The 104722-nt window shown below is 29.9% G+C and carries 88 protein-coding genes, 2 pseudogenes and 1 riboswitch; of the genes and pseudogenes, 25 read left to right on the top strand and 65 right to left on the bottom strand.

Going from position 1 to position 104722, the window contains the following annotated elements; all coding sequences use genetic code 11:
- Positions 1-109: 109 nt before the first annotated feature.
- Complete coding sequence (locus FIA58_RS18545) at positions 110-1342, bottom strand: ABC transporter permease (protein WP_140964196.1); 1233 nt, start codon at positions 1340-1342, stop codon at positions 110-112.
- Positions 1343-1349: 7 nt separating this feature from the next.
- Between FIA58_RS18545 and FIA58_RS18540 the strand changes: the two genes are divergently transcribed.
- Positions 1350-2597 carry an exo-beta-N-acetylmuramidase NamZ family protein gene (locus FIA58_RS18540; protein ID WP_140964194.1) on the top strand — a complete coding sequence of 416 codons (1248 nt, stop codon included), beginning with the start codon at positions 1350-1352 and terminating at the stop codon, positions 2595-2597.
- Between the two features lie 161 nt (positions 2598-2758).
- On the opposite strand, the gene FIA58_RS18535 is transcribed toward FIA58_RS18540, so the two are convergent.
- Entirely contained in the window at positions 2759-3253 is a 495-nt protein-coding gene (locus FIA58_RS18535) for a YkgJ family cysteine cluster protein (protein ID WP_140964195.1), read from the bottom strand.
- Between the two features lie 73 nt (positions 3254-3326).
- On the opposite strand from FIA58_RS18535, the gene FIA58_RS18530 reads away from it, so the two are divergent.
- The gene (locus tag FIA58_RS18530; RefSeq protein ID WP_140964193.1) at positions 3327-4031 is read left to right on the top strand and encodes a class I SAM-dependent methyltransferase; all 705 of its coding nucleotides are present in this window, start codon (positions 3327-3329) and stop codon (positions 4029-4031) included.
- 78 nt (positions 4032-4109) lie between these two features.
- On the opposite strand, the gene FIA58_RS21755 is transcribed toward FIA58_RS18530, so the two are convergent.
- Both FIA58_RS21755 and FIA58_RS18520 read right to left on the bottom strand, forming a co-directional pair.
- Entirely contained in the window at positions 4110-4475 is a 366-nt protein-coding gene (locus FIA58_RS21755; RefSeq protein ID WP_165928953.1) for a DUF2059 domain-containing protein, read from the bottom strand.
- A 52-nt stretch (positions 4476-4527) separates the two neighbouring features.
- Positions 4528-5160, bottom strand: coding sequence for a 7-carboxy-7-deazaguanine synthase QueE (locus FIA58_RS18520; RefSeq protein ID WP_140964191.1), 633 nt, complete (start codon positions 5158-5160; stop codon positions 4528-4530).
- A 150-nt stretch (positions 5161-5310) separates the two neighbouring features.
- On the opposite strand from FIA58_RS18520, the gene FIA58_RS18515 reads away from it, so the two are divergent.
- The 4 genes from FIA58_RS18515 (at position 5311) to FIA58_RS18500 (ending at position 8756) form a co-directional block, all read left to right on the top strand.
- Positions 5311-5988 carry a hypothetical protein gene (locus tag FIA58_RS18515; protein WP_140964190.1) on the top strand — a complete coding sequence of 226 codons (678 nt, stop codon included), beginning with the start codon at positions 5311-5313 and terminating at the stop codon, positions 5986-5988.
- A gap of 34 nt (positions 5989-6022) precedes the next feature.
- The gene (locus FIA58_RS18510) at positions 6023-6724 is read left to right on the top strand and encodes a hypothetical protein (protein ID WP_140964189.1); all 702 of its coding nucleotides are present in this window, start codon (positions 6023-6025) and stop codon (positions 6722-6724) included.
- A gap of 60 nt (positions 6725-6784) precedes the next feature.
- Positions 6785-8326, top strand: coding sequence for a helicase HerA-like domain-containing protein (locus FIA58_RS18505; protein ID WP_140964188.1), 1542 nt, complete (start codon positions 6785-6787; stop codon positions 8324-8326).
- A 64-nt stretch (positions 8327-8390) separates the two neighbouring features.
- Positions 8391-8756, top strand: a complete 366-nt coding sequence (locus FIA58_RS18500; protein ID WP_140964187.1) for a cupin domain-containing protein — start codon at positions 8391-8393, stop codon at positions 8754-8756.
- A 79-nt stretch (positions 8757-8835) separates the two neighbouring features.
- Here FIA58_RS18500 and FIA58_RS18495 read toward each other — a convergent pair whose 3' ends face one another.
- The 3 genes from FIA58_RS18495 to FIA58_RS18485 form a co-directional block, all read right to left on the bottom strand.
- On the bottom strand, positions 8836-10047 hold the full coding sequence (locus FIA58_RS18495) for a hypothetical protein (protein ID WP_140964186.1): 1212 nt from the start codon (positions 10045-10047) through the stop codon (positions 8836-8838).
- Entirely contained in the window at positions 10034-12553 is a 2520-nt protein-coding gene (locus FIA58_RS18490) for a DUF2339 domain-containing protein (protein ID WP_140964185.1), read from the bottom strand. The genes FIA58_RS18495 and FIA58_RS18490 overlap by 14 nt, the downstream gene beginning before the upstream one ends.
- A gap of 65 nt (positions 12554-12618) precedes the next feature.
- Positions 12619-13962: an FAD-dependent oxidoreductase gene (locus FIA58_RS18485; RefSeq protein ID WP_140964184.1), complete on the bottom strand. Its 1344-nt coding sequence runs from the start codon at positions 13960-13962 to the stop codon at positions 12619-12621.
- 126 nt (positions 13963-14088) lie between these two features.
- Between FIA58_RS18485 and FIA58_RS18480 the strand changes: the two genes are divergently transcribed.
- The 4 genes and pseudogenes from FIA58_RS18480 (at position 14089) to FIA58_RS18465 (ending at position 17780) form a co-directional block, all read left to right on the top strand.
- Positions 14089-14736, top strand: coding sequence for a flavin reductase family protein (locus FIA58_RS18480; RefSeq protein ID WP_140964183.1), 648 nt, complete (start codon positions 14089-14091; stop codon positions 14734-14736).
- A pseudogene (locus tag FIA58_RS18475) lies at positions 14726-14812 on the top strand (DUF2256 domain-containing protein); the annotation flags it as partial. The gene FIA58_RS18480 and the pseudogene FIA58_RS18475, both read left to right, overlap by 11 nt.
- Before the next feature lie 81 nt (positions 14813-14893).
- Positions 14894-16188: pseudogene (locus FIA58_RS18470) on the top strand (DASH family cryptochrome).
- 59 nt (positions 16189-16247) lie between these two features.
- The gene (locus FIA58_RS18465) at positions 16248-17780 is read left to right on the top strand and encodes a cryptochrome/photolyase family protein (protein ID WP_140964181.1); all 1533 of its coding nucleotides are present in this window, start codon (positions 16248-16250) and stop codon (positions 17778-17780) included.
- A 2-nt stretch (positions 17781-17782) separates the two neighbouring features.
- On the opposite strand, the gene FIA58_RS18460 is transcribed toward FIA58_RS18465, so the two are convergent.
- The 15 genes from FIA58_RS18460 to FIA58_RS18390 all read right to left on the bottom strand — a co-directional run bounded on the left by FIA58_RS18460 (position 17783) and on the right by FIA58_RS18390 (position 35207).
- Positions 17783-19498 (bottom strand): S41 family peptidase, encoded by a 1716-nt coding sequence (locus FIA58_RS18460; protein WP_140964180.1) that lies wholly within the window; start codon positions 19496-19498, stop codon positions 17783-17785.
- Between the two features lie 11 nt (positions 19499-19509).
- Positions 19510-20592: an agmatinase family protein gene (locus tag FIA58_RS18455; RefSeq protein ID WP_140964179.1), complete on the bottom strand. Its 1083-nt coding sequence runs from the start codon at positions 20590-20592 to the stop codon at positions 19510-19512.
- A gap of 269 nt (positions 20593-20861) precedes the next feature.
- Positions 20862-22151 carry a kynureninase gene (gene kynU / locus FIA58_RS18450; protein WP_140964178.1) on the bottom strand — a complete coding sequence of 430 codons (1290 nt, stop codon included), beginning with the start codon at positions 22149-22151 and terminating at the stop codon, positions 20862-20864.
- A 282-nt stretch (positions 22152-22433) separates the two neighbouring features.
- Positions 22434-23483: a tRNA preQ1(34) S-adenosylmethionine ribosyltransferase-isomerase QueA gene (gene queA, locus FIA58_RS18445; RefSeq protein ID WP_140964177.1), complete on the bottom strand. Its 1050-nt coding sequence runs from the start codon at positions 23481-23483 to the stop codon at positions 22434-22436.
- Between the two features lie 125 nt (positions 23484-23608).
- Positions 23609-24844, bottom strand: coding sequence for a 3-phosphoshikimate 1-carboxyvinyltransferase (locus FIA58_RS18440; protein WP_140964176.1), 1236 nt, complete (start codon positions 24842-24844; stop codon positions 23609-23611).
- Positions 24845-24916: 72 nt separating this feature from the next.
- Positions 24917-25243, bottom strand: coding sequence for a nucleotide pyrophosphohydrolase (locus FIA58_RS18435; protein WP_140964175.1), 327 nt, complete (start codon positions 25241-25243; stop codon positions 24917-24919).
- Positions 25244-27190: a DUF3857 domain-containing protein gene (locus tag FIA58_RS18430; protein WP_140964174.1), complete on the bottom strand. Its 1947-nt coding sequence runs from the start codon at positions 27188-27190 to the stop codon at positions 25244-25246.
- On the bottom strand, positions 27190-29094 hold the full coding sequence (locus tag FIA58_RS18425; protein WP_140964173.1) for a DUF3857 domain-containing protein: 1905 nt from the start codon (positions 29092-29094) through the stop codon (positions 27190-27192). Before FIA58_RS18425 ends, FIA58_RS18430 begins: the two co-directional genes overlap by 1 nt.
- Positions 29095-29099: 5 nt before the next feature.
- Positions 29100-29552, bottom strand: a complete 453-nt coding sequence (gene dtd, locus FIA58_RS18420; protein ID WP_140964172.1) for a D-aminoacyl-tRNA deacylase — start codon at positions 29550-29552, stop codon at positions 29100-29102.
- A 3-nt stretch (positions 29553-29555) separates the two neighbouring features.
- The gene (gene rsgA, locus FIA58_RS18415; RefSeq protein ID WP_140964171.1) at positions 29556-30536 is read right to left on the bottom strand and encodes a ribosome small subunit-dependent GTPase A; all 981 of its coding nucleotides are present in this window, start codon (positions 30534-30536) and stop codon (positions 29556-29558) included.
- 151 nt (positions 30537-30687) lie between these two features.
- Positions 30688-31209 carry a hypothetical protein gene (locus tag FIA58_RS18410; RefSeq protein WP_140964170.1) on the bottom strand — a complete coding sequence of 174 codons (522 nt, stop codon included), beginning with the start codon at positions 31207-31209 and terminating at the stop codon, positions 30688-30690.
- A 69-nt stretch (positions 31210-31278) separates the two neighbouring features.
- On the bottom strand, positions 31279-32361 hold the full coding sequence (locus FIA58_RS18405; protein ID WP_140964169.1) for a bifunctional 3-deoxy-7-phosphoheptulonate synthase/chorismate mutase type II: 1083 nt from the start codon (positions 32359-32361) through the stop codon (positions 31279-31281).
- A gap of 19 nt (positions 32362-32380) precedes the next feature.
- Entirely contained in the window at positions 32381-33241 is an 861-nt protein-coding gene (locus FIA58_RS18400; RefSeq protein WP_140964168.1) for a prephenate dehydrogenase, read from the bottom strand.
- On the bottom strand, positions 33241-34383 hold the full coding sequence (locus FIA58_RS18395) for a pyridoxal phosphate-dependent aminotransferase (protein WP_140964167.1): 1143 nt from the start codon (positions 34381-34383) through the stop codon (positions 33241-33243). The genes FIA58_RS18400 and FIA58_RS18395 overlap by 1 nt, the downstream gene beginning before the upstream one ends.
- Entirely contained in the window at positions 34380-35207 is an 828-nt protein-coding gene (locus FIA58_RS18390; RefSeq protein WP_140964166.1) for a prephenate dehydratase, read from the bottom strand. Before FIA58_RS18390 ends, FIA58_RS18395 begins: the two co-directional genes overlap by 4 nt.
- Before the next feature lie 267 nt (positions 35208-35474).
- On the opposite strand from FIA58_RS18390, the gene gldA reads away from it, so the two are divergent.
- Positions 35475-36377 carry a gliding motility-associated ABC transporter ATP-binding subunit GldA gene (gene gldA / locus FIA58_RS18385; RefSeq protein WP_140964165.1) on the top strand — a complete coding sequence of 301 codons (903 nt, stop codon included), beginning with the start codon at positions 35475-35477 and terminating at the stop codon, positions 36375-36377.
- An 8-nt stretch (positions 36378-36385) separates the two neighbouring features.
- On the opposite strand, the gene FIA58_RS18380 is transcribed toward gldA, so the two are convergent.
- The 17 genes from FIA58_RS18380 to epsC all read right to left on the bottom strand — a co-directional run bounded on the left by FIA58_RS18380 (position 36386) and on the right by epsC (position 56698).
- Positions 36386-36835: a hypothetical protein gene (locus FIA58_RS18380; protein WP_140964164.1), complete on the bottom strand. Its 450-nt coding sequence runs from the start codon at positions 36833-36835 to the stop codon at positions 36386-36388.
- A 210-nt stretch (positions 36836-37045) separates the two neighbouring features.
- Positions 37046-37435 (bottom strand): hypothetical protein, encoded by a 390-nt coding sequence (locus FIA58_RS18375; RefSeq protein WP_140964163.1) that lies wholly within the window; start codon positions 37433-37435, stop codon positions 37046-37048.
- 286 nt (positions 37436-37721) lie between these two features.
- Positions 37722-38678: a methylenetetrahydrofolate reductase [NAD(P)H] gene (gene metF / locus FIA58_RS18370; protein ID WP_140964162.1), complete on the bottom strand. Its 957-nt coding sequence runs from the start codon at positions 38676-38678 to the stop codon at positions 37722-37724.
- 77 nt (positions 38679-38755) lie between these two features.
- Positions 38756-41428 (bottom strand): methionine synthase, encoded by a 2673-nt coding sequence (gene metH, locus FIA58_RS18365; RefSeq protein WP_140964161.1) that lies wholly within the window; start codon positions 41426-41428, stop codon positions 38756-38758.
- A gap of 1 nt (position 41429) precedes the next feature.
- Positions 41430-42416 (bottom strand): homocysteine S-methyltransferase family protein, encoded by a 987-nt coding sequence (locus FIA58_RS18360; RefSeq protein ID WP_140964160.1) that lies wholly within the window; start codon positions 42414-42416, stop codon positions 41430-41432.
- 64 nt (positions 42417-42480) lie between these two features.
- A riboswitch (SAM riboswitch) is annotated at positions 42481-42588 on the bottom strand.
- A 171-nt stretch (positions 42589-42759) separates the two neighbouring features.
- Positions 42760-44280, bottom strand: coding sequence for a PLP-dependent transferase (locus tag FIA58_RS18355; RefSeq protein ID WP_140964159.1), 1521 nt, complete (start codon positions 44278-44280; stop codon positions 42760-42762).
- A gap of 3 nt (positions 44281-44283) precedes the next feature.
- The gene (locus tag FIA58_RS18350) at positions 44284-45465 is read right to left on the bottom strand and encodes a trans-sulfuration enzyme family protein (protein WP_140964158.1); all 1182 of its coding nucleotides are present in this window, start codon (positions 45463-45465) and stop codon (positions 44284-44286) included.
- Positions 45466-45633: 168 nt separating this feature from the next.
- Positions 45634-46731: a homoserine dehydrogenase family protein gene (locus FIA58_RS18345; RefSeq protein ID WP_140964157.1), complete on the bottom strand. Its 1098-nt coding sequence runs from the start codon at positions 46729-46731 to the stop codon at positions 45634-45636.
- 10 nt (positions 46732-46741) lie between these two features.
- On the bottom strand, positions 46742-47689 hold the full coding sequence (locus tag FIA58_RS18340) for an alpha/beta fold hydrolase (RefSeq protein WP_140964156.1): 948 nt from the start codon (positions 47687-47689) through the stop codon (positions 46742-46744).
- Between the two features lie 24 nt (positions 47690-47713).
- The gene (locus FIA58_RS18335) at positions 47714-48172 is read right to left on the bottom strand and encodes an OsmC family protein (protein ID WP_140964155.1); all 459 of its coding nucleotides are present in this window, start codon (positions 48170-48172) and stop codon (positions 47714-47716) included.
- A 2-nt stretch (positions 48173-48174) separates the two neighbouring features.
- Positions 48175-49467 (bottom strand): O-acetylhomoserine aminocarboxypropyltransferase/cysteine synthase family protein, encoded by a 1293-nt coding sequence (locus FIA58_RS18330; protein WP_140964154.1) that lies wholly within the window; start codon positions 49465-49467, stop codon positions 48175-48177.
- A 485-nt stretch (positions 49468-49952) separates the two neighbouring features.
- A complete protein-coding gene (locus tag FIA58_RS18325) occupies positions 49953-50570 on the bottom strand; it encodes a precorrin-2 dehydrogenase/sirohydrochlorin ferrochelatase family protein (protein ID WP_140964153.1) in 618 nt (205 codons plus the stop codon).
- Positions 50571-50578: 8 nt separating this feature from the next.
- Positions 50579-52222 carry an NADPH-dependent assimilatory sulfite reductase hemoprotein subunit gene (locus FIA58_RS18320; RefSeq protein ID WP_140964152.1) on the bottom strand — a complete coding sequence of 548 codons (1644 nt, stop codon included), beginning with the start codon at positions 52220-52222 and terminating at the stop codon, positions 50579-50581.
- Positions 52223-52323: 101 nt separating this feature from the next.
- Positions 52324-54021, bottom strand: a complete 1698-nt coding sequence (locus FIA58_RS18315; RefSeq protein WP_140964151.1) for a diflavin oxidoreductase — start codon at positions 54019-54021, stop codon at positions 52324-52326.
- Positions 54011-54829: a uroporphyrinogen-III C-methyltransferase gene (gene cobA / locus FIA58_RS18310; RefSeq protein WP_140964150.1), complete on the bottom strand. Its 819-nt coding sequence runs from the start codon at positions 54827-54829 to the stop codon at positions 54011-54013. The genes FIA58_RS18315 and cobA overlap by 11 nt, the downstream gene beginning before the upstream one ends.
- 112 nt (positions 54830-54941) lie before the next feature.
- Positions 54942-55853: a cysteine synthase A gene (gene cysK, locus FIA58_RS18305; RefSeq protein ID WP_140964149.1), complete on the bottom strand. Its 912-nt coding sequence runs from the start codon at positions 55851-55853 to the stop codon at positions 54942-54944.
- Between the two features lie 17 nt (positions 55854-55870).
- The gene (epsC, locus tag FIA58_RS18300) at positions 55871-56698 is read right to left on the bottom strand and encodes a serine O-acetyltransferase EpsC (protein WP_140964148.1); all 828 of its coding nucleotides are present in this window, start codon (positions 56696-56698) and stop codon (positions 55871-55873) included.
- A 588-nt stretch (positions 56699-57286) separates the two neighbouring features.
- On the opposite strand from epsC, the gene metK reads away from it, so the two are divergent.
- Entirely contained in the window at positions 57287-58537 is a 1251-nt protein-coding gene (gene metK / locus FIA58_RS18295; RefSeq protein WP_140964147.1) for a methionine adenosyltransferase, read from the top strand.
- A gap of 74 nt (positions 58538-58611) precedes the next feature.
- Here metK and FIA58_RS18290 read toward each other — a convergent pair whose 3' ends face one another.
- Both FIA58_RS18290 and FIA58_RS18285 read right to left on the bottom strand, forming a co-directional pair.
- A complete protein-coding gene (locus tag FIA58_RS18290; protein WP_140964146.1) occupies positions 58612-61326 on the bottom strand; it encodes a carboxypeptidase-like regulatory domain-containing protein in 2715 nt (904 codons plus the stop codon).
- A 101-nt stretch (positions 61327-61427) separates the two neighbouring features.
- Positions 61428-62267, bottom strand: a complete 840-nt coding sequence (locus FIA58_RS18285) for a GLPGLI family protein (protein ID WP_140964145.1) — start codon at positions 62265-62267, stop codon at positions 61428-61430.
- Positions 62268-62385: 118 nt separating this feature from the next.
- Between FIA58_RS18285 and FIA58_RS18280 the strand changes: the two genes are divergently transcribed.
- Positions 62386-63879 (top strand): sensor histidine kinase, encoded by a 1494-nt coding sequence (locus tag FIA58_RS18280; RefSeq protein ID WP_140964144.1) that lies wholly within the window; start codon positions 62386-62388, stop codon positions 63877-63879.
- On the top strand, positions 63872-64552 hold the full coding sequence (locus FIA58_RS18275) for a response regulator transcription factor (protein WP_140964143.1): 681 nt from the start codon (positions 63872-63874) through the stop codon (positions 64550-64552). The genes FIA58_RS18280 and FIA58_RS18275 overlap by 8 nt, the downstream gene beginning before the upstream one ends.
- A 5-nt stretch (positions 64553-64557) precedes the next feature.
- Here FIA58_RS18275 and FIA58_RS18270 read toward each other — a convergent pair whose 3' ends face one another.
- A complete protein-coding gene (locus tag FIA58_RS18270) occupies positions 64558-65457 on the bottom strand; it encodes a GLPGLI family protein (RefSeq protein WP_140964142.1) in 900 nt (299 codons plus the stop codon).
- 127 nt (positions 65458-65584) lie between these two features.
- On the opposite strand from FIA58_RS18270, the gene FIA58_RS18265 reads away from it, so the two are divergent.
- The 3 genes from FIA58_RS18265 to FIA58_RS18255 all read left to right on the top strand — a co-directional run bounded on the left by FIA58_RS18265 (position 65585) and on the right by FIA58_RS18255 (position 67647).
- Positions 65585-66370: a hypothetical protein gene (locus tag FIA58_RS18265; RefSeq protein WP_140964141.1), complete on the top strand. Its 786-nt coding sequence runs from the start codon at positions 65585-65587 to the stop codon at positions 66368-66370.
- Entirely contained in the window at positions 66370-66984 is a 615-nt protein-coding gene (locus FIA58_RS18260) for a deoxynucleoside kinase (RefSeq protein ID WP_140964140.1), read from the top strand. The genes FIA58_RS18265 and FIA58_RS18260 overlap by 1 nt, the downstream gene beginning before the upstream one ends.
- Positions 66985-67056: 72 nt before the next feature.
- Entirely contained in the window at positions 67057-67647 is a 591-nt protein-coding gene (locus FIA58_RS18255) for a carboxymuconolactone decarboxylase family protein (RefSeq protein WP_140964139.1), read from the top strand.
- On the opposite strand, the gene FIA58_RS18250 is transcribed toward FIA58_RS18255, so the two are convergent.
- The 10 genes from FIA58_RS18250 to FIA58_RS18205 form a co-directional block, all read right to left on the bottom strand.
- The gene (locus FIA58_RS18250) at positions 67644-70109 is read right to left on the bottom strand and encodes a glycoside hydrolase family 2 protein (protein ID WP_140964138.1); all 2466 of its coding nucleotides are present in this window, start codon (positions 70107-70109) and stop codon (positions 67644-67646) included. The two genes, FIA58_RS18255 and FIA58_RS18250, sit on opposite strands and share 4 nt — an antisense overlap.
- On the bottom strand, positions 70102-70773 hold the full coding sequence (locus FIA58_RS18245) for a copper homeostasis protein CutC (protein ID WP_140964137.1): 672 nt from the start codon (positions 70771-70773) through the stop codon (positions 70102-70104). Before FIA58_RS18245 ends, FIA58_RS18250 begins: the two co-directional genes overlap by 8 nt.
- On the bottom strand, positions 70773-71765 hold the full coding sequence (locus tag FIA58_RS18240) for an isoaspartyl peptidase/L-asparaginase family protein (protein WP_140964136.1): 993 nt from the start codon (positions 71763-71765) through the stop codon (positions 70773-70775). Before FIA58_RS18240 ends, FIA58_RS18245 begins: the two co-directional genes overlap by 1 nt.
- A gap of 1 nt (position 71766) precedes the next feature.
- Positions 71767-74028 carry a beta-N-acetylhexosaminidase gene (locus FIA58_RS18235; RefSeq protein WP_140964135.1) on the bottom strand — a complete coding sequence of 754 codons (2262 nt, stop codon included), beginning with the start codon at positions 74026-74028 and terminating at the stop codon, positions 71767-71769.
- A gap of 155 nt (positions 74029-74183) precedes the next feature.
- Positions 74184-76697 (bottom strand): sodium-translocating pyrophosphatase, encoded by a 2514-nt coding sequence (locus tag FIA58_RS18230; protein WP_140964134.1) that lies wholly within the window; start codon positions 76695-76697, stop codon positions 74184-74186.
- Positions 76698-76808: 111 nt separating this feature from the next.
- On the bottom strand, positions 76809-77339 hold the full coding sequence (locus tag FIA58_RS18225) for an inorganic diphosphatase (RefSeq protein ID WP_140964133.1): 531 nt from the start codon (positions 77337-77339) through the stop codon (positions 76809-76811).
- 109 nt (positions 77340-77448) lie between these two features.
- On the bottom strand, positions 77449-78054 hold the full coding sequence (locus tag FIA58_RS18220; protein WP_140964132.1) for a DNA-3-methyladenine glycosylase family protein: 606 nt from the start codon (positions 78052-78054) through the stop codon (positions 77449-77451).
- A gap of 103 nt (positions 78055-78157) precedes the next feature.
- On the bottom strand, positions 78158-80644 hold the full coding sequence (locus tag FIA58_RS18215; RefSeq protein ID WP_140964131.1) for a DUF5686 and carboxypeptidase-like regulatory domain-containing protein: 2487 nt from the start codon (positions 80642-80644) through the stop codon (positions 78158-78160).
- Positions 80645-80711: 67 nt separating this feature from the next.
- Positions 80712-81689: a pyruvate dehydrogenase complex E1 component subunit beta gene (locus FIA58_RS18210; RefSeq protein ID WP_140964130.1), complete on the bottom strand. Its 978-nt coding sequence runs from the start codon at positions 81687-81689 to the stop codon at positions 80712-80714.
- A gap of 170 nt (positions 81690-81859) precedes the next feature.
- Positions 81860-82864, bottom strand: coding sequence for a PKD domain-containing protein (locus tag FIA58_RS18205; RefSeq protein WP_140964129.1), 1005 nt, complete (start codon positions 82862-82864; stop codon positions 81860-81862).
- Positions 82865-83110: 246 nt separating this feature from the next.
- On the opposite strand from FIA58_RS18205, the gene FIA58_RS18200 reads away from it, so the two are divergent.
- Genes FIA58_RS18200 through FIA58_RS18165 form a run of 8 tightly spaced genes read left to right on the top strand, consistent with a single transcriptional unit; the run spans position 83111 to position 91947 of the window.
- Positions 83111-83692 (top strand): C40 family peptidase, encoded by a 582-nt coding sequence (locus tag FIA58_RS18200; protein ID WP_140964128.1) that lies wholly within the window; start codon positions 83111-83113, stop codon positions 83690-83692.
- Positions 83685-84611, top strand: coding sequence for a hypothetical protein (locus FIA58_RS18195; RefSeq protein WP_140964127.1), 927 nt, complete (start codon positions 83685-83687; stop codon positions 84609-84611). Before FIA58_RS18200 ends, FIA58_RS18195 begins: the two co-directional genes overlap by 8 nt.
- Entirely contained in the window at positions 84612-85475 is an 864-nt protein-coding gene (locus tag FIA58_RS18190) for a TssN family type VI secretion system protein (RefSeq protein ID WP_140964126.1), read from the top strand.
- An 8-nt stretch (positions 85476-85483) separates the two neighbouring features.
- The gene (locus FIA58_RS18185; RefSeq protein ID WP_140964125.1) at positions 85484-86665 is read left to right on the top strand and encodes a hypothetical protein; all 1182 of its coding nucleotides are present in this window, start codon (positions 85484-85486) and stop codon (positions 86663-86665) included.
- An 11-nt stretch (positions 86666-86676) separates the two neighbouring features.
- A complete protein-coding gene (gene tssO / locus FIA58_RS18180) occupies positions 86677-87189 on the top strand; it encodes a type VI secretion system TssO (RefSeq protein ID WP_140964124.1) in 513 nt (170 codons plus the stop codon).
- Between the two features lie 21 nt (positions 87190-87210).
- Positions 87211-89670 carry an AAA family ATPase gene (locus FIA58_RS18175; RefSeq protein WP_140964123.1) on the top strand — a complete coding sequence of 820 codons (2460 nt, stop codon included), beginning with the start codon at positions 87211-87213 and terminating at the stop codon, positions 89668-89670.
- Entirely contained in the window at positions 89651-90082 is a 432-nt protein-coding gene (locus tag FIA58_RS18170; RefSeq protein WP_140964122.1) for a GPW/gp25 family protein, read from the top strand. The genes FIA58_RS18175 and FIA58_RS18170 overlap by 20 nt, the downstream gene beginning before the upstream one ends.
- A gap of 11 nt (positions 90083-90093) precedes the next feature.
- Positions 90094-91947, top strand: coding sequence for a type VI secretion system baseplate subunit TssF (locus FIA58_RS18165; RefSeq protein ID WP_140964121.1), 1854 nt, complete (start codon positions 90094-90096; stop codon positions 91945-91947).
- A gap of 69 nt (positions 91948-92016) precedes the next feature.
- On the opposite strand, the gene FIA58_RS18160 is transcribed toward FIA58_RS18165, so the two are convergent.
- From FIA58_RS18160 to FIA58_RS18100, 13 genes are all read right to left on the bottom strand, one after another.
- A complete protein-coding gene (locus tag FIA58_RS18160) occupies positions 92017-92913 on the bottom strand; it encodes a right-handed parallel beta-helix repeat-containing protein (RefSeq protein WP_140964120.1) in 897 nt (298 codons plus the stop codon).
- A gap of 315 nt (positions 92914-93228) precedes the next feature.
- Entirely contained in the window at positions 93229-94011 is a 783-nt protein-coding gene (locus FIA58_RS18155) for a hypothetical protein (RefSeq protein WP_140964119.1), read from the bottom strand.
- A 470-nt stretch (positions 94012-94481) separates the two neighbouring features.
- On the bottom strand, positions 94482-94979 hold the full coding sequence (locus FIA58_RS18150; protein ID WP_140964118.1) for a hypothetical protein: 498 nt from the start codon (positions 94977-94979) through the stop codon (positions 94482-94484).
- Between the two features lie 392 nt (positions 94980-95371).
- Positions 95372-96109, bottom strand: a complete 738-nt coding sequence (locus tag FIA58_RS18145; RefSeq protein WP_140964117.1) for a hypothetical protein — start codon at positions 96107-96109, stop codon at positions 95372-95374.
- Between the two features lie 15 nt (positions 96110-96124).
- A complete protein-coding gene (locus FIA58_RS18140) occupies positions 96125-96895 on the bottom strand; it encodes a hypothetical protein (RefSeq protein WP_140964116.1) in 771 nt (256 codons plus the stop codon).
- Positions 96888-97577: a hypothetical protein gene (locus FIA58_RS18135; RefSeq protein WP_140964115.1), complete on the bottom strand. Its 690-nt coding sequence runs from the start codon at positions 97575-97577 to the stop codon at positions 96888-96890. The genes FIA58_RS18140 and FIA58_RS18135 overlap by 8 nt, the downstream gene beginning before the upstream one ends.
- A 26-nt stretch (positions 97578-97603) precedes the next feature.
- Positions 97604-99841, bottom strand: a complete 2238-nt coding sequence (locus tag FIA58_RS18130; RefSeq protein ID WP_140964114.1) for a hypothetical protein — start codon at positions 99839-99841, stop codon at positions 97604-97606.
- 1 nt (position 99842) lies between these two features.
- Positions 99843-100337, bottom strand: coding sequence for a DUF4280 domain-containing protein (locus FIA58_RS18125; protein ID WP_140964113.1), 495 nt, complete (start codon positions 100335-100337; stop codon positions 99843-99845).
- Between the two features lie 78 nt (positions 100338-100415).
- Complete coding sequence (locus tag FIA58_RS18120) at positions 100416-101471, bottom strand: hypothetical protein (RefSeq protein ID WP_140964112.1); 1056 nt, start codon at positions 101469-101471, stop codon at positions 100416-100418.
- Between the two features lie 18 nt (positions 101472-101489).
- On the bottom strand, positions 101490-102839 hold the full coding sequence (locus FIA58_RS18115; RefSeq protein WP_140964111.1) for a T6SS phospholipase effector Tle1-like catalytic domain-containing protein: 1350 nt from the start codon (positions 102837-102839) through the stop codon (positions 101490-101492).
- A 20-nt stretch (positions 102840-102859) separates the two neighbouring features.
- On the bottom strand, positions 102860-103816 hold the full coding sequence (locus tag FIA58_RS18110) for a DUF2931 family protein (protein WP_243754703.1): 957 nt from the start codon (positions 103814-103816) through the stop codon (positions 102860-102862).
- A gap of 67 nt (positions 103817-103883) precedes the next feature.
- Positions 103884-104057, bottom strand: coding sequence for a hypothetical protein (locus FIA58_RS18105; protein WP_165928951.1), 174 nt, complete (start codon positions 104055-104057; stop codon positions 103884-103886).
- 3 nt (positions 104058-104060) lie between these two features.
- Positions 104061-104722 (bottom strand): phage baseplate assembly protein V (locus FIA58_RS18100; protein ID WP_243754702.1); only part of this gene is annotated, 662 nt, incomplete at its 5' end.

Below are 104722 nucleotides of genomic sequence, written 5' to 3'. Positions count from 1 at the left end.
ATTAGCCCTGATTGTAGTGGCATCCTTTTTATTTTAGAATAAAATAAAAAGATAGAACGAAAAGCAGGAATAATTGTCTTTTATAACTATATATATCTGCTAATAATTATTAATCAAATCGAATAGCTTTTACTGGAGAAATCTTTGTTATTATATAGGATGGAATTAACAACACTAATAAACAAACAAATATAGTTCCAATATTTAGCAATACTATATATCCTATATTTATATCTACTGGTGCTTCATTTACATAATAATTTTCAGGATCAAGTTTTATAATCCCAAAAAACTTCTGTAACAAAAGAAATAAAAATGCTATCCCATTTCCCCACAGTAATCCTCGAATTATTAAATGTCCAGCATTATACAAAAATATTTTTCTAATATTCCAGTTACTAGCTCCCACAGCCTTTAATATCCCAATCATTTGTGTTCGTTCTAAAATAAGAACTAAAAGCGCAACGATCATGTTAATAGTTGAGACAATAATCATAACTATTAAAATAACAACAATATTAAAATCGAAAAGCTTTAACCATTCAAAAACACTGTAATACTTATCTAAAATTGTTACACTATTATAAGTAGAAGGTATTTCTTTATATATTTCTTGTCCTTTTTCCTCAATTTGAGAAAAATTATTTAGAAAAACTTCAAAAGCTCCTACTTCATCTTCTTCCCATTTATTAATTTTTTGTATATGTCTTAAATCACCTAAAACAAAATTAGAATCGAACTCTTGAAATCCCGAATTAAAAATACCAACAATTCTGAAGCTCCTTAAATTATAGCCTTCATTATTAGGCTTTATAAAATAAGTTCTACAAATATCATTAAGCTTTAGACTTAACCTATTAGCTAAAAACTTAGAAATAACCACATCATCAGTCAACTTATTGTTTAAACTTGGAATACTTCCTTCTACTATATACTCTTTAATATTATCCCAATTATATTCTTTTCCAACTCCTTTGAAAATAATTCCTTCTACCGTTTCTTCTGTACGAATCATTGCTGCTTTTGTAGCTACAGCTTGAATATAATCTATTCCGGAAACACTTTTGAAAATAGGGTAAAAATCTTGTTTAGTTGAAATAGGAACTGTACTAACTTGAGATTGGTTATCATCATGATTAGAAATGATTACATGACCATTGAATGCAGATACTTTCTCCTGAATTTTTTTTTGTAAACCAATTCCTGTAGCAATAGAAACAATCATCATAATTATTCCAATTGCAATTGCTGTAATTGCTATTTTAATAATTGGTGAAGAAACACTACTTTTATCACTTTTAGCAGTAACAAGTCTTTTGGCTATAAAATATTCTAAATTCAAATTATTTATGCTTAGTAAATTGGTTTTCAAAAATACATTTTTATTCTTGGTTTTATTGATTTTTTCTTGTGGAAATTCTGTTAAGAAAATAGAGAATAAAGAAGAGAGTAGAGAGCAAAGAGTAAAAAACAAAGAAAATTCTGTTTCTTCCATTGATTCTTCTTTTGAAGCCATAAAAACTGGAGCTGATAATTATAAAATGTATTTACCACTATTAAAAGAAAAAAAAGTAGGTGTTGTTACTAATCAGTCTGGTATTTTATCTAACAATATTCATTTGGTAGACTTTTTATTGTCAAAAAAAATAGCAATCCAAAAAATATTTGCTCCAGAGCATGGTTTTAGAGGAACCTCAGATGCGGGTGAAGTAGTTAAAGACGGAAAAGACACTAAAACAGGTTTACCAATTGTATCCCTTTACGGAAATAATAAAAAACCAAAACCAGAACAATTAGTTGGTATTGACATATTAGTCTTTGACTTGCAAGATGTGGGCTCTCGTTTTTACACCTACATATCTTCCTTACACTATGTAATGGAAGCTTGTGCAGAAAACAACATTCCACTCATAGTTTTAGACAGACCTAATCCTAATGGTGGAATAATTGATGGTCCTATTTTAGAAGAAGAACATCATAGCTTTGTAGGTATGCACAAAATCCCCATATTACACGGAATGACTATTGGTGAATATGCACAAATGATTAATGGAGAAAAATGGTTAAATAATAGCATTCAATCTAAATTGACAATTATTCCATGTGAAAATTATCAAAGAACAATGGCATATGATTTACCTGTTAAACCTTCTCCTAATTTACCCAATTCACAAGCCATAACCTTATATGCAAGTTTGTGTCTGTTTGAAGGCACGAATGTGAGTGTAGGCAGAGGAACGGAAAAACAATTTCAAATTTATGGTTCGCCCTATTTACCCAAAAGTGATTTTAATTTCACTCCAAAACCGAATGAAGGAGCAAAAAATCCACTATACGATGGTAAACTTTGTTATGGTGAAGATTTAACCCAAATAAAAAAAGTAAACCAATTGGAATTACAATGGTTAATCAAAGCATATAACAAAACATCTGACCAATCGAAATTTTTTAATGCTTTTTTTACCAAACTAGCTGGAACTAAAAAACTACAAGAACAAATTGAAAGAGGGGTTTCTGAAAAGGAAATTCGAACATCTTGGAAAGTTGGATTGGAAAAGTTTAAAGAAATGAGAAAAAAGTATTTGATTTATGAGTAGAAAGAGATAAGAGATAAGAGAGAGAGAGACAATGATTGGAAAAATTTGAAAAACAATTAACAATCCATAAACTATATATTTTTATCATATCAATGTTTTTTCACTAATTCCTATTAATAAGATTGAATAAATACTGATAAAAATAAATATAACCAAAGACATTATAGCGGTAACTTTTCTTTCATTTTTTCTACAATATTATAAGCTGCTGGACAAATAGCCACATTTTTCAAAGTCAAATCCGAGATTTGTTGGAACTTTTTCCTATCAGTATGCGGGAATTCACGACAAGCCTTTGGGCGAACCTCATAGATAAAACATTTATTCTCGTTGTCTAGAAAAGCACAAGGCACACTTTGTAACACATAATCATTATCTTCATCTATTCGTAAATACTGATTTATAAATTGTTGTGGCTTTTGTTTGAAATGTTTTGAGATCCGTTCGATATCAGCCGAAGTAAATAAGGGTCCTGTTGTCTTGCAACAATTAGCACAATCTAAGCAATCCGTTTTTTTAAATTCAGCTTCATGTAAATCTTGCATTACATAATCTAAATTTTTAGGAGTCTTCTTTTTTAGCTTCTCAAAATACTTTTTATTTTCCTTATGTGTATCTTTGGCTAGTTTTTCAAGTTCGTTTAATTGAGGTTTCAACATTTAGCTTACATTTCTTGTGCAAAATTAAACAACTTTGAACTCATAACCTTTTAAACTTCTAAACTTTTTTATGAAAGATTTATTCGGAAAAGCCATTTTAGATTATCAAACCAATAATTTTCCAGAAGATATTATTACTGAAACTTCAATAAGTGAAGCCGATGAAATGAGCGTTTCCTATTTGTTTCGTAGTTTTAATGACATGCCTAAATTGGAAAAAAAAGCATTACAATTAGTTAAAGGGAAAATTTTAGATGTGGGTTGTGGTGCTGGAAGTCATACTTTATACTTGCAAGAAAAAGGATTTGATGTTACTGGCATTGATATTTCAGCAAATGCAATTGAAGCTTGTCATTTGAGAGGTTTAAAAAACATCAAAGTTGAAAATATTTTAGATTTTGATAGTTCAGAACAATTTGACACTATACTGTTATTAATGAATGGCACTGGCATTTTTGGCACTCTAGCTAATATCTCAACTTATCTTAAAAAACTAAAATCTCTTTTAACTAAAAAAGGACAAATATTAATTGACTCCTCAGATATTATTTATATGTTTGACCAAGATGAAGATGGTGCATATGAAATTCCTGCTACTGGTTATTATGGTGAACTCACTTTTACAATTCAATATAAAGGTGAAACAGAAGCTATTTTCCCTTGGTTATATTTAGATTATAACACTTTACAAAATGCTTGTTTTGCTAATGGATTGCAATGTAAATTACTACAAGAGGGAACCCATTTTGATTATTTAGCGAAACTGACGTTGTAGAATTACAAAAAAATCCCAAATTTTGAATTGAATCTAAATTTGAATTTGGGATTTTAAGATTAAGTTTTTCTTTGAAATCTATTGCATATACTTCATCATCATTCCTTGCAATTCCATTCCCCATTCTTGAGCAGCGGCCATATTTCTCTTAGTTAATTCACTAGCTTTCTCTGTCATTTTTTTGCCAACAGGAGATTCATAAAATTTAAGCATTTGTTTCACTTCATCGTGTGAATAAATTTCCATATATACTTTTGCCATTTTATCATATAATGACGGCAATGATGCATCAAAATCTTTAGCGAAATCTGCTTTTTTATCTTCAGGAATACTTCCCATCACTTGATCTTTAGCCATCTCCATTTGAGCCGCAGAACCTGAAGCCTTTAACACTTTTAGCACATCCTGTTTAAAAGCATCTTGAGCCATTCCTAACTGAGACACTAATACAATAATAAAAGTTACAATAATTTTTTTCATTTTTTTATTTATTTAATTAAGGAATATTTAAATATTTATGAGTTTGCAATGAAATTCTCCATTTTGGATTATTCATCACATAATCAATAATTAAAGGTGTCATTTCTTCTTTTTTACTCCATTCAGGTTGCAAAAATAAAATAGCATTTTTATTGGTTTTAACGGCTTGTTCTTCAGCAAACTGGAAATCGTGTTTGTTATAAATAATCACTTTCAATTCACTCGCAATATCATAAGCACCTTGAACAGGTAATTTCATTTTTTTTGGTGACAAACAAAACCAATCCCATTCTCCAGAAACGGGATAAGCACCAGAAGTTTCTATATGTACTTTTAGCCCTTCGTTTTTTAATAGACGTGTTATCAAAGACATATCCCACGTTAAAGGTTCGCCTCCAGTAATCACAACCGTTTCAGCATACTTTTTGGCATTAGCAACAATTATATTTGTAGCAGTTGGAGGATGCAAATCAGCATTCCAACTTTCCTTAACATCACACCAATGACAACCTACATCACAACCTCCTATTCTTATAAAATAAGCTGCCGTTCCTGTATGATACCCTTCACCTTGAATGGTATAAAACTCCTCCATTAAGGGTAACATTTCCCCTTTATCAACTGCTAATTGAACTTCTTTTTCTAACATCTTTAATTAAATAGTCTGCAAAGGTAAGAAAAATCAATTCAAAAATTTATTTTTTTAAACATCTAAAAATCAGTTAAAAAAACATTAAAAAAGATAAATGAATAAAAAAAAAATTATCTTTGCAGTGCTATTAACACATTATTAACCACAATGAAACCATTTTTTGCTTTATTGCTAATGGGCTATGCATGCTATAGTCAAGTTGGTATTGGAACAAATACGCCTAATTCTTCTTCACTTTTAGAAATTTCGGCAACAGACAAAGCTTTTGTACCTCCAAGAATGACTAATTCACAAATGTTAGCTATTTCACATCCATCAATATCATCCATAGTATATAACACAACTTTTAACACATTGTATATCTACAATTCCTTAGGATGGAAAAGCATGCAAGATACAGACAATTCAAATCTAATTTGTAAGAAAAGTGGAGGCACTCTTACTGTAACAAACAATACTTATTACAATTTTCCATTAAATAGTTCTAATGTATTATCTCAAAATTCCTCAACTTATGATGTGATCTCTAATGGAAAGATTAAAATTAAAGAAAATGGTATCTATATGATAGGTGCTCAATTATCTGTAAACAATATGCCTAGTGGAACAAAAGCTTATTCAATTGCTGTTTACAAAAACGGTAGTTTAATTGGCCTTCTAAATAAAAATGAAAGCATACAATCTTCAAACGATTACTGGGGAGCTAGCGGTATTATGACATTCAATCTAAGAATAAATGATGAAATTGATATTAAATATTTAATCAATAATAATACGAATCTAAATCTTGTTTACGCAGCATTTAGTTTTATTAAAATAAATTAATCACAAAAAAAACTGCAATTTAACCTATTTAAAAATGATTAAGAACACTGCTATTTTATTAATAACTTTTCATTCTTTTTTACTAAATGCTCAAGTTGGGATAGGAACTACCTCTCCTAGTCCTTCTTCAATGCTTGAACTAAACAGTACAACACAAACTTTTGTACCTCCAAGAATGACAAATACACAAATGCAAGCCATAACAACACCATTAATTGGATCAGTAGTCTATAACACTTCAGATGATGCACTATATATGAGAACCAATTTAGGCTGGGAAAACATTTCAAGAACCTCTAACCCTACTATTTCATTAAATAAAAATTTCCCTGGCGTTGATACCGCAATTTCAACTTCAGATAATAACTACACTAATTTCCCTCTGAATACTAGTGAAATAACTTCAATAACAAGTTCAGTTTTCACTGTTATTGGAAATGGTCAGATAAGAATCAACGAAGCTGGAACTTTTATAATGAACGCTGCTTTTTCAGTTGAAAATGTCCCAATTGGCAATAGAAAATTTGTGATAGGCATTTATAAGAATGGTACACTAATAGGTTACCCAACTAGAGGCACAATTGTATTAAGCGCAACCGATACTTGGGGTTCTTCAGGCACATTAGTTGACAACTTTGCAGCAGGTGATATAGTTACATTTAAGTATGTTTTAAACAATAGTGGAACAGCATTAGATGCTTTAAACTTTAACATTGGAATGGCAAAATTGAAATAAAGCGTTAAAGATCTTCTATAAAAGTATTTTTTATTATTTTTGAAATGAAAATTTTAAAAAATGAGCAGAACAGAAGAATTCAGTAAACATATAATTGACGGCTACACTTGTAAAGGGGATTTTATAACGCTTGGTGGTGCTATTTTAGATGGCGAACCTGTTCCAAATACACATGTAACAATTCCTTTAAAAACGTTAAACCGTCATGGATTAATTGCAGGAGCAACTGGAACTGGTAAAACTAAAACGATTCAAGTATTATCCGAACAATTGTCTCAAAACGGAATTCCTGTTTTAATGATGGACATTAAAGGCGATTTTTCTGGCATTGCTGTTCCTGGTGAAGAAAAATCTTTTATTACAGAACGTCATGCAAAAATTACACTTCCATACGAAACAAAAGGGTTTCCAGTAGAACTAATGACCATTTCAGAACAAAATGGAGTGCGTTTACGAGCTACTGTTTCTGAATTTGGACCCGTTTTATTTTCCCGAATTTTAGATTTAAACGATACTCAATCAGGAATTGTTTCTGTCATTTTTAAATATTGCGATGACCATAAAATTCCATTATTGGACTTGAAAGATTTCAAAAAAGCACTTCAATATTCTACAGAAGAAGGAAAAGAAGAGTTTGAAAAAGAATATGGTAGAATTTCTACAGCATCAACAGGTTCCATTTTACGAAAAATTATTGAACTAGAACAACAAGGTGCTGAATTGTTTTTTGGTGAAAAATCTTTCGAAACGGATGATTTAATGCGAATTGACCAAAACGGAAATGGATACATTAATATCATGCGTTTAACCGATATTCAAGACAAACCGAAATTATTCTCAACCTTTATGTTGAGTTTATTAGCTGAAATATATAACACTATGCCTGAACAAGGTGATGCTGGCCGACCAGAATTAGTTATTTTTATTGATGAAGCTCATTTAATTTTCGACCAAGCAAGTAAAGCCTTACAAGACCAAATTGAAACTATTGTCAAATTGATTCGTTCCAAAGGAATTGGAGTTTACTTTATTACTCAAAATCCAATGGATGTTCCAAGTAGCGTTTTGGCACAACTAGGTTTAAAAATCCAACATGCATTACGTGCTTTTACTGCTAATGATAGAAAAGCTATTAAAGAAACTTCCCAAAATTATCCAATTTCTGAATATTACAAAACGGATGAAGTACTTACTTCATTGGGAATCGGAGAAGCCTTTGTAACGGCTTTAAATGAAAAAGGGATCCCAACTCCTTTAGCTGCCACCATGCTAAGAGCTCCAATGAGTAGAATGGATGTTTTAACAGAAACGGAAATTGATAATGCTATTTCAAAATCGAAATTAGCTAAAAAATACAACGAAGTCATTGATAGAGAAAGCGCTTACGAAATTTTAAGCAAGAAAATGGAAGAAGCACAAGAATTAGCTGAAAAAGAAGAAGCTAAAAAACAAGCTGAAAAAGAGGCTAAAAAAGCATCATCTTCTAGAAGCAGAAGTAATTCTACATCAAACACAATAACTAAAGGTGTTGTTAAAGTTTTAACAAGCGCTACTTTTATCAGAGGAGCAATGGGTGTTTTGATGAAAATGTTTAAGAAATAACAACTTCAACGTCAATTACAATTTCAAAAATCAATTACAAGTTTAGAATATCTAATAAAAGACTATGAAAAAATATTTTATACAGAAAACACCCTTTGTTGTTCCAACAACCGATGGAAAGCTAATTGAAGAACATCATGGATTGGTTGCAACCAACAACAAAGACATTTCTATAGCTCATATGATTGCGCCTCCGGGTTGGAGTGAACCTTTTCAAACTCCAGAATTTGAAGAATACACTTATATTATTACAGGTAAAAAGCAATTTATAATTGAAGGAGAAACTATTATTTTAGAAGCTGGTCAGTCCATAAAAATTGAGGCGAATACTAGAGTTCAATATTCCAATCCTTTTGAATCATCTTGTGAATATATTGCGATTTGCAAACCTGCATTTGATTTTGAAAAAGTGCATCGTGAAGAGGAATAGTTTTCAGTTATCTGTTGTAAGTTGTAGGTATACGTTGTAATTTAAAAGTTGATTTTTGGAGTTGAAATTGATTTTTGAATTACTCATTTTTCATATCTTTCAATAAACCAAAAGCAAAATAAGCCACAACTCCACCTCCTAAAACAATACAAATCCACATGAATAATTGGGTTTGCCAAAATGATTTTTCAGTAGATTTTATTTCTGCTTTTTCTACTTTTTGAAAATTGGTTATGGTTCCTTTTGGCATTCCAATACTAAAACTTTGAACGAAATTAGCCAAATCATAAGAAGGTTTTGAAAAAGTGGAATCAATTACTATTTCGTACTTTTCATTAGTTTTTAATTTTGAAATAATAGTAATTGGTCTTTGAAACAATTGAATGTTTTTGATTGCTAAAGGTTGGTTGTCTTTATTTTCAATTTCAATTGTAAATTCTTTTTCGTTCAAATTATCAACTATAATTTTTGAATTCATTTTTGAACTTAGAAGAAAGGAACTTAAAATCCCATCTCTTATTGTAACTCTTTTTTTATTTTTTATTTCTTCTCTTCTAGTAATTCTAGCTTCTCGAGCATATAATTCAGTTGAAATGGAGAAAGAAATTACATCAATTTGATATTTTTTATCCGCAGAAAACACAATTTGAGTCACTTTTCTTACTTTATCTTCTATGATCTTATAGGTAAAAACCTTGACTTCAATAGGTTCTTCTGGTAAAAATTGATTCTCATACAAACCAATAGCTTGCACATTTATAGGCAACGAATTTTTATCATTAAAATCGATTCGTAAAAACTTATAATCATTCACTGGAAAATAAATGGTCTTTTCTAAAGCGGTTCCATTTTTGGCTACCAAATCAGACAAAGTTTCATTGGCAACAAGACCAAACCAGGCTATCGTGTCATTAGTTCCACTGATAGAATACCTCTTTGTCAAAGCTGTATTCCCAATATTCAAATTGAATTGATTGATTTTCTTCCCTGTTTCATTTTCAATTATAATAGAAGTAATCGAATCTTTAATACTATTTTTTGAAATAATCTGAAACGCATTGTATCGTGTTGATTCTCCTTTAAAATTTGAAATCACATAAGGAACTTCCTTCTTATTCACATCAAATAGTCTCAAAAAATCGAGATTTTCATTCGCAGCAGCTCGAACTTCTGGAGAAAGTTGGATTTGATGTAATCCTTCTTCTTTTATATTTCTAATTTCACCTTTGTAATTTTGGGCAAACCCCAAAAAAGAAATGAATACTAAAATTAAACTACTAAACTGCTTCATCTGAATTTGATTTTGGAGTTTCATCAACAACTAATTTTTTAATTTTTTGGTACACAAAAGAAATAATTAAAACCAATACCCCTAATAATATAAAAGCTATGATTTTTCCAGTTTCTGAAACGTTTTTAATATCGTAGATAAAAAGTTTCAAGATGGTTATCCCTAACAAGGAAAGTGCAATAATTCGTAAATTTTTCCATTGCCTTTTGATGCCAATGATTAAGAATACAAAAGAAAACAAGCCCCAAAGTATGGGATACCCAATTTTTATAATTTGTCTTTTTATAGCGTCCATTTTATCTCTTACATACGTTTCTTTTTCATAAGCCAAACTATAATCTGATAATCCTTTTTTAGACAATTCTGCGTTTATTTGCTTCATATTAATGGTATCCGTTGAAAAATTCAAACTATGTACCATTATTTCATTACTCAAAATATAGACTGTAGCAAAAACAAATAACCAAGGCATTATTTTATAATGTAATAGAACCACTTTTGGTTCTGATTTTGCCAATTTAAATAATTGGAATCCAAAATAAATCAAACAACCTAAAATGATATAATGAAAATAAAAAGCATATTTAGTATTCGTATTTAAAGCAAAATTTTGAACGAGTTCATCATTTGGCAAACGATAAAAAGTAATGATATACAAGAAAATAGAAATTACACTAACAAGTGATACAACTTTTTTGAAAACAACTTTTTTAAATCGGTTAGCCAAAACCAATACAATAGCAACAAAAACAAAATGATACGTTACTGGAAACGATAAAGAAGAAGCAGGATTGACTAAAAACTGGCTAGATTGATAATTTACTTCCAAGAAACCAGTAAAATAAGTTACCGTGATAGCTAGTACAAAAAGTGCTTTTTTATAAAAAGAAACTTCAAACAGAGCAACTTTCGTTTCTTCATTTTCTTTTTGAAGTAACCAATACGTTACAAACAAGGACCAACTCACCACAAATCCTGAAATAAACAACGGATTTAAAATTACAGCTAAAGGTGTCACAGGATAATCATATTTAAACCAATCCATCAACAAACTAATGATGGTCAAAACTTGAACAACAAAGGCTCCTGATTTGAAATGTTTGATTTTCGATTTTTGAGATAACCAAAATAACAAAACGGCTTCTGCTGCCCAAAAAATCGTAATTTGATTGCCTTCAAATTGAATTGGGATTGTTAATGTAACAAAAGTTAAAGCCAAACCTATTAATAGGTAAATAGCATTTTTGTCCAATCCGAATTTTTTATATAAGACAATGGCATACACTAAATTATATACAGCTAATAATAAGGTAAACAATCCTTTGAAGTCAATTCCCCAATTGTGAATGATACCCATTCCTATTCCAAAGAAGAAAAAAGTATTGGCTACCAGTATAAAATATTCAATTAGAGAGAAAACACCTTTATTTCTAATATTATTTAAAACCGTTATGATACTGAAAATAAAATAGAATAAAGTAGCAAACACTAATGCTCCAGCATGTGGTAATTTATTATCAAATAACTCTCTAGTATACCAAGAAGCAAATAATAAGGAAGTAAATACAAACGCAAGGATGGTAACAATTTTCCATTTTTTGAAATAAGCAATTGCTAATATTCCTATGTTTAAAATTGCAATATATGTAAACAGTACAATATAATTTCCAGAACCTGTGCTTACCATAAAAGGAACTGCAAATCCACCAATTAAAGACAAAACGGCTAATTCTTGTCGGTTATAAGAAACGGAAACCAAAGTACTAAAAGCGGTAATCACAACCATGATTATAAAAGCCACAGTTTGGCTAAATAAATGATATTCATGAAAAGCAATAGAAATAGTGAAATAGAAAATACTAATCGCTCCAGCCACTAAAACCGAACTAAAAGCAGCATAGTTTTTTTTCAATTTATGAGCAATTCCCATTACCAAAGCACCACAAAGAATTCCGATTCCCACGCGTGCTGGTTCATTAATCCATTCTTTATCGATAGCAAATTTCACGAAGAAACTAATTCCTAAAACAAGGATTAGAATACCTATTTTATTAATTAGGTTTTCACCAATGAATTTTTCTAAATCAGGATTATTTTCTTTAAAGGTTTCAAACCAAGATTTCTTAGGAACATAAACTGGTTTAGGAGTGATTGGTTTTTCTGCAATAGGTTTTGCCTCAATTTTTGCAACTACCTCAATTGGTTTTTGGGCAATAGGTTTGTCTGCAACTGGTTTTATGGTTTCAGGTTCCACTTTTTCTGGAACTACTGGTATCGGCTTTTCTTCAAAAATGGGTTGAATTGGCTTTTGTACTTCTGTAGGCTCTTCAACTTTGGCAACAACTTTTTCTTTTTCAAGTGATTTAGAGGCCAATTCTTTCCTTAAAATATTTAATTTTTCATGTAAACTATTCAAAGAATTTTGAGTTTGTTTATCACGAGATTTTATACTCGAAAAATTAATAAACAAAACAATTAAAACAACAAAAAGTAATACTTCTACCATAACATACAAAATTGATGTAAACCAAATGTATGAATTTTAATGCAATGTCTGTATTGATACAAAAATTATTCTGAAAGCAACTGTAGAATTCTTTGTTCGACTGGTTCGGTTTCCCAAATTTCCTCAATACTTTCTATAGCCAAAATTTCTTTCATAATAGCATCTTGTCTATCTCCAACTGCTAAAGCTTCTGAATAAGGTTGGTGACTAAAAGTTACTCTACTATATAAAGGAATCCATTTATCAGGATGTTTTTCAGAAAACCACTTCTCTATTTTCTTTTGTAACATGAAATTAGCATCAGCAGTTTTTGTACTCATTTCTACAAAATTGCGATACGATAGTTCGGCAATGGCATCAGCATTCGGTTTACGAGAATTTTCATATTCAGTAAAAATGCTTTGCCAATCATCTCCATATTTAGCCATTAATTCATTAAGAATTGTAATATCTTCAAAACCTGCATTCATTCCATGTCCATAAAAAGGTACAATGGCATGACAAGCATCTCCTATTAAAGCTACTTTATCATTATGAGTCCAAGGAAAACACTTCATGGTAACCAAATAACTTTTTGGGTTTTTAAAGAAATCTTCAACTAAGTTTGGGATTACTTCATCAGTTGAAGGAAAATATTTAGCAAAGAAATTGACTAATTTTTCTTTGGTATCTAACTGTTCAAAAGAGTTTTCTCCTTTAAAAGGCATGAATAAGGTACAAGTAAAACTACCATCTAAATTAGGCAAAGCAATCAACATGAAATTCCCTCTTGGCCAAATATGTAAAGAACTATTATCTAATTTATGTGTCCCGTCTTCATTCGCAGGAATATTTAATTCTTTGTAGCCAATTTCTAAAAACTCTTGCGAATAATTAAACATACTTTGACGTTGCATTCTGTGCCTTACCCGAGAAAAAGCACCGTCAGAACCAAAAATCATATCATATTTACGTTCTTCCCATGCTCCATGTTCGTCTTCTCCTATCTTCAAAATAGCTTCACTTAAAGCTACATCCCAAACTTTATGCTCAAAGAAAAATTCGACTCCTTCTTTTTCCGCTAAATCAATCATCTTTCGGTTCAAAACACCTCTTGAAAGAGAATAAATCGATTCTCCATCTTTACCGTATTTTTGAAAATTCAATGATTGATCCATCATATGAATCGCACGCTTATCCATTGGCAAACCTATTTTTCTAATTTCTTCAGCTATACCAATATTTTTTAAAGCTTTCCAACCTCTATTTGACATTGCTAAATTGATACTTCTACCAGAAAATTGGATTTTACGAATGTCTGGACTTCTATCAAATACATGAACACTATGTCCTGCTCTTTTTAAATATATGGCTAAAAGTGAACCGACTAAACCAGCACCTACTACAGCAATTTCTTTGGGATTCTGCATTATTAACTATTTCTTCCTACAAAAATAAGTAATAAATAAATGGTAGGACATTGAAAAGAGTATTTTTTGAAAAAGAAATGATTTTCTGTTTAATTAATTTGTATTTTTGTTAAACAAAATAAAATCATGAAAAAAATCACTACTGAAGATCTAAAGGCATTAGATAAAGTACCTCGTTTAAACCTTGTAAATAGTGTTACAGGATACAAATCAGCTAATCTAATTGGAAGTATTTCTAAAGAAGGTAAACCTAATTTGGCCATTTTTAGTAGTGTTACGCATTTAGGAAGTGATCCTGCGTTATTAGGTTTTATCATGCGACCTGCAACTGTTCCAAGAGATACGTACAAGAATATTAAAGAAACAGGATATTTTACAGTGAATCATGTTACAGAAAATTTGATTCAAAGAGCACATCAAACCGCAGCTAATTATTTAGAAGGTGTTTCAGAATTTGATAAAACTGATATTGAAGCAGAATATATAGCTTCAATAAATCAACCTTTTGTAAAGGAAAGTCCAGTTAAATTATTGTGCAAATATATGAGCGAATATGAAATAAAAGAAAATAATTGCATTCATATTATTGCATCCATTGAAGAAATTCATTTTAAAGAAGAAATGCTAAATCACGATTATTGTTTGCAATTAGAAAAAGGAAATGTGGTTGCAATAAACGGTTTAGATGGGTATTGTTTACCAAAATTACTCGACCGTTTTGAATATGCACGACCAAATTCAACTCCTAAATCAATACTAAAAAATGGCTCATAAAAAAGTGAATTTTCCCGAAAAAACATGTAAAACTTGTGAACTTCCTTTTTCTTGGAGAAAGAAATGGGAGAAAAACTAGGAAGAAGTCTTGTATTGTAGTGAGAAATGTAGGAGGAATAAGAGTGATTAGCTCAAACATAGTGTTTCAAATTTAGATATGAAAAATAGTTTAATTTGGTTTAGAAGTGATTTAAGAGTTGCAGACAATATATCATTGTTTAAAGCAACACAAAATTCAGGAACAACTATAGGTGTGTATTGTTTTGATCCAAGACATTTTGCTATGACTAAATATGGTTTCAAGAAAACGGAGCAATTCAGAGCCAAATTTCTTATTGAAACAGTTCAAGGATTGCGTGAAAATTTAGCACAAAAAAACATTTCACTTTTGGTTTTTCTTGACAAGCCAGAAAAGGTGATTCCAAAATTGGTTGCTGGCTATAAAATTGAAGCTATTTATTCACAAAAAGAATGGACCAGTGAAGAAGAAAATATCAATCAAAATATCAAAAAACAACTTCAATCACAGGAAAAATTCAAAACTATTCAATTTGTAGAAAGTTATGACCAATTTCTATTTCATCCTAACACTATTCCTTATGAGATCAACGAAATTCCTAAAGTATTTACTGAATTTCGAAAGAAATGCGAAAAAGAAGTTAGCATTCAATCGCTTATCACAATAGAAAAACAACCTGAAACCAATATAATTCCTGGCACAACTGAAATTCCTACTTTAACCTCATTAGGATTTAAACCATTTGACATACATCCAAATTCAGCATTCCCTTTTAATGGTGGAGAAAATGAAGCTTTGAAACGTTTAGAAAATTATTTTTGGAAAACCCAAAACCTTTCAAAATACAAACAAACTAGAAACGAATTAATCGGAACAGATTACAGTTCGAAATTTTCTCCTTGGTTGACTAATGGTAGTATTTCAGCGAAGACTATTTATTGGAACATAAAACAATATGAAACTGAAATTGGAGCCAATGAAGACACCTATTGGTTAATTTTTGAATTAATTTGGAGGGATTATTTCAAATACATTTCTTTAAAACATGGGAATAAAATTTTTCAGTTAGATGGGATTATAGAAAACAAATACGAGTGGAAAATCAATCAAAAAGCGTTTAACCAATGGATTTCTGGAAACACAAACGAACCTTTTGTAAATGCCAATATGTTAGAATTAGCAGAAACCGGTTTTATGAGCAATCGTGGTCGACAAAATGTAGCTAATTTTGGGCAAAAGAATGGCAACAAGATTGGAGAATTGCGGCTGCTTATTTCGAAAGTATGCTTATAGATTATGATGTGCATTCTAATTATGGGAATTGGATTTACAATGCTGGTGTAGGAAATGATCCAAGAGATAGAAAATTCAACATCAAACGACAAGCGGAAATGTATGATAAAAAAGGAGCATATCAAAAATTGTGGTTGTAAAAGTTATATGTTTTCTGTTTGTGTCTTAATTCTTAATACTAAAATCTTAATACCTATTTATGAACAAACTACGACTTATATTAGGAGACCAATTGAATACCAAACATTCTTGGTACAAACAAAAAGACGAAAATACCATTTATTTGATGGCAGAAATGCGTCAGGAAACGGATTATGTGAAACATCATATTCAAAAAATAGTGGCTTTTTTCTTGTCGATGCGCAATTTTGCAACAGCTTTAGAAAAAGCAGGTCATCAAGTGGTTTATTTCAACATTTCAAACCAAGAGAATCTTCATGATTTGGAAAAAATTATCACAAAAGTTATTGCTGATAAAAGCATTGAAAAACTAGAATACCAATTACCTGATGAATTTCGGTTAGACCAACAATTGAAAAACATTTGTAAAAACTTACAAATCGAATCGGAAGCTTTTGATACGGAACATTTTTATACTTCTAGAACCGAATTAACCGAATTTTTTGAAGGTAAAAAGCTTCTTTTAATGGAGAATTTTTATCGGATGATGCGAAAAAAACATCATGTTTTGGTGAACAATGAAAAACCTTTAGGTGGAAAATGGAATTACGATCATAGCAATCGGAACAAATACAAAGGAGAAGTTCCAATTCCTGAACCTTTGGTTTTTAGTAAAGAGGTTTCCAAAATAATTAGTGAAATTGAAAAAGCTGATGTGAGAACATTTGGAGAAATTGACACCAACAACTTTCCTTGGCCCACCAGCAGAAAAGAGAGTTTGTCCTTACTAAATTATTTCTGTGAAAAAGGATTGAAATATTTCGGAGATTACCAAGATGCCTTATATAGTAAAGACTCGTTTTTATTTCATTCCCGTTTGTCGTTTGCAATGAATTCCAAAATGATTAGCCCAAAAGAAGTGGTTGATGCAGTAATCGATTATTTCATCAAGAATCAAGATATCATTGATATATCACAAGTAGAAGGTTTTGTGCGACAAATTTTGGGTTGGAGAGAATATGTAAGAGGGATTTATTGGAAAGAAATGCCTGAATATTCGAAAATGAATACATTAGAAAACCACAACAAATTACCTGAATTTTATTGGACTGGAAAAACCAAAATGAAATGCATGCAACATGCTATATCACAAAGTTTAACGGAAGCTTATGCACATCACATTCAACGTTTGATGATTATTGGCAACTTTTCTTTACTAACACAAATGCATCCTGACGAAGTAGACGCTTGGTATTTAGGCGTTTATATTGACGCCATTGAATGGGTAGAAATGCCTAACACCAGAGGTATGAGTCAATATGCAGATGGAGGTATTATTGCAACAAAACCTTATGTGTCTTCAGGAAGTTATATCAATAAGATGAGTAATTATTGTGGAGATTGTCAGTACAACGTAAAAGAGAAATTAGGAGCCAAAGCCTGTCCGTTTAACAGTTTGTACTGGAATTTTTTAGACGATAAAAAAGACCATTTTCAAAACAACCAACGCATGAACATGATGCTTGCTTTGCTAAATAAAATGAAACCCGAAGAATTGGCAAACATAAAAGAAAAAGCGATGCATATTATGGAAAATTTGGATGATTATTAAAACTATTTACCTGTATTAATATACTCAATTGCCCTATCTAAAACTTCATCTTTGCCTTGTCTTATTCCTTCAATTGTTGGTTTTATTTCAATATCTGGAACAATTCCAATTCTTTGCATCTCTGTTCCATCTGGGTAAAAAAAGCCTTTCCCTGTAAAAGTGGTTACAAAATGATTGAATATAATTTTTACTCCAGCATTCCAACCATCAGCTCCAGCTGTTTGACTTCCTATTACAATAGCATCATTTACCCCTTGTAAACACATAACTAAAGTTTCTGATTGACTGATTGTCTCTTCATTTACTAATATAACTATTTGTCCTTTATAACTATTCGGGTTTTCATTTCCACAAAATTGTGGTTCTTCCCAAATAAAACGGCCTGGATAATATAAATCAGCATAAATTTGTTTTGCATATTGAGTAGGTTTTGCTTTGAAGAATTCTGCTAATTTTTCTTGAGTTAGATTTGGGTAATTACGAATATCTATAATTGTCCCTTTTGTATCTTTAATTTCAGGTAAAATTATTTCTAAATCTTTATTATAAATATTCCCAATATTAAGATAACCAATATTTTCTTCTAAAATTTTGTATTTTTCATTATTCTTTACTTTTCTTATATCATTGAAATGATTTCGTCTATTATATAACTCTACCTTTTTTGCTAGTTTATTTTTACTTCTGAAAAATTCAATTTCTATTTCATTATTATAAAATGAAAGATGTTCTTTTGCTATTTTCCCTAATAGATAAGATAAATTAGATGCAGGAATTCTTTTTTTATATTCCTCAGTGAAATCACTAACTGTTTTATTATCTAAAACAACTATTGCATCTCCTAATTGTATATCATTTTTAATAGCAAGTGCTTCATTTAAAATTTTTGTCACCACAAAATAATCATCAATTATTTTAACTTCAAAAGGCAACCAATAATTATAATTTTCGTCTGGAATTAGTATATAAGGATTGTGAGCAGATATATAATAACTTGCGTGAGAATCATTTAAATTTGTTACCAATTCTAATAATGCATAATGATAGGATAATTCATCTTTTGGGCTTATTATTTTTGGCAAAACATCTTGTAAACAACTTGTCCATTCCTTATCTATTAAATATTTATTTGGAGCAAAATATTCAATCAAATTCCAATATCTAAAAAGTGTTAAACATCTATATTTCTTTTCTTTCCAAGTAAAATGTTCAGATGTTCTTTCATTTTGTAAATGAGCAACCCCACCAAGTTCATCCATTTTATCTTCATAAGCAGCATAACCATCGTCATCAATATTACGAGAAACATAAAATTGCTTCCCTTGAAATCTATTTTCTCTAATAAAATCTAACATTTTAGAAAGCTTATTTGAAAAAACCGAGGTGTCATCAGTCCAAGAAAAATCTAAGTTCTTGTAGAAGTACTTTTCTTTAGGTAATTTATCTATTATTTTTATTTTAGGTACTTTTCCTAATGTTTTAATCCAGTTTTCAATTACAGTTGAAAACTTCTCTTTTGTTGTGGTCTTTTCTACTTTTGATAAAATTGTATATAATTGTTCATCCCAATCAAATTGACCAGCAGCTACATTAGGATGATAATACTTCAAAAAGCCCCAAACTTTACAAGTAGCAACTAATTTATCTACTTCTGTAATTTTATTTTGCGAAAATCCAATTTGAAAAAACAGTAAGCATAAAAGAAAAGTCTTTCCCATCTACAAATAGGTTACTTCCTAAATACAATCTTATCTCCTACTTTCATTTTTTGAGATTTAGCAAAGGCACCACACATTTGGAATAACATTCTTGCTCCAACATTTCCATCCCAATCGTTCTCTCCTGGTGCCACTTCTACTAAATCGAAACCAATTATTTCTTTGCCTGATTCTACTAATCTATTTAACAAATAAACGGCTTGCTCATAAGAAAATCCTCCTGGAACAGGTGTTCCTGTGTTCGGACAATATAATGCATTCATCCCATCTATATCAAAAGAGACACAAACTTTTCTTGGTAACGAATTAATAATAGTATCACATAAATGTTGCCAAGTATTACCTTCAAACAATTGTTTTTTTAAATCCAAATCAGTATGTACTAACACTCTTCCATTTTCTTTATGAACCACATCCACTTCTTGTTCGCAAAAGTCACGAATTCCAACTTGAACAATTTTAGAAATTTGTGGCAATTGTAAAGCGTTGTACATGATAGAAGCGTGTGAATAGGTAAAACCTTCATATGCAATACGTAAATCCATATGCGCATCTAAATGTAATATACCAAAACTCTCATATTGTGATGCTAAAGCTTCATAATATCCTAGTGGTGTAGAGTGATCTCCTCCTAAAAGCACTACTTTCTTCCCTTTTGCCATCCAATATTGTACGCGTTCTTTTACTTCCGTATGTAAATCACGGCACACTTTATTTATTTTATCTAAATCTGTTTGTAAAACAGGAAAAGTAGCGATGTCTTCTCCGTTTTCTAATGCTTCAATGATAGGTTGTGCTAGTCCTTTGTATTTTTCAGAGTTGGTAGCCCAATGTTCTGGAGCTTCATCTAAATAAATCCCTAATTTCCATAGTTCTGGAAAATCTTGGTGTAATAAATCTACTTGAAAAGAAGCATCTAAGATGGCTGCTGGTCCTTCTGAAGCTCCTGCACCATAACTCACTGTTACTTCCCAAGGCACAGGAATTACAATAATTTCACTTTGTTCTGCAGAAAATGGTAATCCAAAAATGGTTGCATCTGCTAATCCTGGTTGGCTAGGATCAAAACTTTCTATAATTTGTTGTTTGGTCATTTATTGTTTTTTCGATTATTTGATTATTGGAAACTTATTTGAACTCGAAAGAATGTTATTCTTTTAATGTTGATTTAAATTTTGAAGTCATTTGGATAATTTTATTCAATTCATTTAATAGTACAATTGAAGTTTCGTTATTAATAAAATCTAAATCAGTAGCAATTAAAATTTGCGTTTCGATTTAATTTCCAAATCTCTAAATCTTTGTATCTGTACATATTTCAATTATATAAATGTTTAAAACTTCTAATTATCTAGTAATCAAACTATCTAATTATCCCTCTTTTTAATATTTGCCCGAATTCATACATGTCTTCAAAACTGGTATAAAGAGGCACAGGTGCTAATCGAATCACATTAGGTTCTCTCCAATCGGTTATCACACCACTTTTCATTAAATAATCAAATAAAGCTTTTCCTTGTCCGTGTAAATACACTGATAATTGACAAGCCCGCTCTTCTTGGTTTGCAGGTGTTATAATTTCAAATTCAGTTCCCTCTATTTCAGCATCAATTTCGTGAAGAATGTATTCCAAATAACTCGTAATAACATTTCTTTTTTTAATTAATTTTTGCATGCCAATTGCTGCAAACATATGTACAGAAGCCAAATAAGGAGCTAAGGACAAAATAGGCAAGTTACTAATTTGCCAACCGTCTGCACTTCTTGCTGGATCAAATTGAGGTTCCATTAAGAAACGACGTTCCTTATTGTGTCCCCACCAACCTGCAAAACGAGACAAAGTAGTATCATTGTGGTGTTTTTCATGAACAAAATAGCCAGAAGCATTTCCTGGACCCGAATTCATGTATTTATAACTACACCAAGCTGCAAAATCAACACCCCATTCGTTCAACTTTAGTTCCACATTTCCAGCGGCATGAGCTAAGTCCCAACCTACATATGCACCAACTCTATGTCCTGCTGCAGTAATGGTTTTCATGTCAAAAACTTGTCCGGTATAATAATTTACTCCTCCTATTAGTACCAATGCTAATGCATCACCTACTTCTTCTATTTTTGCAAGTACATCTTCTAAACGAATATTGTGTTCGCCTTCTCTTCGTTTGATTTCAACTATTGCCTCTTTGGGATCAAACCCAATGTTTTTAGCATGAAAATCTACTTGAGTTTGAAACATATATTGATCTGATGGAAAGGCTTTTTCTTCACAGATGATTTTAAATTTCTTAACCGAAGGTTGGTAAAAAGAAACCAGTAACAAATGAAGATTTACCGTTAAAGTATTCATCACCCCAACTTCTATTGGTTTTGCCCCAACAATTTCACTTAAAGGTTGACAAAAACGCTCATGATAATCCCACCAAGGTTTGTCTGCAAAAAAATGACCTTCTACGGCTAAGTTTGCCCAGTCTTGCATGACTTCATCTACGTATTTTTTTGCTGTTTTAGGTTGTAAGCCTAGTGAATTTCCAGTAAAATAAATTACCTTTTTCCCATTTACTTGAGGAAAAATAAATTCGTCTCTATAATGGGCTAATTCGTCTTGACGGTCTAATTCTTGAGCAAATTCTCTCGTATTTTGAAAATTCATTGTTTATTATTTTATCAAATGTAAAAGTATTGAAAAGTTTAAAGGTTTAAAAGTTTAAGTGTTTAAATGTTTTGAAATAAATATGCGATTCAATTCATTACACAGTTCATATAACTTAATACATAATTTACTGAATTTAATACGTTGTTCACCTTACTTAATTAGTATTAAACCAAACTTGATTACTAATAAATAAATTAAACATTAATTTGAAAAGAAAAAATCTCATCAGTTGTACTGATGAGATTTTTGAGTATTTATAATAATAATAACTTGTTTAGATTAGATGATTAACATCGCATCGCCATAAGAATAGAACTTATATTTTTGTTCGATTGCTTCTGCGTAGGCTTTTTTCATTAAATCATGTCCACAAAAAGCAGAAACCATCATTAATAAAGTAGACTTTGGTGTATGGAAATTAGTAATCATTGCATCTGCAATACTAAAATCATAAGGAGGATAGATAAATTTATTTGTCCAACCTACAAATGGATTTAACGTTCTTTGCGAAGAAACGGAACTTTCCATAGCTCGCATAGAAGTAGTTCCTACACAACATACTTTTTTCTTTTTAACCTTTGCACTATTCACAATATCACAAGCTTCTTGACTAATCATCATTTCTTCTGAATCCATTTTGTGTTTTGATAAATCCTCTACCTCAACTGGATTAAAAGTACCTAAACCAACATGTAAAGTTACTTCTGCAAAGTCTACTCCTTTAATCTCCAAACGTTTTAATAAATGCTTAGAAAAATGCAATCCAGCAGTAGGTGCTGCAACTGCTCCTTCTTCTTTTGCATAAATCGTTTGGTAACGCTCTGCATCTTCTGGAGTTACTTCTCTGTTGATATATTTAGGAATTGGAGTTTCTCCTAATTCTACTAATTTCTCTCTGAACTCTTCATAAGAACCGTCATATAAAAAACGTAATGTTCTACCACGAGAAGTCGTATTATCGATAACTTCAGCGACTAATGAATCATCATCTCCAAAATACAGTTTATTTCCAATACGAATTTTACGAGCTGGATCTACTAAAACATCCCACAAACGTTGCTCTGCATTTAATTCTCTCAATAAGAAAACTTCAATACGTGCTCCAGTTTTTTCTTTATTACCATATAAACGCGCTGGAAATACTTTTGTATTATTTAACACCATTACATCACCGTCATCAAAATAATCGATAACATCTTTAAACATTTTATGCTCGATTGTTCCTGTTTTTCTATTCACAACCATTAAACGAGATTCGTCTCTGTTTTCTGCTGGAAATTCGGCTAATAATTCTTCTGGTAGATTAAAACTAAAATGAGATAATTTCATATATGAGTATTAAATATTAAGGTTTTAGAAGTAAGACATAGCTTCTTCTAAAAACGCCTGCAAATATACGATTGTGAGATAGGCGTTGTCAAGTAAAATGAGGTTTATTTTAAAAAAAAGTTTTCTTACTTCATTTCTTCAACTTGAAAACCAATAGTCTGCAAATCTTTCCAAAATGTAGGAAACGATTTTGAGACTACTTCAGCTTCATTAATAATTATCGGAATCCTCAAAGCTAATGGAGCAAATGCCATGGCCATTCTATGATCTTGATAAGTGACTATACTTGATTTGATTATTGGATTATTCGATTGTTCGATTGTTAAAGAATCATTTGTTACAGAAATAATGGCGCTCAGTTTTGACAATTCGGTTTTTAAAGCCTCTAGACGATCCGTTTCTTTAATTTTCAAGGTATGCAAACCTGTTAAATTACAACTCATTCCTAATCCAAAACAAGTGACCGCAATAGTTTGAGCAATGTCAGGACAGTTTTTCAAATTGTGGGTTACAGTTTGTAAAGTAGGCATAGTTATTTTAGAAATAGTAATTGAGTTATCGCTATTAAATTCAGTTTTCACTCCAAAGTCTTTGTAAATGTTTTGTAAAACTGAATCGCCTTGTAAACTATTTTGCTTGTAACTAGACACTGTTATTTGTGTTCCAACACTTGACAAAGCTACAATTGAATAAAAATAAGATACTGATGACCAATCGGATTCGATTGTTATCCTTTTAGCTGGTAAACTTTCTTTTATTGGTTTAACCAAAATTTTATTATTCTCAAATGTTGTTTCCGCTCCAATTTCATTTAGCAACGCCAAAGTCATTTCTATGTAAGGGATAGAGGTTATCTCTCCTTCTAAAGTTAACTCTAAACCATTTTCTAATTTTGGTGCAATTAACAATAAGGCAGAAATATATTGACTACTTACATCCGCTTTTAAAGTAACTTTATTTGCTGTAATTTTTTTACCTTTAATTCTAATAGGAGGAAATCCTTCTTCTTTTTCATATAAAATCTCGGCACCCAATTGTTGCAAAGCTTCTACTAATATTTTAATGGGTCTTTCTTGCATTCTTGAAGAACCAGTTAAAATTACTTCTCTTCCTTCTTGCGTTGAAAAATAAGCTGTTAAAAAACGCATTGCAGTACCCGCATGATGGATGTCAATTGTATTCTCTTTCGAAAGTAATGCCATTTGCATCGCATCTGAATCATCTGATTTAGAAATATTTTCTAATTGAATATTTGGATATAAAGCTTGCAATAACAACAATCTGTTTGTCTCAGACTTTGAACCAGTGACATTAACTAAAGATTGTTTATTAACAGTTGATTTATTTAAAAGTAAATTCATGATATAATAAGTAGCTTCGTAATTTCAAGTAAATAAGATTATTTCAACTTACTTAAAATTACAACCTTAATACTATTTTAATTTTTCGTTATTATGGTGACGATCATGATCACGCTTTGTTTTTAAATCCATCTTTTTATCAAAAACGGTTTGCAGATCAACACCCGTTTGGTTTGCAAGACAAAGTACCACAAAGACCACATCGGCTAATTCTTCTCCTAAGTCTTTATTCTTATCAGACTCTTTCTCAGATTGCTCTCCATAACGACGTGCAATAATACGAGCTACTTCACCTACTTCCTCAGTAAGCTGAGCCATATTGGTTAACTCATTAAAATAACGAACACCATGTTCTTTTATCCAATTATCAACTTCTTTTTGAGCATTTTGTAAGTTCATCTATTCTTTCTTTTTAAGGATTATCCTATCCGTTTGTTTCTCGACGATTAATTTAAAGAAATCTTTTAAAGCGGGATAAGCTTCAGAAGGAATATAAAAACTATTTACATCCAAATTAACAATCAATTGAATATTATTGTTTGCAGCTGAAACAAGATATTTAAAAGCTGAGTGGTTATTTTCCATAGCTGCATTAATAGCCTCTGGCAAATATTCTACTTCATATCCTTCTGGAATCTTAATAGAAATATTATAAGCATCTTTAAAAGGAAATGAGAAATCAACTGGATATTTTCTCTGATCTAATTTAAAAGGGTTTTCATCTAATGTAAAAAACAACAATGGCTTTACATACATCTTATTCCCAATAACCTCTATATCAGAATCATGTGTAAATGAATATGTTTCAACAATAGGTTTACTTAAGTCTTTTACATTATCAACTTTGTATTCTTCTACACTTAGTCCTTTATATCTATTTTCAAGTTTTTCAAGGTAACTATCCTCAGTAACTCCTATATTATTTTCTCTATGCACAAAAGAATTATAATCTGTTAGAACTCTTCTAAGTTTACCTTCAACTTTTCCATCTTCTTTTATTTCTCCTAAAATAATTACATTATCTTTAGAAGGTGGAACATTTAGAAGATCTATTTCATTAGAACTACCTCTTTCTCTGATAATTCTTCCTGTCCAGTTTACCGCTCTTATAGGCATTAAGTTTACTTGGGCATTTTTACTAGTTGCATCTAGTAGTAATACATCATTCTGAACTTCAATACCTGCAACAACATAATTATAAGCTGTTCTATTTGGAAACATTGCTATTCCATTTCTTCTTGTGCTTATCAAAACAGGATTTGCTTGTATTCCTGCATATCTTAACATTGCAGTTAGCATTAAATTAATTTCTGCTACATTACCTGTTTTTTCTTTATACGCTTTTTTTACTCCTACATCGGTTACAACTCCATAAGAATCATTCCATGTCATTTTACTTTTTACAAAATTAAAAATTGTATCTATTTTTTCTTGTTCTGAAACTAGTCCTTCTAAAATAATCTTCAAATCATCCTCAAAATAAGATTTACTGTCTAACTGATCCCCAAAACCATCATGTTCATAAATACTTTTAACAACATCATCCCATGTTACTGCAAAATTTTTAGTAGGTTGATTAGGATAATTAATAGAGGCTAATTCATACTTTAAAATGGCAGTATAATTATCAATATTAGTAACATAACCCTCTTCTTTTAAAGAAGGTACATTTTTAATTTTATAACCATATTTTTGTTGCCCAAAATCACCAGTATTTATAGTTGCATTTTCAACTTCTACATTTTCATAACCAGAGATAACAGTTCTATATCTAAAATACTCAGGTATATAAACATTATATTCAACATAGTTAATAGGAATATTATCTTGAAAGTACCAATCATTTAAACTTGAAATATACGGAGAGTTTAATACATATGAATATTCAACTATAGATCCAACTCTAACTTGAGGTAATGTGATTTTTTTTACTTTAACATCTTTGTTTATCTCATCTTTAAACTCACCGTCTGACTTTAATTTTGTTTTTTCAATTTTTCCATCTACCAAGTTGTAAGTAACAGCATTTTTAAAATTTAAAGTTTCATTTCTAAAACCTCCAACATAATAAGACTTAGATTTATTTGCATAATCTAAACCCTCTTTTTTATAAATTTTTATTTTATATCTCACTTCCGTTGAAACTGTCCAATTACCATCATTCATTAAATTAAACTTAGTCTCCCCTGTTTTAAAAAGAATTGCTGCTGAAGCCGATGAATCGATTGGATGACGAGTTTCTTTAAGTTCTTCAATAGTTACCTCTCCTAACTCATATTTTTGTGCAAATAAACTTTGTCCAGCCAAAATCATTAAAACAATTACACATACTCCTTTTAAATTCATTATATTTTCTTTATTGTTAATACTATTTTTAAATTGTCATTTTTAGCAATCTGTTCTCTAAACTTTCTATACTCTTCATATTCTTCTTTAGAAAAGTCACCACTTTTGATCGTTAACATTCTACTGTATAATAACTTTCCATTATCTAATTTTTGAATAGTCATTTTATAACTCCCAAATTTAGTTTCTAATTCAATTTTTTCTGGTAAAAATTCAATTTCACAATTTCTTGGCAAACTAACTGTTATTTCGTCTATATCCTGATACCCTCTTTTAATTTCAAAATTATTTTTTCGATTTCTATATTTATCTGGAATATGTTCATTTTTATTAAAAACATTGATTGGAAAATAAATTGAGTTCCCAGCTTTATTACTATAATCAGTTGCTGTAAAGGAAAAATCTTCTAACAGTTCTATTTTATCCCTATCCTCTTTAATTACTAAATTTTCAATTTTTAAATTACTTATCCAACTAAATTTGTTTTTATACGATTTAAGCAACTCTTTCTCGTCATTTATTCTTGATAGAAAAGCTCTATTATCATACTGAATTCCTCCTGACTTGATTTGTGCTTTTGCGCTTAAATTACCCTCTTCATCAACTGAATAATCCCCTATTGTTTTTTGATAGCTATCTGTTATTTTAAATCCATTTGTTTTAACAATAAAACCACCTTCTGGTTTTATCATTAATGCATATCTATCGTCTGTAAAATCACCTCCAAAAGCGAAAGGATTAGTTTGACTTGTACATTCTAAGAAATAATTTTTATCGTTATAAGGCAATGTTAATATTGCATGATTACCTTGGTAAGAGACAAAATCTTTATCTAGATCTTTTTTATTAGAATCTCCATAAATAACCGTATAATATGACTTAACACCTACATTATCTAGCAAGACTCTAGTATAATTAGACAATGCTTTACAATCTCCATAACCTAATCGATCAACATCTTTAGCTAACATAGGTTTCCACCCTCCAATTCCTAATTGAATACTTACATATCTTGTTTTATCTTGTACATATTTATATATAATCTTTGCTTTTTCTATTGGATTTTCAGCATTCTTTGTTAATTCACTAATTTTTTTAATAGTTTCTTGACTTAAATCTGTGTCATTATTAATTAATTCATCATAATATACTTTTCCAAACTCTTCCCAAGATTTACCAGTTCCATCAACTCCTTCTAGAGAAAATTTTTCAAGTCCAAACATAACATTTGGCACAATTTTTTTAAATGAAGGTGAATAATCCTCAGGTTTTTCAGCTGGTAAATTTTCAACAACAAAACTTAGTGTATTTTTTTCTTCGCTTTTTTTAACATCAAATCCTTCAAAATTCAATTCTTTATATTTAAAACCTAAATCTGATGGATAACTTATAGTGAATTCTGATTTCTCTATACTTTCATAATAATCATCTACAGCATACCAAGAAGGCAAAAAGGCTGTATTTATGCTTTCTTTTTCACTTTCAAAAACAACTGTAAATGGGTATTGTGTAGGGGTATAATCTAAATACAAAACTCTATTGTCTGAAAGAATTGAAAAACCATCGGCAACGCTTTGATCTTTAAAATCTTTTTTTCGTATTTTTTTTATTTCTTTACCAAAGGAATCATAAATAATTGCTTCAATTGAATTAATTTTTTCTGATTTACTGTAATATTCTCTTGCATCAATATTTTTTAATCCGTTTTCATTTAATACAGTAATTGTTTTTTTAGTAGTTATACTATACAATTTTTGAGATTGGACAACAACTTCTATTTTTTGAAACCGAACTACACTATTTGCTTTTTCTTTTAATTCACCAGAAATCAAAAGAGAACTTAAATCTTTTTGTGAAAACACATTAAAAGTTATCAGCAATAAAAACAATATTTTTATTCTCATATTTTCTACTCTTTGTTCTTTGTATCTATAATTATTGTTACTGGTCCATCATTAACCAAAGACACTTTCATATCCGCTCCAAATTGACCTGTTTGTATTTGTTTACCTAACCCTATTTCCATATGCTTTACAAAATTCTCATACAAAGGGATAGCTATATCTGGCTTTGCTGCCTTAATATAACTAGGCCTATTCCCTTTTTTTGTGGCTGCATGTAAAGTAAACTGACTCACCACTATGATTTCTCCATTACTTTCTTTAACGGAAAAATTCATAATATCATTCTCATCTGGGAAAATTCTAAGATTAACTATTTTTGAAGTCAACCAGTTAACATCTTCAAGAGTATCTTCATCCTCTATTCCTACTAAAACCAGTAAACCTTGCTTAATTTGAGCCACAACCTTATTTTCTATTACAACTGAAGCTTCAGAAACTCTTTGAATTACAACTCTCATTTTTTATGATTTTCTTGTTTCATCACTTGCTTTTCTATCTTCCGCATAATCATCTGCTCTATAATGTTCTTCATCACCTTCTAATATTTGTAAATAACTTTTATATCTACTCCATGAAACCTCATCTTTTTCAAGAGCATTTTTAACAGCGCAATGCGGTTCTTCTTTATGTAAACAATTATTAAATTTACATTGCTCTTTCAAGGCAAAAAACTCTGGAAAATAATCACCTATTTCTTGTTTTTCCATGTCAACTACTCCAAAGCCTCTTATTCCTGGTGTATCAATAATTTGAGCATCAAAAGACAAATCAAACATTTCAGCAAATGTCGTAGTGTGTTGTCCTTGAGAATGTGATTCTGATATTTGCTTTGTTTTCAAATTAAGTGAAGGTTCAATTGCATTAACTAATGTTGATTTCCCAACACCAGAATGACCAGAAAACATAGAAACTTTCTTTAACATTATTTTCTTTAGTTCTTCAATTCCTTTATTTTCTTTGGCCGAAACTCGCAAACATTTATAACCGATATTTTCATATGTATATTGCAAAAACAATTGTTCATCAAGTATGATTTCATTAAAAGTATCAATCTTATTAAAAACTAAGATTGCTTCAATTCCATAAGCTTCAGCTGTAACTAAAAAACGATCAATAAAGCTAGTTGTAGTTGGAGGATTATTTATTGTTACTAATAAAAAAACCACATCTATATTTGAAGCAATAATATGGGTTTGTTTGGAAAGGTTAACTGATTTTCTAACAATGTAATTTTTTCTGTCGTGAATAGCAGTAATTACTCCAGTAGTTTCATCTGTAGTATTTTCAATATCATAATCGACAATATCACCCACTGCAATAGGGTTGGTACTTTTTATTCCTTTTATACGAAATTTACCTTTTATACGACAATCTAAAAAACCACCTTCATTTGTTTTGATGGTGTACCAACTACCAGTAGATTTATATACAATTCCTGTCATTTTAATATTAGAAGTTGGAACTTAAAAGCTAGAAATTTATCTCCGACTTCTATTTCCAATATTGATAAATACAAATATAGTATTTCTTGTTAAACCGTTTTAATAAAAAAAGCTACTTAAAAGTAGCTTTTTAGTATTTTGATAATGTTTTTTAGTATTTATAAGCTACACCTTTTTTGATAGCTTGAGACCCTCCTAAACTATTTGAACTTGCACCAACAGTAGTTTTATCTGCTGTTAACAAAATAAATGCACAACCTTGTTTTGCAGCATCCATTTTTAATTTTTTCTCAGCTTTCTTATCTCCTGTATTTCCAGTTTGAAAGTTAATCAATCCTGTTTTCCCTCTCACTTCACCAGCTTTCTTTAATCCAGCGATGTAACCTTTATCTTCAAGAATAACTACTTTTTCCCAATCTTTTTCACTATTAATAACAATTTTTTCTGTTACTTCTTCTTCACGACCACTTGAACCGTAAACAATTTTTTCAATAGCATACTTTCCAATTGTGTTTTCTGCTTCTTCACCTTCATAAACAAAAACAATAGTATACTCCTCAACTTTTTTCACTTTCCCATCCACAACTTCTCCGCTGTGCTTATAAATCTTGTCAGATTGAGCGTTTGACATAAAACCAACTAACAACACAAGTAATAAAATAATTTTCTTCATTTTTTAAAATTTTAATTTATTTTTTTTTGCAATAATACAACTATTATGCCAAAAACAAATATTAAGAAATTAATTATTGACTACTTTTTCCTGGTGACTAATACTTTCTTGGTGAATGGCTTTAAACATGTGCATTACAAAATCATTGCTTAACCCTTTCTCTTCTCCTTCCAAAATCATTTTACCTAAAATTTCATTCCATCGTTTATTTTGAAGAATCGCAACATTCTTTTCTTTTTTAAGCTCTCCAATCTTATCTGCTACTTTCATTCTATTTCCTAAAATTTCTAGCAACTTTCCGTCAAATTCATCAATTTGTGCTCTTAGTTTTGCCATTTTTTGATTGAATTCACTTTCGTTATCAGATACTTTTCTAACTCTTAAGTCAGTAAAAATTTGTTTTAACGTTGTAGGTGTAACTTGTTGTGCAGCATCACTCCATGCATTATCAGGATCAATATGCGTTTCTATTATTAAACCATCATAATTTAAATCTAAAGCTTGTTGAGAAACCTCTTGAATCATATCTCTTCTACCTGTAATATGAGAAGGATCACAGATTAATGGTAAATCTGGGAATTTATTTTGTAAATCAATTGCAATTTGCCACTCAGGATTATTTCTATATTTCGTTTTATCATAAGTAGAAAACCCTCTATGAATTACTCCTAATTTTTTAATATTAGCATTATACAAACGTTCTAAACCACCAATCCACAAAGCTAAATCTGGATTTACTGGATTTTTTAATAATACAATTTTATCAGTCCCTTCCAAAGCATCAGCCACTTCTTGAACTGCAAAAGGGTTTACAGTTGTTCTGGCTCCAATCCATAAAATATCGATATCATGTTCTAACGCTAATTTAACATGCGCTGCTGTCGCCACTTCTGTTGCCATTAACAATCCTGTTTCAGCTTTTGCCTTTTGTAACCATTTTAATCCAATAGCACCTACTCCTTCAAAACCTCCTGGTCTTGTTCTTGGTTTCCAAATTCCAGCTCTAAAAATAGACACATCTGAATTTTTTAATTCATGAGCAATTTGTAATACTTGATCCTCTGTTTCCGCACTACATGGTCCTGCTATTACCAAAGGATGATCTAATTTAAAATCGTCTAACCATGTTCTTAATTCTTTTTTATTTTCCATCTTATTAATTTATTGTACGTTATTTTTTATTTAATATTTCTTTTATTCTATTTGTTTCATCTAGTGTTTTAAAAACCTCTTCATATTTATCTTGTTCTAATAATTCTTTAAAATTATTTAGGTTATTGATATATTCCGATAATGATTTCACTACTTGTTCTTTATTCTGTTTAAAAATAGGTGTCCACATCGCTGGTGAACTTTTAGCTAATCTAACCGTACTTTCAAATCCACTACCTGCCATATCAAAAATATCTCTTTCACTCTTTTCTTCTTCAATAACTGTCTTGCCTAACATAAAGGAACTAATATGTGACAAATGAGACATATAAGCTATGTGTTTATCATGAGATAATGGGTCCATATACCGAATACGCATCCCTATTTCTCTAAATAATTGCAAAGCTTTTTCTTGAAAACCAAATGCTGTTTTTTCGACTTCGCAGATAATATTCGTTCTCTCTAAAAACAACTCTTTTAATGCTGCTTCTGGACCAGAAAATTCAGTTCCAGCAATTGGATGAGCCGCAATAAAATTCCTTCTATTAACATGATTCTTAACCGCTTCACAAATCTGACTTTTGGTTGAACCCACATCAAAAACAATAGTATTCAAATCGATAGTATCTAACACTTTAACTAAAATATCTACCGTCTTATCTACTGGAACTGCAACGATTACCCAATTAGCATCTTTCAAATCTTCTAAACTTCCTTTTTTATCGATAAGATTGAATTCCAATGCTTTTTCTAGATGCTCTTCTTTATTATCTATACCATAAACAACAGCATTTGGTCGCTTTGTTTTTATATCTAATGCTAATGAACCACCTATTAAGCCTAATCCTATGACTACAAATTTTTCAATATTTTTTTCCATCAGAATCGGGTTAAAGCTTCGTTTATTTTTTCCTCTTTAACACATAATGAAAATCGCACATATCCTTCACCTTGTGAACCAAAAATAGTACCTGGTGTAATGAAAATACTTTTTTCATATAATAAATCGTTGATAAACTCTTCTGATGAAACTCCTTTTGGTAATTTTGCCCAAACGAACATTCCAACTTGGTTTTTACTTACTTGTACTTGTAATTTATCACATAATAAAAACATCAATTCTCTACGTTTTCTATAAATAGCATTTAAACTTTCAAACCAATCTTTCCCAAGTTTTAAAGCTTCAATAGCTCCTTTTTGTATACCAAAAAACATTCCGCTATCCATATTGCTTTTTACTTTTAAAATAGATGCTATGTTTTCACTACTTCCTATTACCATTCCTACTCGCCAACCAGCCATATTATAAGTTTTACTCAACGAGTTCAATTCTATTGCGATGTCTTTCGCTCCTTCAACTTGTAATATTGACAACGGATTATCATTTAAAATAGAGCTATATGGATTATCATTTACAATTAAAATATGATGTCTTTTACCAAAAGCAATTAATTTTTCAAACAATTCTAAATCAGCTTGCGCACCAGTAGGCATGTGAGGATAACAAACCCACATTAATTTCACATTAGTCAAATCTTGTTTCTCCAATGTTTCAAAATCAGGATACCAATTATTTTTTTCATCCAAATCATACAAAACTGTTTTCGCTCCTACTAAATTAGAGACTGATTGATACGTTGGATAACCTGGATTAGGAATTAAAACCGAATCACCTTCGTTTAGAAAAGCCATCGCAATATGCATTATACCTTCTTTAGAGCCCATTAATGGTAAAATCTCTGTAGCAAAATCAATCTCCACATTAAAATTAGATTTATAATAATTACAAAAACCATTTCTTAAGTCAGACAAACCTTGATAGCTTTGATACATGTTAGCAGTTGGCTCCAAAAAAGATTGTTGAATAGCTTCAATAACAGACATGTGCGGTGCCAAATCTGGACTACCGATTCCCATATTAATAACGGGTTTTCCATCAGAAATTAATTGATTCACTTCTTTTAATTTCTTAGAAAAATAGTATTCTTCTACTGTATTTAATCTATTTGCTTTTGTTATCATTGTTTCCCTTGTTTGTATTCACCTAAAACTTTAAAGTGAGTGGTCATTATTTCTATTATTTTTTTTGCCTTTTCATAATGCTTGTATTTTTCGAAAACCACATCTACAAAAAATGCATATTGAAAAGGTGTTTCTATTACTGGTAATGATTGTATTTTGGTTAAGTTCAATTTGCAATTATTCATCACATTAAGAATAGTAGCCAAACTTCCAGGTGTATCATCTAGTTCAAATTTTAAAGAAGCCTTGTTTATCTCTTCTTTTGGCAACTCTTTATTCTGGGATTTTACAATCACAAATCTGGTTTTGTTACTTTTTATAGTATGAATTCCTGATGCTAAAATTTCTAAATCATATAATTCTGCAGCAATGGGTGCAGCAACTGCAGCAATTCCTAATAACATTTGATTTTGAATCCGTTGAGCTGTTTCTGCAGTATCTACACTTTCTACTAATTTTATATGTGGATATTGACTAAAAAAAACTTCACATTGTAATAAAGCTATTGGATGTGAATGCACTTCCTTAATATCTTCAATTTTTTGGCCTTTTAAAGCCATTAAATTCATATGAATATCCAAATAATGTTCGCCAATAATGTGTAAATCATTTTTATCAATTAAAGCATAATTAGGTAAAATTGAACCTGCAATAGAATTTTCAATTGCCATAACTGCTTTATCTGAATGATTCAATTTCAAATTTTTAACCACTTTATTAAAAGAATCACATTCTTGTAAAGAAATATCATCTCCAAAATATTGATTAGCCACTTGATGATGAAATGAACCTTTAATTCCTTGTATTGCTATTTTTAAATTCATAATGCTTTTAAACAAAAAAATCCCGATTTTCATCGGGATTGTATTTTTATATTTTATAATTTATTTTAAATTAACGAATAGCAAAACAATCCCTTATCTCTTTCCAGAAATAATAAAATGAATTGTTAAAATAAAATGTAGTTGTTGCTAACATTAATTTGCTATGTTTTGAAGTTGCTAATATATAAAAAAAAACTTTCCAAAAAACTTTTTGAAAAAAAATAAATTAAATTTAAAAACTCTACTTTTGCTAAAACTTACATAATTATGTCTATTGAAGTTCTAAATATCTCCAAGTATTATGGAGAACAAAAAGCACTTGATCAAATTTCATTTTCTGTAAAAAAAGGTGAAATCGTTGGCTTTTTGGGCCCTAATGGTGCAGGAAAGTCAACTTTAATGAAAATTTTAACTACTTATATTTCTGCTGATGAAGGAGATGCAAAAGTTAATAATTTCGACATTACTACAGCGTCTAAATCAATTCAAAAATCGGTTGGCTATTTACCAGAGCACAATCCGTTATATTTAGATTTATATATAAGAGAATATCTATCCTTTAATGCTGATGTATATAAAGTTGCCAAAAGTAGAATTGAAGAAGTTATTAAGCTAACTGGTTTAACTCCTGAAAGTAATAAAAAGATAGGACAGCTTTCTAAAGGCTACAGACAACGTGTAGGATTAGCCTGTGCGTTATTACACGACCCAGAAGTCTTAATCTTAGACGAACCCACAACTGGACTTGACCCTAACCAATTAGTAGAAATAAGAGAGTTAATTAAAAACATAGGTAAAAATAAAACCGTTTTTCTATCTACTCATATCATGCAAGAAGTAGAAGCTATTTGTGAAAGAGTTATCATAATTGATAAAGGAAAAATAGTGGAAGACAAAAATTTAAAAACTTTAGTAAAAGAGCAAACAAATCAAATTATTACAATTGAATTTGACAAAACTGTTACAAAACAAGATTTAAATCACCTTAGCAACTTAACCCTGATTGATTACATAAACGATTCAGTCATAGAGCTAACTTTTGATTCTAAAATTGACATGAGACCTCTTCTTTTTGATTTTGCACAAGAAAAAGGTTTAAAAATTCTTCAATTAAATTTAAAAAATAAAAATTTAGAGCAAATTTTTAGAGAAAAAACTTCGAAAAAATAACATTCTGATTAAATCAACTTTATGGAATAAAATTCTTTTGAGTCTAATTTAAAATCTTTATTAAATTTAGTCACATACCTATTTCTATAAGATTCATATTTATCTTCTATTATTTTTAAAAGAGAATTTAAAAAAAAATTATCAAGTTTAGTAGTCTCTAAAAAATCTTCTTTTACAGCTCCATATCTATAAATCGAAAACTTCATAACCTTTATTGCCATATTTTTTTTACCCGATTTATAGAAGCAATCGGCAATATCAAAATAAACATACTTTACTTCCTTATCATTCTCTTTAACCGCTTTTATGGCCTTAATATAGTACTTGATAGCCTTGGAATATTTCTGCTCTTTTTTACAGCTTTCAGCTTTAGACATGTTAATCGAAAAAAAATCGTTAGAATAACTAAAATTAGCCACTAAAAAAAGTAATCCTATAAAGAGTAACTTTGTTTTCATTATAAGCAGATTGAGTTAATAGTTCTGTTAATTTGAAAACAAAATTGTATTAAAAATCGCAAATTGATACTTTTTTTCGACCTATCGAAGCAAAAACTCGTTGAAAAGTAAAATTCTGGCTTTCAATAATTTAAAAAGCAAAAAAAAAAAAAAAAAAATGATTGTAACCACTAATTCAAAGTTACAACCATTTTTAAAATTCTTACGATTTTAATTTAAAGACGCAATATACTTATCGTGAAGAGTATCTAAATCATCATAAACAACTGCTAACGCATATTTTGATAATTCTTTATCTAAATTTTTATTATAAATAAAATCTTCCTCTGAAAAACCATGATTAGTAATTGCTTCTTTAATGTAATTAACAGCAGCAATTCTATCATTTAGTTTAAAATAACAATTAGCTACCTCAACATATACATTTTTAAGATTTTTATTTTCAGTTTTACTCAAATATTCATTATAAACCTTAATGGCTTCAGAATAATTCTCATTTGAACTTAGTTCTTTAGCTTTATTTAAAAGAGGATCATTTGAATTTGCAAAGTTCAATTGAAATGCTAATGAGAAAAATAAAATTAGTAAAACTTTTTTCATAATGTCTTGTTGTTTATTATATTACGAAAGTATAACATAGATTCATATCTACCAAATATCCATTATGAAAATTTAACAAGAAACAAACAAAAAAAAGTAATTTGATTTATTTTTTTAACATTAAATATGAGTTATTATTATAAAAATAATACATTTATTAACAATAAATCAGTAACAATAAGCCAAATAATGAATAAATGTGAAAAATTCGTAAAAATGAAAAAAAAGTGTATTTCATCTAATAAAAATTACTTTTAATCGATGAAACACACTTTTTTTAAAGTTTTTAAAAAATTTCAGAAGCTATAGCTTTTATATTTTCTGCCTTTCCCATCGAATAATAATGTAAACATGGAATTCCAGTTGCTAATAGTTCTTTGCTTTGTTGTAAACACCATTCAATTCCAACTTGTTTTACGGCATCATTATCTTTTGCTTTTACAACGTTCATAATTAAATTGTCTGGTAAATCTACCTTAAATCTGTGTGGAATTAAATTTAATTGTTTCTTAGTTGCAATAGGTTTTAATCCTGGAATAATTGGAACTGTAATTCCTGCTTTTCTACATTTATCTACAAAATCGAAAAACCTCTTGTTGTCAAAAAACATCTGTGTTATTATGTAATCCGCACCATTTTTTATTTTTTGTTTTAGAAAATGCAAGTCACTATCTATACTTGGTGCTTCCATATGCTTTTCTGGATAACCTGCAACACCAATGCAAAAATTAGTGCAAGAAGAATTTTGCAAGTCTTCATCTAAATAAATTCCATTATTTAAATTCGAAATTTGTTTTACTAAATCTGAAGCATATTCATTACCTTCTTTTTCTGGTTTAAAATAAGTCTCATTTTTCAAAGCATCTCCACGAAGCGCCACAACATTATCAATTCCAAGAAAATCTAAATCTATCAGTAAATTTTCTGTATCTTCTTGCGTAAATCCGCCACACAAGATATGAGGGATAGCATCTACTTGATATTTATTTTGAATTCCTGCACAAATTCCAACTGTTCCTGGACGTTTTTTTACAATTTTCTTTTGCAATAAACCATTAGGCAATTCCTTAAATTCATATTCTTCTCGATGATAAGTTACATCTATAAAAGGTGGATTGAACTCCATCAAAGGATCAATGCTATCAAAAATTGATTGAATATTTTGTCCTTTTAATGGTGGTAATATTTCGAATGAAAACAAAGGTTTTCCTTTTGCGTTTTCTATATGTTGGGTTACTTTCATTTTTTTTGATTGTATTTTATACGTTGTAAGTTGTAGGTTAAAACATAGAACATACAACTTACAACTTACAACTTTTTTTAATCTGCTATATTTGGTGCCAACCATTTTGTAGCAACTTCTGTTGCAATTCCTCTACGTTTGGCATAATCTATTACTTGATCTTCTTTTATTTTTCCTAATCCAAAATATTTACTTTGTGGATTGGCAAAATAATATCCTGAAACGGATGAAGCAGGCCACATTGCCATACTTTCCGTTAAGGTTACTCCGATTTCTTCTTCAACTTTTAACAATTTCCAGATAGTTGGTTTTTCTAAATGATCTGGACAAGCTGGATAACCTGGAGCAGGGCGAATTCCCTTATATTCTTCTTTAATTAACTCTTTGTTTGACAAACTTTCCTCTGAAGCATAACCCCAAATTTCTTTACGCACTTTTAAATGTAAATATTCTGCAAAAGCCTCAGCTAATCTATCCGCTAATGCTTTTATCATAATGGAATTGTAATCGTCTAATTGTTCTTCATATTCTTTTGCTTTTTCTTCCACACCAAAACCTGTTGTTACACAAAAACAACCTATATAATCTTGAATTCCTGAATCTTTTGGAGCTATAAAATCCGCTAAGGCAATATTAGGTGCTCCTGCTGTTTTTTGAGATTGTTGACGAAGAGTCAAAAACTTCTCTACTATGTCTGAAGTGACTACTTCAATATCATCATCATTGATTTGATTTGCAGGAAAAATTCCAATAATACCTTTAGCTATAAACCATTTTTCTGAAACAATTTGGTTTAACATCTTTTGTGCATCACTAAATAGATTAGTTGCTTGTTCACCAACTACCGCATCAGTTAAAATAGCTGGATATTTACCAAACAACTGCCAAGATTGAAAAAAAGGTGTCCAATCGATAAACGGAATTAATTCAGACAGTTCAACATGAATAGTTTTTGTCCCAATGAAATTTGGCTTTGAAGGTTGAAAGTTACTCCAATCTAATTGCAACTTATTTTTACGTGCTTGTTCAATACTGTGATAATTTTTATCGCGACTTCTATTCAAATAGCCTTCACGAAGCGAATCATATTCTTCCCGAATTGCTTTTACATAATTTTCTTTGGTTTCTTTCTGTAATAAATTACTCGCAACCGTTACTGCTCTTGAAGCATCATTCACATGAACAACAGTTTCTTTGTATTCAGGTGCAATTTTTACCGCTGTGTGTGCACGAGAAGTTGTTGCACCACCAATCATAATTGGGATCTTGATATTTAATTTATCCATTTCTTTGGCTAAATAAACCATTTCATCCAATGATGGTGTGATTAATCCGCTTAAACCAATAATATCCACATTTTCACGAACAGCAGCTTCAATAATTTTTTCAGGTGGAACCATAACTCCTAAATCAATGATTTCAAAATTATTGCATCCTAGCACTACAGCTACAATATTTTTTCCAATGTCATGTACATCTCCTTTTACAGTTGCCATTAAAACTTTTCCTGCACTGGATGAATTTCCTGTTTTTTCTGATTCGATATAAGGTAGTAAATAAGCAACCGCTTTTTTCATTACACGAGCTGACTTTACTACTTGAGGCAAGAACATTTTCCCACTTCCGAATAAATCACCAACCACATTCATTCCAGCCATTAGATTTACTTCAATAACTTCTATAGCTTTTGTTGCACTTATTCTAGCTTCTTCAACATCAATTTCTATAAATTCATCAATGCCTTTTACTAATGAATGTGTTAATCTTTCTTGAACGGAATCATTTCTCCATTCTGCTATAGCTTTTTCGTTTACTTTGAAGTCTCCTTTAAAACTTTCAGCTAAATCTAAAAGTCTTTCGGTAGCATCTTCTCTTCTATTTAATAAAACATCTTCAACATGCTCTAATAAATTCTTATCAATTTCATCGTAAATCTCTAACATTTCAGGGTTTACAATTCCCATAGTCATTCCATTTTTAATGGCATGATACAAAAAAGCTGAGTGCATAGCTTCACGCACTTTATCATTTCCTCTAAACGAAAAAGAAACATTACTTACACCACCTGAAATTCCAGCATAAGGTAAATTTTCACGAATCCATTTGGTTACTCTAAAGAAGTCTAGTGCGTTTAATTTATGTTCGTCCATTCCAGTAGCTACTGGAAAAATATTAGGGTCGAAAATAATATCTTCAGCTGGGAAACCAACTTTATTAACTAAAAAATCATAACTTCTTTTACAAATTTCGATTCTTCTTTCATAAGTATCGGCTTGACCATTTTCGTCAAAAGCCATAACAATTACAGCAGCGCCATATTTTTTTATTAATTTGGCATGATGCATAAAAGTTTCTTCACCTTCTTTTAAAGAAATAGAATTTACAACTCCTTTTCCTTGAATAACTTTCAATCCTGCTTCAATGATTTCCCATTTTGAACTATCAATCATTACAGGAACACGAGCAATATCTGGTTCTGCAGCAATTAGATTAAGAAATTTAGTCATTGCGTAAACTCCATCTAGCATCCCTTCATCCATATTTACATCGATGATTTGTGCCCCACCTTCCACTTGCTCTCTAGCTATGGAAAGTGCTTCATTATAATTTTCTTCTTTAATTAATCTAAGAAATTTTCTTGAACCGGTTACGTTTGTTCGCTCACCAACATTAACGAAAATAGATTCTTCGTTTATGAAAAGTGGTTCCAAACCCGAAAGTTGTAAGTTTATTTTATTTTTTTGGGACATTTTAGACTAATTCTAATGTTCTAGGCTTAAATTGTGATGCAACTTCTGCAATTAGTTTTATATGTTCAGGAGTTGTTCCGCAACAGCCTCCAATAATATTTACCAAATTATCTTCTAAATACTCTTTAATTAAAACTTGCATTTCCTCAGGTGTTTGATCGTATTGACCAAAAGCATTTGGCAAACCCGCATTAGGATGAGCCGAAATATTTAATTGGGTGTTATGTGCTAATCGTTTTAAGTAAGGCTTCAATTGATCCGCTCCTAAAGCACAATTAAATCCAATGCTTAATAATGGAATATGTGAAATAGAAATCAAAAAAGCTTCTACAGTTTGACCTGATAAAGTTCGTCCTGAAGCATCTGTAATTGTTCCTGAAACCATAACTGGAATATCAATATTTCTTTCTTCTTTTACTTCTTCTATAGCAAAAAGTGCCGCTTTTGCATTTAGTGTATCGAAAATAGTTTCTACTAAAAGCACATCAGAGCCACCATCGATTAAAGCTTCCACTTGTTGTTTATAAGCAATGCGTAAATCATCAAAAGTTACAGCACGAAAACCTGGATCATTTACATCTGGTGACATAGAAGCTGTTCTGTTTGTTGGTCCGATTGAACCAGCGACAAAACGAGGTCTGTCCGTAAATTCATCCGCTACTTCTCGAGCAATTTTAGCAGATTCATAATTTAATTCATAAACCAAATCCTCTAAATGGTAATCAGCCATTCCGATAGTTGTTCCAGAAAAAGTATTGGTTTCAACAATATCTGCTCCAGCTTCAAAATACAAGCGGTGTACTTTTTTTACTGCTTCTGGCTGTGTTATAGAAAGCAAATCATTGTTCCCTTTTAATGGATGTGGAAAACCTTTGAAACGTGCACCACGAAAATCTTCTTCCGAAAAATTATTGCGTTGCAACATGGTTCCCATAGCTCCATCGAGAACCAATATCCTTTTTTGAATTTCTTCTTGAATTTTTGACATACGTTTATAAACCTAATTAGGCATATTTTTTTATTTGTGTTATCATGAAAAGAAGGATTTTTTCAAGTTATCTTTTCCGCCTTGACGGATAGAATGTAGCACCTTTCTTGAAAAGAACAAGAGGTTGCCAAGCTTTCACAGAGTCTAATCTCTCCAGCTTTCGTGATAACGAACAGTAATTTTATGAACTCTGCAAAGATAGAATTAATTTTCTTTTAGCGAAATATTTTCTGTAATTTGATTTAAATGAATTATAAAAAGTTTATTATTCTTAAATTATTAATTTTTATAGATTTTTTATCACATATTCAATGTCATGCTTTTAATTTAAATTATGATATGCTTAATTTATTTTAACATTTTCAGCTGAATGTTTAAGCTTTTCAAAAGCGGATATTATTTTTTCAACTGGTTCAATTCCAATAGACAAACGAAGTATATTCGGATTTATTCCAAGTGCTAATAGTTTTTGTTTCCCATCATTGCTTTTAAGATATTCATAATGAGCTAAATATACATATGGCATAGCTAATGTGAATTCTGTTCCGAGACTTGGTCCTTTAGCGAGTTGCAATTTGTCATAATAAAAATCCAACTCTTTATCAAAAACAACCGACAATAATCCTGGAAACACATCACTTGATTTTTGAATTTTTTGAAAATTTTCAATGGAGTCATTGTGAAAAACTGAGTAAATCTCTTTAATAAAAGGCTGTCCTTTTAAATAATTATAAACTATTTTAGTGTTTTCAGAAACCTTCTTAACACGACTTTCATATTTTTTAATTTGAAAGGCTAGTCTTTGTTTTTCACCATCATATGCAGGAACAATAAACTTTTCAAATTGATTTTTATTCGCTTTAATAATCTCATTAGTGTCATTTAAAACAATAGCACCCATTAATAGATCACAACTTCCACAGGCAAACTTGGTTAAACTTTCAACTACAATATCACAATAGGGCAACACATCTACATTAAATGGAGTTGCAATGGTTACATCAACTATTAAAATGATATTGTACTTTTTACAAAGGTTGGATAACCAAGGTAAATCCACACATTGAATCAATGGATTTGTAGTAATTTCTGTTAGCAAAGTAGCTACATGAGAATGATTTGCTTCTAACCAACTTTCCAGTTGTAATTTATCATAAATATGAATTTGAACATAAGAAAAGTTATTCCTCTTTTCAATAATTTCCATTGTATCCACGTACAACCAACCTAGTTGTACAACCGTATTTCTAAATTCACTTTTTCTACAATTCAGAATAGTTTCACAAGCCGAAAAAAGAGCATTCATTCCACAATTGGTTAACAAAATATTATTTTCTACAACATCAGAATAAGCTTTAGACAACACTGTTTTAATTACCTTTTCTGGTAAATCAGAAATTTTATCTTCCTTAAAAATAGTTGGAATTTCACCTAACTTATACAAAGTATTCTCTGCTTTTCTAGAACTAATTAGCAATCCAATATTTCTGATATAATCCGAACACTTTTTAACCAACTCAGGATTGTTCTCTACAATTAGAAACACATTTTCATCTTCTTCAATATATTCCAACTTATATTGAACTAAATATTCCAAAATAGATTTTGCATGAAGCGATGCTATTGGCAAAACAACTTTCTCATTTGAAATTTGATGTTTTTCTTGAATATAACTTACTAGTTTTTCAACAAATTTATTTTGAAAAAATCTTGGATAACCTGATTTCATAGCACCTAATACGACCTCATCACCTTCTTCATAATCAATTACATTTTGCAAAAAAGGCATACTAACCGAAATAGCATGTGGGTTTTCTAAAGGCAACGACTCGCCAAATGGAATATTTTGAAAACAATCATTCATTTTTCAACAATTTAAAGCTTGAATAATATCTAAAATTAGATCGTCCGTATCTTCTAAACCAACAGCAATTCTAACAATTGCATGACTCAATCCTTTAGAAACTAAATCTTCTTCCGAATTTGTTGCGTGACTCATTCTTGCTGGAATTTCCAATCTAGAATCAGCTGAACCAAAGGATACTTTTTCACCAAATAACTTACTTTTTTTAATAAAATTTTCTGCCTTTTCCGCAGATTTCAATTCAATAGTTAAAACAGACGGAATGATTTTCAATTGTTTTTTAGCCAATTCATATTGCGGATGCGATGGCAAACCTGGGAATTTAACGTTTAAAACTTCTGGATGGTTTTCTAAAAATTGTGTAATTTTCAAAGCGCTTGCTTCTTGTGCTTTCATCCTGTAGGTTAATGTTGGCAAACCCAATGAAACTAAAAAAACATCAAATGGACTTTGAGCTCTTCCTTGAGCATTGGCAATATATTTGAATTTTTCATCCCAAAACGCTTCTTTTGAGACAATCGCACCAGCAGTAACACTTCCGTGACCCGAAATGAATTTAGTAGTTGAAAAAACCGAAAAATCAGCTCCTAATTCAAGCGGTTTTGTTGACGCAAAAGTAGCCATGCTGTTATCTACGGCCAGCAATGATTCGTAAGATTTTGTAAGCTTAGCAAGTTCTTCTAAAGCTACAATTTTCAAACTTGGATTTGTTGGTGATTCACAAACAACAAGTTTTATTTCATTAGATTTCAGTATGTTTTCAACTTCTTCTAAATTGGTAAAATCCGCATAATGAGGTGTAATATTGTTTTTCTCAAACAAAATATTAAGCAAACGATACGTACCGCCGTAGCAATCTCTTTCAATTAAAACATGCTCATAATTTTTCAAAACTGTTTCAAAAAGTAAAGCAATCGCTGCAATTCCAGTATTTGTGCAAACACAGCCAAATCCATTTTCTGCTTGAGCAAATATAGATTCCAATGCGTTTCTCGTTGGATTATCCGATCTTGAATAATCATAAACCTGTTCATTTGACACTTGTCTTTTTAAGTCGAAAGTAGCAGTATTATATATCGGCAAATGCGTTGCTCCATAACTATCTTTAAGGTTGGAGTTTTGTGAAACATTAGCTAGCAATGTTTCTAATTGCATTGTTTTTTTGTTTTGCTTTGTTGTAGTCATTTTTAGGTATTAGATATAAAAAAAACTCTGCGATTGCAGAGGTTTTTTGATTGTATTATATATTTTTTTAAAATAAAACAATAAAGTCCTCTGTGAAAAAAATTCCACATCATCCTATTTCTATTGCTCATTATAAAATTCATATTCTTATATTTACTCTTTAAAAGTTTAAACTATTGGTACTAGATTTTGTTTTTTTATCTGTTTAGCCAATTTAATTACATCTGAAAGCACACCTCTAGCGGTAACCTTTTTTCCTGCACCAGCACCTTGAATTACTATTGGAATTTCTCCATAAGATTCAGTAAAAATTTCTATCAAATTATCAGCTCCTTTCAATTGCCCTAATGCCGAATTTTCTGGAACAGAAACCAATTTTACTTCTAAAGTATTAGTAACAACATCTAGTTCGCCTATATATCTCAACACACTATTGATAGGTTGTGTTATTTTAGCAATTTCATATTCTTTATCAAACAATTCTTTACTAATGGAATAATTTCGCTTAGACAAAGCATCAATTTTTTCAGTAGTTAGTGACGTTATTTTAACATCTTTAAACTCATTATTCAATTCTAATTCTCTTGAAAGAATCAATAGCTTTCTTGCTACATCATTCCCTGACAAATCTTCTCTAGAATCTGGTTCCGTTAAACCTAATTTTTCTGCATCCACAAGAATTTTTGAAAAAGGAAGATTTTCAGTACCAAATCGATTAAAAATGTAGCTTATTGTTCCTGAAAAAACGCCTCTTATTTTAGTAATTTTTTCTCCCGCTAAATGCAAATCTTGAATTGTATTAATAACAGGTAAACCAGCACCAACATTAGTTTCATATAAAAATTGTTTATCATTTTGCTGTAAAACTCTTCGCAGTTCATTGTAAAAATCCAAATGCAAGGTATTTGCTTTTTTATTCGCTGCAACTATATTGAAATTATTTTGTACAAAAGGAATATATTGTTGCACAATTTCATCGTTTGCAGTAACATCAATTGCTATTATATTTTCAAGTTGATTTTGATTTACATAGTTAAAAACATCTTCAATAGTATAACTTTGACCTAAAGTTTGAAAATCATTTTCCCAATTTAGAGATAGCGGTGTGTTTGTAAAAAGCGCCTTTTTAGAATTCGTTATGACAGGAATTTTCAAATCCACATGAAATTTTTCTTTAAAAAAAGTATGCTTTTCTATGATTTGATTTATCAATGTACTTCCGACATTTCCGATTCCGAAAACGATGATATTTATTGTTGTACTCATGTATTTCAATTTAAAAAATTTGTTTTAATATGTCATTTAACTGTTGGTATTCCATTAAAAAAGCATCGTGCCCGTGAATGGAATCAATAATATAATGCTTGAAATTTTCATTATCTTCTTGCAAAATCTCATATTCTTCCAAATCGTTTTGGAACAATAAATCAGAATTTATATTGATGGCATAAACTTCTAATTTTGCCTTTTTTAAGAACGCATTGAGGTTAAAATCATTCTTAACCACATTTATAGTTCCTAATAAGTAATTCATTTGCTTGTAAGCATTCAAAGAAAATCGGTCAGTTAACAAAATCCCATGATAGGACAACCAATCATTTACGGTGTAAATATTACCTTCCTTTGCATTTTTAAAACGCTGATTTATAGATTGAGGTGTTCTATATAAAAGCATAGCGTGTTTTCTAGCTACAGCGACAGGGTTTTGACTTTGATTTAAAATATCATCTTGAATTCCTACATTTGCAATTACCCAATCGCTAGCAAAATAATGTGTAGCAATAGGAATCAACTTTTGAACTCTATTAGGATGTAAAACGGCCATTTCCCATGAAATTCCTCCTCCTAAACTTCCTCCTATTAATGCAAAAAGTGATTTGATTTTTATTTTTTCTAATCCCAACCAAAAAAGTTTAGCAATATCTAATGTAGAAACTTCCTTATAATCTAATGCTAACTCATTTTTCCTTTCAAAATCATTTCCTGGTATATTGAAAGCAATAACTGTGTATTTATTCAGGTCAATGATATGATCATAGTCAATTACATTTTTCCACCATCCTTTTTCTCCAGACACATTGGAATTACCAGTTAATGCATGATTCACCAAAACTATCGGATCATCACCAATGGGCTGACCAAAAACTTGATAAAATAATTGAATATGACTTTTACGTTTGTCATTTTCCAAAACAAAATCGGTAATATCTACTTTCTTCAACATGTTATTTTTTTGAGTGTACTCTTTTTAATTTATACCCACAGTATCATAAACATTCACTAACTCTGTTTCAATTGGCGTTGTATTGATTAAATTATCATAAACAGGACAACGACTTTCTACTACTTTTAACCAATTCTCAAGTTGTTTTTTACTAATTGTTGCGTCTAATTTTATAACTACTTTCAATTTATTAAAACCAGCTCTTGCTTCTGTTTCTCTTCCGTAAAATTTATCCACGTTAATATCTCCAGAGACATCAACTTGCAAAGATTTATAATCAATTTTTAATTCTTTTGCTACTAATGACCCAACTGCATTCACACAACCTGCATAACCAGCCAATAAATATTCTATTGGACTTGGTGCATCTAAATCAGGATGATTTTTATTTTTGCTTATTCTTATATCGTGATTTTCCGTTTTAATTAAAAACTGTTCATCTTTTTTTGCTCTTCCGTAGATCGTTACTGTTTTTGTACTCATGTTTATATTTTTTGTTTGTTTTTAACAGTTACAAATGCTTCTTTTAAATCGGCTTTCAAATCTTCAATATCTTCTAAACCAACAGATAATCTAACCAAATCCTGACTAACACCAGTTGTAGCTTGAGCTTCTTCAGAAAGTTGTTGATGTGTTGTGCTTGCTGGATGAATAATTAGAGACTTTGTGTCACCAATGTTTGCCAAAAGCGAAAATAATTTCGTGTTATCTACTACTTTTTTAGCAGCTTCAAAACCACCTTTTAAACCGAAAGTAACTATACCACTTTTGCCATTTGGTAGATATTTATCTGCTAATTGCTTGTATTTTGAAGAATCTAATCCTGGATAATTGACCCAAGCCACTTCTTCTTGAGTTTCTAGCCATTTTGCTAATTCCAAAGCGTTTTCGGAATGTTTTTTAATTCTAATCTCTAATGTTTCTAAACCTTGAATGGTTTGAAAAGCATTAAACGGACTTAAAGCTGCTCCAAAATCACGTAACCCTTCAATTCTCACTTTTGCAATAAATGAAGCTGCTCCTAAAACTTCCCAATATTTTAATCCATGATAACCAGCTGATGGCTCAGTAAATTCTGGAAACTTTCCATTACTCCAATCAAATTTCCCAGCATCAATAATTACACCTCCAAGTGAAGTTCCATTACCAGTAATATATTTTGTTAACGAATGAATGACAATATCCGCTCCATGTTCAATTGGGTTTAATAAGTAAGGAGTTGCCACTGTATTATCTACTATAAAAGGAACTTTATAATCGTGTGCTTCTTTAGCGATTGCTTTTAAATCTAACACATCTAATTTTGGGTTACCCAAACTCTCAGCGAAAAAAGCTCTAGTATTCTCTCGAACTGCTTTTTTAAAGTTTTCTGGATTGGACGGATCTACGAAAGTAGTTGTAATTCCTAATCTTGGCAAAGTAACACTTAATAAATTATACGTTCCACCATATAAACTACTTGAAGCTACAATGTGATCACCTGCTTTCAATAAAACCAATAAAGCTGTAGAAATAGCTGCAGTTCCAGATGCTGTAACTACTGCACCAAGTCCTCCTTCTAAAGTAGCTAATCGTTGCTCTAAAATATCATTTGTAGGGTTATTCAATCTGGTATAAATATAACCTGCTTCTGAAAGGTTAAATAAATTAGCTGCATGATCTGAATTATTAAACACGTATGAAGTAGTTTGATAAATAGGAACCGCTCTAGTTCCTCCATTTTTAGTAACATCATGACCAGCGTGTAAAGCGTTTGTTGCAAATTTTTGAGTACTCATAATCTTTTTTATTTAATTGTTTTATATCTTATTTTTTGAAATCCATGAAAAAACCCTTTTGAAACTATTTCCAAAAGGGTTCAATTTTTAAACATAACTAAGTTTAACCATTTTCTTTCGGACATAGTAAGGCGGTGCACACATGTACATCATCATACAACACATTATTTTATTATAATTTTTCATTTTATATTTTTTAGAATAAAAAAACCTCTGTTTTTTTGCAGAGGTTATAGTGTTTTATTTGAATATATGCTATAGTTTACCTCTGCGGAATTTTCCACATCATACAACACATATTGCAAATAATTGTTTTCATAATTTTATTTTTTCTAACAGGACAAATTTAGAATAAAATTCTATATATAAAAATAAATTAGTATTATTTTCTAAATTTTGTTATTTAAAAACTTTAAAATAGATTTTAATTCTAAAGTAGATTGATTTAACGGTTAAATAATTTATACTCTGAATCAATTCTAGTTTTATTCAAAATAAGATTTTATTTTATTCCAATATCCTAACTTTTTTTTAGTAGTAAAACCAGCTGTAATTCTATTTAAATCATTTAACTTTTGTTTAAAATCACCTTTATGATTGGCTCTAAATTGATTCAATTGATCTAAACTTTCATCAACGTCATCAGGAATTACTGCCGTAAAATATTCCCGCATTCGCTTTGCTAAAACTGGAGATTTCCCATTTGTAGAAATAGCAATTTTCAAACTTCCTTTATTTACAATCGATCCCAAATAAAAATCACATAAATCAGGTTGGTCTGCTGCATTGACTTTGATTCCTTTTGCTTTTGCTAAATTCCTTACTTCCAAATTCACTTCTGAACTATCTGTTCCGATAATTACAAAATCTTTATGTTCTAAATCAGATTCTTGAAAAGGCCTTTCAAACGCATCAATATTAGAATAAGACACTATAATTTCTTTTAATTTTGGAATAATAATCGTTCCTACAATTGTAATTCGAATTGCTGGGTTTTGCCTTAATAAGGTTTCCGTTTTTTCCAAACCAACATTCCCAGCACCAACAATTAAAAAATGAGCGGTTTCTGTTTTAAGAAATACTGGAAATAATGTGTTACTCATACTCACTATTAATTTAAAATGGTTCGAAAAGTATAATCTCCAAAAGTTTCATTTTCTAGTTTTTCTTTCACATATTTACCTAACAACACATCCAGTTCTTCCAAAATTTGACTTTCCGATTGTTTTTCTTTGTATAACTTATTTAATCTTTCTCCAAAACGATCACCGCCTAACATGAAATTATATTGTTCGGGTCCTGTTCCTACAAAACCTAGCTCTGCTACATAAGGACGACCACATCCATTTGGACAACCTGTCATTCTAATTGAGATTTCTTCGTTATTTAAATTGTATTTTTCTAAAAGTGGTTCGATTTTAGTAACCAAAACAGGCAAATAACGTTGAGCTTCTGCCAAAGCTAGAGGACATGTAGGTAGAGCCACACAGGCCATAGAACTTTTACGTAACGCACTTACTGCAACATCAATTTCAAATTGTTTTTGAAGCGTTTCTATTTTAGTTTTATCTAAATCGCTAATTTCTCCAAGAATAAGGTTTTGGTTCCCCGAAAAAATAAAGTTAGAAGCCTTTAATTTGGCTACTTCATATAAAAACGCTTTTTGATTCGATTTTATAACACCGTGTTCCACAAAAAGCGTGTAAAACCATTTTCCTTCTTGATTTTTTTCCCAACCATAGCGATCATTTCTTTCTGTAAATTCATACGGTTTTTCTGGTTCCAATGTAAAGCCAATTCGCTTTTCCAATTCCGATTTAAAACCTTCTACTGTTAGTCGTTCTACCGTATATTTTAACCTTGATAATTTTCTATCGGAACGATTACCAAAATCTCTTTGAATAGTTAAGGTTTCGTAGATAGCTTTTAACGTTTTTTCTTCTGTATCAACAAAACCAATTACATTTCCTAGTCTTGGAAAAGTGTTCACGTTTCCATGAGTTGTTCCTAAACCACCACCAATTACAAGATTAAATCCTTTTAATTGATTATTTTCAACAATAGCAATTAAGCCTAAGTCATTAGTAAATAAATCTACATCGTTACTTGGAGGAATGGCAATGGCAATTTTGAATTTTCTTGGCAAATAACGATCTTCATACAATGGATCTGCTTCTGCGGAACGCTCGTATATTTTTTCACCATCAATAAAAACTTCGTAATACGATTGTGTTTTAGGCAATAATAATTTCGAAATCTTATCCGCATAATCATGAATTCTCTTGTGTAACGGAGATAATTGTGGATGCGCTGATACAATTACATTTCGATTTACATCTCCACAAGCAGCAATGGAATCCAGCTTTGCAACATTGAAAGATTGAATGGTTGGTCGCAATTGATGTTTTAATAAGCCATGTAATTGCAAGGTTTGACGCGTTGTTATCTTCAAAGTTCCTGTTCCATATTGTTCGGAAATATCATGTGTTGCCAACCATTGTTCAGCAGAAATTTGACCTCCAGGAATACGCAAACGAATCATAAACGAATATAATTTGTCTAATTTTTTTAAGGCTCTTTCGGCTCTTTTATCTCTATCATCTTGCACGTACATTCCGTGAAACTTTACTAAAGTCTCATCATCTGGCCTTACATTTCCTGTGTGATTGTCTAATTCTATACTTTCTTTCAACGTACCTCGAAGTCCGTCACTTTTAGTTTTTATATATTCTATTGGTGATAATTTATCGCTCATTTTTTTATTTTAGTAATTAGTGATTAGTCCTTAGTGATTAGCGTCTAGTAAATTACCTATTCAAAAGCTAATTACCATTCACTTGTCACTCTTCACTTTATTTAATACACGTCTTTTTGATATTTTCCTGTTGTTTCTAAATCTTCTAGTATTTGTTTTGCATCTGTTGTAGAAATGTTTCTTTCTTGAGATATGACTTCAATAATAGCATCTTCTACATCATTGCTCATTGGAAATTTTTGCCCGCAGATATATAAACTAGCTCCGTTTTCTAACCATTTATTGAATTCTTTTGCTTTTTCGCGAATGCGATCTTGCACATAAATTTTCTTTTCTTGGTCACGAGAAAAAGCGGTATCTAATTTGGTTAAAACACCAGTTGCAATCCATTCTTGAATTTCGGTTTGGTAATAAAAATCTAACACGAAATGTTGTTCCCCAAAAAATAACCAATTTTTCCCTTCCGATCCTGTTGCATCTCTATGTGCAATAAAACTTCTAAACGGAGCAATTCCTGTTCCTGGACCTATCATGATTACGTCAGTTTCATCACTTGGTAATCTGAAATTTTGGTTTTTGTGAATATAAAATTCAATAGATTCATTTAATTCAAAATCAGCTAAAAATTTTGAAGCCAAACCTGTTTTTACTATATCATTAAATTTAAACTTATTTAAGTTTACTGTTAAATGTACTTCACCATCGTGAGCTTCCGTTGAAGAAGCGATTGAATACAATCTTGGAGCAATTGGTAACAAAATCTCAAATAGCGATTCAATTTGGAATGTTTCAGGTTTTGAGTATAATTGGAACACATCAATCAAATCGGCTTTTTCAAAAGCAATTTCTGTGTTTAGCAATTTTTCTAATTGTTCCAATGAACGTTTGCTCAATCCTTTAATATTTCGTTCTAACAACCAATTTTTAATAGTGTTTTTTTGATCTTTTATCACAATTTCTTGTTTAGAATCGACTTTAAAATAGTCAATAATGAATTGAACATCATCAACTTTATTCTTCGGCACAATACCTAAAGCATCACCTGGTTCATAGTTTATTTTATCCTCTGAAGAGATTTCTATATGATAAGTTTCTTTATTGGACCCCGTGTCATTTAGAATAATTTTATTGCTAATTATTCCTGAATATTTTTTTTTATGATCAACTGAAATTGGTTTTACTATTGAAACAGTATTTGGATTAGCTTGATTTTTAAATACATTTTGTAATGCTTCTTCCCATTTAAGCACTTCTGAAGCAAAATCGACATCTGCTTTTACTAGAGGCAATAATCTTTTAGCTCCTTTTTCCGCTAAAACTTCATCTAATAAAACGCTTGCATGACAGAAAAGAGGATAAGAAGAATCCCCTAAACCAAAAACAGCATAAGAGGCGTTCTTTAAATTCACATCTGTTTTCTTTAAGTACTCATAAAAAGCAACTGCATTTTGAGGAAATTCTCCTTCGCCTTGTGTACTCATTATGAATAATAGCAAAGTTTCTTTTTCTAATTTAGCATTGTCATACTGGAACACGTCTACAGCTTTTGCCTGAATTTTATTCTTCTTAAAGGAAGCTAGTAATTGAGAAGCAATTTTTTTAGAATTACCCGTTTCAGTACCATAAATAATTAAGGGTTTAACGGCAACATTTTCAGAAACTGTAATTTGAGGAAGTTGAGTCCCAATTCTATTTGCATCCAAATAGCCTGCCAAATAGCCTTTTGTCCAAATGATTTCCTCATTAGAAGCATTTTGCACTAATTGTTGCAATAAATTTAATTTAATATCAGATAGCATTTTGTAAAAGTGTTTTATGATTATCGAAATAAGATTCCGTTCTATTATTTTCTTTGAACCAAGCAAATTGTTGGTGCAGATTAACTACGTTACCAATGATTAATAAAGTTGGCACAAATTCAAATTCAGGTAATTGTTGCATTTCTAGCTCTCCGAATTTAAACACAACTGTTTTCTGATCAGGAGTTGTGGCTTGTTGAACAATGGCAATTCCCTTATTTTTATCAATACCTTTTTGCAGTAATTGATTAGACAATACATTTAACCTTTGACCACTCATATAAAAAACCAAAGTATCTTCTGTAGTTGCCCAATCTTTCCATTGCATTTCTGCTACATTTTTTAAATCATATAATGTCAAAAAACGCACTCCTCTAGAATATTCTCTCGCAGTTAAAGGTATCCCAGTATAAGCAGCAGCGCCAAATGCAGCTGAAATACCAGGCACAATTTCGTATGAAATATTATGTTCAATTAAGATGTTTAGTTCGTCTAAAACATTAGAGAACAAAGAAACATCACCTCCTTTTAAACGCAATACTAATTTTCCTAGTAAAGCAAATTCAAGAATTAATTCATTAATATCTTTTTGAGGGGTATGAATTCCTTTTGAACATTGTTTCCCTACATAAATAACTTCTGCGTCTTTTCTTGCATATTCTTCAATTAGAACAGGAGAAACCAATCGATCCGTTAACACTACATCGGCTATTTTAAGATATTTTAGTGCTTTTAAACTAATTAAATCGGGATCACCTGGACCAGCACCTGCCAGAATAACCTTTCCTTTGTTTGAAATTTGTATCATATTTTTTAAATAGTATCTCTATAGATTTTATAGAGTAAATAAACACGTAATATTAAAGTATTTTTAAATTTGAGTTTGATGTAAAACAAGCTTACAACAAACTTTTTATCAATTAGAACAACCCTTCCACAGAAAGATAACGTTCACCTGTGTCATAGTTAAATGTTAACACAACAGCTGTATCAGGTAAGGTTTCAACTTTTTTTGCAACTGCTGCTAAAGAAGCTCCTGTAGAAATACCTACAAAAATACCCTCTTCTAAAGCAACCTTTCCTGCATATTCAAATGCTTCTTCATTTGAAACCGCTATTACTTCATCAATAGCATTTGCATGGTAGTTACTCGGAACAAAACCAGCTCCTATTCCTTGTAAAGGATGTGGCCCAGGAGCACCACCACCAAGTACTGGAGACAACTCTGGTTCGACTGCTATCACTTTCAAATTTGGATATTTTTCCTTTAAAACTTCAGCAACACCTGTAATATGCCCTCCAGTTCCAACACCTGTAATAATATAATCTAAACCATCAGGAAAGTCTTCCAAAATTTCAAGTGCTGTTGTCTTTTTGTGCGCTTCCACATTTGCTGGATTGTCAAATTGTGAAGGAGACCAAGCATTTGGAATTTCTTTTACCAATTCTGCTGCTCTTTCTATAGCTCCTTTCATTCCTTTTTCACGAGCTGTTAATTCAAATTGCGCACCATAAACTTCCATTAATTTTCTTCGTTCTACACTCATTGATTCTGGCATTACCAAAATGACTCTATAGCCTTTCACTGCACCAACCAAAGCAAGACCTATTCCTGTATTTCCAGATGTTGGCTCAATAATAACACTATCTGTATTCAAAATTCCTTTAGCTTCAGCATCTTCAATCATTCCAAGAGCAATTCGATCTTTTATACTTCCTCCTGGATTTGTTTTTTCTAATTTTATCCAAATATTTTTATTTGAACCATACATTCGGTTAATTTTCACTACTGGTGTTTTCCCAATCGTTTGTAATATGTTTTCTGCTTTCATACTAATTCTATTTTTATTTATATACTAAAATTTATAGGTTCTGAGAATTTATTTTTTGCTTTTACTATGATTTCACTTTTATGATATACCAATGTTTGTGACAGAATTGATTCTGTTATCCAAACGTTTCCACCTATTACGGAACCTCTTCCAATAACAGTTTTCCCTCCAAGAATAGTCGCATTAGCATAAATAATTACATTATCTTCTATGGTAGGATGCCTTTTTACTTCTGCTTTATCTTTACTAACACTTAATGCTCCAAGCGTAACACCTTGATAAATTTTAACATCATTACCAATATTTGCTGTTTCTCCAATAACAATTCCTGTTCCATGGTCAATAAAAAAACGTTTTCCAATAGTTGCTCCAGGATGTATATCAATTCCTGTTTTTCCATGTGCATATTCAGAAAGCACTCTTGGCAAAACGGACACCTTTTTATTCCACAAATTATTTGCAATTCGATAAACTACTATACTAAAAAAACCAGGATAAGCTAACAGTACTTCATCCTTTGACTTTGCGGCTGGATCAAACTCAAGTATGGTTTGCAAATCGCCTAATAAATCTTCATGAATAACTACTAAGTCCTTAAAAAAAATAGTCGTAATTTCTGATTTATTATTAGTACCAACTTGAGACAAAAAAAGCTGCAAATTATGATTCAAAGAAATCTCTTTTTGTTGAAACCCCTCAACTGTTTCACAAGATCCCAAATTACAAAACAGCCATTCAAACAAATTTTCAATCCAATTTTCAATTTCCTTTTTTGCAATAGAAATACATTTTTCGGAATTGTTTTTTTGAAATATAATTTTACTTATAGAATTATTATCATTCATTATTTTACAAATTATCTCTTTACCATTATTCGTTAAAAACAAAAAAACCTCTGCGATAGGCAGAGGTTCTTGTAGCTATTATATATAAAATATTATTTTTTTAGCAATACAGTGTCTCTGCGGTTATACCACATCATACAACATATATTGCAAACCATTAATTTCATTTTCTTTTTTCTTGATTTATTTGAAAAGCAAAATTAGATTAATTTTCTATATAAAAAAATTAAATAGTTGTTTTTTCTATTTTTTATTATTTTAAACGCTAAATGTAGTTTTTTAAACCAAATAAACATGTAGTTGATTTAATAAAAACCATCAAATCAACAGTAAACAGTTTATAGAAAAGTGTTAATTTAGTTTAAAAATAAAAAAGATTTCCTTTCTTATTCAATTTGATTTCATAAATTTGTCGAATAATTCAAGAGGAAAAATTTGAACTGATTGCAACCTCTATTTTTAATAGTTTATATAGAATTAATATTCCATTACTATTTAAAATAAAAAAAATGCTAAAGCAGTACATTCTACTCCTTTAGCATTTCCATTTTTGCAATTCGAACTCCTCGCTTAAACTTAAAAAAGAATATGGCTTATTTATTTACGTCAGAATCTGTGAGTGAAGGACACCCAGACAAAGTAGCTGACCAAATTAGTGATGCATTAATTGATAACTTTTTAGCCTTTGATCCAGAATCAAAAGTAGCTTGTGAAACTCTTGTAACAACAGGACAAGTAATTTTAGCAGGAGAAGTAAAATCAAACACTTACTTAGATGTACAACAAATCGCAAGAGAAGTAATCCGTAAAATAGGGTACACCAAAAGCGAATATATGTTTGAAGCGGATTCTTGTGGAGTACTATCTGCTATACATGAGCAATCTGCTGATATTAACCAAGGTGTTGATAGAGCTACCAAAGAAGAACAAGGTGCTGGCGACCAAGGAATGATGTTTGGTTATGCAACAAATGAAACAGAAGAATACATGCCATTGGCTTTGAAATTATCACATGAAATTCTTCAGGTTTTAGCTGATTTAAGAAGAGAAAACAAAGACATTACTTATTTAAGACCTGATGCAAAGTCGCAAGTTACATTAGAATACAACAACGACAACAAACCTGTTCGTATAGACGCTATTGTAGTTTCCACACAACATGATGATTTTGCCAATGAACCAGAAATGTTAGCAAAAATCAAAAAAGATATTATTGAAATTTTAATTCCAAGAGTTATTGCTAAAAATCCTCAGTATGCACATTTGTTCAATGATGCAATTAAATACCATATTAATCCAACTGGAAAATTTGTTATTGGTGGACCACATGGAGATACTGGCTTAACTGGTAGAAAAATTATTGTAGATACTTATGGAGGAAAAGGTGCTCACGGTGGTGGTGCGTTTTCTGGAAAAGATCCAAGTAAAGTAGACCGTTCTGCTGCTTATGCTACAAGACATATTGCTAAAAACTTAGTTGCAGCTGGTGTTGCTGAAGAAATATTAGTGCAAGTTTCTTATGCTATTGGTGTTGCTGAACCAACGAACATATATGTAAATACCTACGGAACAAGTAAATTATCATTAACTGATGGTGAAATTGCCAAAAAAGTGGCTGAAATTTTTGATATGCGTCCTTATTTTATAGAACAACGTTTAAAATTAAGAAATCCAATCTATAGTGAAACTGCTGCATACGGACACATGGGTAGAAAACCAGAAACGGTAACAAAAACTTTTTCTGCTCCTGGAGGACATGAAAAAACAGTTACTGTTGAATTATTTACATGGGAAAAACTAGACTTTGTAGACAAAATCAAAAGTGATTTCGGGATATAATTCTCAATTTATACATTACAAAAAAACCTGATTCAATTAAGAATCAGGTTTTTTTATGCAATAGAAATATTCGTTTACAAATTATATTTCAAACTTAAGATAATATATCTAGGCTGTACAAAATAGCTTGAAAAATTACTAATTCCTGCAATTTGATTAAAACTATTATTATTTAAAGACTTAGTATCCAAAATATTAGTTCCTAATAATTTGTATTCCCATTTACTGTCCTTTTTCTGATAAATCAAACTGGCACTTAAAAAATCATATTCATTATCTACTGATTTTGATTTGTTTCTATTGTGATTAAAAGTATAATCAGACACAAATGAAAACGCATCCAAGAAATAATACTCCAAACCTAAAGCTGGACTATCTGTATAAAAAGTATCCGTAAAATTATCATTAATAGTATAAGTATATCCTAAAGAAAGATTAGGCAATGTTTTATAATTGGTAGAAAACTTAACATTGTAATTTTGAGTAAAAGATTCTGTTGCCTGAATTTCTGTTGGATTATTATTTGGATCAGTATCTGCATCTGGAAAAACCCTAATATTATTAAACTTACCCCAATTCATGCTCAAACCAACAGAAGCTTTATAGTATCTTGCAAAAGAACGACCATAATTGAAGGCTCCCGAAATAGATTCATCTGCAAAATTTGAAGGTAAATTTACAGAAGAAGAAGTTTGAAATACATTATTCAACAACGCTTTACTTTTAATGGCATCTACTTGTTTGGTGTAATTTAAGTACCCAAAAATATTTTCAAAATTAAACATATTGTACTTAAAATACCTAAGACTATGGTTTTGTGACAAAGAGTTTTCTAAGTAGCGATTCCCATTAAACAAACTGTTATAACTTGAAAACACATATCCTTCTGCCAACTTAGTAATATCTGTAAAATTATTTTGTAATGAAAAATTATAGGTTAGTGTTTCTGATTTTTTTATTTGATATAAGGCATAAACACCTGGTAAAAATCGATTAAAACTCATTGCATTTGAAGTTCCAAGTTGCGTGTCTTTCGTACTATAATTATGAACACTAAAACCTGGATTAAAAGTAAATTTACCTGTAATAAATTTATAATGTAATCCTGCAAAAACATCGTTAAAGGCATAATTTACCCTATTATTGTTTTGAGCTTCATTCATGTCATTTATTGATCCATTATCTAATATTTGAAAAATATGAGAGTCAAAATTTTGATAAGAATATGTATTTCCGATAGTTAGATTAATATTACTTTTTGGAGTAACCATGTAATAATAATCTCCTTTTACATCTAGTTTATTTGTTTTGACAAACCTGTCTTGGTTAATATTATATTGAGATTGTGCTTGAAAATCAATTATAGGAAACGGATTATTTGCTAAAATGGCATTATAAAAAGGATCTTCTTCTTGAAACAAATGTTGGGTTTCGAATGCCAAAACACTTTTTTCGTTTAAAGTATAATAATAATTAAAATTTTGATTTATCGAAAAAGGATTTTGCTTTTTATTAGTATAAATATTTCCTAAAACATTAGACATAGAGGATTGGTTTTCATTTTGATCAGAAAACTTTAGCAAAGCATCATAATCTACATGTAATTTATCTGAAGGCACATAGCTTGAACTTAGCTTCAACAAGGTTTGAGTAGTAGTTTGATCGGACAAATCTTCTCTAGTTTCATCTAGTAAATTTCCATCATTAGGTCGATCTGTAATGGATAAATTTCTTGTGTTTGTTTTGTTTCCTAACACAATACCAAATCCACTAAAAGTTAATGCTTTTGAAGGGTTGTAACTAAAATTAGCTGCACCAAATTTAGTATCAATATTAGCTGCTTGATTATTATTCAGATTTCCGATTCCTAAATCATTTGATGAAATATTAAAATTTGAACCTCCTTTTCGCATCATATTTCTAAAACCACCTGTAAATTTAAAATAATCACGAGTGGTTAAGGGTTGTTCACCAATGTTATTAAAATTACTAATTACATTGATGCTTATTTTAGGATTATAATAGAATAATTTTGGGTTCACCAAATACCTACTTTCCTCATGACCTACTCCAATTCCAGCAGTCATATCTCCAAACCAAAAATTCTTTTTCCCTTCCTTTAATTTGATATTAATAGCAACATTCTCTTCATTATTTTCTAAACCTCTTAAATTAGATACTTCATTGTAATTTCTTAAAACTTGAATTTTATCTAATGCGTTTGCAGGAATATTTTTAGTTGCAATTTTTGTGTCACCATCAAAAAAATCTTTGCCTTCAACCATTACTTTTTGAACTGATTTTCCTTCGACAGTAATTTGTCCTTCAGAATCCACTTCCACTCCTGGTAATTTTTTTAAAACATCTTCTAATTTACGTTCAGTTCCATTGGTAAAAGAATCAGAATTATAAATAATCGTATCTCCTGATATAGAAACTGGCATTTCGTAGACAACCTCAACATCATTTAATTGAACACCCTGTTCCATTTTGATATCAAAATTCATGTTTTCAGGAGTAGTTTTTATCGTTTTTTCAAAAGTTTGAAAACCGATGTAACTAGACTTAATCTGATATGTAGTATTTGCCCTTAAATTTAGGATGAATTTTCCTTTTTCGTTTGTGATAGCATAAGCATCCATGGCTTTGGTTTCCGTATTAACCGCCATAACATTAGCCATTTCAAGACCAAGACCAGTACTATCTTTTACAGTTCCTTCGAAACGAATGTTTTGAGCAAAACTTACACTAGTTAAAAATAAGAAAAGAAGAAATAAAATTGATTTCATTTGTTTGTTGTTTGTACACATATAGTAGACTGTTTTTGGTGTCTTTTGTTACATCAAAAAGAATATTTTTCCGTTATTAGACATCACCTTAACAAAATGGTTTAATTCAGTCTTATTTCAATTGCTCCATTTTCATTCATCATACTTTGTAGTTTTTTTTCTTGTATGCCATCAAACTCTTTTTGAGTAACTTCTTTTCCGTTTTTTGGTGCTTTAATTTCGATTTTGTCTTTTGGATTAACAACAATTTTGGTACATAAATAAACTGTATTCTCTTCGTGTAATTCCAAAATTAATCCTGGCAAACCCCAATATTTTGCTGGTCCATTTGAAACAGGAATCTCTAAAGTGTACCAAGCCTCGATAATTGTTTCTTTTGGTTCTTTTAATGTTAAGAGATTTGTTTTACCATCATCCTTCTTTTTTTTATTGGCTTCATACTTTTTTAAATCTTCTTCTAGAACAGGAATAAATAATTGCGCTTTATAACATGTATAATTTCCAATTTTCTTTTGTTCGTTACCCAATTTCCAATTCATTTTCTTCAAAGAATCGGTTATTAAGAATTCTTTACCAAAAATATCATCATCAGCAATATATTGATTTGTCTTAAAATTTTTATACAACTTGTTTGAATTATGTCCTCCTGCAAATGACATTTTTACTTGTAAACCACCTGAAGAAGGATTAGGCTTTTCTAATTTTTCTTCTTCTTGATAAACAGATTCAAAATTGGTAAAATGTAACGTATACTCTTTTTCAAAAGCTTTTTTCATTTTTTCCATCATTTGATCTTTCATTTCAGGAGTCAAATCGTTACTTGTGATATTAAAATCTTTCAATTGTGTTTTAGAAGTATAGTAAGCAATGCCTTGAAAGTTTTGAGCAAATGAGTTAGCAAACAAAAGCAGCATAATAGTTGTAATTACTGTAGATTTCATCTTTATTGATTTAAAATTCGAATACAAACTAAAGAATTCGAATACAAACAGTTGGTTAATCTATGTTAACGTATGTTAACGGCTAACAATCTTCTGAAATAGTTTCTATTTTTGAAAAATGAATATTACTACAAGGAAAATATTTTTACTAATTAGTTTTTTAATTCTAGCAACAATAGGCTTGCAAGTGTATTGGAATTATAAGAATTATATTTCTAATAAGGATAGACTCTTTAATGAAGTTCAAATTGCTTATGACAAAGCTTTAGAAATCTATTTTAATGAAGAATCCAAAAAACAGCTTATTAGTTTTGTTAGTTCCGATAAAAATTTAAAATCGAAAGACTTTATTAATCTCGTTTTCAAAGATTCTATTTTCAAATCCGCTATCAAAACCAATTCTCCAAAAACAAAAGAAACCGATACTTTACTTTTTGAAACGTTTAACGACAATTCAACAAAAATAGATACAAAAATATTTTTTATTGATGGTAAAACACCGCTTTTACCAAAAAGTAGTTCTATTAATTCTATTCAAGTTTTAAAAGGAAAAATAGCACAAGATAAAATTGGAGGTATTGAACAATTCCCAAATCGCATTGTAATTAACATGTCTAGCGATACCATAAAATACAATCATGTTGATTCTATTTTAAAAACTGAACTAAAACGTAAAAACATTGCATTAGATTACAGCTTCTATCATTTAAAAAAAGACTCATTATTTTACACTTTTTTAAATTCGAATCAAACGTTTAAGCATAAAATAGAACCAAAATCTACTTTTTTCAAACCCGACGAAATCCTAACTTTAGGTTTTAATTATTCCAACTTACTATTACTAAAAAGAATGGGTATAGAATTAGTATTATCATTTATTTTTTTAATAGGTCTTATAGGATGTTTGTTTTTTATGTTATATGTAATAAGCAAACAAAAGAAAATGGATGACATAAAAAATGATTTTATCAATAATATCACTCATGAATTCAAAACACCAATCACAACAATTTCATCTGCTTTAGAAGGAATGAGTAATTTTAACCCAACCAATAATCTTGAAAAAAATCAAAAATATATAAGTATTTCTAAGAAGCAACTTTCTAAATTAGAAATTATGGTTGAAAAAATTTTAGAAACAGCCACTTTAAATACCGAAAAACTTACTTTAAATAGAGAGCGTTTCAACTTAATTCCGTTTTTAAATAGTATTGTAGAAAAACACAAAACAAGTACTAATAAATCAATTCTGCTTTCAAATTATTTAGAACAACTTCTTTTTTTTGGAGACCCTTTTTATCTTGAAAATGTATTCTCAAATTTAATTGACAATGCGATTAAATATGGAGGAGATGAAATTATTGTAACTTGTGAACTAATTAATAATACAATCCAAATTGATGTAACAGATACAGGAAACACAATTCCAAAATCAGAGGAAAAATCAATTTTTGAAAAATTTTATCGCATTCCTAAAGGCAATCTTCATGATGTAAAAGGATATGGTATCGGTTTATATTTTTCAAAAACTCTAATAGAAAAGCATAACGGGTCATTACAATTAATACGAAATCATCAAACCACTTTTAGAATTATTTTACCTTATGAATGAGAAAATTAAAGTTTTATTAGCTGAGGATGAATCTTCGCTAGGTTTAATTGTTAAAGAAAGTTTAGAAAACAGAAACTTTTTAGTCACTTTGTGTGACAATGGAGAAGTTGCGTTTGAAACATTTCTCAAAAACAGTTTTGATACTTTAGTTTTAGACATCATGATGCCCAAAAAAGATGGTTTTACATTAGCAGAAGAAATAAGAAAATTAGACAAAGAAATACCCATAGTGTTTTTAACAGCAAAATCACAAACACAAGATGTAGTTAAAGGATTTAAAATAGGATGCAACGACTACATTAAAAAACCTTTCAGTATGGAAGAATTGATTGTGAGAATAATTGCCTTAACAAACAGAAAACATCAAATAGAAAAAAAAGCAATTTATCATCTTGGAACATACCAATTTAATCCTGATACGCAAATTTTACAACACAAAAACGAAACCTTTAAATTAACTAATAGAGAATCACTATTATTGGAATTTTTACTTCAAAATAAAGGAGAAATTCTCAGTAGAGAACTTATTTTAAATACCGTTTGGAAAAACGACGATTTCTTTAGCGGCAGAAGTATGGATGTATTTATTACTAGGTTAAGAAAAAAACTAAACCTCGACCAAAACGTTGCAATCATCAACAGTCGTGGTCGAGGTTATAAGTTAATTTGTTAATATTTTTAAAAACCTCTTCCTCTACCTTGTCCTCTTTGACCACCATACATTTCTCTCATTTCTTCCATTTTCTTTTTCACAATATCGTCGTATTCTTTTTGTGTGACTTTTTTCCCTTTTGTTGGAGTTTTAATATCAACCTTCTCCTTTGAATTTAAAACAATTTTAGAACACAATAAAACAGTAGTTCCATCATTTACTTCTAAAATCAAACCTGGTAAACCCCAGTATTTATCTGGACCTTGATTAATTGGAATCTCTGGACAATACCAAGCTGTGATTGTTTTTTCTTTTATTTGTTCTACATCAGACATAAAATTTGTTTTTTTAGTGGCATTTACAGAATCTTTAGCCTTCTGCTCCTTTTCTTTATTCTCATCATTTTTTGGTCCTCTCATTCTAAAATTTCTAAAGTCAGTAGCGTCTGTTTGTACAACAGCAGTAGCTTTAAAACAAGTATAGTCTCCAATTTTTTTAGTTTCTGAACCCATCTGCCATTTATATGTTGGCAAACTATCTTTTATTAAAAACTCCTTACTAAAAAATTCTTTGTCAACAGCATACATTTTTTCTTTCACATTTTTGTATTCAGTTCCACCACCACCCATCATTGAAGACATCATTCTACCTCTTCCTCCATCTTGACCAGGCGCATCTAATTTCTCTTCTTCTTTATAAATTGAAGCCGATTTGTTAAAATTAAGAATAAATGTTTTTTCAAACATTTTCTTCATTCTTTCTTCAATGTTCTTTTGCATTTCAGGAGTAATTTCTCTATTACCTCCAAAATTTTTCATTATTTCTGCTGTACTAGTCTTTGATTCATACACCGCAGTACCTTGAAATTCTTGTGCATAAAAATTTACAGAAATTAAAAACAATAAAACTATAGCTATCTTTTTCATGTTTATTTATTATTTATTACTTATATAGACTCAAAAATATGGCTTTTGTTACATTAAAACCGTTTAATATAAAGTTAAAATATTACCTTTAGATTCGATTTAATGTAAAAGGTTTAATCTTTTTTGAATGAAATTTAAATTTACTGTTTTATTTTTGAGTCTGACGTTTTCTATTTTATCCCAAGAAAAAATAAAAACCACCTTTATTGATTCTTTAGTTCTTGAAAACAAGACTGTATATGAAATTAATGAACACAATATCTATTACAGTGTAAATAATGTTTTTTACAAGAAAACAAAAGACAAAGAATTCAATTACACTAATATAACCTTGGGAAATTTAACGACAGTTGATTTATACAACCCTCTACAAACTGTTTTATTTTATAAAGACTTCAACACTGTCATATTACTAGACAACCAGCTAAATGAAAACCATAAAATTGAAGGCAATAAACTTGAAAACATTGTCGCTTTTAGTTGCATTGGACTAGCCATACAAAATCAAATTTGGTTTTACGATTCCTTAAGTCAAAAAATAGGTTTATATAATTTTAAAACAGATACTTACAAGTTCATATCAACACCCCTTACTAGCAAAATCACACTACACACCACTGATTATAATTATTTCTATTGGATAGATGAAGAAAACATTTGCTATACCATTTCAATCTTTGGCAAAATAAAAACTATAGGAAAGCTACCTGTTTATGACACTATACAAATACTAAACGAAGAAAATTACGTTATAAAAAAAGAAAAACAACTTTATTTATTTAAAAAGAAAGAAAATAAATTGTTTGAAATAAGCATCTCTAAAAATTCCTTTGATAAATTCTATTATAAAAATGGAATTTTATCTATTTTTACCGCAGATAAAGTTATTAACTATAAAATACTTTTACCCTAATGCATATAGCAGTTGCAGGAAATATCGGAGCAGGAAAAACGACGTTAACAAAATTACTAGCAAAACATTTTAAATGGGAAGCTCATTTTGAAGATGTAGTTGACAATCCCTATTTAGATGATTTTTATCATCAAATGGAAAGATGGAGTTTTAATTTACAAATCTACTTTTTAAATAGCCGTTTTAGGCAAGTCTTACAAATTCGAGAATCAGGAAAAACGACTATTCAGGACAGAACAATTTATGAAGATGCACATATTTTTGCACCTAACCTTCATACTATGGGTTTAATGACAAATAGAGATTATAATAATTATAAATCTTTATTTGATTTAATGGAAGGGTTAGTTGGCTCACCTGATTTATTAATCTATTTAAGAAGTTCCATTCCTAATTTAGTTAGTCAAATTCACAAAAGAGGAAGAGATTACGAAAACACTATTTCAATTGAATATTTAAGTCGTCTTAATGAAAGATATGAAGCGTGGATTGAAACCTATGACAAAGGTAAGTTAGTGATCATAGATGTTGACAACATCAATTTCGTTGACAACCCAGAAGATTTAGGAAATATCATTAATAAAATAGATGCTGAACTTAATGGATTATTCTAGTGCTTTTAAATAGCCTCTAAAGTGACACTTCTTATTTAAGCTTAGCTAAAGAAAAATTAAAAAATTAAAAAAATGCCATTAGTAACACCATTATCAGCAGATCATGATAAAGAAACACAAGAATTAGCCGCTTTTTTTAATGAGACCCTTGGGTTTTGTCCTAATTCTGTTTTGACCATGCAGCATCGTCCAGCAATTTCAAAAGCTTTTATCAATTTAAATAAAGCTGTAATGGAAAACCAAGGTCTTGTTTCTTCTTCATTAAAAAGAATGATTGCTTGGGTAAGTAGTAATGCAACAGGTTGCCGTTATTGCCAAGCTCATGCTATTAGAGCTGCTGAACGTTATGGTGCCGAACAAGAACAATTAGATAATATATGGGAATACAAAACGCATTCTGCTTTTTCTGATGCAGAAAGAGCCGCATTAGACTTTTCGTTGGCTGCTTCACTTGTTCCAAATGCAGTTGATGAAACCATTAAAACTGAATTATACAAATATTGGAATGAAGGAGAAATTGTAGAGATGTTAGGAGTTATTTCATTGTTTGGTTATTTAAACAGATGGAATGATTCTATGGGGACAACCTTAGAAGAAGGTGCTATTGAAAGTGGCAATCAATACTTAGAAAAAAAAGGTTGGGAAATTGGAAAACACATTTAATTCAAAATATCAAATAACGTTTTTACCATTATATTTTCTGAAGGTTTCGAAAGCGTAATTCTATAAACTTGACTAGGCAATACATCGAAATAATTATCACTAAAATGTGTATTTTCATTAGTTGACAGATACACATTCTTTGCTAAAACATCAGAAGAAATTTCAATAGTTAAATTATCAATGTGTCTGATTTTTACAATTGGTTTCGTCAACGCTAATCTTTTGGGTTTAACCCAAAAAAAATGAGTTACTACTTTTTTCTCATTTGAAATAAATGCAACAGATAGTAGTGATTTTTTTAGATTTTTTTTATTGATTGCTACTTTTGGAAGAGAATAGTACACTTTACTTGAGTTAGCTTCCACTTCTTTATCTAAACTACTTTCTGAAACTACCTTTCCATTAAAATGGATAGTTTTGATGGTTAATTTACCCCTAAAGTTTTTCAAATTATCATTAACAATATAAATTTTGTAACTGTCACCTTCATCAACAACTGAAATAAGTAAATTTTCAAAGCTTTTCTTAGCTTGATACTGAAACGCTTTCCAATTTCCATAAAAATCTACTGAACTCCATGAAGTAACAGGCCAACAATCATTTAACTGCCAAAACAAAGTTCCCATACAATTTGGCTTTGCTCTTCTATGTGCTTCAATTGCTATTTTCATTCCATTAACTTGCAATAATTGAGAAACATATATATAATCTTCAAAAGCTTTTGGAATTTCGTACTCTCTTTTCATGTACTCTTCAATAGTCTCATAACCCACAAGATGCTTTTGATGCAGTCTAACTGTTTCAGATTTTAAATTTAAATCTTCAGATGCAGTAAACGACTTAAAAGTTTGTAAATTTGGCATTCCTTGAAAACCGTATTCACTCATAAATCTACCTACTTTCTTTTCATACATTTCAAAAGGTTCTTTCCCCCACCAAACGCCCCAATAATGAGAATCACCTTGCAACATACTTTCCTTTCTTCCCCAACCAATTGATGGTGATGATGGCCAATAAATGTTCTTTTCTTTAGAAAGTAAGCTATCTAATGTTTTTGGAATTAACTGATGGAATAATCGCTCATAATCATTCCAAATTTTAGTTGAATCTGTATTGGAATACTTATATTGTTTTTGCCAACCCCAATTATGCCATGCTTCGTTATTTTCATTATTACCGCACCAAATGGCTAATGAGGGATGGTTTTGCAAACGATTTACATTATCGATTATTTCTTGTTTTACATTTCCCAAATAACCTTCATCTCCAGGATACATAGCGCAAGCAAACATAAAATCTTGCCAAACAAGGATTCCATTTTTGTCACATTCGTCATAAAAAGCATCACTGCCATAAATTCCTCCACCCCAAACTCGTAGCATATTCATATTTGCATCAACTGCATCTTTAACTCTTACTTTATAAATAGAGTCAGTTACCCTTGGTAAAAAACTGTCATCAGGAATATAATTGGCTCCTTTCATAAAAACTGGAACACCATTTACTTTAAAATAAAAACTTGCCCCAATAGCATCTTTATCTTGAACTAATTCGATAGTTCTGAGTCCAATATTTATTTCTTTTGTTTCAATTGTAACTTTATCATCAACCAAACTGATTTCAAAAGGATACAAATGAGCTTCTCCTAAACCATTTGTCCACCAAAATTTTGGATTTTTAATTTCATATGGTGTTAGAATTCTATTTATCCCTTTTTTTATATCTAAAACAGTAATAGCATCATTTATTTTTAGAGCAATCTTTCTCGATTTAGCAGCTTTAATTTCAGTAATAATTTCTAAAACAGCTTTTTGCTTTGTTAACTCTAATTGGTTGTATTTTACGTTTACCAATGTGATATCGTTCCAGAAATTAAGTTTTACATCTTTCCAAATTCCAGCTGTTACAAATCTTGGACCCCAATCCCAACCGAATTGATATTGCGCTTTTCTTGTAAAAATCCGTTCATCAGGTGGTAAAGTATAAGGAAGTTTTTCAGCTTGTTTTTTTCCTTCAACAACAGCCGATTTGAATTTAATTTCTATTTGATTTTCTCCTTCAACTAAATAGTTTTTTATTGGAATTTTCCAAGTTCGAAACATATTATTAACTTCTAGAATTTGCTTTCTATTAAGAGAAACAATTGCATAAGTATCCAACCCATCCAATTGCAAATCGATATTTTGATTTGTGATTTCAGATTTTGTAATAGTAAAAGAGGTTTTGTAATTCCAATTTTCATTTTCAATCCATTGCAACTCTTTTTCATTGGTTCCGTAAAATGGATTTTTTATTAAATTGTTAGCTAGCAAATCTGTATGAACTGTTCCAGGTACATTTGCAGGAAGCCAATTCTCCTTATTTTCTTGTTTGAATTTCCAATTTTCATGATTCAAACTACGGACTACATTTTGACTTAAAAGTAGCATTGGAAACAAGCATATAAAAAGAAATTTAAGCATTTAGAATGGCTTTTAATTTTTGAATTTCAATTGGATTTGCTATTTTAGAATCATCAATAATAGCTGAAGAATGAAAAAAAATCGCTTTTGTTTTTTGCTCAATCATTTTTAAATTTGATGAACGCAAACTTCCTCCTGGCATAATGGTTATTCTTTTATTTGCCTTTTGAACTAATAAATCTAATTGACTTATGCCTTCGTTAACATTTGTAGCATTCCCAGAGGTTAGAATGGTTTGAAAACCACATTCAATAAGTTCTTCTAATGCTTCTAAAGGATTTTGAACCTCATCAAAAGCTCTATGAAATGTACATGGAAAAGGTTTAGCTAGTTCCACTAAAGATTTATTTACTTCAATATCAATTTTATTACCATTAGTTAAAACACCAAAAACAAAACCATCTACTCCAATATCTTTTAATTCAAGAATTTCTATATACATCATCATTAATTCATTCATTGTATAAACAAAATTTCCACCTCTTGGTCTAATCATAACAAATAAATCAATACTTAATTGCTTCCTTGCTTGTTTTATAATTTCTAGACTTGGAGTTGTTCCTCCTAAATGCATTTTAGCACAAAGTTCTACTCTATCTGCTCCATTTTCTTGTGCAATTAAAGCAGACTCTAAATTAAAACAAGCAATTTCTAATTTTGCCATTATCTTAAAAAATAATCAGAATCCACTAATTTATTTCCTGAAGTATCGTAAACTGCAAAATTGAATCCGCCTTGAATACAATAAGCACCATACTCCCCTTTTTTATTTAAAGCAATAAAACCTACTTGAATATCTTTAAGATCTTTATTCCTGTTTTTAGTCAGTTTTACAATACGAGTAACTGCTTCTTCACAAGCTTTTTGAGGAGACTTCCCTTGACGCATTAATTCCACTACCAAATGACATCCTGCAATTCGGATTACTTCTTCACCATGACCTGTTGCAGTTGCAGCTCCAATCTCGTTATCGACATACAAACCAGCACCTATAATTGGAGAATCTCCCACTCTACCATGCATTTTATAGGCCATTCCACTTGTTGTACAAGCACCTGAAAGATTTCCGTGAGCATCCAATGCAATCATTCCAATTGTATCGTGATTTTCTATATTAGCAATGGGTTTGTAGGCACTTGTTTTTAACCATTCTTTCCACTCTTTTTCCGAAGCTTCCACTAATAGATTTTCTTTTTGAAAACCTTCTGATAAAGCAAACTGCAAAGCACCTTCACCAACTAACATAACATGTGGTGTTTTTTCCATTACAGCTCTAGCCACAGAAATAGGATGTTTGATGTGTTCTAGAGCAGCAACCGAACCAATATTAGAAAATTCATCCATAATACAAGAATCGAGTGTTACTCTTCCATCTCTATCTGGTCTTCCACCAAATCCAACACTTCTTTCATTAGGATCTCCTTCAGGAATTTTCACACCAGCTTCAACAGCATCTAATGCCCTTCCATCACTTTTAAGAATTTCCCAAGCAGCGTCATTTGCTTGCAATCCAAAATTCCAAGTTGAAATTACTATTGGTTTATTTACTTTTTTATTTTTTGCAATTATCTCTTCTCCAGTTGACTTAAATGAATTTAAAGCTAAACCTACTGACGCAACTGCAGTAGTTTTTAAAAAATCTCTTCTATTTCCCATATTAGTTTACAAGTATTTCATCAATAAAAAGCCAAGCTCCATTTCCTTCTCCTGGATTTCCTTTTGGAATCACACCAAAATTTTCTACGGTTACTTTTACAAATTTTGCTTCTATTTTATTGAATTGTATATTTATTATTCCTTTTAAGTCTTCTATTTCTTGAGCCAAAACCCTTTCTTGGATTTCAAAATTTATTCCATCTATTGAAGTTTCAATTGTTATTTCTTTAGGTAAATAAATCCAGCTGATTTTACCATCAAAAACATTAAATTTAATTCTTGAAATTGTTTCTGTTTTATTAAAGTCTATCGTTGCTACCGCATTTTTTCCGTTAAACCCTAACCAATCCTTTCTAAATTTTTGAATGTCTCCAAAAACACCATTAATTAACGTAAAAGGATTTCCATTTGAAAAATTTTTACTTGGAGAAAACTCTAATTTAATTGATTTTGCAGTAGATTTTGAAATTAAAAAATCTTGGTCAATTCCGTTTCCTTTTTCTATTCCATCTTCAAAATAGGAAGCTCTAATTTTTTGATTTTTTATTATAGGAATTGCAACTGTGTATTTTTCTGAATTCAAATTAGGTTCAGAGTTATCAGTTGTATAACGAATATTTGCATTGTTTTTTGATTTTAAATCAAAAAACAAAGTTCCATTTTCTTCTTTAATAGTCGCTTTAATATTATATATAGCTTCACTATAATTTATCCCTTTCCTATCTAAAACAGGCAAATGATGAATTAATCGACTTTCAAAATCTTCATATTTATTTGAATTTGAAGTTCCCCAAAGTACTTCAGACAAAGCCATCATTCTTGTCATTATCATATATTCTACATGCTTTGTTGTATTCATATATTCTGTCCAAACATTCGCTTGAGCACCTAAGACATATTTAGCTTCTTCACTTGTTAATTCATTTGGGATAGGATTATAAGAATATGCTTTTTCAACTGTTGTATAACCCCCAATTGCTATGGGTTCGTCACTAGGATCTGCTTGATAATGATCAAAATAACAATACGAATCAGGTGTCATTACTACATAATGCTTTTCTTTTGCTGCAGCAATTCCTCCTTCTGTTCCTCGCCAACTCATTACAGCTGCATTTGGAGCCAAACCACCTTCAAGAATTTCATCCCAACCAATAATTTTTCTACCTTTTGAATTCATAAACTTTTCAATTCTTTGAATAAAGTAGCTTTGCAATTCATGTTCGTCTTTTAAACCGTTTTCTTTAATTAATTTTTGACAATGTACACATGATTCCCATCTTGTCTTTGGACATTCATCTCCACCAATATGAATATATTCTGACGGAAACAATTTTATAACTTCTGTTAAAACATCTTGTAAAAAAGTAAAAGTTTCTTCTTTTGGGCAAAAAACATCATCTAAAACACCCCAAACTTTTGCTACTTCAAAAGGTCCATTTGTACAAGCAAATTGAGGATAGGATGCTAATGCTGCCATTGCGTGTCCAGGCATTTCTATTTCTGGTATAATAGTAATATGTCGTTCTTTAGCATAAGCAACAACTTCTTTAATTTGATTTTGCGTGTAAAAACCACCATATTTTATAGTATCAAATTTTTGATCTCTATAATGACCAATCATTGAGCCATTTCTCCATGCTCCCTTTTGGGTTAATTTTGGATATTTTTTAATTTCAATTCGCCAACCTTGATCATCTGTTAAATGCCAATGAAAAGTATTTAATTTGTAGGTTGCCAAATAATCGATATATCTCTTAACAAATTCAACAGAAAAGAAATGACGTGCTACGTCGAGATGCATTCCTCTCCATTGAAACTTTGGTTCATCAAATATGGAAATAGCATTCAATGTAATTTTTGAAGACTTTTCATAAGGAGTCATTTGTAATAAAGACTGTATTCCATAGAAAATCCCTTGATTGTAAGGTGCATAAATTACTATCTCTTTTTCAGAAATAGTAAGATTGTATCTTTCTTGATTCCAATAAGGGTCAATTGGACTCATTATTTTTAATACTATTTTTGAAGAAGAAGAATTAGCATGAGATATTTTTAAATCTAAACCTGTTTGAGTTTTTATTTGCTCTTGAAGATATTTTGCTTCAAAAGAATTTTCATCAGCTTGAATTGTAGTATTTTTATTTAATATAAATATTCCTTTTTTATAAGTTACATTTTGTGGTTTTGGAATTATATTATTTTGATTTTGTGCAATACAAAAACCAGACAACACTAGCAAAGCAAAAAGATTAAAAAATCGCATAAAACTATTTTATAATATAAATTTATTAAAAGAAATTCTATAAATAAAAATTCTTAGAACTTTATTTATAATTAAAGTTTCTTATACTGATACTAAATATAAAATCTCTTTCAAATTGCTTCAAAAGAGATTTTATATTTAATAATTTGAAAAGATTATTTTTCTAAAGCATCAATTGCCGCTTTAACTTCAACCTCAGTTCCTTCAAAGAACTTTTCAGTAATAACTTCTTTTCCATCAACAACTTCAATTATTGAAACGATAGCCTTTACTGTACCGTCTTCTCCTATCGTTTTTTCAACCTTTACCTCTCTAGTTACTTCTTTATGATTGTGATCGTCGTGATTTAAACTGTGTATTACTTCTCCTTGCAACATTTTACAATTAGGATTCATACATCCTTTTTCAATACATTCAGTTTCACTCATTGAATTACATTCAACAACAGCTCCATGCTTATGACAACAAGAACCTAAAGCAATATCTGGATTTGCAGAATGACCACCTAAAATTGGTGCGATTACTAAACCTATTAGACAAGTTAATTTGATTAAAATATTCATCGATGGACCAGAAGTATCTTTGAAAGGATCACCGACAGTATCACCAGTTACAGCTGCTTTGTGAGCATCAGAACCTTTATAAGTCATTTCTCCATTAATTTCAACACCAGCCTCGAATGATTTTTTTGCATTATCCCATGCGCCACCCGCATTGTTTTGAAAAACAGCCCAAAGTACACCTGAAACAGTAACTCCAGCCATATAACCACCGAGCATTTCTGCAATTAATTGGTTATTATGCGGATAAACCAATTTACCCAATAGCACAATTATGATTGGGAAACCTATTGTTAAAACACCAGGTAACATCATTTCTCTCAAAGCTGCTTTTGTAGAAATTTCCACACATTTACCATATTCTGGTTTTCCAGTTCCTTCCATAATTCCTGGAATTTCTTTGAACTGACGTCTCACTTCGTAAACCATATCCATAGCTGCTTTCCCTACAGAGTTCATCGCTAAAGCAGAAAAAACTACAGGAATCATCCCTCCCACGAATAACATTGCTAATACTGGAGCCTTAAAAATATTAATTCCGTCAATTCCTGTGAAAGTCACATAAGCAGCAAACAAAGCTAAAGATGTTAATGCTGCCGAAGCAATTGCAAAACCTTTACCTGTTGCAGCCGTTGTATTTCCTACTGAATCTAAAATATCTGTTCTTGTACGCACTTCTTTTGGTAACTCACTCATTTCAGCGATTCCACCAGCATTATCAGAAATTGGTCCGAATGCATCAATTGCTAATTGCATTGCAGTTGTAGCCATCATTGCTGAAGCTGCTAAAGCTACACCATAAAAACCAGCCAAAGCATAAGAAGCCCAAATAGCAGCCGCAAATAACAATACTGTTGGGAAAGTTGAAATCATACCCGTTGCCAAACCAGCAATTACATTTGTTCCTGCTCCTGTCGATGATTTTTGCACGATTGCCAAAACAGGTTTTGTACCTAGACCTGTGTAATATTCAGTTACTGAAGAAATAATTCCTCCAACAGCTAATCCAACAATTGTTGCATAAAATACACGCATTGAAGAAATCTCTTTTATTCCCTCTCCAAAGAAATTCATTTTCATGGTTTCAGGCAACATATAATCAACTAAAAAATAACAAGCTATCAATGTCAAAGCAATTGAAAACCAGTTCCCTATATTTAATGCTTTTTGGACTTGTGCTTCTTTTGCATCATCACTTGATATTTTCACTAAAGTTGTTCCAATGATAGAAAATAAAATTCCAAAGCCAGCGATTGCCATTGGTAATAAAATTGGCCCTATTCCTCCGAAAGCATCTTGGATACTTCCATCCATATCTTTAATTACATAGTTTCCAAGGACCATAGCTGCTAAAACAGTTGCAACATAAGAACCAAATAAATCAGCTCCCATACCTGCAACATCTCCTACATTATCTCCAACGTTATCTGCAATTGTAGCTGGATTACGAGGATCATCTTCTGGAATACCAGCTTCCACTTTACCTACTAAATCAGCTCCTACATCTGCAGCTTTTGTATAAATACCACCTCCTACACGAGCAAACAAAGCAATTGATTCTGCACCTAGAGAAAAACCTGCTAAGGTTTCTAAAACAAGTGTCATATCATCAGTAGAGGACCACTGACCATCCATAAAATAATTGAAGAAAATAATAAAAAAAGCTGTTAGTCCTAAAACTGCTAATCCTGCTACACCAAGTCCCATTACAGTTCCACCGCCAAAAGACACTTTTAAAGCATTAGGTAAGCTAGTTCGAGCTGCTTGAGTAGTTCTAACATTTGTTTTAGTTGCAATTTTCATTCCCATATTTCCAGCCAAAGCTGAAAAAATAGCACCAACAATAAAAGCAATTATAATTAAATAACTAGTAGTTGATACAAAATAAGCTATTCCAGCTAAAACAACACTTGCTCCAATAACGAAGAAAGTCAATAGTCTATATTCTGCTTTTAAGAAAGCTAATGCTCCCTCATATATATAATCGGAAATTTCTTTCATTTTCCCATCTCCAGCGTCTTGCTTTAAAACCCAGGCTCTTTTATAAAACATAAAAGCTAAACCTAATAATGCCATAATAATTGGCATATAAATCATTATTGAATCCATAAAGTTTTTTTGGTTGTTTTAGTTAAACATAATTTATCGTTCTTAACAAAAATAAACAAAAAAGGCAATATTACTACTGAATATTGCCTTTTTTACATTTTTTATCTTAATTTATTTAATACTAAATAATCCTTCAGGTTTATTTGGTATTTCATTAAATCGTTGTGTACATTTCACAAAAATTTCTTTTGCTTCTCTAACATCTCCCCAACCTTCAACATCTACTTTCTTGTTTTCTAAATCTTTGTAAACTTGGAAAAAATGTTCAATCTCTTTTAATAGATGCGAATTCATATCTCCAAGATCATTTAGTTTATTCCAAATAGGATCCGAAACAGGAACACAAATTACTTTTTCATCAGGGCCTTTATCATCTGCCATATGAAAAACTCCAATTGGTTTCACTTCCATAACACAACCAGGAAATGTTGGTTCAGTAACTAATACTAAAACATCTAGTGGATCGCCATCTAATGCTAAAGTTTCAGGGATAAAACCGTAATCAGCTGGATACATCATAGATGAGAATAACATTCTATCGTATCTGATTTTCTTTAAATCGAAATCATATTCATACTTATTTCTACTTCCTTTTGGAATTTCTATCAATACATCAAATGTAGTAACTTTATCTGCTGTCATGTTTTTTTAATTTTAAAGCGGGTGCAAATGTAATCATTCTAGATTTTTTTAAAGAATGAATTATTAATTTATTTTAGTACAAAACTAAAAATAATTGTTATTTAACAATTTAATAAACCAAAGGTTCTCTATTGCGTTTTTTTAGATAATAATGCCAAAAAAAATAGGTCGCTAATGATGAATAAGGCTTCCAATTTTCTGAAAGCAATATCATTTCTTCTTTTGAAGAAACTGGATATAACTCTTTCAAAGTGTTCTGTAAAGCAATGTCTCCAATAGGAAAAACATCTTCTTTTTGAAGACAAAACATCATATACACTTCAGCAGTCCAATTACCAATTCCTTTTATTGTTGTTAATGCTGTTTTTATTTCAGGTTCTGTTTTCTCTGCAAGTGTTTCTAATTGTAATTCTTTATTTAAAACTGCATTTGAAAGCGCTTTTAAATACACCACTTTTTGTTTTGAAATTCCATTATTTCTCAAATCTTCATCAGCAGTTTTACTTATATTTTCTGGATTTACAACTTCTAATAAATTTTCTAGTTTTAGGTAACATGCTTTTGCAGAAGCTAATGAAACTTGTTGTTCTATAATTAGCTTACACAGCGATTCAAATCCTTGAGGCCTTGTAGAAATTGTAGGTTCTCCATACAAATCGAATATTTGCTGAAATACAATATCTTTTTGAAGCAAATAAGAAATGGCTTCTTTCATATTTAAAAGTTTGTGTTAGCGGTTGCAACGGCATCCTTTTTTGTTTTTCTTTCAAAACAAAAAAGATATAGTGGAAGACGCGACCTGAAAGGGAACACTCAAATTAAAAATAAAACCCGAATGAAGCTTTTACTGTAAACTTGTTTGCATCTGGAATAGTTAAATAACTACCTCTCCAAGCAAAATCAATTCTTAAAACCTTAAAAATATTCCCAATTCCTGCGTTATATTCCCAATATATATCTTCTGGAGATCTGTAAAGTAATCCCGAAGCATTAATTAAACGATTTTCTTCTGAAACCGTTCCATAAACACCTTTTATACCTACAATTTCTCTCCAATTTAATTTTCTAAGCAAAGGAATTCTAGAAAACAATCTACCATTAAAATGATGCTCAAAATGAAGTGACGCATATTCATCTGCCACAAAGTCATAATAATCCAACAGATTATAGGTATTATCTATAATAAAATAAGATTGATTTCCTGGGATAACACCCATTAAACCTAAAGGAATTTGCCCAAAAGTTTTTCCTAATTCAAGAGTTGTAAAAAGTCTCCCAAAGCCACCAACCAAAACAGGTTGGCGATAATAAAACTGTACTTTTTGATAATCAAAGTCACTATCCATAACTCCTTTAAAGCCTTGACTGTAACTTAGGAAAATTCGGGCGTAATTATTATCTACTAATAAACGTTCTACACCATAACCAACTGTTCTTCTTTTCGGAGTAAACTCAGCCACAAAATTAATTTCAGATTGTTTTACCTTACTTTCCGTTGTTGTTTGCGAATCATCTGTATAATAATTCAAACTAAATTCGTCTGATGCAGATTCTAAAGTTCTGTAAGAGAAATTAGTTTGAAAAGAAACATTTTTAACTGGCTCAATTTCAAATCCTAAAGTTGTTAAATTTACAGACGTTAATTTATTATTTGTACCACTAGAAAACAAAGAAGAAGAAGCAAAACTTCTACCTAAAACATCATTTGATGTCGTAAGACTAACTCCTATTTGCTCTACATCTCTTCTATTTCCAGCAGAAAGGATAATTCGATTCTTTTTATCCACCATCCATTTTCCTGAAACTCCGTATTTAACTTTATCATCTTTAAAACCATACGCTAAATATCCTTGTAATCTCCATAAATCATTACTTCCAAAATAGGTTCGTCCACCTACACGAGTCCTAATCCCTTCCACATCATTATATCCAAAAGTTGAAAAAATTGGACCGAAATCCATTTTCCACTTTGGTATTTCAATGTAACCACTTCCAAGAATTGAAGCTAAGTTATAAATTCTTTTAAATCGGGGCACTTCCTTCAAAGTATCGAGCATTTTATAAATACCTGCTTCATTTTCATTAAGTTCTTCAAAACGATTCCCATCCCAATACTCCTTAGAACGGTTAAAAACCTCATTATCATAATAGTTAACCTCTTCTTTATAGAATTTATCTTCTTTCTTAATATCAAATTGATGATTTCTAGCCAAAGTAGTTCGTTTTCCATAAACTCCTTTCGACTCTTCTTTTTTAGAAAAACTAAAATCTGACATCATGTAGTCTCTCTTCAACAAAAAGACAGAATCATTTAAAACATCATATTCTTGCTCAATATAAATCTCTTTAACCCAGTTAATATTGGCACTCTTACTGGCTTCTAAATTTATTTTTTTTATAGCAAATGTAGAATCGTTTACCCAAAAATCACCTTTAAAGGTCAATTCATTTTTACGTCTTGGATAATAAACTATATTATAACACCATTTATTATCGATGTACATACTATCATTAAGCACATAGTTATAAACATTAATTCCTGTTCGAGATAATGGACTTACAAAATCCTTGTCAAAGAATTTTAGGTAATTATCGTAAATATCGTAATCCGCATACAAATCTTTAATAAATGTATTTACACCATCCCCCGAACTAAAACCAGAATTTTTATTAGCTTCAATTATTTCTTTAAATTTTTTTGCTTCATTATCTCCATATATTTTACTTAAAGTCTCATTAATAAAAATAGGCAAGAATGTCTTTCCAGAAATATTAGACGTATCAATCTGTTTAAATACAAACTCCATTCCCTTGAACATTTTACTATTCATAAAAGCTGAATCAATCGTATTTAAATCAAATTCAACTTTTTCATACTTATCATACTCATACTGTTTAAACATTTTAAGACCGTTTTTCCTTCTTCTTTCCCAAATTTTCCTAAGAATATCTAGAGCAGGGTTGTCTTTTTTTGAAGTCTTTCCAGAATAAACAACAATCTCTTTTAATTGAGTACCCTCTTTTAAAACTATTTTCAAATTAGTATTCAAACCGGGTTTTAATGGAATTTCTTTTTTCTCGAAACCAATAAAAGACACTTCCAAAAAAGAATAATTTTGTTTCGATTCGAAATAAAAATTACCATTTTCATCTGTAATAACACCTTCTCTTGAATTTTTGAAAATCACATTAGCAAAAGGAATAGGTTCATCAAACTCATCAATCACTTTACCTCCTACTTTAGTTTGAGCAACCCCAACAAAAGAGAAGAATATAAACAGGCAAACTATTTTTTTTATATACATATTTTAAAATTCAAAAAAAAACTTCATCAATTCCTTGATGAAGTTCCAAATATAGTAAGTTTTTTCTTTACTTGTAAGCAACTTTCTTAACTGCCTTGATAACATCATCAGCATTTGGCAACCATTCTTTCAATAAAGCTGGTGAATATGGAGCTGGAGTATCCGCAGTTGTTATTCTTTGTATTGGAGCATCTAAATAATCAAATGCTTTTTCCTGAACCATATAAGTGATTTCAGATGCTACACTTGCAAAAGGCCAAGCTTCTTCTAAAATAACTAATCTGTTTGTTTTTTTAACAGAGTTCAAAACTGTTTCATAATCCAAAGGTCTTACCGTTCTTAAGTCGATAACTTCACAAGAAATACCTTCTTTTGCCAACTCATCAGCTGCAGCAAAAGCTTCTTTTAAGATCTTACCAAAAGAAACAATAGTCACATCAGTACCTTCTCTCTTTACATCAGCAACACCTAATGGTAGCGTATATTCTCCTTCTGGAACTTCTCCTTTATCTCCATACATTTGTTCTGATTCCATAAAAATAACAGGATCGTTATCACGTATAGCAGATTTTAAAAGACCTTTAGCATCATACACGTTTGATGGAACTACAACTTTTAATCCTGGGCAATTTGCATACCAGCTTTCGAATGCTTGTGAATGAGTAGCTGCTAATTGACCTGCAGAAGCAGTTGGCCCTCTAAAAACAATAGGAATATTAAATTGTCCTCCTGACATTTGTCTCATTTTAGCTGCATTGTTAATTATTTGATCAATTCCAACTAACGAGAAATTAAAAGTCATAAACTCAACAATCGGTCGATTTCCATTCATTGCAGAACCGACAGCAATACCTGCAAAACCTAGCTCAGCAATAGGAGCATCTATAACTCTTTTAGACCCAAATTCATCAAGCATTCCTTTAGAAGCTTTGTAAGCACCGTTATATTCAGCCACTTCTTCACCTATTAGATAAATAGACTCATCGTGACGCATTTCTTCGCTCATTGCCTCACAGATAGCTTCTCTAAATTGAATTGTCTTCATTGTATATTTGTTAAATTTAAAGATGTAGTGCCAAAAAACACAACACTTATTCTATATATTTTAATTTATTGCATGGCAAAAATAGGAAAAAATTAAATTATTATATGATGATAATTTAATTATTAAAATTTTAATATTAACGATAACCTTTTCGTAAACCATAAATCAGGCTAAAAAATGGACTTATATTTTTTATCAATTAAAATAATTACAATACAATCATCTTTAACTTTTTGAATCGATATGTTCTTCAGTTTAATTTTTTCTTTTTTCACTTGGTAATAAAACTCCTTTAATGAAGTTGTTTTTTGATCTTTAAAAACAACTGTTGGTAAATTATATTTACAAAAATATTTCAAGAAGTCTTCATATGATATTTTGTTATTAGTAACCAATTCAAACACATCTTCAATTTTATTTGCATCAGCTCCACCAATTTCAGGTCCTTTTTCAACCTTAACAACATTATCTTCTTCAGGTGGTGCATCTGGCACATTTTGAAAAGGATTAATTGGTATTGTATTTCTCTTTCTATCTGACTTAGTAACCTGCTCTTCTTTTTTAGGCATAACAAAAATTACTTTTGTAGCCACATGTGTATAGTCATCATTTACTACAAGAGAAATCATTTTTCTGCCCGGACTTGTAAAAGTATAACTACACTTTTTATCAAAAGAATCTACTTTATTTTTTAAATTCTCACCAAATCTCCATTCCCAAGATTGAGCTGAATCTGTATTATCTTCAAAAACAATTTCCTCTCCCTCCATTACATAATTTGGCACATTAATTTTAGGAATTAGCGATTGATCAATAGAATTTTTCCGGGGCAAAATTGCGACAACACGTTGAACAGTACATTTATTATTAATTACTAATTTAACTAAATACTCCCCTTCTTTGTCAAATGAATGAGCTACTTTTGAACGAAACGCAATTTGAGAATTATCACCAAAATACCATCTCCATGAATCTGCGTTTTTAGAGTCATCCGAAAAAATTATAAACTCACCAACCATAAAAGAAGGAGCATCTATTTTAAATTCTTTAGCATTACATTCTGTCTCATTATTTAATTTATAAATAATTATTACTAATGAAAGCAATACAACAGCCGAAAATACCATAGGTATTTTTGCATCAAAATATTTTTTAAATGGGGTTAAAATAAACATACTGTTATTAAATTACTTTTCAAACGAAGTAGATTTCAGAATTATAAAACATAAATTTCATCAAAAATAGGAATTTTCTTTTATTAAAACGCATCCTCTTAAACTGAATTTACTTGATATAATTTCATTCTATTAGTTTAATAAAATATTATTATTCCACAAACATATTTCTATCGAAACACTTGCTTTTTTTAATAAAAACTCATACTATTGTAGTTAGTTTAAACGACAAACAAATAACAAAAAATGAAATTTATAGCTTTACTTTTTTTTTCATGCTTATTAATTAATTGTGGAACAAAAAAAAGCACAACCACTTATTACAATGAAAATGTTTATGAGGAAAAAGCCAACTATGTAGTTTACGATCCTTTACCAGAAGAAGATAAAATATATTTTTCAAAAAAATTAGAAGTTGATAAAGATGAAATTATTAACGGAAAACTATATAAATTCATAAAGGAATGGGAAGGAACCAAATACGTATATGGTGGAGAAACCAAACAAGGCATAGATTGCTCTGCTTTAATGCAACATTTATACAGAGAAGTATACAATTGCGACCTACCTCGAACAGCAGAACAAATGGGGCTGGACAAACGTTTTCACTTATTTAAACTTACAAAAAACCTAGAAGAAGGAGATTTAGTGTTTTTCAGAATAACGGATGAAAAAATAATAAGTCACGTTGGTATTTATTTAAAAAATAATAAGTTTTTTAACGCTAATTTAGCTGGTGGAGCTTCAATTTCAGATTTAAAAAGTAATTATTGGAGAAAATTCTATGTTGTTTCTGGCAGATTGAAAAATGGTAAAAAAAATGAGTAAAAAAAAGACTTTCATAGAAAATCAAAGAAATTTAACTCCATTTGATTTAAGAACCGAATTATTATTAGATTCATTATTACAAAATAACATTGATGATTTCGACATTGTCATAAAACCTAATGGTCTTTTTTACAGAAAATTCAGTAAGGATAAAATGTCAATTAACCTTGATTCAATTGATTCTGATATTTTGAACATCGAAATTAGTAGAGATAGTTTTTATGATATTCTTCCTGAAAGCATCTCTCATAATTATAGAAATTCTGATAGTTTTTCTAATCCTGTAGACGAATTTAAAACCAGAAAAAAAGAAGAAAAAGAAGCTCGTAATTTCTTCAACCCCATTGAGAATGAGTTTTTCCGGTTTAGACATGAGATAGAAAAAAATGAATCTTTTTTCTTTTCAAATTTAAATGCAAATGGAATTGTTGATATTATTAAAACAATACTGGTCTTTGAAGAAGAAATTCCAGATGAATTAGTAGTAAAAATGTTTTATGCTCTTTTACAGTTAAAAGACAATTCAAATCAAAATATAGACGAAATAGTTTCCATTTTAGAGCAAATTATTAATGAAAAAGTCACTTATGAAACTAGTTATATTAAACTTGAGAATGTTAATGACAAAGTAGATGATTCTAATGATTTGATAATGGGCATAAATACAACCTTGGAAAGTTCAGAACGAATTTTTCTAAAGAAATACAACTTCATTATAGGACCATTAAAAAAATCTAAAGAATTAAGTAAATACTTTCAAAATCAATTGATGGAATCTTTTTTAAATAACTTTTTTAATTTATTTTTACCCTTTCATGCCCAATACTCTTTTGAAGTCACTTTAAACAAAAAAGATCAGATGTTTTCGATGGACGAAAAACAATATAAATCAAGATTAGGAATATCAACCATATTATAAATGAAAAAGTATTTAAACTATATCAATTTTGGTCAGGAAATAATATATTTATTATTATTAATTGCAATTGCGTTAATAATTAACATTCTCATTGGTAGTAAAATTCCAAAATTTAGACAACAGCGAAAAAAATTCTACTTATACATTGTTATTCAAGTTGTTATTTTTATCATTTTTTCTTGTATTCTTTACAATTTAAAAGACACTAGTTTAAATCAAAGGTTAATTTCTTTCCAGATTTATTTTGCTGTTGCGGGAATAATTCATCTTAAAATTTTCCATGACTATTTTAAAAAATTTGAAGTTAAAAATTTCATTAGCGAAATTGCTATTATTTTCTCTAGTTCTCTATTTTTAGCTGCATTCATGTATGTAATTACTAAATATTTCTCTGACGGAGAATTTTCATTTTACTTATTATCTAGTTTATTTTTCTTCATTTCTCCTTCACTTTGTTACAAATTATTTGAATATTCCATTTCAATACCTGTAAAATTACATAAAAGATGGTTTTATCCTTTAAATGATAAATATCCATCTCCAAAAGTTTCAGAAATGAAAAACATAATCATACTGAATCTAGTCTTTCAAAAAAAGGCAACTGATACACAAATTATAAATTTCAAGGTAAAAGCTCCTAGAGCAATAGATTTTGGAAGATTGTTTTATTACTTTATAAACGATTACAACGAGAAGAACCCAAATAGTCAAATACATTTTGTTGATGAAAAAAACCAACCTTATGGATGGTATTTTTATTCAAAACCAAAATGGTTCAGTTCATCTGAGTACATAGATCCAGAACTAGCAATAGACACAAACAATATAAAAGATGGTTCAACCATTATTTGTCAACGTATATAATTAAAATTATGGCAGAAAACATAAAACACTTTCCAGTAAATTGGATTGATGGAATGAAAATTAATAAAAAACATTTTATTGAATTCCAAGACAATGTAGAAGATTCGATTAGAGATGCAAGGAATTTGGAAGTAAACGAATTGAATTACGGTCTTCTTTCAACCCATTTAAGCAGACCTTTTCAATATTCAATTTCTATTGATGCTCATAATGAATTAAGCGTTAATATAAAAACGTTAAAGGCTATAACTCCTGCTGGTGGAAGAATAGAAATCACTGACTTTACAGGAGAGTTCTCTGAAAAGATAGAATTAAAAGACTTTGATTTAAAAGAAAACAATTATTATCTTTTACTAAACGTTGATCCTTACACAAGAGTTCCTTCTGGTGAACAAAATATGGAAGAAGTTCCTCCTCGTTTTCCTCATGCGTTACCAAAATACAGCTTAAGTACTGTTTTAGAGAGTGAAGTAAATCATAATAATATTGGAGCACTACAATTTCCAATTGCAAAATTTAAAACCTCTTCTGAAGGTTATGAAATTATAACTAATTATATTCCTCCGAGTTTAACTCTAAATAGTCATCCAAGTCTCATCAGTTTATTTGAAACTTATGACTTGTTTTTTAAACAATTAGAATTTTATGCCATTCAAATTAACCGAAAAATAAAATTCAGAAACAATAATGAAGACGAGAATGTAATTGCAAATATGGTTTTTGATGTTTGTGATAAAGCTTTACGTTTTGTAGAACTTCATATCACAAAAAACAAATGGGCTAATTATAATTTAAAACCTATTATACTTTTAGACAATGTAATTAGTTTAAGTAGATCTGTAAAAAATAGTTTTGATTATTTTTCTGGAGATGGAAAAGAAATGCTTTTCAACTACTTTTCTGAGTGGACTGATATTACAAGTGGAGATTATGAGCGTTTATTTACCGATACTATTAATGTAAAATTCAAAGCATACGACATTGAACCAGTAGTGGAACAAGTAAAAGACTTCATAACAAAAATAGATGAACTTTTTTCAATCTTAAACCAATTAGACTACATTGGAAAAAAACGAGACGCTGGAATATTTGTTAATGAAAACATCTTGAAAAATGATCGCAAATCAAGTGGTCTATTTAGTAGTGATGATAACGATATAGATTCTTCACCAACATTTTTAGCTGACTAAAATTAATAATCATGGATATTTTAAATAAAAAAGAACGTCTTAATGCATTCCTGTTATTCTTATTAATGTTTTTTATAACAACGGGAGTTTTAATAACTGCTATATTTTTCAACTTCAAGTTACCTTTAAAAGAAAATGAAGTTTTAAAGAACGAAAACGACAAAATGAATTCTCAATTTAACTTTAATAAAGAATTCACTTTAAAAATGGAAGATATTGGAAAACTAGTAGATTCATTAGACAAAGCTCCTTTAAGCTTTCAATTTATTGAACAATCAATAGGTTACGAACTTAAAGAACTAAGTGAAAGTATTCCAAAAGACTCTACAATTAACCCTGCTTTATACCAAAATATAATTATTACAACTAAAGAGTTTGTAAATACTAAAAAAAGACTTTTGTTAACTAAAGATTCTGAAAAAGAAATTGAGAATTTGAAAAGAGAGAATGAAAGTTTAAAAGAAGATAACAAATCATTAGAAAGAAACTTACAAGCCCTTAGTGTAGGTTCAAGGTTTAATTAAGAATAAAGTAACTACAAAAAAATGTCTGCAGAAATATCAACACAAATCATTCATATAGCAAAACAATATGCAAAAGAAAATTTAAATGCGAAATATTACGCAGCACATTTATTAAAAGCAATTTTAAATCAGCAATTTGATTTTTTAAAAGAGTTAGACGCTAAAGGTGTCGATGTTTTTTATCTTGACGAATGGGCGGATATTAGAATAAGTGAATATCCAAAATCCTCTAAGCCCTCAGATTCACCAGAAGCGGATGAAAGTGCAACTATTATATTAGAAGAAGCTGAAAGTATTGAAAAAAAGAATGAAATAGGAATTTTTCCAGCTATTCTAAGTGCTGCAATTACTCCTGGTGTTGGTTTTTCGCATGATCAGTTAAAATCGTTGCCGCTTACAGCACTAACAATTATTGAAATGTATCAATCTGGAACAGGTATTAAAACTCCTGAGATACAATTTTCAACTGCTACAACAGCTAATTCAAGTTCAAATGCCGTATCAAAATATTGTATAGATCGTCTAAAATCTATCTCAAAGAATGAAGAACATGCTATTATAGGAAGAGATGAAGAATTAAAAACAATTACAGAAATATTAAATAGAAAATTAAAGCCTCATGTAATTATCACAGGAGAACCTGGTGTTGGAAAATCAGCTTTAATAGAAGGTTTTTGCAAAAAAATAGCCACTAAAAACATCTTAAATGCATTTGACAATGCTGCTGTATTTGAAATAAATATCGGTGCATTATTTGCAGGTGCATCTTACAAAGGAGAAGTAGAAGACCGACTTCAAAAAATATTTAATGAATTAAAAACATTAGAAAAACCAATATTATTTATAGATGACATTCATGAATTATTTGACTCCAATCAAGGTTCAGGAATTGCAAGCATCATAAAATCAGAATTATCAAAAGGAGTAATTACTTTTATAGGAGCTACAACCCCTGAAAAATTCAGAAAAACACTGGCTAAAGATGATGCTTTATCTAGGCGTTTTGAGACATTGGAAATTAAAGAACCAAATCAAGATTTGGCTTTCAGGATGATCTCTAGTATTATAGAATCCTATCAAAAACATCATGATTTTAATATTTCGGACGAAAGCCAGAAAGAAGCTATTCGATTAGCCAAAAGGTATTTAAAAGAAAAATCATTACCAGATTCTGCCTTGGATTTAATAGACAGAACCATGTCTTCATTAAAAGTGGCAAAAGAAACTATCAAAAAAGAACTACCAGACTTAAAAATTCAATCACAAGATATACTTACTATTGAAGAGACCGAAGTAAAAGAAGAAAAAATCATTTGGTTATTTTCAGATATTTTACAAAAAACAGGTAAATTATTAAATGAAAATGAAAAAAGTAGTACAGATTTTCATGCTTTAGAAAATCATGACAAAAAGATTACTTATCTTAACGAGTTACTTGCACGCTTAGAAAAACTTGAAGAAGAAGAAAACGAAGTCTTAGCCTCTCACTTATCAATTGTTGTTTCAGAAATTACAGGAATTCCAGCTGGTAAAGTAAAATCAGATGAAAGAGAACGTTTATTAGAAATAGAAAACACGTTAAAAAAACGTGTTATTGGTCAAGACCATGCGGTAAAAGTAGTTTCAGACGCTATTATGGAATCACGATCTGGATTAACCAAACCTGGACAACCAATAGGTTCTTTTTTCTTTTTAGGGCCAACAGGAACTGGTAAAACCGAATTAGCAAAATCATTAGCCGATTTTTTATTTGGAGATGAAAATGCAATTATTCGTTTAGACATGTCTGAATTTAAAGAAGAACATTCTGCTGCTTTGTTATACGGTGCACCTCCAGGATATGTAGGTTACGAAGAAGGTGGTTTATTGGTAAACAAAATAAGACAAAAACCATATTCTTTAGTTTTATTTGATGAAATTGAAAAAGCACACAAGTCTGTTTTTGATGTCTTTCTACAAATATTAGATGAAGGAAAACTACACGATCGCTTAGGTAAAGAAGGAGATTTTTCTAATTCTGTTGTCTTATTCACATCAAATATCGGTTCTGATTTCATTGTAAAATCTTTTGAAAAAGATGTTATTCCTAAATCTAATGATTTAATACAATTAATGACAGGTCATTTTAGACCAGAATTTTTAGGTCGTTTAACCGAAATCATTCCGTTTGCTCCTATTAATGTAAAAAGTGTATCTAGAATATTTGACATTCATCTTAAAAAGGAGTTGTTACAATTACTTGAGAAATTAGAGATCACTTTAGAAATTAGCGAAAAGGACAAAGAAAAAATTGCCTTACAAGGATTTAGTCCAGAATATGGAGCTAGACCAATTAAGGGATCAATACGAAATAAACTAAAAAGACCTTTATCTCGAATGATTATTGCAAATGAGATTATAAAAGGAGATACGGTTAAGGTTACATTAGATAAAAACGAAGAACTTAAATTTACTGTAACTAATGAAAGACCTGTATTATAAAATTCCATTTGACTATAAAAAACTAAGCACAGGAAAAGATGCTACAAAAGTAACTATAGAAGAATCTTTGGCTCAATTCATGTCGGTAATTATTTCTACTATTTTTGGAGAATATAAATATGATGATGAATTTGGAACAGTTATTTGGGATACCGATTTTAATTTATTAGCCAATCCTAATAAATTAAAAGATATGATTAGAGAATCTGTTCATGAAAAAGTAAGTAACTATGAAAAACGCTTAAAAGTTACAGAGGTAACACTAAGCGTAAATGAAAACACATTAAGTTCCGAATCGAATATTAGAGTTAAAAAGAGACTAGACATTGTTGTTTATGGTGTGATTAAAAAAACAAATCAACCTTATTACTTTAAAAGTTCATATTATTTAGCTCCGTTTTCTTTTAAATAAAAACCACCTCGATGAATCAATTATCAAAAGATCAAATTAAAGATAGAATGTTGAAGCGCGCTGCTAAAAAGTGGGGCTATAATGATGTTGAATTAGAAAATGTCTTTGATCCAATAGTGAATCTTCTTTTTGATGTGTGTGCTAAAGAATTGGAAAAAATATCAAATGAAATTTTTTCTAGTAGAAGAAGAATGACTGAGCGATTGGTAGATATTTTAACACCAACAGCTTCAGCAAAAGCTACTCCTTCAAGAGGAATTTTAAGAGCTTATCCAGTAGAAGATGAAACAACATTACACAGTCATCATCAATTTTTTATCCAAAAAAAGCAACCTAACCCTTATAATCCTATTGAGAATATTGTAAAAAACTTTCACTTTGGGCCAACCATTCCTGTAAAACTAAATCGAAATAGGTTAAGCTATGTAGTACTTCCAAATGGTGTTCAAGAAATTGTTAAAAATCAATTTAGAGAAATTGTTTCTGAAAAAGACTACTTAAAAAAAACACCTCATGGAACTATCTGGCTAGGTTTAAAACATGAAGGGAATGGAACTATAAAAGATTTAATGTTTTATTTCTATTTAAGAAACATACATGAAAGGACTAAATTTTATCATTTTTTACCTAGAGCAAAATGGTTTTTAAATGATTTGCCATTAACAACAAAACAAGGCTACAACAATGATGAAAGTGACAAAAAAGGGTATGATTTAAAGCAACACGATATTTATCATATTCAAAAAATTGAAGAACACACTAATGATTTTTATGAGAGAAATTTCATAACTGTTAAAGATATTATACAAATTAACAATTCAGATTTTGTTTTTCCAGCAGAATTTAAAAGTTTCTTTCCTGAAAAAGAATTAGAAAAATTAAAAGAGGAAAAAGACATACTTTGGATTAAAATTCAATTTCCTAATGTAATAGGTCCTGATATATTATCAACTATTTTTTGCTCGAACAATTGTTTTCCAGTTATAAACAAAAAACTGAATGAAACACAGGGCAACATTAAAGAGTTACTAGATATTTATCCCTTAAAACTAAATAATGATTACTTTTTAGAATTGTTTTCTGTTTTAAATGACAGAGATAAAGAGTTTGACGTTATTACCAATAATATTGAACCTGAAGATGAAAATTATGCTTACTTACGATTTGGTGGTGTAGCTCGTTTTGACGAAAGAAATGCATCTGAAGAAATTAATTATCTAATTGATTTAATTAGAGATGAAGCCGCAGCTTTTTCAAGACTAGGTCAAGATTTTACCGATAATAATTTAAAAGAAATTAATCAAATTATAGCTCGTTTTAAAACCAAGATGTCACAAATAGGAATGCAAAACCTTAACAATCCTTATTTAGTTTTAAACACAGAAAAATCAAAAGAAAAAGGAATTTTATTTATTAAATATTGGACTACAAACGGTGAAGAAGCTAATAAAATAAGTACTTTTAGTAAATTCAATGTTTTTAAAGGAGCCGATTTTGACAAAGACAGTATTATGATTTTATCTAGTACACAAGGTGGACGAGATGAGTTAACTAATTCTGAAAAAATATATGCATATAGAGAAAACCTCATCTCTAATCAAAGAGTTGTTACTAGGCAAGATATTATTATTTTATGCAAGAATCATTTTGGAGAAGCCGTAAAACAAATTGAAGTTAAAAATGGTATTCAAACTGGTTTTGATAATAATATAGGCTACACACCTACAATTGATATTCATTTAACCCAAAAAGACAAAGATTACTATACTGAAGAAGAGTGGAACTTTTTAAGTGAAGATCTAAAATTATTAATTGAAAAAAGAGCTTTAAATATAGTTCCTTTTCGTATTGTCTATACCAAATAAGGAGCTTTTTCTATATAAGAAAGCCATCTGTTTTTTTAACAGATGACTTTCTTCTTTGTTTACCAACTTTTAATATATTCTAGCAAATAATCCTTTAGTATTTCCAGATCCACCACTACCTGTTATTGTAATATGCCCTGTATTCCCATTTCCATCGTATCCCCAAGCTTTATTATTTTTAGAATTGTTATTTGTTACTGTATGTGGTACAGACTGTCCAGCGCTTCCCAATTTAAAGCCATTTCCGTCACCATTTGAACCATAACCATTATTACTAGCTATACAGTTCTTAATAGTTACAGTATAAGGTTGACCATAAAGATCCCAGCCATCATCTGAATTATGATGAGCAGTACAACCTTCAAATACATTATTTCTTCCTGCGGATAATTTACAAGCAAATCCATCAGCATTTTCTCCACCATTTTGAGAGTCATAATTATCATTTGAATAGCACTGATAAATATAATTATCATGACCTCCATTATAGATTTGTAACCCAGAGTCACCATTATAAGAAGTTGTTACTTTATACGCAAAGTTATGACCACCATTTTGAAATACAATCCCACAATCCGGAGCATTTTTAATTGTCATATTTGTAATATTCCAGTAACTTCCGTTTACTTTTACACCCCAACTCCCTGAAGGTTGACCCGAACAATTTAAAGTTCCACCTGTAATGTTAATTTTTGAACTTGAAGTTCCACTTCTAGCAAATTCGAGTGTTCTAGTCAAATTGATTGTACCACTTATTGTAATTACATCTCCAGGATTAGCAGAAGATACCGCAGATCGTAATGCCGATTCAGAGTTAACTGAAATTGATCTAGCTGTACTTGAAAAACTTTCTTTTTTAATTTCTTCTAAAGTTGAATCTGATTCGGTTGTTTGAAGTTCATCTTTTTCACACCCAACAAATGCAAAAATAAAACACAGCAAGACTAATTTAATCTGTTTTTTCATAATAAAATATTTTTTGTTTGTTTGTAACCAATAACCACTATGATTATTTATTTTAAAAATCAGAACTAATTATTCTTTTCATTATAAAAAAATAATTTTCTAATTTAATTTATTAAAAAACTTAAATTCATTAATAGTATTTTAAATCCTCATTTTCAATACATTAATCTAAATTAAAAATAAAAAACATATAAAACAAGAAAATTCGTAATCGATTACGAATTTTTTATAAATAATTAAAAAAACTTATGCATTTTTTTTTTAAAATCCAAATACACAAATTTATTAGAGAATGATAATAAGTAAATATTACTATTAATTCTTTAAAGTAATAGTAATATTTTCAGTGTAGCGGATTTCTTCTTTAATTAGAAACTGGAAGTAAGCAGATTTCTTTTTTACTTTCTTTTCCACATTATCAAAATGTGATTCAGTATGTAATTTTACAGTTTGCTCGTCCCATTTTACCTCTTTTCTAATTTTTGATTTTAAAGTTTCAATAATATTATTAGATAATCTTTGGTAAGAATCAAAAGAAATAATAATTTCCTTTGCACCTGGGTTTAATATAGTAGTTCTTCCAACACATGGAATTAAACCAATTGCTTTAATATTCCAATTTAAAATAGTGCCAATATCTGGTAAATTAACATTATCTAGAGGAGGATTAAAGAAAAACAAGTTCCAATAAGGTTCTTTAAATTTATTAGCTGTAAATGTTGTTTTATCTTTAATTTGATTGTAATAGTAATCTTTAATTTCTTTGGCTTCTTCAAAATCATCAAACTTATCTAATAATTTATCAGCTTTGTTATTCCATTCTATCAACCAACTCTCATGATCTTCAATTTCAATAAAATGTCCTTTATAGTCCGTTTTAATTTTAATTGGATAATTAAGTGTTTCTAATTCTTCTATTACCTTTAAAAAAGCATTCTCTTGAACTGGCAAAGAATTAATTTTTTCCTTATTAATAATATAAATACGTTCATCTTCCGTCTTATTATATAATGAAAAATCAATATTAAACCTTGTTTTAATTTCCTTTTGAAAACCATTCATTAGAATGTTCGTTTCTTCTATAATTTCAAAAACCATAAGTTTGTTTTAATTCATTGTTTTTTTTCTGGAAATAGCAAAACCTTGACTTCTCAAATATAGGAAATTAAATATTTTCATCAAATTAAAATCTTTTAAAAAAATGATAAGCAAACATAAAATAAGAAAACTAAAAAAATTAAAAAGAACTATAACAATTATAAAATAAAATTCAGAAGAATCATAAAATCCAAATTTATTGTAGTAGTATAATTTTAACTTATTTCCTGTTTATTGCTTTTCATTGAATTTGTATTTTTTTACTACTGTTTCTTCCAATAAAGGCAACATTACAACAGATATTGATTGTGGACCACTTTCAAAATGGCATAATTTATAAGAATGGTAGATCCTACTTACCCAACCATATTCATTATTACAACTGAATAATCATTCACTCTTATCTCAAACATCCAAGCTGAGGCACTAAAATCTAAAGTATGAATAAGATTGATCCTTCATAATTTTTATTACTTATATGTCCTGATTAATCTGTCTACAATCACTTCATCCTGATTAGGATCAGTAACTTTTGCTTTATTTGAAACTATATACATTAAAGAAGCGATAGTCCTTTTACCATCTGTATATTCAAATGATTGTGAAAGAATAATTGAATAATTATTCTTTAAACGCCATAAGTATGCTGAATATCCTAACAACTGATTGTTTTCGTCTACTTGAGGAACTGGCAATAAAACTTCAGGCATTCCATTTCTCTTTTTTATTTCCTCAAAAAGAGAACTACTAGTTTCATTATTTTCAGCAGTCACAATGATACCAACAATTTTTTCATTTGTAGGTTTTTCTAATAATACTCCTACACGACTTAATACAATATCATTTTCATCAGATTTTGTAAAATTCACATTCCCATATTTATATACTTCCACATTATTCGTATATAGGAATGGTAATGTTGTGTTTATTTCTCTTGCTTCCAAAATAGTATTCTCATTTTGGAACAAATCTTTTATATTTTCATTAAATGTTAATTTATATAAATCTTATTTTGAGTGTTACACGAATTTATTGTTATACAAAATAATAATGTTAAAAATATTTTATACATTTTAATTTTTAATTAATAGGATTTCTACACTTATGTCAAATAATTCTTCTAAACTTTTAATAACATCTAATGCTAAAAGTATATATAAAATTCATAAACACTTTTCAAACTAACAATTTAGACAAATAAAAACTTCATTAGTATTCTTTACCATTTTACCCATATATGTATTTGTTAAATCTTTTGAACTTTCAAAAATTTGATTATTTAATTGTTTTTTTATACCACCACAAGACACATAGTGACTTACTAAATGAACACCAAATAAAACAAAAAATATAATTATACTTATTTTCTTTTAAACAATAAAAAATAACAAACCATAGCTAATCCGATAAAAGAAATCAAAGAGATAGCAAAAGCCCATAATGGCATATCTGATTTCCCCATTAAATAATTATAAATAGGTAAAATAAAAGCTATAGTGAATAAGACTGAGCATATTTTAATACCAATAAAAAAGCCATTTATAAATTGTTGCTTATAACCATCCATAGAATAACCGAAAGCATACTTTATTATTCCAATTGATAAAAACCCGAAAACAACTGCGAATCCGAAACCTGCAATCAACAAAAGAAAAGTTGTAAAGCTGTGTTCTAGAACTAAATTTTCATCTACATTATATGAAATTGTAATGGTTTTACCAATTTTCGGAATATCTCCACTATGTGTACTTGATTCTAATTGTTTTTTTTTATTGTTTTCATCTAAAAACTCAATGATTGGTATGTATAGAATTGATGTTTTTATTCTACCATCATCATTTTTGTCTTTATATTCCTTTTCATAGGATTTATAATTTATTATTTTCCCTTCATAACTTGTACCTACAATATAAACATTAAAAGATTGTAGTGTTACATATGATGTGCTCAAAAAAATTGAAACCACACTAAAGATTAGCAGGAAATTGTATCCATAACCAAAGCAGCCAGTATCATTTATTCTTTTTACTATTTTTATCGTTAGAAATATAGTAACTAAAACAACTCCAATAGCAAAATAACCAAAAGGCGTTATCATAATAAATATTTGTAATTATCTAACAACAATAGGCTCTGATTTTTCAAAACCTATTAATAAAGGAAAAGAAAATTCATTGTTATTTTTGTTCTTAAAGAGCAATATTGGGTCGTTATTTCCTCTTGTTAAATTACAGATTTTTTTATTATCATATATTTTCAACATAGGTTCAGTTGGAAAATCCATTAACTCAAAATCACCTTCTTTTAAACGGAATAACATTTTTGAAAGTCCTTCAAAATTATCTGATTCTTTTGAATAAGTAGCTTCATCAATTTGATCAAATCTAAATTTTAAAAGGTTATAAATCTTTTGAATGTCTTTTTCCTTAAACAATTGATACATTGCTTTATAAAATAAAATTATTTCTCCTTTTTTTTCTTTAATTTCATCAAAATCATTCCACTTTTTTAATATAAATGGTACTTCCGCAATAAAGAAATCTCTTTTTTCGACAACAGGAATTTTCAAGTCATATAAGTTTTCTACACTAAAATTAAAGGATTCAACAATATCTCCATAATTAGTTGTAGAAGAATCATAAGAAAAGATTTTTATTTCAATAAAGGAATCTTCTCTAAAGTCTATTTCTCCTTTTAAAGGTAAAACTCTTACTTTTACCTCTTGCTCACCGCTCTCAAATATCCAATGATTAATAGGTATTTGAGAAGAAACAGAGCCTCCTTCCAAGTGACTATAAGCGGGTAAATCATTTATATAGATTTCATAATTACATATAGCAGACTTAAAACTAACTAAATATAACGGGCTTTTGAAATTATTCATTATAATATTTTTTAAATATAGGATCCTGTTTTGGATTATGGTAACCAAAGATTAGTTTTTCATTAAAAGCCTTATTTGATATTATCACTAAATCATTACTAAATGATGTTTCATTAATAAACAATGTGTATTTATATATGTAACCATTTGTGTTCCAGACGAAATGTAATGGATAAATCAAATATTCGTCTTCAAATTCGTCTTTCTTTGTCTTTATATCGTTCTTTACAAAGTTTTTTAAAACTAATTTTACTTTATCATCTTCTGCATTATAAAAGACACTATCATTAATAATTTGATCAGGATTACCTAATTTTTCTTTTAATTTCTTTAACACATTAAATGTTTCTACATTTTCTAATACTATATTTACGAATACTATTTTGTCGCTATTTTCTACTATTTTACCACCAGTGTTTTTTTCAATGCTAAAATTATAGAAATTAAACAACTTTTCATTTTGCTCTCCTTTTAAAGAATAGATTGTAGATATACTTCCATCATTTTTAAGTTCAGCCTCGACTTTCTCTCCTTTTTTTACTAATTCCCAATATCCATTTTGAGTTTGAACATTCGAAATATTTAATTTATTCAAAGTTTTATTAACTTCAGTTTTGTTATATATTTCAGATAAATCAAATCTACCTCCTTGTTGGCAACTCATCATAACAAGTAAAATCATTAAAAATAAATTTTTCATAAAATCAACTAATAAGGGCCTAATAAATAAGCTTTTTTGAATTCAACAGGACACTTTTTAACAATAACATATTCACCATTATCTTCAAATGTTTCTTTAAAAACTCCAAATTTAATTGAAGCTATAACTACATACTTTGCTACAATACCACCAAATTCTAATTCTGGATAACCTACAACACCGTCTTTCGCTATTTCTGCTTTAACACCAGCACTTAAATATGTATTAGCATTTGCTTTTGCAGATCCATCAAATCCTGCAATTCCATATTCCGCTTTTGCCCAAGCTTTAAGTTCTAATGTAACTTGCACCTTCCCATCAACACCTAATTTACCTTTTGTCTTTTTTGGAACTAAAGTATTCCCACTAATTTCTCCACTCACATTAATACTTCCATTAAATACAACGTCAAATTTAATTCCTATATTGCCTTCTAAATGTTTTGAAATAAAATTGATTACTCTACCTGCTCCTGGACAAACTGCATTTGCTCCAAATTCTGTAACAATTTGCCATAAATCTATCTTAAAATCTGCCTCAATCAAAGGTTTAGTCTCTATTCCAAATTTTAAATTTGTTCCTATCTGATTTATTTCTTCATCTATCTTTTCTAAAAACCATTGAATAGAAACAGCTATAACTGGAGCTTTTACTTCAAAACTAACTTTTCCTCCATTTACTGGGGAATTTGTTATTGAATCAGCAATTTTTTTTAATCTAACAAAAGCATTTAAAGTTTTCGCAATTTTTTCACCAAATTCAGTTCCAACTTCTAATTTTCTTGACTTTTTATCCCATTCTGCCTCTAAAGACAATTCAAAAGACTGATCCATTTCGCCAAACTCTCGTGCAAATTCCGCGTCCATTACAGACCCTATAGCTTTTTTTCTACCTGTTTTTATATTAAAAGGGTGCATCTCATTACCATAAGTATAAGCAAATGGTTGTTTATGATTCCATTTAAATTCTAATGTCCATTTTATATCTGGATAAACTGTAACAAATAACGCTGCATGATTTTGGTTTGAGTAGTAAGCACACGAATTAAAAAAAACAGGATACACATTTGGATTATTAATTTTCGGCCAAATATAATCAAATGGTGCTGGATGAAACTTTTCCAATTTGGATTGCATAGGAAAAATAACTGAATCCCCTTCTACACTCTTTAAAGTACTATTATTGAGTTTTACTTTGATTGATTTTGTATGATTAACACTACATCCTTTGTTTGTGTAATTAGCTAAATCAATCTTAAAATCTTCTTTACTTGAGGCTCCAATTGTTTCATAAATTATTGTATTTGCAGAATACCCACTAATTTTAATTAAATAATCACTTGGTTTTTTAGAACCTTTACTTTTACCAGTATCAAAAATTATTTTATCTTTTTTGTTTTCTATAATTGTTACAGAATCAAATCTACAAGGATCATATTTCAGAAAGTCGGTACTTGTTTCTCCTACTTTTAAAGGAGTATTATTGGTAGATGGTTTAATTTCTTTAGTAATCTGATCCTTTTTCATTCTTAAAAAACGAGCATGAATAGTATCTTTACCATCAGATATATATTGTCCGCTACTATTTTTTACCATTATATAAAATTCTTCAACATCTTTTTTTGCATGAATAAACCAATTTGATGTATTTCCCATTTTTAGATTGACTTCTCCATCAATTACTTCTACACTAGTTATAGTTGAAACTAATTTATCTTCATTTCTACCTGTCAAATAACTTCCTTCTATAAACTTATAAATTTCCACAGTAAGATTTTTCTCACCATTTAATCCTTCTGTCTCTAAATTTAAATAGATTAACTGTCCGTATTTAAATTGTTGTTTACGTACGTCTTCCCCGTCATTTGATGTACACCATTTACTAGAAAGTATTTTTGGTGTGCATTTTCCTATAACCCATAATCCAGTATTGTTCTTTCTATCTATATTTCCAGATAAACTAGCTTCTAAATAATAAGCGTAGGGTCCACATAATGCATTAGGGATATTTAATATAAATTCTTCTTTTGGTCCTTTTTTAATGCTTCTTATTTCTTGTCGATTATCATCTTGTAGAATCCAAGTAACATTTTTCTTTTTCTCTTCTTCTGTGGTAGCCTCAAACCATTTATCAACAACAAAACCAATATCATTTTTAGGCAATACTGCTATAGTAATATTAGGTATTGATTTTGCTTTATCAATCTCTCCTTTTCTAGACCATCTTATTTTTGCAACTCCTTTCATATTAACCAATTGTTAAATTAGGGTTTTGTGGACTTTTCACTTCCATACTCTTAATATTAACCATAGGGTTTAATTGACTATGGATGTCTTCGTTAGCATTATTAGAATTTTGAGAAGAAGCTTCTGACTTTTGACCGTGTTTTGTAATAGAAATGCAATCTGGACCACCTATTGGGCAAGTAGCTTTACTATCCTCTAGCAAAATTTTTCCTTGGTTAGATAGTACTACATTCTCATAGAAACCGCTCCATTTTGTAATCACAGCTTTGCAGGGTAAATAATCGCTAGTTGTAGGTTGTAGCTTGCATTTACCAAAAGTGTTTTTTTCTAAAGTTTGACCAATTTCTTTATCGGTTGCAATAAGTTTCTTAGATGCGCCTTTATCGTTTGCATAGTCTTTCGTTTGTGAAAGTACCTTCAAATTATCAGTTTTAGGTTCTACACTAAACTTACACTTGCATTCAGCTCCTTGCACCACTATATGCTTTTCGCTCATGTTTACTTGTTTGTTTTTGTTACATTAAATATACAAAATTACTTTTTTAAACCTCCATAATTTTGCACTAACAAATTGTTATAAAAGGGAAACAACTACTTGAATCTCTTTCATAACCTCTAATTCTATTGAACATTCTAAAAATAAGGATTCAATCAAATTTGTTTTACCATTTAAAAAATACAAGGAACGATAATTTCCTTTTGCAATATCTCTATTAGGATACAGAACTCCATAATAGGGAATGTTCATTTCATTTTCTAAATCAGCTTTTGATCTTTCTTCTTTTAGTTCGCCTTTTTGTTCAATTCTAATTAAATTATATTCATCTAAATATTCTTCAATTTTTTGTTCTATATCATACGAGACCGATTTACAGTTTGATAAAATAGGAAATGTTGTACTCGTTTGAAATTTAAATTTATGCGAGTAATACACATAAATTGTATTGAAATAACTATTTAAAAACCAATCCTTTTGTAAACTACCTAATAAATCATCTTCATTTCCAAGTGTTTTTTCATTTAGTAACAAATACCTTTCAACCCATTCTCCCTCATATTCATCTAATATTTTTTCTTTTATTTGTTCCCAACGTTTATTAATCTCTTTGTAATTATTAACTCCTATCCATTTTCCTTCTTCTGTAATATTCACTTCTAAAGGATATAAAACATCACTTGTTTTTATTGCTAATTCGTCAGCAATTGTATTTACTTCTTCATCATTAATAAACGTTTTGGATATTTTATCTACTTCAAAAACCAAATTATCCTTTTCGTTTTTTCCTTTATAAATCACACTTACTTCAAACTTTAATGTATTTTCCTCATTACCTGATTTTATAGTATACATTACTCCATAATTTATTTTGTTCTGAGTAGGTTTTAATGATAATTTAAAAGCGTCATCAAAAGGCACTTTTGGAATAAGTGACAACTCTTTTTCGTTGTACGTTGGATAGATATATAACTCTTTTAATCCTTTTGGAAATGTTACTCCTATATATTCATCAGAATCACAAAAAACATTATGAAAATTTTTAACTTCGTGTGTTGTTTTATCTAATTTTTCAGATACACTTTGTAATGTATCTCCTTTTTGTATTTTGTACTTTTTATATTTTGGTTTCAATTCTATTATAAATTAATATTAATAATAGACTCTTTTTCTATCATTATTCGGATCCATTCCAATACCTTCTCTTCGAGCTGACCAATGTAAATATCCGTTTCTTAAATTTAACAAATCTATTCTTTCTTGATCTGAAAGTGAATTATCTAACAGATATTGCTTACCGCTTCCAAACACATAGCTCCTTAACTTCTCTTTAACTCTTTCAAGCAATTCACTTTCTGATATATCATAGAAACTTTCAAGTTTATTATTGTTGATGTTTACCTCTTTGCTCTTACTACTTTCACCCATGAAATGTAATGGAATGTAACTGTAGGTTTTCTTTAAATCTCTGGTACCTTTAAGTGCCCAATATAAGTTACCTCCTGTTATTTCAAGTTGTTCTCTTTTATACCAACCTTCTTCAATTAAACGCTCAATTAAAGGATTTAGATTATTTCTAGAAGTCCATGAGGTCTCAATTTCCTGTATAACTTCTTTTCCATCATAATAACTACCTCCAATATCTGAATGTACTCCAGGAAAAGATTTTTGGACTCCAATATTTGTTCTAGTTAATGAGAAATTTTCTCTATGCTCATTTTCTGCAACATAATGAACTACGCTACTTGCTTTACCAATATCATTTAATGATAACTCTTCAACATCATCAAAATCAGGGAAAGCTGAAAAATATTTTGAATAAGAAGAAACAGTATCGAAAATTCCTAAAAACCTTACTCTAATAACATCAACTTCAACATCATTTTCTTCTAATAAAAGTCCTAAATGACCTCTTTTGGGAAATTCATCTCTTTGAGTAATAGTACCATCACTATCCGTTTTTTGTGTCGCTGTAGCACCATGAGAACTTGCGACATTAATTATTGCTTTGTATTTTGCTTTACTTATCTCATGAACAAAATTTCTTGCTGCTGCTGCACCTCTACTAAAACCATAAACATCAAAAGTTAAGGTATTTATTTTTTTTGCACTTACTTTATCTTTTTCCTTTATTATTAAATCCACAATAGATTCACAGCCTTTTCTTACTTTACCTCTTATTCCTGTACTTCCAGTTCCAAAAGCAAATCCCATTGTAGAATCTTTTTCTCTATCCTCTGTTCCAATACCTTCAATATAAGTTTTAAGAGAGCTTTCATAACATTTCCAAAGTCTAGCAACATTTGACCAATCATTATAATAACTACTATCTTCTTTTTTTTCAACACCATTCTTTTTAAAATATTCAGAATTATTTAACTTTTCTTGCGTGTTGTTTTTATTATTTAATGTCCCATCAAAGAAAACTCCAATTAGAACATCTATTGTCTCTTTTTGTGGTTCTGGTGGAGAATAATCTCCAAAACTAATATTTGTTGCCATAGCTTACTAATTTTAAAGTTTTACTCAATAGTTACTTTGAATTTTTTAATTTCAATTTCTTGTGAAATGCTTTTTAATTTAATTGAAATCTTTGATTTATCGATTACTTGAACTATAAAATTAATCTCTTCCATAGTATTAAATTTTTTGTAGGCATTAAATAATTCATCTTCATCAAATTTTTCTACCCAACAACTGACCTCTTTATTTTGATCTTTATCAATCCACCCAAATGCAAAATACTTTAAAACTCCTCGTTCTTCATAGTTTATGTTCAGTTTTTCCTTTTTATTTGAGGATTCAATTTCAATTTCACCATTATAAGTATGAATTACAAAATTAATAAGCATTTTATTCTCTGATAATTCAACTAAAGGTTTCCATAAATACTTTATTCTATAACCTTCATACACATCTATTTTTGGATACTCATTTTTCTTAATTCTTTCGAAAGTGTTATGTTCTTCATTTAATTCTGACAAAACAACATCGTTATATTTTTTTGAAAAAATAGGTTTGTTTTCTTCTGAAATAGTTTCAACATTAACAAATACTTCTTTTGCCTTAAAATGTGCAATTTCAATTTGACCTCTTACACTTGAGAGCCAAACAACTACTAGTCCGTTTGGAGCTAATCCTACTACAAATTTATTATACGTAACTTTTTTATTTGTTATTTTATTAATAATTCCTTCATTAAAAAGTTTGATTAATTCTTCTTTTGGTAAAGCCCATTTCCCTTCGAAATTTTTTTGATCAACAAATGAATGCCAAGCAATTTCTAAACTATCTGGAATGTTTTTTAAATCTGGCCCAATAACAACTGTGCCTCCTTCTTCTCCCCAACCATAATCAATATCTCCAAAACTGCTTAAAGATTGCGAGTAATCTTTAGCTATTATTTCTCCTCTGTAAACTTGGACAGGATATTCCTTTGGTGCGGATAATGTTGCTGACCAATCAAATTTTTGTTCCATTTTTATATTTTGACATGATGTAATTATCACGTTTGTAATTAATATTGTGAATAATAAACATTTGAATTTATTGCTTATTACCATCTGATACAATTTTCTTATTAGATATTAAGTTTAGATTACCAGTAGTAGATTCCACATTGAATCTGTTAGTGATTTTTTTTAACTTTCCTCCAACGTTAACATTATAATCAGCTTTAACTGTTATAGCTAAATTTTTTGCTCTTTTGTGAATTGCCATAATTTAAAATAATTTAGATTTTTCTGCACTATTGAATTCTACTGTTTTTCCACTCTGTAGGGTCATGTTTTCTTTTTCACTAAAAACAGAAACTTCCGAAGCTATTTCATTAGAAATATCTGCCTGACGTATGAAATCTTTATCTACAATCTCGGTGCGATTATCCGAAGATTCTCTTATATCTCCTGATGCGTTTTGTATAATATCTGTTCCTGCAACAGAAGTTATATTTCCATTTGCTGAATTATCTATGTCTTCTCCTGCACTAACAGAAATGTTTTTACCAGCTGAAATACTAATATTATCTCCAGCAGCTATACTGAAATTTTTAGGTGCATTCACACTAATATTTCCCTTTCCATCCATCATCCATGTATTACCACTTGGGTCTTCTATAAAAACACTTCCCTGATCATCATTCATTATTATTTTTGTTCCACTACGTGTTTGTATTATTTTTATATCATTACCCGAAGTTGCATAACCTGAACTTTCATTTCCATTATACATCGCTCCTAATACGAATGGCTTTTCAGCGTTACCTGCCTCAAAGCCAACTAACACTTCCTCTCCTATTTCTGGAATAAAATACATCCCTTTCCCTCCTCCTGAATGGGGATTGGTCATGCGTATCCATGGCGTGTTGCCTTCTTGCCATGCAAATT

Source organism: Flavobacterium jejuense, from assembly GCF_006491595.2.
In the GTDB taxonomy this organism is placed as follows: domain Bacteria; phylum Bacteroidota; class Bacteroidia; order Flavobacteriales; family Flavobacteriaceae; genus Flavobacterium; species Flavobacterium jejuense.
This window is presented reverse-complemented; position numbering and strand designations above follow the sequence as displayed.

Coding starts and splice junctions, on each gene's coding strand:
- queA (WP_140964177.1), bottom strand. CDS start 23,483: ATGAAATTATCTCATTTTAGTTTTAATCTACCAGAAGAATTATTAGCC.
- FIA58_RS18230 (WP_140964134.1), bottom strand. CDS start 76,697: ATGGATTCAATAATGATTTATATGCCAATTATTATGGCATTATTAGGT.
- FIA58_RS18170 (WP_140964122.1), top strand. CDS start 89,651: ATGAAAGACCTGTATTATAAAATTCCATTTGACTATAAAAAACTAAGC.
- FIA58_RS18355 (WP_140964159.1), bottom strand. CDS start 44,280: ATGAATGATTGTTTTCAAAATATTCCATTTGGCGAGTCGTTGCCTTTA.
- FIA58_RS18425 (WP_140964173.1), bottom strand. CDS start 29,094: ATGAGAATAAAAATATTGTTTTTATTGCTGATAACTTTTAATGTGTTT.
- metF (WP_140964162.1), bottom strand. CDS start 38,678: ATGAAAGTAACCCAACATATAGAAAACGCAAAAGGAAAACCTTTGTTT.
- FIA58_RS18145 (WP_140964117.1), bottom strand. CDS start 96,109: ATGATAACGCCTTTTGGTTATTTTGCTATTGGAGTTGTTTTAGTTACT.
- FIA58_RS18195 (WP_140964127.1), top strand. CDS start 83,685: ATGAGTAAAAAAAAGACTTTCATAGAAAATCAAAGAAATTTAACTCCA.
- FIA58_RS18240 (WP_140964136.1), bottom strand. CDS start 71,765: ATGGGAAATAGAAGAGATTTTTTAAAAACTACTGCAGTTGCGTCAGTA.
- FIA58_RS18235 (WP_140964135.1), bottom strand. CDS start 74,028: ATGCGATTTTTTAATCTTTTTGCTTTGCTAGTGTTGTCTGGTTTTTGT.
- dtd (WP_140964172.1), bottom strand. CDS start 29,552: ATGAGAGTTGTAATTCAAAGAGTTTCTGAAGCTTCAGTTGTAATAGAA.
- FIA58_RS18245 (WP_140964137.1), bottom strand. CDS start 70,773: ATGGCAAAATTAGAAATTGCTTGTTTTAATTTAGAGTCTGCTTTAATT.
- FIA58_RS18210 (WP_140964130.1), bottom strand. CDS start 81,689: ATGAAGACAATTCAATTTAGAGAAGCTATCTGTGAGGCAATGAGCGAA.
- FIA58_RS18225 (WP_140964133.1), bottom strand. CDS start 77,339: ATGACAGCAGATAAAGTTACTACATTTGATGTATTGATAGAAATTCCA.
- tssO (WP_140964124.1), top strand. CDS start 86,677: ATGGATATTTTAAATAAAAAAGAACGTCTTAATGCATTCCTGTTATTC.
- FIA58_RS18250 (WP_140964138.1), bottom strand. CDS start 70,109: ATGCTTAAATTTCTTTTTATATGCTTGTTTCCAATGCTACTTTTAAGT.
- FIA58_RS18400 (WP_140964168.1), bottom strand. CDS start 33,241: ATGGAAAAAAATATTGAAAAATTTGTAGTCATAGGATTAGGCTTAATA.
- FIA58_RS18405 (WP_140964169.1), bottom strand. CDS start 32,361: ATGGAAAATAAAAAAGAATTAAGAACATGGTTAGACGATTTTAAATTA.
- FIA58_RS18480 (WP_140964183.1), top strand. CDS start 14,089: ATGAAAAAAATCACTACTGAAGATCTAAAGGCATTAGATAAAGTACCT.
- FIA58_RS18435 (WP_140964175.1), bottom strand. CDS start 25,243: ATGAACTTACAAAATGCTCAAAAAGAAGTTGATAATTGGATAAAAGAA.
- FIA58_RS18500 (WP_140964187.1), top strand. CDS start 8,391: ATGAAAAAATATTTTATACAGAAAACACCCTTTGTTGTTCCAACAACC.
- FIA58_RS18175 (WP_140964123.1), top strand. CDS start 87,211: ATGTCTGCAGAAATATCAACACAAATCATTCATATAGCAAAACAATAT.
- FIA58_RS18430 (WP_140964174.1), bottom strand. CDS start 27,190: ATGAATTTAAAAGGAGTATGTGTAATTGTTTTAATGATTTTGGCTGGA.
- FIA58_RS18205 (WP_140964129.1), bottom strand. CDS start 82,864: ATGTTTATTTTAACCCCATTTAAAAAATATTTTGATGCAAAAATACCT.
- FIA58_RS18115 (WP_140964111.1), bottom strand. CDS start 102,839: ATGGCAACAAATATTAGTTTTGGAGATTATTCTCCACCAGAACCACAA.
- FIA58_RS18125 (WP_140964113.1), bottom strand. CDS start 100,337: ATGAGCGAAAAGCATATAGTGGTGCAAGGAGCTGAATGCAAGTGTAAG.
- FIA58_RS18510 (WP_140964189.1), top strand. CDS start 6,023: ATGATTAAGAACACTGCTATTTTATTAATAACTTTTCATTCTTTTTTA.
- FIA58_RS18155 (WP_140964119.1), bottom strand. CDS start 94,011: ATGGTTTTTGAAATTATAGAAGAAACGAACATTCTAATGAATGGTTTT.
- FIA58_RS18290 (WP_140964146.1), bottom strand. CDS start 61,326: ATGAAATCAATTTTATTTCTTCTTTTCTTATTTTTAACTAGTGTAAGT.
- FIA58_RS18160 (WP_140964120.1), bottom strand. CDS start 92,913: ATGAAAAAACAGATTAAATTAGTCTTGCTGTGTTTTATTTTTGCATTT.
- rsgA (WP_140964171.1), bottom strand. CDS start 30,536: ATGACAGGAATTGTATATAAATCTACTGGTAGTTGGTACACCATCAAA.
- FIA58_RS18495 (WP_140964186.1), bottom strand. CDS start 10,047: ATGAAGCAGTTTAGTAGTTTAATTTTAGTATTCATTTCTTTTTTGGGG.
- FIA58_RS18200 (WP_140964128.1), top strand. CDS start 83,111: ATGAAATTTATAGCTTTACTTTTTTTTTCATGCTTATTAATTAATTGT.
- FIA58_RS18135 (WP_140964115.1), bottom strand. CDS start 97,577: ATGATTTTACTTGTTATGATGAGTTGCCAACAAGGAGGTAGATTTGAT.
- cobA (WP_140964150.1), bottom strand. CDS start 54,829: ATGATACAAATTTCAAACAAAGGAAAGGTTATTCTGGCAGGTGCTGGT.
- FIA58_RS18455 (WP_140964179.1), bottom strand. CDS start 20,592: ATGACCAAACAACAAATTATAGAAAGTTTTGATCCTAGCCAACCAGGA.
- FIA58_RS18520 (WP_140964191.1), bottom strand. CDS start 5,160: ATGTTAGAAAAAGAAGTTCAATTAGCAGTTGATAAAGGGGAAATGTTA.
- FIA58_RS18460 (WP_140964180.1), bottom strand. CDS start 19,498: ATGGGAAAGACTTTTCTTTTATGCTTACTGTTTTTTCAAATTGGATTT.
- FIA58_RS18215 (WP_140964131.1), bottom strand. CDS start 80,644: ATGTATATAAAAAAAATAGTTTGCCTGTTTATATTCTTCTCTTTTGTT.
- gldA (WP_140964165.1), top strand. CDS start 35,475: ATGTCTATTGAAGTTCTAAATATCTCCAAGTATTATGGAGAACAAAAA.
- FIA58_RS18350 (WP_140964158.1), bottom strand. CDS start 45,465: ATGACTACAACAAAGCAAAACAAAAAAACAATGCAATTAGAAACATTG.
- FIA58_RS18280 (WP_140964144.1), top strand. CDS start 62,386: ATGAATATTACTACAAGGAAAATATTTTTACTAATTAGTTTTTTAATT.
- FIA58_RS18110 (WP_243754703.1), bottom strand. CDS start 103,816: ATGGAACAAAAATTTGATTGGTCAGCAACATTATCCGCACCAAAGGAA.
- metH (WP_140964161.1), bottom strand. CDS start 41,428: ATGTCCCAAAAAAATAAAATAAACTTACAACTTTCGGGTTTGGAACCA.
- FIA58_RS18330 (WP_140964154.1), bottom strand. CDS start 49,467: ATGAGTACTCAAAAATTTGCAACAAACGCTTTACACGCTGGTCATGAT.
- FIA58_RS18270 (WP_140964142.1), bottom strand. CDS start 65,457: ATGAAAAAGATAGCTATAGTTTTATTGTTTTTAATTTCTGTAAATTTT.
- epsC (WP_140964148.1), bottom strand. CDS start 56,698: ATGAATGATAATAATTCTATAAGTAAAATTATATTTCAAAAAAACAAT.
- FIA58_RS18395 (WP_140964167.1), bottom strand. CDS start 34,383: ATGATAACAAAAGCAAATAGATTAAATACAGTAGAAGAATACTATTTT.
- FIA58_RS18490 (WP_140964185.1), bottom strand. CDS start 12,553: ATGGTAGAAGTATTACTTTTTGTTGTTTTAATTGTTTTGTTTATTAAT.
- FIA58_RS18380 (WP_140964164.1), bottom strand. CDS start 36,835: ATGAAAACAAAGTTACTCTTTATAGGATTACTTTTTTTAGTGGCTAAT.
- FIA58_RS18315 (WP_140964151.1), bottom strand. CDS start 54,021: ATGCTATCTGATATTAAATTAAATTTATTGCAACAATTAGTGCAAAAT.
- FIA58_RS18320 (WP_140964152.1), bottom strand. CDS start 52,222: ATGAGCGATAAATTATCACCAATAGAATATATAAAAACTAAAAGTGAC.
- FIA58_RS18325 (WP_140964153.1), bottom strand. CDS start 50,570: ATGAGTAACACATTATTTCCAGTATTTCTTAAAACAGAAACCGCTCAT.
- FIA58_RS18440 (WP_140964176.1), bottom strand. CDS start 24,844: ATGAATTTACTTTTAAATAAATCAACTGTTAATAAACAATCTTTAGTT.
- FIA58_RS18190 (WP_140964126.1), top strand. CDS start 84,612: ATGAAAAAGTATTTAAACTATATCAATTTTGGTCAGGAAATAATATAT.
- FIA58_RS18140 (WP_140964116.1), bottom strand. CDS start 96,895: ATGAATAATTTCAAAAGCCCGTTATATTTAGTTAGTTTTAAGTCTGCT.
- FIA58_RS18530 (WP_140964193.1), top strand. CDS start 3,327: ATGAAAGATTTATTCGGAAAAGCCATTTTAGATTATCAAACCAATAAT.
- kynU (WP_140964178.1), bottom strand. CDS start 22,151: ATGAATTTTCAAAATACGAGAGAATTTGCTCAAGAATTAGACCGTCAA.
- FIA58_RS18185 (WP_140964125.1), top strand. CDS start 85,484: ATGGCAGAAAACATAAAACACTTTCCAGTAAATTGGATTGATGGAATG.
- FIA58_RS18265 (WP_140964141.1), top strand. CDS start 65,585: ATGAAATTTAAATTTACTGTTTTATTTTTGAGTCTGACGTTTTCTATT.
- FIA58_RS18410 (WP_140964170.1), bottom strand. CDS start 31,209: ATGAAGAAAATTATTTTATTACTTGTGTTGTTAGTTGGTTTTATGTCA.
- FIA58_RS18275 (WP_140964143.1), top strand. CDS start 63,872: ATGAATGAGAAAATTAAAGTTTTATTAGCTGAGGATGAATCTTCGCTA.
- metK (WP_140964147.1), top strand. CDS start 57,287: ATGGCTTATTTATTTACGTCAGAATCTGTGAGTGAAGGACACCCAGAC.
- FIA58_RS18375 (WP_140964163.1), bottom strand. CDS start 37,435: ATGAAAAAAGTTTTACTAATTTTATTTTTCTCATTAGCATTTCAATTG.
- FIA58_RS18105 (WP_165928951.1), bottom strand. CDS start 104,057: ATGGCAATTCACAAAAGAGCAAAAAATTTAGCTATAACAGTTAAAGCT.
- FIA58_RS18390 (WP_140964166.1), bottom strand. CDS start 35,207: ATGAATTTAAAAATAGCAATACAAGGAATTAAAGGTTCATTTCATCAT.
- FIA58_RS18515 (WP_140964190.1), top strand. CDS start 5,311: ATGAAACCATTTTTTGCTTTATTGCTAATGGGCTATGCATGCTATAGT.
- FIA58_RS18540 (WP_140964194.1), top strand. CDS start 1,350: ATGCTTAGTAAATTGGTTTTCAAAAATACATTTTTATTCTTGGTTTTA.
- cysK (WP_140964149.1), bottom strand. CDS start 55,853: ATGAAAGCAGAAAACATATTACAAACGATTGGGAAAACACCAGTAGTG.
- FIA58_RS18465 (WP_140964181.1), top strand. CDS start 16,248: ATGAACAAACTACGACTTATATTAGGAGACCAATTGAATACCAAACAT.
- FIA58_RS18260 (WP_140964140.1), top strand. CDS start 66,370: ATGCATATAGCAGTTGCAGGAAATATCGGAGCAGGAAAAACGACGTTA.
- FIA58_RS18165 (WP_140964121.1), top strand. CDS start 90,094: ATGAATCAATTATCAAAAGATCAAATTAAAGATAGAATGTTGAAGCGC.
- FIA58_RS18335 (WP_140964155.1), bottom strand. CDS start 48,172: ATGAGTACAAAAACAGTAACGATCTACGGAAGAGCAAAAAAAGATGAA.
- FIA58_RS18220 (WP_140964132.1), bottom strand. CDS start 78,054: ATGAAAGAAGCCATTTCTTATTTGCTTCAAAAAGATATTGTATTTCAG.
- FIA58_RS18130 (WP_140964114.1), bottom strand. CDS start 99,841: ATGAAAGGAGTTGCAAAAATAAGATGGTCTAGAAAAGGAGAGATTGAT.
- FIA58_RS18285 (WP_140964145.1), bottom strand. CDS start 62,267: ATGAAATCTACAGTAATTACAACTATTATGCTGCTTTTGTTTGCTAAC.
- FIA58_RS18505 (WP_140964188.1), top strand. CDS start 6,785: ATGAGCAGAACAGAAGAATTCAGTAAACATATAATTGACGGCTACACT.
- FIA58_RS18340 (WP_140964156.1), bottom strand. CDS start 47,689: ATGTTGAAGAAAGTAGATATTACCGATTTTGTTTTGGAAAATGACAAA.
- FIA58_RS18345 (WP_140964157.1), bottom strand. CDS start 46,731: ATGAGTACAACAATAAATATCATCGTTTTCGGAATCGGAAATGTCGGA.
- FIA58_RS18360 (WP_140964160.1), bottom strand. CDS start 42,416: ATGTCAAAAATTCAAGAAGAAATTCAAAAAAGGATATTGGTTCTCGAT.
- FIA58_RS18255 (WP_140964139.1), top strand. CDS start 67,057: ATGCCATTAGTAACACCATTATCAGCAGATCATGATAAAGAAACACAA.
- FIA58_RS18485 (WP_140964184.1), bottom strand. CDS start 13,962: ATGCAGAATCCCAAAGAAATTGCTGTAGTAGGTGCTGGTTTAGTCGGT.